Here is a 111759-nt window from a genome sequence, read left to right as displayed (position 1 = left end):
GGCCGCCACTCGTTCTGGATGAACCCGAACATCGCGCTGCAGTTCCACTTCGCCGGCAGCCGCCAGCCCACGATCAACCCGTCCTGGGTCGAGGTGCTGATGGACGCGGCGAACGGCGGCGGCGGGCTGCGCCTGCTGCCCGAGCCGCACGCCTGATCCGCGCCGCGGATCCGCTCCCGGCGGAGTCCGGCGACCTCCCGCCCCGCGCGTCTCCTAGGGTGGATCCGTGCGCCCGGGGGTGGGCGCGACGAGGGGGAGCACATGCGCGCACGAGTTCTGGGAGGCGCACTGCTCGCGCTGGTGGCCGCGGGGGTGCTCACCGGCTGCTCCGCGCCGGCTCCGGCGCCCACGGTGACGGTCTTCGCCACGGCGACGCCGACGCCTGATCCGACCGTCACGGCCGCGCTCCCGCAGTCGACCGCCACGGTCTTCGTGCCGGTGCCGGAGGCGACCGTCACCTTCACTCCGAACGACGTCCCGGTGATCCCGGAGACGGCCTTCGCTGTCGACAACGGCGCGGTCCCCGGAGCGACCGGCGAGCCGGCCACGAACGGCGCAGGGGAGATCATCACCTACACCGTGGTCGCGGGCGACTCGTTCTTCGACATCGCCCAGCGCTTCGGGATCCCCGTGCAGCAGCTGCTGCGGATGAACCCGGGGGTCGCCGGCGCGGGCGAGGCGGTCTACATCGGCAACGTCATCAACCTCGACGCGAACTCCCTGGGCTGAGCGCCGGCGCCGGACCGGTCGCCGGCCGGTCGCCCGGGGCCGCCCCGGCATCCGGCGAGGCGCCGAGCGCTACTCCGACTTCGGCAGCAGGTGGAAGGCGAGCGCGAGCGACGCCGAGATCATCAGGATCCCGCCGAAGAAGAGGAACCCGGCCAGGTCGGGCAGCAGGAACGAGTTGCCGAGCACCAGGATCCCGCCGAGGAAGAGCACGAAAGAGAGGACGACGCCCAGACCAGTCATGCCCTCATCGTACGGGGCGCAGGACGGGAAGGGCGCCCGGCCTCAGGGCAGCAGGAGCGCTCGCAGCTCGTCCGCGCCCGAGGCCACCGCGATGGTGCCGACCGCCTCGAGCGGGGAGCCGTAGCCCCACTCGACCATGATCGTCGGCACCCCGTGCGCGGCGGCACCGTGCACGTCGTGCTCGCGGTCGCCGACCATGACCGGCGTGGAGAGGTCGACGCCGATCTCGCGGAGGCGGCGCAGCGCCTCCTCGACGACGTCCGCCTTCGCGCTGCGGACCTCGTCCTCGGAGGCTCCGCAGATGATCGTGAAGTGCTGCGCGAGGCCGTAGTGCTCGAGGACCCGGCGCGCGGCGGACTCCGGCTTCGAGGTGGCGAGCGAGAGCGGGATGCCGGCAGCGGCGATGCCCGCCAGCAGCTCCGGCAGACCGGGGTAGACGCTGGAGTCGAAGAGGCCGCCCGCGTTGTAGCGGCGGCGGTAGACGACGAGGGCGGCCTGCGCCTCGTCGACGCTCATCCCGCCGAGCTCGCGGAACGCGTCGAGCAGCGGCGGCCCGACGTAGGCGAGCAGCTCGACGGGGGTGGGCACCGGGCGGCCGAGCTCGACGAAGGTGTCGACGAGGGTGCCGGTGATGCCGGGCGCGGAGTCGGTGATCGTGCCGTCGAGGTCGAAGAGGATGCAGCTCCAGGTCGCCTCGATGCCGGGCTGCGCGTCGGGCGCGAGAGTGGTGTCGGACATGGCGGGCTCCTGCCCTCGGAGGGACGTCGTGATCCCGGCGGTGTGCCCCGTCGGGGGGAACACTCTACGGTGCCGGGGCGTCGAGGGACTGCTCGATGAACGACCGGGCGACGACCTGGGCGATCGAGCCGGCGTCGAGCTGCACGGCGACGAAGTCGGCGGTGCGGATCAGCGCGAACGCCTCGCGGCCGGGCAGGACCAGCATCTGCACGCGCGGGTGCTGCTGCCGGGGGACGGCGGCGCGCAGCTCGTCGGTCGAGGTGAACAGCGGGAGGACCTGCTCGCCGGTGGTCGTCGCGACCACGCGCACGTGCGGCACGCCACCGGGCTGCGAGCCGGTCACATCGACGACGAGCGAGCCCTCGAGGCAGGCGGCAAGGAGGCGCTCGACCCCCTCCGCGGTCGCGTCGGCGACCAGTGCCTCGAGCGCTTCGCGGGCCGCCGTGTTGCGGTACGGGCCGGGTCGCGACGGGCGGGCAGGGGGTCCGTTCCTCCGTGGCATGTCTTCACGGTATCCGGGTTCGCGCCATCTCTCGAATCTGTCGCGACAATCGCGCGTATTCGATGTCCGAGTGCGCTATACGACGGATGCCGGAGAGATGAGCCGATTCTCAGGCGGATTGCGACGCTTATCCTGAGTATCGGCGCAGATGACGACGGAGAATCGGGCGAATGGCGACGATAAGTGCTCGACCGCCGACAAGAAGGGGTAATGTCTCCTCCTGTCAGTGACATCCAGGAGGAAAAGTGGCCCAGAAGATCACGCTTGTCGACGATATCGACGGAACCCCTATCGACTCCGGGGACGGCGGCACCGTCCGCTTCAGCATCGACGGAGCCAACTACGAGATCGACCTCGGTCCGGACAACATCGCCGAGCTGCACTCCGTGCTCGAGAAGTTCGTCTCGAACGGCCGTCGCGTCGGCTCGCGCCCCGCTGCCGCGACCTCGGTCGCCTCGGCGTCGAAGAGCGACCCCAAGCAGCTCAAGGCCGTCCGCGAGTGGGCGAACGCCAACGGACACCAGGTGTCCGACCGCGGTCGCATCCCCGCCGAGGTCCAGGCGGCCTACGCCGCCGCTCACAAGTAGAGCCGCGCCGGGCGCACCGAGAGGTCGCGCCCGCATCGTCGAAAGGCCCCGTCGATCCGTCGACGGGGCCTTTCGCGTGCTGTTCTCCGCGACCGCTCGTGGATTCTCGCAGAGCCCCTGGAAAGGGGGACGCGGGCGCTAGAAGAGGCGGGTGTGCGAATCGTCGACGCCGCGCATCGACTCGTAATCGAGCACGACGCAGCGGATTCCGCGGTCCTGCGCGAGGGTCCTCGCCTGCGGCTTGATCTCCTGCGCCGCGAAGACTCCGGTGACCGGAGAGAGGTGCGGATCGCGATTCATCAGCTCGAGATAGCGGGTCAGCTGCTCGACGCCGTCGATCTCTCCGCGGCGCTTGATCTCGACCGCCACGGAGGCGCCGCTCGAATCGCGGGCGAGGATGTCGACCGGTCCGATCGCCGTCATGTACTCGCGCCGGACGAGGGTGTGGCCCTCGCCGAGCAGATCGATCTGCTCGGCCAGGAGGCGCTGCAGGTGCGCCTCGACGCCGTCCTTGATCAGGCCGGGATCGACCCCGAGCTCGTGCGCGGAATCGTGCAGGACCTCGTGGATCGAGACGACGAGGGCGTCGCCGGTCTTGCGGTGGGTGACCGTCCACTGCTCCTGGACGCCGGCCGCGCGGGCGTCCTCGTCGGGCTCGCCGGTGCTGAGGATGCACGGGGGGCTCATCCAGTTCAGCGGCTTGTAGGAGCCGCCGTCCGAGTGCACGAGGACGCTGCCGTCGGCCTTGACCAGCAGCAGTCGGGTGGCGAGGGGGAGGTGGGCGCTGAGACGGCCGGTGTAGTCGACGGAGCAGCGCGCGATGACGAGACGCACCCGTCGAGGATAGACGGGGCGGTCGGACGGGTGGGTCTCGATACGCCCCTTCGGGGCTACTCGACCAGCATGCAGTGGGCCCCTGCGGGGCTGCTCGACCAGCATGCGGTGAGCCCCTGCGGGGTCGGCGCGCGTCAGGCCATGCGGAGAACGTTGCCAGTGACGCGGCGGCCGGCGGGGGAGACGAGGTAGGAGACGAGGTCGGCGACCTCGTCGGGGCGGGCGACGTCGAAGAAGGCGTCGTCCGCGGCGACGAACTCGCGGACGTCGTCGGTGACCCAGCCGGTGTCGGTGACGGGCGGATGGACCGCGTTGGCGGTGACGCCGAGGGGGCTGAGCTCGAGCGATGCGGAGATCGTGTAGTTCACCAGGGCGGCCTTGGCGGCGCCGTAGGAGACCTCGCCGGGGAAGCCGCGCTCGCCACCGGAGGTGAGCGTCACGATCCGGCCGCCGTGGCCGCCGCGGCGCTCCAGGCGCTCGGCGAGCTCGGCGATCAGCAGTGCGCCGGCGCGGGCGTCGATGTCGAGCACCCGGTCGATGCTCGCGGCGTCGACGCGGCGCTGGGGGCGGCCCATCCAGTCGTTCGGGCGGGTGCGGAAGGTGTCGATGACCGAGCCGGTGGCGTTGTGCACGAGGACGTCGACCGGGCCGAGCGACTCCTCCGCGGCGTCGAGGAGCAGGGCGGCGGAGGCGGGGTCGCGGAGGTCGGCGGAGACGGCGCGGGCGCGCCCACCCGCGGCGCGGATCCGCTCGGCGACCTGCTCGCCGTCGGTGCGGTGGGCGAGGCGCTGGCGCTCCGGCTCGTACTCCGGCAGCTCCTCGGCGAGGAAGGCGACCAGAACGGCCAGACCGTCGGCGGCGAGGCGCTCGGCGATCGCGGCGCCGATGCCGTGGTTCGCCCCGGTGACGACGGCGACGCGGCAGGGCTCGAGGCCGGGGGCGCTCATGCTCGCGCGCCGTCCTGCACGCGCTCCGCGGGCTCCTTCTGCGGGCGGGCGGCGGGCGAGGCGAGACCGGCGAGGACGACGAGGGCGAGCACCAGGAACAGCGCGTTGAGGAGGCCGAAGTGCTCGCCGAGGAAGCCGATCGCGGGCGGGCCGACCAGGAAGGCGACGTAGCCGAGCATCGCCACGGCGCTGACCCGGGCCGCCGAGTGCGGGCCCTCGGCCGCGGCGGACATGCCGACCGGGAAGCCGAGCGAGCAACCCAGGCCCCAGGCGACGGCGCCGGCGATCACGAGGCCGTCGACCGGCGCGAGGATGAAGAGCAGGATGCCGACGATGGCCAGCCCGGCGGACGCGCGGAGCACCGGCACGCGGCCGAAGCGGTCGAGCACGGGGCCGCCGAGCACCCGGCCGACGGTCATCGCCGCGACGAAGACGCCGAAGACGACGGCGGCGGTGGTCTTGTCGGTGCCGTGGCCGTCCACCATGGCGAGGGTCAGCCAGTCGTTGGCCGATCCCTCCGCGAAGGCCATGCCCAGCATGATCAGGCCGATCAGCACCAGGCGGCGGTCGCGCCAGACGCCGAGCGAGGCGGCGACGCGCTCGCGGACCGGCGCCTTCGCGACGACGGCGACCCCGGAGGTGTCGAGCTCGTCGCGGACGGGGACGAAGCGGATCGCGACGGAGACGGTGATCACCACGACGACGGCGACCCCCGAGAGGTGCGCGGCCACCGGCACGGCGAGCGCGGAGGCGGCGGCGCCGAGGATCGCGCCGAGGACGGTGCCGAGGCTGAAGAAGGCGTGGAAGAGCGGGAGCAGGGTCTTGCCGAACGCCTTCTCGTTCGCGGAGCCCTCGACGTTCATCATCACGTCGACCGCGCCGTTGCCGAAGCCCAGCAGGACCATGCCCGCGAAGGCGAGGGGGAGCGCGCCGAACGCGTCCGCCGCGAGGCCCAGGAGCGCGAGTCCGGAGGAGCAGACGACGAGTCCGGCGACCATGCCGCGGCGGGCGCCCAGCGCCGACATGATCGCGGTGGAGAGGCTGAGGCCGACGATCGCGCCGATCGACATCGAGAGGATCAGCAGGCCGACGCCGGAGGTGGGGAGCTGCAGCTCGTCGCGGATGGCGGGAGTGCGCGAGACCCAGGTCGCGATCGAGAGGCCGCTCAGCACGAAGATCGTGAAGACGGCGTTGCGCCACGCGACGAGCTGCGGGCGGCTGAGGGCGGTGGTCGAGGGCATGCGGGGTCCTGGCTGATCGCGGGGCGGTCGGAGAGGCCTGATCGACGGCGAATCGAATCGATTCGATGCGGGCCGGTCTAAGCTATCCGGAACGCCGGGACCGGTCAAGGACGGGTCGTCGGGCGCCGGCCCTCCGGGTCGGGGACGAGGAGCACCGTGGAGTCGAGCAAGGCCGTGGAGTCGAAGAGCGGCGGAGCGTCGACGTCGCGCCCGACCCTCGCGCGGGTCGCGAGCCGGGCCGGGGTGTCGCCGTCGACGGCGTCGCTCGTGTTCAGCGGCTCCGGACCGGTCGCGGCGTCGACCCGCGAGCGGGTCCTGCAGGCCGCCGCCGAGCTCGACTACGCGGGACCGGATCCGCGGGCGCAGTCGCTCCGGCGCGGGCGCTCGGGGATCGTCGGGGTCGTCGTCGACGAGCGCGTGCTGCACGCCTTCCGCGACCCGATCAAGATCGCGATGCTCGACGGCATCGCGGACGTGCTCGGCGGGGCCGACGCGGGCATCCTGCTGCTCACCGAGACCGAGGGCGGCTCGGGGCTGCTGGCGACGGCGCCGGTGGACGCGATGATCCTGGTCGGCTGCAGTCCCTCCGTCGACGACTCCGTGGCGGTGCTGCGGCGGCGCGGCGTGCCGGTCGTGGTGGTCGAGGGGGTCTCCGATCTGGGGACCGCCGTCGTCTCGCTCGACAACCGGGAGGCGACCCGGACGCTGGCCGAGCATCTGCGGGAGCTCGGGCACGAGCGCGTCGCCGTCGTCTCGCTGCCGTTCGCGAAGGACCGCCGGCGCGGGCCGATCCCGGCCGACTGGCGCGCGAGCCCGAGCATCACGGCGGTCGAGCGGCTGCTGGGGGCGCAGGACGTCTTCGGCGACCTGGCGGTCGTCGCGGCGGGGGCGAGCACGGTGGACGAGGGTGTCGCGGCCGGGCAGGCGCTGCTCGGTGCGGACGAGCCGCCGACGGCCGTGATCGCGCAGAGTGACCTGCTGGCGGCCGGGGTGATCCTCGCGGCCGAGCGGCTCGGGCTGCGGGTGCCGGCCGACGTGTCGGTGGTCGGCTTCGACGGGGTGCAGGTGCCGGGGCTGGCCGCCGAGTACGACCTGACGACGATGGCGCAGCCCGCGGTGGAGAAGGGCCGGGCCGCGGCCCGTGCCGTGCTCGCGCTGATCGCGGGCGACGAGGCCGAGCCAGTGCGCTTCACCTCCGTCTTCCACCGCGGAACCACGAGCGCGCCGCCGCGCTGACTCCCTCCGCGAGATGCCACTTATGAGCGGATTCTGCGGCGTGTCGGGCTCATGAGTGGCATCTCGCGGGAGGGGGTGGACGCGGGGGTCACCCGGAGTTGTGCACAGGGTTGTCCACAGGGTGTTCGAAACTTCGTTCGAGGGTCAGCGGAGCCAGACGTCGCCGCGGAAGCGGAGGCCGAGGGTGAGCGCGCGGGCGCCGAGGAAGCCCGCGGCGTAGGCGATCCAGAGGGCCAGGAGGCGCCAGTCCTCGGGCGCGAGGGGCGCGAGGAGGGCCAGCGGGGCGAGGACGGCGAGGTTCGCGAGGCCGCTCAGGGCGAGGTAGCGGCCGTCGCCGGCGCCGATCAGCACGCCGTCCAGGACGAACACGAAGCCGCCGAGCGGGGCCGTGAGGCCTACCACGACGAGGGCGGCGGGGAGCAGGCGGAGCACCTCGGGGTCGCTCGAGAAGACGAACGGGAGCACTCCGCTCGTCGCGACGATCACCGCTCCGAGGGCGACTCCCGCGCCGATTCCCCAGGTCAGACAGCGTTTCGCGACCGCTCGGGCCCGCGCGGGGTCACCCTCGCCGAGGAGGCGGCCGAGCAGCGCCTGCGCCGCGATCGCGACGGCGTCGAGGGCGAAGGCGACCGTGGAGAACAGCGTCATCGCGACCTGGAACGCGCCGAGCTCCTCGGCGCCGAGCGAGCCGGCGACCGCGACCGCGAGCAGGATGGCGGCGCGCAGCGAGGCGGTGCGCAGCAGCAGCCAGCCGCCCGAGCCAGCGGAGGCGCGCAGCCCGGCCGGGTGCGGGCGCAGCGGCGCTCCGACGCGGCGGGCGAGCCGCAGGGCGATCACCGCGTAGGCGCCGAACATGCCCCACTGGGCGATCACCGTCCCCAGGGCGGACCCGGTTATCCCCAGGCCGGCGGGGTAGATCAGCACCGCGTTGAGAGCCGCGTTCACCGCGAATCCGCCGCCCGCGATGATCAGCGGAGTGCGGGTGTCCTGGAAGCCGCGGAGCAGGCCGGTGAGGGCGAAGACGCCGAGCATCGCGGGGATGCCGACCATGCTCACCGAGAGGTAGCGGACGCCCGCGTCGGCGACCGCGGGCTCGGCGCCGAAGAGGCCGATGAGGGCGGGGGCGGCGATGGCTCCGGCGACCGCGATGACCGCGCCGAGGGCGAGCGCGAGCCAGCCGCCGTCGATGCCGGCCGCGACCGCGCGGCGCTCGTCGCCCTCGCCGAGCGCGCGGCCGACCCGGGGCGTGGTGCTGTAGGCGAGGAAGACCATGAGGCCGACGATCGTCTGCAGCACCGCGCCGCCGAGGGCGAGGCCGGCGAGCGGCACGGCGCCGAGGTGGCCGACGAGGGCCGAGTCGGTGAGCAGGAACAGCGGCTCGGCGATCAGCGCCCCGAGCGCGGGCACGGCGAGCCGCAGGATGCTGCGGTCGAGGGTGCGGCGGTCGGTGGTGGTCACCCGCTCGACGGTAGCGGGGCGGGCGGGGTGCGCGGGCGGTGGCTACGGTGGAGGCACCCCCGGACGGAACGAGCACCATGGCATCCCGCACTCCCCGCCTCGGCCTCGGCCTGGCCGCCGTCGGGCGACCGGCCTACATCACCGCCGGGCGCGACGGCGATCTCGGGCCGCCGGAGGGGCGCAGCGTCGACGCCCTCCGCGCGCGGTCGCACGAGCTGCTCGACACCGCGTGGGACCTCGGCGTCCGCTTCTTCGATGTCGCTCGGTCGTACGGGCGCGCGGAGGAGTTCCTCGGCGGGTGGCTGGCGGAGCATCCGGAGCGGCGCGGCGAGCTGACGGTCGAGTCGAAGTGGGGCTACGAGTACGTCGGCGACTGGGCGATGGACGCTGACGTGCACGAGCGCAAGGAGCACTCGGTCGCGATGCTCGAGCGCCAGTGGTCGGCGACGCTCACGGCGCTGGGGAGCGCGCCCGACCGCTACCTCGTGCACTCGATCACTCCGGAGAGCCCGGCGCTCGTCGACCGCGAGCTGCTGGACCGGCTGCGCGGGCTCGCCGGGTCGGGCGTCGCGGTCGGGCTGTCGACGAGCGGACCGGAGCAGGCGCGGACGATCCGGCTCGCCCTGGCGATCCCGGACTCGCCGTTCAGCACGGTGCAGACGACGTGGAACCTGCTCGAGCGCTCGGCCGGCGCGGCGCTCGCCGAGGCGCACGACGCGGGGTGGACCGTGGTGGTCAAGGAGGCGCTCGCGAACGGGCGGCTGGTCGGCGACCGGGCGCCGGCGGTGCTGCGGGGGATACCGGGGGTGCCCGAGGAGCTCGCGCTCGGTGCGGCGCTCGGGCAGCCGTGGGCCGACGTGGTGCTGAGCGGGGCGGCGACTCCGGGGCAGCTGCGGGAGAACGTGCGCGCGCTGGCCGGGGCGGTGCCGGAGGGGCTGCCGGCGCAGGACCCGGGGGAGTACTGGTCCGAGCGGTCGGCGCTGGCCTGGCGCTGACGCGCGGGGCGGTTGCGCGGCTCGGGAGGACCTCGGGCTCGCGGGATCGGGTTCGGCTCGTGGGATCGGGGGGTTCCGGCGTGCCGGAGGCGGTTCCGCGTGCCGGAGGTCGGGCGGCGTCGGGTTCGGCTGGTGGAATGGGGTCGGGCTCGTCAGATTGGGTGGTTCTGGCGTGCCCGGGTTGGTTTCGCGTGCCGGAGGTCGGGTGGCGTCGGTTCGGCTCGCGGAGTGGGGTTCGGCTCGCGGAATCGTGCTGATCTGGCGTGCCGGAGGTGGATTCGCGTGCCGGAGGTCGACCGGGGGTCGGGTTCGGCTCGTGGAACGGGGGCGGGCTCGTGGGATCGGGCGGTTCCGGCGTGCCGGGGGTGGATTCGCGTGCCGGAGGTGGGGTGAGGGGCGAGCGGGTCAGCGCGGGGCGACGGCCGCCAGCCACTGTGCGACGAGGGGGGTGAGCCAGGACGGGTCCTCGCCGGGGGCGAGTGCCAGGACGGCGCGGTCGGGGGCGCGCCAGTCGAGGCGGTGGCCGGGGTCGGAGACGGCGTCGGTGAGGGGCGGGCCGGCGAGGGGCGCGGTGCCGCGGTGCAGGATCAGCTCGACGCGGTCGCCGGGGCGGAGGCGGAGGGTCACCAGGTGGGCGCCGATCGCGTAGCTCGGGGCGTTCCACTTCACCGACTCGACCAGGCGCTCGTCGGCGGCGAGGACCGCCTCGCGCGTGCGCTCGATCTGCTCGCGGCGCGGGTGGTGCATGGCGTCGACGTGCGCGGTGGTGGAGGCGTCGAGTCGGGGCATGGGGACACGGTGGCAGAGGTTCGGGGGTGGGTGGGTCTCGATACGCCCCTTCGGGGCTGCTCGACCAGCATGGAAGGGGGCCGCTCGACCAGCACGGGAGCGGGGCGCTTCATGCTGATCGAGTAGGCCGCGGAGCGGGCGTATCGAGATCCGGCGTTGTGGGGACGGGGGGTCTCGATACGCCCCTGCGGGGCTGCTCGACCAGCAAGTGCTCGATACGCCCCTGCGGGGCTGCTCGACCAGCATGCAACGGGGCTGCTCGACCGGCATGCCGAGCACCCCATGCGGCGAGCCGCTCGATCGGCGGCTACGTGGTCTTCACCGCGTTGTCGCCGTGGTTGCCGATGACCTCGTAGGCGGTGCTGCCGACGGCGCGGACGGGCTTGGCGTTGACGTGGCCGGTCGCCCACTGGTTGCCGAGGACGGAGACGGCGCGGGCGTTGAGGGCCTCGACGCAGTGGGTCCAGCCGGAGCCGGCGTCCTCGCAGGCGAAGATGTTGCCGGTGATGCTGAAGCCGACGGTGCGGGCGGTCGGCGAGACGCCGAGGATCGCGATGGCGGGGTAGGTGTTCGCGGCGGCCTTGCCTCCGTTGCTGATCGCGTTGCCGACGATCTGGATCTGCGCGAGGTCCTCGGTCAGCCACGGCGGCATCGTGTAGACGAGGGACTGCCGGCGCGCCCCCTCCATGATGTTGTTCGCGATGGTGATGCGGCGGTTGCCGCGGAGCTCGATGTTGATCTGCGGCGAGCCGTCGAGGTGGTTGCCGAGGATCCGGATCGGGCCGCCCTCGATCGAGAGGTCGGCGTAGCTCGCGCCGACGTTGTTCTCGACGATCCAGGAGTCGATCATCCGGTAGCCGGTCCAGATGCCGGTGCCGGTGCACTGGTCGATGCTGCAGCGCTGGATGCGGTTGAGCAGGCCGAGGTCGCCGAAGGTGCCGTCGTTCAGGCGCATGCCGTAGTCGGTCCAGCCGTAGAGCTGCAGCGAGTCGAGCACCGTCTTGTCCAGGTGCGCGGAGACGCAGGGCGAGCCGAGGCCGTTCGCGTCGAGGATCAGGTTGTCGAAGCGGCAGGCGGAGAAGGCGCCGGTGACGACGGGGGCGTTCGTCAGCGAGCGGATCCGGGTGGACAGCTCGCCCGCGCCGCGGAAGGCGATGCTCGCCAGGCCCTCGGCGCGGCCGATCGATCCGGCGATGCGGTAGATGCCGCGCGGGAAGTACACGACACCGCCGTAGCTGGCGACGGCCGCGTCGATCGCGGCGTCGATGGCGGGCAGGTCGTCGGTGCTGCCGTCGCCGGTCGCGCCGTAGTCCTGGACGTTGTAGACGAGCTCGCCCTTCGCGACGGGGCGCTCGCCGGAGACGGTGCGCACCGCCTCCGGCAGCTGGGCGACCGGGACGGTGGCGGTGGAGTCGAGGCCGGCGACTCCGCCCGGGGAGGCGATCTCGGAGTGCAGGACGGGGTCGGAGGGGGCGGTGCCGGCCGCGGCGGCGCCCAGGGGGGAGGCGAGGAGACTGCGACGGGTGAGGTCGGCGGTCAGTGCGGTGAGAGGGGGCATCCGCTCACAGTCGACGGGTCGAGGAGGCGGCGCCGACCTCCGAAGTGGGGCGTTGGGGCCGCAGGGATCGTCGACAGTCCGGCGGAGGCGGCGCGGAACGACCCACGGCCTAGCATGCCACCATGCCCCGTACGCGCGAGCTGAGCCTCCTCGATCTGGCGATCGCGGGCGTGCTGAGCCTCTTCGCGCTCGTGCTCATCGCCCGCGCGACGGCCCTGCTGATCATCACGCCGCCGGTCAGCTGGGCGTTCGTCGCCGCGTTCGGCGTGGCGGTCGCCCTCACCGCGGCGTTCCGGATCGCCCTCGGCCGCCGCTCGGGCATGCCGGTCGCCGGCCTGACGGTCACGCTCCTCGTGATCATGCAGCCGGAGGCCGACCCGTTCCGCCTGCTCGGCGTCTGGACGGCGGCGAGCCTGGTCACCCAGCTGCTGCAGACCCGGAACCTCGCGGTCGCGGGCTACGTCACGGGACTGGGATCCCTCGCCGCGCTCCTCTACGTCACCGTCTTCCAGGCGGGGAGGGCCGTGCTGACGCCGCCGATCGCGCTGCTCGCGGCGAGCGCGCTCTTCCTCGCCGTCATCCTGCTCGTCGACCTCCTCCGCCAGCGCGGCCGCTGGGGGATGCAGTGGGAGCGGGGCTTCGGCGCCCTGTCGCCCAAGCGGGTCGGCTTCTACCTCCTCCTGGTCTGGCTGCTGAGCACGGCCGTCTGGTTCCTCGACGCCGTGGTCGTGCCGGCGATGGCCGGGGACCCCGCCATCGAGCAGAGCCCGATGGTCGTCCTGGTGGTCGGCGCGCTGGTCTTCGGCGTGGCGAAGCGGATCGAGGTGCGCGGCGTGCGGCGCCGGCTCGCCGGCGTGCTCGACGCGGCACTCGCGCTGCCCTGGGGGACCGTGGAGCAGGCGGAGCGGAAGATCGTCCGCCACGCGCTGACCTCGATCGAGGCGGACGCGATCGAGGTGCGCGACGAGCCCGCCTCCGGGCGGGAGATCGCCTCCGCCATGCTCCTGCCCGACGGCCGGACCCGGTACGTCGTCGCGTCGAAGCGGGTGAGCGCGATCCCCTTCAACGACGACGACGAGCAGATCCTCGACGCCCTCGCGCACATGGGCGCGGACACGCTGAGCACCCGCCACGACGTCGAGTCGCTGCGGCGCTCCGTGGACCACGACGCGCTGACGGGGCTGCCGAACCAGCGGGTGTTCCAGTCCGCGCTCGCCGCCGCCAACCGCGACCGGCGGCCGTTCGAGGGCATCGCGGTGCTCTTCCTCGACCTGGACGACTTCAAGGACCTCAACGACGGCCGCGGGCACCACGTCGGCGACAAGATGCTGCGCCTGGTCGGGGAGCGACTCGCGGAGGTGGCCGACGAGGGCGGAGTCGCCGCGCGGGTCGGCGGCGACGAGTTCGCGCTGGTCCTGCGCGGGCTCGACTCGGCCGAGGACGCGCGGCGGCGGGTGCAGGCCCTGGTCGAGCGGGTGAGCGAGCCGGCGACCGTCGACGGCGACACCCTCGCCCCGGTGGTGACCGTCGGCGTCGCGTTCTCGGCGCACGAGGAGACGGACCCGACGACCATCGTGATCGAGGCCGACCGCAGCATGCTCGCGCTCAAGCGCGGGCGGGGCCGCAGCGGCCGGGGGCGCTCGAGCAGCCTCGACGTCACCTCGGTGCTGACCGACCCGGTGCGCGAGGTCGCTTCGCGCGCCCTCCGCGACCGCACCCTCGACCTCGCCTTCCAGCCCGTCGTCGATCTCGGCACCGACCGGATCTGGGCCTACGAGGCGCTCGTGCGGCTGGAGGACCCGGTGCTCGGGCGGATCGACCCGTCCCTGCTGATCCGGACGGTGCGGCACGCCGGCCTGCTCGACGAGCTGACCGTGCAGGTGGTGGAGAAGGCGATGTCCGCCGCCGCCTGCTTCCGCGACTCCGGCGCGGGGGTGGAGTGCATGAGCGTCAACGCGGACCTGGAGCAGCTCGCCGCCGAGCGGCTCGGCCCGTACTTCGCCGCCGTGCCCGAGCGGTACCCGGGCCTGCGGTTCTGCCTCGAGCTCAGCGAGGGGTCGCTCGCGGCGGCGACGGACGAGCTGCGCGCGCAGGCCCAGCTCCTGCGCGACGCGGGCGTGCTGCTGGCGCTGGACGACTTCGGCACGGAGGGCTCCTCGGCGCTCGCCGTGGCGACGTTCCCCCTCGACGTCGTGAAGCTCGACCGAGCCCTGATCGCCGATCTGACGACCGAGCTGCGCCAGCGCGAGATCGTCCGGGCGATGCAGTCGTTCGCGGTCGCGGTCGGGGTGCGGATGATCGTCGAGGGGGCGGAGGACGAGGAGACGGTCGCGGTGCTGCGCGAGCTCGGAGTGACCGATGTGCAGGGGTTCGTCTACGGCCGGCCTGACACTCGGACGGGGGCGGAGCAGCGGTTGCTCACCACCGGATCGGCTGTCGGCGACTGCCTAGACTGACGCCAGAACGGGGCGTCCTCTCCCGCACTTCCGCGGTCTCCCGCCGCTCCTCGTGCACGACCGTTCCACTCTCCATCCTCGAGCGCCGGACCTCCCGGACTCCCGTATGCCGATCGGAACCCCGCCCCATGGCTCCTTCGCTCCTGCCTCGACGCGCCCTCGTCCCGGTCCTCGCCCCGGTCCTCTGCCTCGGTCTCGTCCTCGGCGCCGCGTCCTCCGCGTCCGCGGCCGACCTCGTCGATCCGGCCACCGGCGGCGTCGTCCAGGGGCTCGAGAGCGACGCCGTCGTCTCGGTCGCGGCCGGCTCCGAGCCGCAGTTCGTCACCGTCCCGGTCGCCGACGGGGTCGTGCCGACCCGCGTGATCGCGTCGCTCGCTCCGCTCGAGCCGCTCACCGGCACGCTCTCGGTCATCGTGTCGGGCCGGGTCGTGCAGACGCTCGACGCCGCCAGCGCGACCGCGATCGACGCGCCGGTCCAGGCCTCCGACGTCGTGGACGGCGTGCTCGCCGTCGGCTTCCAGCTCGGGGGCTCCGGCGACTCGGCCGGTGCGCTCTGCGAGGTCGGGAGCGAGGTGCTGAGCGTCTCCGGCCTGGGCGTCGTCGTCGACGGCACCCCGACCGCGCCGACCACCGTCGGCGACTTCTTCCCGGACGCGGTCACCGGCGTCTCGATCGTCGTGCCCGACGGCGCCGACGACGCCCTGCGCGCCGCGGGCCTCTCGGCGGCGGCCTCGCTCGCCTCGCGCTACTCCTCCGGCACCGCGATCACCGTGTCGGAGGAGAGCGCGACCGAGGGCCGCCCGGCGCTGGACGCCGCGCAGGGCCGCATCGTCCGCTTTGCGGCGGGGGACGGCGACGTCGTCAGCGCGATCGGCGACGCCGGCGGGGTGCCCGAGCTGACCCTCACCGGCGCGGAGGCGGACCTCGCCGCGGCCGGTGCGGCGCTCGGCAGCGAGTACGCCGGCCTCGCCTCGAGCGCGACCACCACCGGTCTCGCGCAGAAGGTCGTCCCCTCGAGCTCGCTCGAGCACACGCTGGCCGACTTCGGCACCGAGCGCATCGCCCTCGGCAGCACCGGGGCGTCGACGAGCTACACGACGATCACGCAGTCCGCGTTCGGCGGGCCGGTCTCGAGCGTAGAGGTGGACCTGGTCGGCACCCACTCCGCCGTCCCCGAGGGGATCACCGCGACCGCGAACGTCTACTGGAACGACTTCCTGATCGGCTCGACGGTGCTGGGCCAGGACACCGACGTCGCGATGACGCTGCCGGTGCCGACCGGGCAGCTCAGCGCGTCCAACGGCCTGTCGGTGACGCTCTCGGCCGTGCGCGAGAGCGACGGCGCCTGCATCGGCTCGGCCGACTCCGTGCCGATCGAGTTCTTCGTCGACGGCGCGGGCTCGAGTGTCACCGGCGTCCGCGGCGAGTCCGCGGCGCCCGGCTTCGGCCGCTTCCCGCAGGCGTTCGGCGGCGAGCTCGCCGTCGCGTTCGGCGGCTCCGCGAGCGGCGCCGACGCGCTGCGCAGCGCCGGCGACCTGGTCACCGCGCTGCAGCGGGTCGACGCCGACCCCCTCGCCGTCTCGGTCGTCGGGGTCGACGAGTTCGTCGACTCCGACCGCTCCGGGATCGTCGTCGGCGCGGGGACCGACGAGGCCGAGGCGCTGAGGACGCCGCTGCGCCTCGCCTCCTTCACCGCGATCGATGCCTCGCGCCTCAGCTACGGCGTCGGCACCGAGGCGCCCTATGCGGCCCTCGAGGCCTTCACCACCGACGGCCGCGAGATCGTGCTGCTGGGCGGCTGGAGCGCCGACGGCGACGCGACGGCGTCCTCCGGACTGCAGTCCTCGATCGCCGGCTGGGCGGCGGAGGAGGGCTGGACCTCGCTGTCCGGGAACCTCGCGGTCTCCGGCTCGACCGAGGCCGATCCGGTCCTGATCGACAGCAACGAGATCACCCCGCAGGACGAGGTGAAGGACGACTACTCCTCCTACGCGATCTGGTTCGTGATCGCGGTCGTGGTGATCGGCCTGCTGATCCTCCTCGGCTGGCTGGCGCGCCGCCGCCGGTCGCGGAAGGTCGCCGCCTACGTCGACGCGCAGGAGCGGGCGGCCGGCGAGCCCCCGGCCGCCGACTCCGCCGCCGCACCCGCCTCCGCCGCCACACCTGCCTCCGCGCCGGCCGCGGAGGGCGACCACCCCGCCGCGCGCCACTCCTCGACCGACTGACGAGCGCATGACCAGCACGATCGCCGCCCCGCCGCCGGTGGCCGGCGCGCCCGCCCGCCTCCCCTGGTGGCGGGAGGCGTGGGCCCGCCTCGGCCGGCCGGTCACCGGGCGGCAGGTGCCCGGCACGGTCGTGATCCTGGTGGTCTCGCTGCTGGTCGGCTTCGCGGCCTGCCTGGTGACCACCTCCTCCGGGATCAACCTCGCCTACGCGGACACCCAGAGCCACCTCTCCATCTCGCGGCGCATCTTCGACTCGAAGGCGCCCGGCTTCACCCAGCTCGGCACGGTCTGGCTGCCGGTGCCGAGCCTGATCCTGATCCCGTTCGTGCAGTCGCTCTGGCTCTGGCACACGGGCTGGGCCGCCGGGCTGCTCGGGATGATCTGCCTGGCCGGCACGGCCTGCGGCGTCTACCGGATCTCGGCGCGGGTGGGCCACCTGCGCGCCGGCCGGCTCACCGCGGTGCTGCTGGTGCTGGCGAACCCCGGCGTGCTCTACGCCTTCTCGACCGCCATGACGGAGCCGGTGCTGATCGTCACGATGGTGGGCTGCTTCTCCGGACTGGCGCACTGGGTCACCAGCCGGCGCAACCTCAGTGCCGGCGAGATGATGGTCTTCTCCGGCCTGCCCGCGGCGGCCGCGACGCTCTCGCGATACGAGGGCTGGGTGCTCGTCTTCGGCGGGACGTTCGTGGTGCTGATCGTCGCCTGGCGGAAGAAGCGCTCCTTCTTCTACGCGATCAAGATGGCGAGCGCCTTCGGGATCCTGCCGCTGATCGCGATCGTCTGGTGGCTGGTCTACAACTTCGCGGTCTACAGCAACCCGCTCGAGTTCATGAACGGCCAGTACTCGGCCGCGAACCTGCAGAAGGCGGTCGCCGACGCGGGGCTGCTCGCCTACCAGGGCAACGCGGGACTGACGCTCTGGTCGTACAACTGGGCGGTCCTCGAGACCTCGGGTCTGCTGACGGTCGCGCTCGGCCTGGCCGGTGCGCTGGTGCTGGCCTGGCGGCGCGGGATCTCGGACGACGCGCTCGTCATCTGGCTGATGATCGTCTCCTACGCCTTCTCGCTGCTGAGCCTCTACCTCGGCCAGACGCACATGAACAACGACCAGACCCTGCCGACGAACTGGTGGAACAACCGCTACGCGCTGTCGGTGCTGCCGTTCCTCGCGGTGCTCGGTGCCGTGCTGGTCGACGCGCTGCGGCGGGTGCCCCGGATCGGCGCGGGCGCGCTCGGCCTCGTGCTGGTGCTGCTCGGCGCGCAGACGGCCTGGTGGGTGCAGGACCTGGACCGCAACGCGGTCATCGCGGAGGCGACCGGCTACGTCTCGATCAAGGAGGCGTCCGGCGCGACCGCGGCGGCCCGGTTCCTGAGCGAGAACTACGACGGCGGCGGCATCCTGATCGACGAGAGCGCGGCCGGCAACGCGCTGCTGCCCGAGATCGGCGTGCCGCTCGCCGAGTACTACAACCGCTCGGCCGGCGAGCTGTTCGACGAGGCGCTCGCCGCCCCGTACACGCACGCGAAGTGGGTCTTCGTGACGACCGCGGACGCCCCCGAGCTGAGCGAGACCGGCGTCGCCGACCTCGTCTACGACGCGATCACCCGCGACTCCTCCTTCGACACCCGCTACCGGCCGGTGTTCGCGCAGGGGATCTACGTCATCTACGAGCGGCTCGGAGGCTGACCATGGCGACGACGACGCCCCGGGTGGGCGAGATCCTGCTCTCGCGCGGACTGATCACGGCCGAGCAGCTCGACGAGGCGCTGCGCCGCCAGGAGCGTGAGGGCGGCCTGCTCGGCCGGCACCTCGTCATCGACGGCGCCGTCACCCGGCGCGAGATGTACGGGGCGCTCGCGGAGCAGTGGGACGCCCCGATGCTCGACCTGGTCGAGGAGCCGCCGGGGGCCGCGCTGCTGGCCCGCATCGGCGCCTCCACCCTGGTCGGCGCGGGCTGGGTGCCCTGGCGGGTGCTGCCCGACGGGACCGGCGTGATCGCGACCTCCGTGCCGCCGACCGAGGCGATGCTCGCCGAGGCGCGGGAGATGCTCGAGGTCGAGGTCGTCACCGTGCGCACCACGACCGACTGGGACATCTTCCAGGCGGTCGAGAGCGCCTGCCGCGCCGCGCTGCTCTTCGGCGCGGCCGACTCGCTCGCGGTGCAGAGCGGCGACGAGTCGGCCAAGTCGGGGCTGCGCCGCTGGCAGGTGATCACTCCGCTCGTCGTCGCTGCGATCGTGATCGTCGGCGCGGTGCTGGCGCCGAGCCTCACCTTCGTGATCGTGCTCGCCTCGGCGAACCTGCTCTTCCTGATGAACATCGCCTTCAAGGCGCTGGCCGGCCTGCGCGCGCCGCTCAACCAGAGCTCGGTGCGCGCGTGGGAGGAGGAGGTGGCGCTCGAGCGCGGCCGCCGCGGGCTGGACGTCTCGCCGCCGCGGATGACGGACGACGAGCTGCCGATCTACACGATCCTCATCCCCGCCTACAAAGAGGCCAACATCATCAGCAAGCTGCTGGTGAACATCGGCGCCCTCGACTACCCGAAGGCCAAGCTCGAGGTGCTCGTGCTGCTCGAGGCCGACGACGACGAGACGATCTCGGCGGTGCGCCGGATGAGCCCGCCGGAGTACGTGCGGATGGTGATCGTGCCCCCGGGCGGCCCGCAGACCAAGCCGCGCGCCTGCAACTACGGGCTCAGCTTCGCCCGGGGCGAGTTCGTGGTGATCTACGACGCCGAGGACCGGCCCGACCCCGACCAGCTGCGCAAGTGCGTGCGGCTGTTCCGCGAGGACGCGTTCGAGCGCGAGCACGTGGATCCGGAGCAGAAGCAGCTCGTCTGCCTGCAGGGGGCGCTGAGCTACTTCAACGCCGACTACAACGTGCTCACCCGGATGTTCGCGGTCGAGTACGCGCACTGGTTCGGCGCGATGCTGCCGGGCCTGGACCAGTCGCACCTGCCGATCCCGCTCGGCGGCACCTCGAACCACTTCGAGACGCGCGTGCTGCGCGAGCTCGGCGCCTGGGACCCGTACAACGTGACGGAGGACGCCGACCTCGGCCTGCGCGTGGCCGCGCACGGCTACCGCGTGGGCGTCGTCGACTCCAACACCTGGGAGGAGGCGTGCGCCGAGGTCCCCGCGTGGATCAAGCAGCGCACTCGCTGGATCAAGGGCTACATGATGACCGCGGGAGTGAACACGCGGCACCCGATCCGCTGGTTCAAGGTGAACGGGGTGCTGGGCACGCTGAGCCTCGTCGCGCTGATCATGGGGACGCCGGTCGCGTTCCTGCTCTACCCGCTGGTGCTCGGCTTCACGGTGATCACCTACATCGGCGTGCAGTTCCTGGGGCTCGACCTGCCGGAGTGGCTGATCGTCGCGGGGACGACGAACATGCTGTTCTCGAACACGCTGATGATCGTCGTCTCGGGGATCGCGGCCTGGAAGCGCTACAACTGGCGGGTCGCGGCGTTCGCGATCCTGAACCCCGTCTACTGGGTGCTGCACTCCATCTCGGCCTGGCGCGCGGCCTGGCAGATCGTCTTCAGCCCGCACAAGTGGGAGAAGACGCCCCACGGCCTCACGGAGGACTACGAGGACTCGACGATCGGCGCCCCGGCGTAGGGGCGCTCGCCGAGGCATCCCGTTCCGGTCGAGGCGTCCCGTTCTACCTGGACGTCTCGACCGTTCGAGGACGCCTCGGCGGCGTCAGAGCGGCGGGGCTGCCAGCAGCACGGCGCCGGCGGCGGCGCTGAGGGCGGCGACGAGGCACCAGCGGTCGGCGCGGACGCGGCAGCCGCCCGCCCGCGCGAGCGCGGCGAGGCTGGCGGCGAGCACCGCGGCGCCGATCTGCACCGTCGCCGAGGTCCGCATCAGCGACCACGCCTCGAACGGAGGCACGCGGCCCCCACCGGGCAGGAACGGCAGCCCCGCGACGCTCGCCGACGCCAGCAGCAGCAGCGCCGACCCGACCGCCAGGGCGACCACGACGTGCCCGAGCACCTCGGCCGCGGCCCGCTGTCGAGCGCTGGGCGCGGCGATCTGCGGAAGGACGGCGGGGGCACTCGCAGCACTGCGGAGGGGCATGCGCCGAGCGTAGAACGCGGCCGTCTGCGGCGGACCCCCTTGCAGATCCCCCTTCCGGAGGTGATTCCTCGGGGAGACGCGAATATCGATGCGGCCGCCCTGCGGGCTACCCGATCAGCATGTGCCGGTCGAGTAGCCGCAGAGGGCTATCGAGCGGAGGTACCGCCCGGATGGAGGACGATCCTCTGCGGCGGCGTCTTCGTACCCTGGCTCGGACGCGGATCGTACGACCCCGACGTGGCTCGTGCGGCGCCGACTGCAGCGCCTTGACTCTGCGAACGGTAGACGTTGCTGTCCGGGAAGCTCTGACTGCTCATGTCGTCTCCTGCGGTGGATTGAGGTCGTGGTCGTAATAGTGCTTGCGGGCCACCCACTTGAAGCCCTCGTGCTTGGTGATGGTTGCGATGTCGATCGGACCGCCGACGGTCGGATTCCCCGGGGTGAACCGCACGAACTGGATCGTCGTGTACACGAGGAATTGTGCCAGTTCGACGGCGTCCTGGATCGGCATCGCCGGGGAGACGATGCGCGTCGCGAGCTGATCGCGCAACTGCGCGGCGACCGTCGGAGCCTGCGAAGGCTCGAGGCCGAGATTGATCAACGCGGGACCGGTATCGAGGCTCACGCCGTTCAGCAGGCGCGCGATGGCCTCGGGCTGCCCCCACCACATCGCGCCCGCTTCTCCGGTGAGCACCTCAGTACTGGTCGCCCGACCGCCTTCGATCGAGAGGTGGAAGATCTGCGGATGGTCCGCACCGGCGGAGTAGCCCGCGGTGAGGAATCCGAGCGACGGCAGCTCGTGTGCGGCGACTCCGCGGTGCAGGGGCTCGTAGCGCTCGTCGAAGAGGAACTCCTCGACGAGACGCGAGACGTCCTGCATCGAGTACGACCCGGGCCGCACGCTCCAGCGGGCGTCGTCACTCGAGGTGAAGCGGTGCCGGAGGTCTTTCGCGAGGGTCGACATGGAAGCCGGGCCGATGTTCCCCAGCCCCCAGGTGATCGCGCCGATCGGGAGTGCCTTCTGCAGATCGAAGAGCTTGTCGGCGTTGTTGTAGATGTTGACGACATCGATCGAGCCGTCCGAGCGGGTCTGCGTCAGCGTCGTGGCACTGTCGGAGGCGAGGACCACCCCGTCGTGCACCTTGAGAACCAGAGCGATCGTCATCAGACCAGTGTGCCCCGACGGTGAACGAGGAACACGACTTCGCGGGCCGTGACGCGGAGATCGGCGCTTTCCGTGCGTTGCCGCGGTGGACCGGACCTCTGACGACGGTGGATCTCGATACGCCCGCTCCGCGGGCTACTCGATCAGCATGAAGGAGGCGTACCCCGGACTGCGGTCAGCAGGGATCGGCATGCTCGGGAGTGCATGGACGGCGCGGGTCGGCATGCCCGGCGCTGCATGCTGGTCGAGTAGCCCTGGAGGGGCGTATCGAGACCCCGCCGCCGCCGGGGTCCCGGCAGCCGTCCGCGTCAGATGTTCAGGCGGTTGAAGATCGGGGACGGCAGCAGGCGGATGACCGTCATGATGACGCGCCACTTGGCCGGGGCGTAGGCGACCGCGCGGCCCGAGGCCATGGCGGCGGCGACGTCCTTCGCGACGGAGTCGACCGGGGCCAGCGAGGCTCCGCTCTGCTTGAGCGAGGCGGTCATCGGGGTGTCGGTCGGGCCGGGCTTGATCAGCACGACGGACAGGCGCGAGCCGGCCAGGCGGTGCTGCAGGCCCTGGGCGAAGCGCTCGACGAGGCCCTTGGCGGAGCCGTAGACGTAGTTGGTCTTGCGGCCGCGGTCACCGGCGACGGAGCCGATCACGCCGATGCTGCCGGAGGTGAGAACATTCGCGTAGGCCTCCATCCAGAGGGCCACCGAGACGCCGGTGACGACGAGCACGTCGCGGGCGACGGCGAGGTCGGCGGACGCCTCGTCCTGGGTCGTCATCGCGCCGTGGGCGATCAGCACGGTGTCGGGGGCGCCGCCCTCGAGCGAGGTCGCGACGACCGAGGAGATCGCGGCGGGGTCGGTCAGGTCGACCGCGGCCACCGACAGCGCGGCCGCGGGGAAGCGCACGCGCAGATCCGTCGCCAGCGCCTCCAGCCGGCCGGCGTCGCGGCCCACCAGCAGAGCCGAGCGCGCGCCCGTGCCCAGCCACAGCCGCAGCGTGTGCTCGGCGATGGCGGAGGTCGCTCCGACCACGACGATCTTGGAGGGGGTACCAGTGCTCACGTCAGCTCCCGAGGACTCGGCGCGAGAAGCCGGAGGAGATCCCCGGGTCGCGCTGGAGGGCGAATTCGGCGAGGCGCGGGAAGCCGGCCTCGAACATCTCGCGCGTCATGCGCGCGTCCTTCGCCGGGTACAGCCGGCCGCCCGCGGCGAGCACCAGCGCGTCGAGGCGCTCGAACAGCGGCAGCGCGACGGGCGTGTTCGGGAAGTCGAGCGCGAAGCAGACCCCGGGCGCCGGGAAGCTCAGCAGGCCCGGCGACTCCAGCGCCCCGAAGGTCTTCAGCACGCCGAGGAAGGAGCCGGTGCCCGAGGCCGCGATCAGGGCGAGCATCTCGCGGGTCGTCTCGAGCGCCCCCTCCCACGGCACGGTGCTCTGGTACTGGTAGAAGCCGCGCGGGCCGTACATCGTGTTCCAGCCCTCGATCGCGTCGAGGGGGTAGTCGAACTGCTCGTAGTGCTGCACGGAGCGGCGCGCGCGGGTCGCCTTCAGGCGGTAGTAGGCGCGGTTGAGCAGCGGCAGCGTGGCGCGGTTGACGACCGACAGCGGGAAGGCGAAGGGCACCTTCAGCGAGCCCGGCCGGGTCTCCGGCAGCTCCGGGGCGGCCGTGCTGTCCGCGCGCGAGTAGACCCCGCGTCGCCCACCGCCCGTAGTGACGTCGATCCAGGCGACGGTGTGCTCGAAGACGTCCATCGACTCGTGCACGAGGTCGAGGTAGCCGTCGAGGGTCTGGAAGGGCACGTCCTCGCTGACGAGCCACGGCCCGGGGACGCGCGCGAGCCCGAGCTCGACCTCGACGATCAGCCCGGTGAGCCCGAGGCCGCCGATCGTCGCCTCGAACAGCTCGACGTTCTCGGTGGGCGTGCAGCGCGAGGACGACCCATCGCTGCGCAGGAGCGTGAAGGAGCGCACGTGCCGGCCGATCGTGCCGGCGGAGGCGTGGTTCTTGCCGTGCACGTCGTTCGCGATCGCGCCGGCGAGGGTGACGTTCTTCGTCCCGGGAGTGACCGGCAGCATCCAGCCGCGCGGCGCGAAGACGGCCTGCACGTCGCGCAGCAGCACGCCCGGCTCGGCCCGCAGGACGCCGGTCTCCTCGTCGAAGGCGAGCAGGCGATCGAAGCCACTGAAGTCCCAGATGCGCCCGCCGCCGTTGAGGGCGACGTCGCCGTAGCTGCGGCCGAGCCCGTAGGCGATGCCGCTGTCGCCCGCGGCCAGCGCGGTCTGCGCCTGCTCGACGCTCGTGATCCGGGTGACGCGGTGCTCGTCGCGCGAGAGCAGTCCCCAGGAGGAGACGGGTGTGGTCATGCGGGCTCCTCTCGCGGGCCGGAGAACGTGACGTTCTTGTCGAGGTGGTACTTGGCGACGTAGCCGATGGCGAGGCCGATGACGGCCCCGGTGTAGCGGGCGAAGTCGGTGCCGAAGAGGTAGTCGAAGCCGAACTCGAAGCCCCAGAAGATCAGGGTCGTCACGCCGCTCATCACGCCGTAGAGGAGGAACGTCCTCAGCCCGTGCGCCGCATTCATCGTCTCGTGCTTGAAGATGAAGCGCTTGTCGAGCACGTACTTGGCGATCACCCCCGTCAGGGTGCCCGCGAGCACGGCGGCGATCGTGGCCCATTCCGCGTCGACGGCGAGCTCGACGAGCATCTGCGTGCCCAGATTCACCGCCGTTGCAAGGATCGCGAAGACGACGTACAGCGCGGCCGTCCGCATGCGCTTCCCTCCGTGGTGCTCCGGTCGTGAGCGCTGCGGATCCGGGCGGATGGGAGCGCGTTCACCCCCGATTGTAGGTTGGGCCCGCGTCACCCCGATCCCGCCCGATCCGGCCGTTCCTGGCCCCGTTCCCCCGAGAGGGAGACGTCGTGAACACCGCCCGCGCACTCGTCGCCGCCATGCGTCCGCGCCAATGGCTGAAGAACGTCCTGGTGCTGGCCGCTCCGGTCGCCGCCGCGCGCATCCTCGAGCCCGAGATCCTCGTCGCGACCGTCATCGGCGTGATCGCGTTCAGCCTCGCCTCCTCCGGCGGCTACCTGCTCAACGACCTCCTCGACGTCGAGTCGGACCGCGTGCACCCGAAGAAGCGCTTCCGCGCGATCGCGTCCGGCGCGCTGCCGCTGAAGGTCGCCTGGCCGGCCGCGTTCGTGCTGATGATCGTGCCGGTGCTGGTCACCTTCCTGCTCGGCTTCACCTGGTTCGCGGCGACGCTCGCCGCCTACCTGGTGATGCAGATCTCGTACTGCCTCTGGCTCAAGCACGAGCCGGTGATCGACATCCTGATCGTGGCGGGCGGCTTCGTGCTCCGCGCGATCTCCGGCGCGGCCATCGCGGACATCCCGCTGACGCAGTGGTTCCTGCTCGCGGTGTCCTCGGGCTCGCTGTTCATGGTCGCGGGCAAGCGCTACTCCGAGAAGCTGCAGAGCGAGGGCAAGGAGGAGAGTCACACCCGCTCGACCCTCAAGGTCTACACACCGGGGTACCTGCGCTTCATCTGGTCGGTCGCCGCGTCGCTGACGATGATCTCCTACGCGCTGTGGGCGCTGTTCATCAACGGCGAGAACTCGCTCTGGTCGATGGCGTCGGTGGTGCCGTTCGGAGCCGCGCTCTTCCTCTACGCCCTCGACATCGAGCGCGGGCGGGCGTCGGCGCCGGAGGACATCGTGCTCGGCAACCTGCGGCTGCTCGTCTGCGGTGCGCTGTGGGCGGGGCTGTTCGTCGTCGCGATCATGACGCGGACGACGACGGGCTGAGGCCGCGGGTCGGGCCCTCGTCCGGGCCAGCCGCTACGACGTCGAGCCGCGCCGCAGCCGCAGCCGGGTCTCCTCGAGATCCAGCAGCGCCTGCGCCTGGCCGAGGATCCGCTGCGGGTACGCGCGGCGGGAGCGGGCGTCGAGCAGCGCCTCGCGCTCGGCCGAGACGACCGCGAGCCGCAGTGCCCGGTACAGACGGTGCGGAGTGTCTGCCGTGTCGCGCTGGGAGCCGCGCGACCGCTCCCAGGCCGCTTCTGAGCGGAGGAAGGAGGTCTGGCGCACGCGCTCGAGCACGTCGGGATCGACGTCGTCGACGCCCTCGACCACCTCGCCGGGCTTCTCGAGGACCGAGAGCCCCTTCTCGGTGATCTCGTCGAGCAGGCCCGCGAGCTCGCGCTGGTCCTCCGGCACGTCGACCCCGCGGATCCCGGTGGCGCGGATGAGCAGCGGCAGGGTGCTGCCCTGGATCAGCAGCGTCGACACCGCCACCGTGAAGGCGATCAGCACCAGCTGCGGACGGTAGGGGATGTCCTCCGGCAGCGACTGCGCGGCGGCGAGGGTCACCACTCCGCGCATGCCCGACCAGCCCAGGACGAGGCCACCGCGCCAGCCGAGGCCGTTGCTGCTGAAGTGGCGGTAGTCGGAGCGGCGCAGCTGGTAGCGGCGCTTGGCCCGGCCGAGCTCCTCGCGCGGCAGCCGCACGCCGTCCGTCGACTCGAGCAGCTCCTTCTGCTCGCGCGCCCGCCGCTCGGCCCGGCGGGTCTGCCAGCGCTCGCCGAGGAGCACCGGGCCGACCCAGGCGAAGCGGACCACGATCAGCCCGGCGGTGGCGACCAGCCCGATGCCGACCGCGGCGGGGATCGTCAGGGCGGCGCGGTCGGCGTCCTGGATCAGGCTGCGGATCTCGAGCCCGATCAGGAGGAACACGCCGTTCTCGAGCAGGAACTGCACGGTGCGCCAGTTGATGCGGTCGTTGACGCGCGACTGCGCGGTGAAGGCGCGGGAGGAGGCGTGCCCGGTGTGCAGGCCGGCGACGACGACGGCGAGCACGCCCGAGGCGCCCAGGGTCTCCGCAGGGATGAACGCGACGAACGGCACGACGAAGGAGACGACGGTGTTCAGCACCGGGTCCTCGAGGCGGGAGCGGACGAAGACCGTCACGATGCTGGCGACCAGGCCGACGACCACGGCGACCACCACGGCGTAGAGGAAGTCGCCGATCGCCGCCCACGGCGTCGCGAGGGTGCCGGCCGCGGCGGCCAGCGCCGAGCGCAGCAGCACGAGCGCGGTCGCGTCGTTGATCAGCCCCTCGCCCTCGAGCAGGGTGAGCAGCCGGGGCGGCAGGCCGAGGCGGCGGCCCACGCTCGTGGCGGCGACCGCGTCGGGCGGGCTGATGATCGCGCCGACCGCGATGGCGAGCGGCAGGCCCAGCTCGGGCAGCAGGACGAAGAGCAGCGCGCCGATCCCGGCGGCCGAGATCAGCACGAGCACCACCGAGAGGCCGCTGATGGTGGCGATGTTCCGGCGGAAGTCGACGAACGGCACGCTGATCGCCGCGGCGTAGAGCAGCGGCGGCAGGACGCCGTCGAGCACCCACTCGTGCGGCACGACGACCTCGGGGACGCCGGGAAGGAAGGACAGCCCGACGCCGGCGAGCACCAGGGCGATCGGCGCCGCGACGCCGAGGCGGCGGGCGAACGCGGCGACGCCCACCAGGACCGCGACGCCGATGACGGCGGCGATGCCGAGCTCCATCAGAGCGTCCTGCGGGCGGCGTCGGGCATCGGCGGTCTCGATTCGGGGAGGGGGAGGCGCCTGTCCGTGCGCGGGCGGAGGCTCGCGCGCGCGGTCGAGGCCGGACTGCGAGTCTGCGCTCGTGTCCGGCCTCGGCCTAGGGGGTTGCGGGTGGGCGCGTGCGTCGCTCTTGTCGCGGGGCGTGCACGGACATCAGCCAGGAGGCGGTCTCATCGCTGACGGGCGACGAAAGGCACTCCTGGCTGATGTTCTGCGCGCTTCCGGGTGGTGGGCGCGGTCCTGCCGCTCGTCAGCGCCGGTCGAGGACCCGGACGAGGCCGATCAGGAGGGCGATCGTGCCGAGTGCGGCGATCGCGATCGCGGCGGCTCCGGCCGGGCCGAGCGAGAGCGCCCAGTCGACGACGGCGGTCCGCAGCCCGGCGTCGGCGGCGACGAGGAGCAGCAGGACGGCGACGACGGCCTGGACCAGTCCCCAGACGACCGCGCCGGCGCGGATCCTCGGCCGCTGCGCGGTCTCGGGGGCGGTGCTGGTCTGCGTGGCGGTGGTGCTCTGCGCGGTCATCGTCCTGCCTCCGTCGGGGTCGTGCTGTCGGTTCCGGGCGTGCTGCCGGGGTCTGTCGGGGTGCCGGGATCCGTCGTGCCGTCGGTGTCCGTCGGGGCCGGGAGGTCGGTCGCGGTCGCGGTCGCCTCCGAGGTCGGCCCCGCGGTCGCCGTGCCGTCCGGGTCGAGTGCGGCGCCGCTGGTCGAGTCCTCGGCGGTCCGGTCGTAGACGGTGACTCCGCCGCGGCCCTGCGCGATCCGGACGACGACCGGCTCGGCGTCCGGGTCGCCGAAGGTCTGCGTCCAGGTGGCCCCGTCGCGGCTGTACGCGACGTTCTCCGGCTCGGACCCCACGTCGCCGTCGGCGAAGGCGGTGGTCAGCCAGTAGTAGCCGTTCGCCGTGGACGCCTCGAGGCGGACCGCCGCTCCGGCCATCGGCATGACGGTGATGTTCCCGGCGCCCTGCCAGACGTCGATCACCTCCCCCGGAGCACCCAGCGACGGGTCGATCGTGATCTGCAGTGCGCCCGCCACCATCGCGTAGCTGCCGGGCGCCACGTTCGAGATGTCGTAGGAGCTCAGGAGGGGCAGCAGCTGCCGCTCCGGCGGCACGAGCGACGCGGTCGAGGCCGTCAGCACCGTGATCACCGAGACCGCGATCAGGAGGATCGCGCGCCGGCGGAGCAGCCCGGCCGCCACGATCGAGAGCCCGAGCACCAGGGTCGCGACGCTGAAGCCCACGACCGTCGCGGTCGAGCCGGAGACGGTGAGCGACGCGATCGCGCCGGCGACGGCGGCCAGGCCGAGCACGAGCAGCGTGACGCTCCGCCGCAGCCGCGGGTTCGCCTCGCGGTGCAGCCGACGCCGCTCGAGGCGCGCCGCGGTGATCGCGGCGGCTCGGAGGCGCGACTCCTCCGCTCGGGCCCGGGCCGTCTCGCGGGCGGTCGCGCTCTCCTGGGCGCGGAACGCCTCCCGCTCGGCCTTCCACTCCTCCTGGCGCTCGCGCCACAGTGCGAGGTCCTCGGGGGTGCTCGGCCGCGCCTCGGTCGGGCGCTGCGGAGGGAGGAGGGGAGCGCCGCTCGCGGGCTCGCCGGTGGGGGCGGGGTAGCCGGCGGCCGAGGCGCCGGGTCCCTCGGGGCTGCCGTACGGCGGGGGCGTCGGGTCGGTGCGGCCCGAGCGGCGGGCGATCCAGACCACGAAGAGCACGATGAGCACCAGGACGACGACCGTCCAGAGGGCGCGGCCGGTGGCGGGCGCCCAGGGCACCGCCCCGGTGTACGCGCCGCCGAGCGACCAGAAGCCCTGCGCGACCGGGAGCATCGAGGCGAGCACCAGGGCGCCGATGCCGGCGTGGACGCGGGTCAGGCGACCGCGGAGCAGCTCCTCGACCGGCAGCACGCCGTCCTCGTCGGGCAGCAGCAGCCAGGCGGCCGCATAGAAGAGGAATGCCGGGCCGCCGAGGACGGCGACCACGACGAAGATCCCGCGCACGATCAGCGGATCGATGCCGAGGCGATCGGCGATGCCGGAGCAGACGCCGCCCACCCAGCCGGGCCGGCGGGCGAGATCGAGGGAGCGCAGCCAGAGGAGGAAGCGGTTCTCGGAGGAGGGGCCGGGTGCGGAGGGGCCGGGTGCGGAGGCGCCGGCGCCGGGGGTGCCGTTTCCGGGAGTGCCGTTCGCGGGATCGCCGGCTCCGGGGGTCGGGTCCGGAGTCGGCGGATCGCCCGCCGTCTCCTGCGCCGGGTCCGGCGGGGTCGTGCTCGCTGCTGTCATGGCTCGAGTGTGACGCTCCTCCACAGGCGCCGACCATCGGGGGAACCCCTGATCCGACCCCGACTCCCGCCCCGGCGACCCCGACGACCTGTTTGGATGCAGGGGTGAGCACACCCACCTTCCCGAGCACCGCGGCGCACCCGCCGCGGCGTCGGCCGTCCCCGGGCCGATCGTCCGCGGGCCGGCCCGCCTCGGCCCGGCCTCCGCTGCGCCGCCCGCGCCGGATGGTCCTCGGCGGCGTGTGCGCGGCGCTCGCCGAGCACCTGGGCCCGCGCCCGGGGACGGTGCGCTTCCTCATGATCGTCGCGACGCTGCTGGGCGGCGGCGGCGCGCTGCTCTACCTGTGGCTGTGGGCGCTCGTGCCCCTGCGCGACGCGGGCGCGGACTCCGGTGCGCAGACCGGCGGTGTGCGGCGGTCGGTCCCGGTCGCCGTGCTGCTCGTCGGCGTCGCCGGAGCCGCGACGCTCTCGGTCGTGGTCGCGCTGCGCGGGGGCGACGACGCCGACGTCACCCGGGCGCTCGCCGCCGTCGCGGTGCTCTCCGGCGGCGCCGTCGCCTGGAGTCTCGGACCCGACCGCGGCGATCCGTCGCGCTCGGCGCGCTCCTCCGCCCTGGTCCGCCTCGCCGCCTGCGCCGTGCTCGTCGTCGCCGGGGCCGCCGTGCTCACGGCCCGCCCGAGCGCGGTCAACGCGGTCCTCGCCGTCGGCGTCCTCCTGGTGGCCGCGGGCGTGCTCGCCGCGCCCCGGGTCGTCACGCTGTGGGCCGAGCTGATGGGCGAGCGCGCGGCGCGGGTGCGCGAGGAGCAGCGCGCCGAGATCGCCGCGCACCTGCACGACTCGGTGCTGCAGACCCTCGCGCTGATCCAGAACCGGGCGGGTGCCTCGAGCGAGGTCGCCCGCATCGCCCGCGCGCAGGAGCGGGAGCTGCGCGACTGGCTCTTCGAGCGGGACGTCCCGGTCGCGAACGACCTGGCGGCCGAGATCCGCGCCATGGCGGCCGCGATCGAGCTCGACTGGCCGGCGACGCTCGAGGTGGTCGCGGTGGGGGCCTCGGTGCCGGGCGCCGCCCCCGTGCTCGCGGCGACCCGCGAGGCGATGCTGAACGCCGCCCGGCACGCGGGTGGCGAGGTCTCGGTCTACGTCGAGTCGTCGGCCACCGGGGTCGACGTCTTCGTGCGCGACCGCGGTCCCGGAGTCGACCTCGGCGCGCTCCCCGGCGACCGCCTCGGCATCCGCGAGTCGATCGTCGGCCGGATGGCGCGCGCCGGCGGCAGTGCGACGGTGCGGCCCGGAGCGGGCGGCTCGGGCACCGAGGTCCACCTGCGCCTGCCGGCGGGGGCCGAGCGGTGACCCGCGTCGTGCTGGTCGACGACCACTCCATCTTCCGCTCCGGTCTACGCGCCGATCTCGCCCCCGAGCTCGACGTCGTGGGCGAGGCGGCCGACGTCGACTCCGCCGTCGCGCTGGTCGCGGCCGAGCGTCCGGATGTCGTGCTGCTCGACGTGCACCTGCCCGGCGGCGCGGGTGGCGGCGGGGCCGAGGTCCTGCGCCGCAGCGCCGCGCACCTCGACGCGGTGCGCTTCCTGGCGCTGAGCGTCTCGGACGCGGCGGAGGACGTGGTCGGCGTCATCCGCGCCGGCGCCCGCGGCTACATCACCAAGGCGAGCTCCGGCGCCGAGGTCAGCCGGGCGGTCCTCGCGGTGGCCGGCGGCGACGCCGTCTTCTCGCCGCGCCTGGCCGGCTTCGTCCTCGACGCGTTCGGGGCCCTGAGCGGCGAGCAGGCGGAGTCCGTCGACGAGCTCGACCGCCTCTCGGCCCGCGAGCGCGAGGTGATGCGCCTCATCGCCCGCGGCTACGCCTACAAGGAGGCCGCCGCCGAGCTCTTCATCTCGGTGAAGACCGTCGAGTCCCACGTCTCCGCGGTGCTCCGCAAGCTCCAGCTCTCCTCCCGCTACGAGCTGACCGCCTGGGCCTCGGCCCGCCGCCTCCTCTGAGGAAGGCTCCCGTCTGATCTGCAGGCGATCCGATGCGGAAGGCGCCTTCCACCGCGAGGTGCGGAAGACAGACGCGCGGATCGCCTGCAGATCGGACAACGGACGGCAGACGCCCCCGCGCCCGGGCACCTAGAACGACAGCAGCGGGAGGAACGGCAGCGCGGCCAGCGCCGCGAGCGTGCCGAGCGCCGCGCCCGCGAGCACGTCGGTCGGGAAGTGCATCCCGAGCACGATGCGCGACAGCAGCATCACCAGCACCACGAGGACGGCGAGCGGCCAGAGCGCGGGCAGCATCACGGCGAACACGATCGCCGCCGCGGTGGTCGAGGACGCGTGCGAGCTCGGGAAGCTGAGCTTGCTCGGCGCCGTCCCCCGCACCTCGACGCCCTCGCCGAGGGGCCGCGGCCGCCGGACGACGCGCTTGATCACGATCGACAGCCCGTGCGCCACGACGATCGCGACGTCGCAGAGCGCCCACGCCCAGAAGCGCGATGGATCGGCGAACGCACCGACCACGCCCAGCAGCAGCCAGCCCGCGGCGTGCTCGCCGAAGAAGCTGAGCCAGCGGGCGACGGGTCGCAGGGGCCGGGCCAGCGGTGAGCGCTGCACGGCGACGATGACCGCGGACTCGCGGCTCCGGAGGGTCGACATCGCGCTCAACCTAGCGCACCCCTCGGGCCCCCGTTGTGCAGGCGCCCGTCCGTTGTGCAGGCGTCAGTCCGTTGTGCAGGTGTCCGTCCGATGTGCAGGCGACCGGCCGCGGAAAGCCCCTGCCACCGCGTCCGGTGCGCCGCCGAGCGTCGGATCGCCTGCACAACGGACCTGCGTCCCCGATCAGGCCTCCGGCTCGGCCTCCGTGCCGGCTGCGCGGCGGCGCGCACCCAGACCCAGTGCGGCAGCCCCCGCGGTGAGCAGCGCGGCGGCGCCGGCGACGAGACCGACGCTCTCGACACCGGTCGAGGCGAGTCCGCCGGTCGTTCCGCCGCCGACGGGCAACGGAACGGGCGTGCCGGTCGGCGCGGCCGTCGGCACAGCGGTGGGCCCGGCGGTCGGTCCGGCCGTCGGCATCGCGGTCGGCGCGGCGGTGGGTGCCGCCGTCGGTGCGGCGGTCGGGCCCGCGGTCGGCGCGGCCGTCGGCGCCGTGGTCGGCCCCGCGGTCGGCGTGGGCGTCGGCGTCACGAGCTGCGAGGCCGGCAGGATCTGCACGATCGTCGGTCGCGGCGCCGCGACGGCACCCGCGGCGACGACTCCCGCAGAAGCGAAGTCCGGGAAGTACGAGCTCGGCGCCTCGAAGGTGCCCTCCTCGCCCGGGTGCTGGACCGCCACGAACACGTGCTGGTCCTGGTCGTGCACGATCGGCCCGCAGGTCTCGGCGTCGCGCGGGACCGAGAGGAACTGCTCCACCCGGCCGCGGTCGGCGCCCTCGAGCGCCACCTTGAACAGGCCGTCGTTGTAGCCGATGCCGCTGGGCGCGCCGTCGGTCGAGATCCAGAGGTTCCCGACGGAGTCGAAGGCGAGGTTGTCCGGGCAGGAGATCGGCGAGACCTGGTCGACCGGGAAGCCGGAGAAGTAGACCGTGTCGCCCTGCGCGACGTCGCCGCACAGCATCAGCAGGTTCCAGGTGAAGGTGCGGCCGGTCTGGTCGCCGCCGTCCTCGATGATCTCGACGATGTGGCCGTCGCGGTTCTCCGAGCGCGGGTTGACCTCGGTCGGCCCCTCCTTGCCCTCGGTGCCGCGGTTGGAGTTGTTGGTGCAGGCCACATAGATCCGGCCGCTGACCAGGCTCGGCTGGACGTCCTCGCAGCGGTCCATCTTGGTCGCGCCGGCGATGTCGGCGGCCATGCGGGTGTGCACGAGCACCTCCTCGACGCTCATGCCGGCGATCATCGACGCTCCGTCGAGGACCAGGGGCAGCCAGGCGCCGATGCCGTCGAAGCCGCCGTCCGAGGGGACCGCGCCGGTGCCGGTGATCTCGGCGACGGGGGAGTCGCCGGTGAAGCTCGCGACGAAGAGGTCGCCCTCCTCCAGCAGCGTCTTGTTGTGCGCGCGGTCGCCCTCGAGGTAGCGCTTCGTCGAGACGAACTTGTACAGGTAGTCGAAGCGCTCGTCGTCGCCCTGGTAGGCGACCACGCGGCCGTCGGGGGCGACGATGACGTTCGCGCCCTCGTGCTTGAGGCGGCCGAGCGCGGTGTGCTTCTTCGGGGTGGACTCGGGCTCGAAGGGGTCGAACTCGACGATCCAGCCGAAGCGGTTGGGCTCGTTCTCGTAGCCGGGCGTGCGGGCGTCGAAGCGCGGGTCGTCGAGCTCCCACAGGCGGGCGGTCTCGGCGTCGGCGAGGCCGTAGCGCTTCTCGGCGTCGCTGGTCGCGGTGGCGCGGAAGTAGCCGTTGAAGTTCTCCTCGCCGGAGAGGATGGTGCCCCACGGCGTGGTGCCGCCGGAGCAGTTGCCGAGCGTGCCGAAGACGGAGCGCCCCGTCGGGTCGGCGGCGGTCTTCAGCAGCGCCGAGCCGGCCGCGGCGCCGGTGACCTCGTAGGGGGTGTCCAGCAGGTAGCGGCGGTTGTGCTCGCCGCCCTGGACGTAGGACCAGGGGCGGTCGACGGCGGTGCGGACCAGCTCGACGACGCTGAGGCCGTGGGCGGCGCGGCCGACGGCGCGCACGCGCTCGGGCTCCGCCTCGAGCTGCGCGGCTGGGAACATGATCGACTCGTTCGTGTACTCGTGGTTCACGACCAGCAGGGCGCGCAGGCGCTTCGAGCCGGGGATCTCGACGATGTCGGTGTAGTCGTTGTTGTAGCCGAACTGCGCGGCCTGGGCCGCCTCCGTCTGGTTCCGGATGTCGAACGCGGGGCTGTCGGCGAAGAGCGGGTCGCCCCAGCGGATGATCGGCTGCCAGGCGAAGCCCTCGGGGACGGTGAACTCGTCGACCGTGTACGGCACCGGGGCGATCGGGGTGAAGGCGAGCGGGGAGCCGCCGACCGCGGCGCCGGCGACGGCGGCCTCCGCGGTGGGGGCGCCGCCGGCCGAGGCGACGGCGACGGTGACCGCGCCGGCCAGGCCGAGGCCGAGCGCGCTGCGGCGCGAGATCTGCCGGGCGACGATGTCGCGGAACGAGCTGTTGTGCGAGGTGTTGCAGGCGGCGGTCGAGCACGCATTCGCGCACTTCAGGGCGCAGGTGACGGGGCTGCGCTTGCCGCGCACGTGCCCCGCCATGGGGAGGAGGAGCGGGCGGCGGGCGGTGTCGGTCATGCGATGTCCTTCGATCGGCAGGCAGTGCGATCGAGTGGACCAGTGCGAGGGGACGCGCATCCCGCTCAGCGGAGGCCTCTCCCTGAACGGAACATGAACGTTCTCACAAGAAGGTGAGGCTATCCTTCGTCGCTCCGGCGGGCGTCCCGGGCGGCCAGCACTGCGCCGACGTTGTCCGCGATCCACTCGACCACCGGCAGCAGTCGCTCGGCCAGCTCGGCGCCGAGCGGGGTCAGCGCGTAGTCGACCCGCGGCGGGATGACGGCGTGCGCCTCGCGGTGCACGAAGCCGTCCTCCTCGAGGGTGCGGAGGGTCTGCGCCAGCATCTTCTCGCTGATGCCGCCGATCCGCCGCCGCAGCTCGCCCCAGCGCAGGCCGCGCTCGGCCAGGGCGGCGAGGACGAGCACGCCCCACTTGCTCGTGACGTGGCCGAAGACCTCGCGGCTCGGGCAGTCGGCGGAGTAGACGTCGCCGGTGAGGAGGGGACTCTGGATGATGGTCACAGGAGTACTAACAAAATAGTGGGTACTGCATTCCGGGAAGTTCTCGCGTCGTCGTCCGGTTCCTCTTCTCCGACGGCGCCCCACCCGCCGTCTCCCGAACGGAAGGACCACCCTCATGACCCTCGTCGTCACCGGAGCCACCGGCCACCTCGGCCGTCTCGCCGTCGAGCACCTGCTCGCCCGCGGCACCGCCGCCTCCGACATCGTCGCCACCGGCCGCGACGCCGCCAAGCTGGAGGCGCTCGCCGCCGACCTCGGTGTCCGCACCGCCGTCGCCGACTTCGAGGACCCGGCCTCGCTCGACGCCGCCTTCTCCGGCGCCGAGGCCGTGCTGCTCGTCTCCGGCTCCGAGGTGGGCAAGCGCGTCGCGCAGCACACCGCCGCGATCGAGGCCGCCGCCCGTGCCGGCGCGCGCCTGGTCTACACGAGCGCCCCGAAGGCGACCACCAGCCCGCTGATCCTGGCCCCCGAGCACAAGGCGACGGAGGAGGCGATCGCCGCCGCCGGCCTCCCCGCCGTGATCCTCCGCAACGGCTGGTACAACGAGAACTACGAGCAGACCGTCGCCGAGCTCGCCTCGACCGGCACCACCCTCTCCAGCGCCGGCGACGGCCGCGTCTCCAGCGCCGCCCGCACCGACTACGCCGAGGCCGCCGCCGTCGCCCTGCTCGACGCCTCCCTCGTCGGGTCGGTGCACGAGCTCTCCGGCGACACCGCCTGGAGCTTCGACGAACTCGCCGCCCTCGTCGGCGAGGTCGCCGGCCGCGACGCCGCGATCACGCACATCGACTCCGCCGAGCACGCCCGCATCCTCACCGAGGCCGGCGTCCCCGAGGGCGGCGTCGGCTTCGTCGTCGGCCTCGACGCGAACATCGCCGACGGCCTCCTCGGCGAGACCGACGGCTCGCTCGCCCGCCTCATCGGCCGCCCGACCACCCCGATCCGCGCCTACGTCGAGGAGCAGCTCGCCCGCTGACCCGCGGCCGGCCGGCTGCTGCCTGCGTTGCCCCTCCGGCTGACCTCCGGCTCGCGGAACCCGCTCCGGCTCGCCGGATCGTCCGGTTCTCGCGTGCCGGAGGTGCTTTCGCGTGCCGGACCTGGGACCGGTGCACCTCCGGCTCGCAGAATCGGCTCGGGCTCGATGAATCGGCCGGTTCCCGCGTGCCGGAGGCGGTTCCGCGAGCCGGACTCGCGCCCGCGGGCCGCGGTGTCCGACCCCCGACGTAGGCTTGACGCCATGACCTCGACGACGCCTCGCTCCGGTATCGACCTCTCCGAACTCGACCCGGCGACGCGTCCGCAGGACGACCTCTACCGCCACGTCAACGGCCTGTGGATCGACCGCACCGAGATCCCGAGCGACAAGGCGCGCTACGGCTCCTTCCACGTGCTCCAGGAGGAGGCGGAGAAGGCGGTCCGCGACATCATCGTCGAGGCGCAGTCCGCCCCGCAGGGCACGGAGGCGCGCATGTTCGGCGACCTCTACACCTCCTTCCTCGACGAGGAGCGCGCCGAGGAGCTCGGCGCCGCTCCGCTCGCCGACGACCTCGCGGCCGTGCAGCGCGTCGACTCGATCGCCGGACTGCTGCAGGCCGTCGGCGCCTTCGAGCGCGCGGGCGTCCCCGGCCTCTTCGGCCTCTTCGTCGACAACGATCCGGGCGACCCCGAGCGCTACCTCGTGTTCGTCAACCAGGGCGGCCTCGGCCTGCCCGACGAGAGCTACTACCGCGAGGAGGAGTTCGCCTCCGTCCGCGAGGCGTACCTGCCCTTCGTCGCCCGCATGCTCGGGTTCGCCGGCATCGACTCGCCGGAGTCGCGCGCCGAGCGCATCGTCGCGCTCGAGACCGACCTCGCCGCCGTGCACTGGGACAAGGTGCGCAGCCGCGACAGCCAGGCCACCTACAACCTCCGCTCCTGGGCGGAGGTCACCGAGCTCGCCGCCGGCATCGACCTCGACGTCTGGTTGACCGCGATGGGCGCGCCGGAGGGGGCGCTCGCCGAGGTCGTCGTGCGCCAGCCGAGCTTCCTCGAGGGGCTCGCCGGCCTGCTGACCGACGACCGCCTCCCCGCCTGGCGCGACTGGCTGTCCTGGCAGGTGATCCGCGGCGCCGCGGCCTACCTCTCCAGCGACTTCGTCGACGCCAACTTCGACTTCTACGGCCGCACCCTCACCGGCACGCCGCAGAAGCGCGAGCGCTGGAAGCGCGCCGTCTCGCTCGTCGAGGGCTCGCTCGGCGAGGCCGTCGGCCGGATCTACGTCGAGCGGCACTTCCCCGAGACGGCGAAGGCCGCGATGGACGTCCTCGTCGCGAACCTGATCGAGGCCTACCGCCGCTCGATCGTGGACCTCGAGTGGATGGGCGCCGACACCCGCGAGCGCGCGCTGGAGAAGCTCGCGAAGTTCACGCCGAAGATCGGCTACCCGGTCCGCTGGCGCGACTACTCCGCCCTCTCGATCGACCCGGCGGACCTGGTCGGCAACGCCCGCCGCGTCGCCGCCTTCGAGTTCGACCGCGAGCTCGGCAAGATCGGCAAGCCGCTCGACCGCGACGAGTGGTTCATGACGCCGCAGACCATCAACGCGTACTACAACCCCGGCTTCAACGAGATCGTCTTCCCCGCCGCGATCCTGCAGTTCCCCTTCTTCGATGAGACCCGCGACGCCGCGGCGAACTACGGCGCGATCGGCGCCGTCATCGGCCACGAGATCGGCCACGGCTTCGACGACCAGGGCTCGCGCTTCGACGGCGACGGCCGCCTCACCGACTGGTGGACCGAGGACGACCGGGCCGCGTTCGAGGAGCGCACGAAGGCCCTCATCGCGCAGTACGACGCCCTCGCCCCCGCGACGACGCCCGGCCACCACGTCAACGGCGCGCTCACCATCGGCGAGAACATCGGCGACCTCGGCGGTCTCAGCATCGCGTGGAAGGCCTACCTGCTCTCGCTCGACGGCGAGGAGTCGCCCGTGATCGACGGCCTGACCGGCGCGCAGCGCTTCTTCCTCTCCTGGGCGCAGGCCTGGCAGCAGAAGGCGCGCGACGAGGAGACGATCCGTCTGCTCGCCATCGACCCGCACTCGCCGTCGGAGTTCCGCTGCAACCAGATCGTCCGGAACCTGGACGAGTTCTACGCTACTTTTGACGTCACCGAAGGCGACTCCCTCTGGCTCCCGCCGAGCGAGCGCGTCGCCATCTGGTAGTCGCTGCCGACTGCCGTCCCGCACCACGGGCGAGCGGCGGGCATCGAGAGCCGACCGATGCCTTCCGCGCCGTCCGTCCACCGACGCGTCGTCGCGGTGGATCCCGCTCCTCCCCTCCGCACCGACCGTTCCACCGACCCGGAGAGAGGCCGCAGCCGTGGTGATCCCCGCCCACGAGACCCGTCGCGAGAGTCGTCGCGCCCGCCGCGGCCGGCACAAGGGCGACTACGACCACGACGACTTCCAGCGCGGCTTCGACGCGCTCGGCCGGCTCGCCCTGGACGGCGTCGTGGTGTCGGCCCGCGCGGTCGACCTCGGCACCGGCCGCGCCCTCTTCGCGGTCGACGACTCCGTCTCCATGCCGACGGCGTCCGTCGGCACGATCGTGCTCCTGGTCGAGGTCGCGGCGCGGCTCGCCACCGACCCGCAGGAGAACCTGCGCCTCGTCGACCGCACCGCCGCCGACGCCGTCACCGGCACGGGGATCTGGCAGCACCTGCAGATCCCGTCGATGCCGATCGCCGATCTCGCCGCCCTCGTCGGCGCGACCAGCGACAACCTGGCCACCAACGTCCTCCTGCGCCGGGTCGGACTCGACGCCGTCCGCGAGCGGGCCGAGGCGCTCGGCCTCTCGCGCACCGCCCTGCTCGACGTCGTCCGCGACGAGCGCGGTCCGGACGACGCTCCGCAGCTCTCCATCGGCTCGGCCAGCGAGCTGACCTGGCTGCTCGCGACCCTCGCGAACGGCGAGGTCGTCGACCCCGCGGTCAGCTCGCGCGTCATCGGCTGGCTCTCGCTGAACAGCGACCTGTCGATGGTCGCCTCGGCCTTCGGCCTCGACGCGCTCTCGCACCGGCAGCCCGACCACGGCGTCCTGCTCGTCAACCGGACCGGCACCGACGTCGGCGTCCGCGCCGAGGTCGGCGTGCTCCGCGGCCCGCGCGCCGGCGTCGCCTACGCCGTCATCACGCAGTTCGACGACTCGAGCCTGCGCTACCGCCTCGCGGTGCTCGACGGCATGCGCACGCTGGGCGTCGACCTGCTGGAGTACGTGCACTGAGCACCGCGGCGGGCGCCCGCTGCCGCTCGTTCGCTCGAGGCGCGAGCTCGCCGACCTCCGGCTCGTGGAACGTCGTCCGGCTCGCCGGAATCGCGCGATCCTGCGTGCCGGAGTCCGTCGTGCGTGCCGGAGGGGTCCGCTCGCCTCCCGGCGGGATGTTCGGCACGCCGAATCACGTCCGGCTCGCACGAAGCGCACGATTCCGCGTGCCCAGGTCGGTTCCGCGTGCCCAGGTCGGTTCCGCGTGCCGGAGGTGCTCGCCGGGGGCGGCGCCGTCAAGCAGGTGACCGGGCTCGGAGGCGCGATCTAGGCTGCCCGCAGCGGCGCCGCCTCCCGGTGCGCCGCGGAGAGGACACCATGAGCAGCTTCGGCTTCGACGCCCCCGAGGACGTCACCGACACGACCCGTCCCGCCGCCGACTCCCTGCCGGTCCCCCCGGAGGACCCGGCCGAGGTCGACGACACGGAGGCGACCGGAGAGGCGACCGACGAGGGAGCCGACTCCCGTCTCGACGACGATGCGCGCCTCGACGACGACCAGGACCCGCCGGAGCACCCCTTCGTCCCCTCGCCGAGCTGAGCGACGGACCGGGCTCCGGCCCGGCGCGTGCACAACTGAGGCTGGAAGGGCCGGATCGGCCCTGAAACGCTCGATCCGCGGCTTCCAGCCTCAGTTGTGCACGCCCTCAGCGGCTGACGTCGATGCGAGCGGCCGGGGACGAGACGGCCGACCCTCCTCAGCCGCGGAACGCCCCGCGGTAGCGCGCCGCCGGGTGCCGCGGATTCAGCCGCGCGGACCCGGTCAGCCGCTCGCGCAGCCCGCCGGGCGCGTACTCCGAGCGGGCCAGGCCGCGGGAGCGCAGCACGGGCATCACCTCGTCGACGAACTCGACGTAGCTGTCGGGCAGCGACCAGTGGTTGAGGTTGATGCCGTCGACGCCCGCATCGCGCAGCTCCGACAGCCGGTCGGCGATCTGCTCGGGCGTCCCGACGACGCGCTGGTGCCGGCCGACGGTGAGTCGCGCCAGGTCCGCGACGGTCGCGTCCCGGTCGGGCAGCAGCCGGATCATCGACTCGAGTGTGCTGCGATTGCCGTTGGTGACGATGTCGCGCAGCCTCGTCTCGGGCGGGAAGGGCTTCCCGTCGGCCTGGTCGACGCTCAGCCCCGCGTGCAGCAGGTGGGCGTCGACGCTGCTGTACTCGCCGAGCTCGGCCTCGCGCTCGCGGGCCTCGCGCTCGGTGCTGCCGACGATCACCGACAGGGGCGAGAAGAACAGCACGTCGGCGCCCCGGCGCCCCGCCGCCTCCGTGAGCGCCCGCGTCGAGGCGATCAGCTCGCGGGTCTGCTCCGTCGTCGAGCCGCCGACGAACTGCGCCTCCGCGTGCCGGGCCGCGAAGGCCCGACCGGCGGGGGAGGAGCCGGCCTGGAAGAGGAACGGTGTGCGCTGCGGCGACGGCGCCGAGAGGTGCGGGCCCTCGACCCGGTAGCTCGCGCCGGCGTGATCGATGCGGTGCACCGACTCCGGACGGGAGTACGCGCCGGCCTGGTCGCGGACCGAGGCGTCGTCGTCCCACGACCCCTCCCACAGCTTGTAGACGACGTCGAGGTACTCCTCGGCCTGCGCGTAGCGGTCGTCGTGCTCGGTCAGGCGGTCGAGGCCGAAGTTGCGGGCCGCGTTCTCCTGGTAGCTGGTGACGATGTTCCAGGCGACCCGGCCCTTCGAGAGGTGGTCGAGCGTCGACATCCGCCGCGCGAACTCGAACGGGTGCGCCTGCAGGATCGAGCTGGTCATCGCCAGTCCCAGGTGCTCGGTCGAGCCGATCAGGGCGGCGAGGAGGATCGACGGGTCGTTGTTCGGCAGCTGCAGTCCCTCGCGCGCGTTCACCTCGAGCGAGGCGCCGACCGCCCCGTAGGTGCCCACGACGTCCGCGAAGAAGATCGCGTCGAACACCCCGCGCTCGAGCGTCCTCGCCACCTCGATCCAGTGCCCGAGGTCCTCGAACGCGCCGGGCCTCGCCCCGGGCCGCCGCCACTGGCCGTGGTGGATGTGCGAGGGCGTGTTCATCACGAACGCGTTGAAGAGCAGCGGGCGGGGAACGGTCATGCGGGTGCTCCTGAGGACGCGGGTGCGGACGTCGGTCTCGTGCGAGGCGATCGTACGGTGAGCGCGCCGGACACGACGCGAGTGGCGTTGCCGGGTCTCGATACGCCGCCTGCGGCGGCTCCTCGACCAGCATGCTCGGCCGTGATGATCCGATGGCCCGCCGACCAGCATGCTCCGGCGGATGCGGTTGCATGCTGATCGAGTAGCCCGCGAAGCGGGCGTATCGAGATCCACCACCGCCGGAAGTGGAGTCGGCAGTTCCGCTCTGCTGGTGACCGTTGGTCTGGATACGCCGCCTGTGGCGGCTACTCGACCAGCATGATCGTCCGCCTACTCCCGCGGGGTCGACCCCGGCTTGATGCGCTGGGCCAGGCGCTTCAGCGGGTGCGCCGGCTCGCGCTCGAGCGGCTCCTCCACCTCGAGGCCGTAGAACGAGCCGATGTCGCCGACGAAGGCGGCCCGGCGGGCCTTGTCGTAGGCGCGGATCTCCCTCCGGAAGGCGATCACCGTCGCGACGCACATCAGGATCATCACCACGCTGAACGGCAGCGCCGAGAGGATCGCGGCCGTCTGCAGCGCGTCGAGGCCGCCCGCGATCAGCAGCGAGAGCGCGAGCAGCGCCGTCGCGAGCGCGAAGAAGATGCGGATGCGGTTGCGCGGCTCCGCGTCGCCGCCGGTGGCGATCATCGACATCACCAGGGCGCCGGAGTCGGCGGAGGTGACGAAGAAGATGCCGATCAGGATGATCGCGCCGACCGTGAGCACGGAGCCCGCGGGCAGGCCCTGCAGCATCTCGAAGAGCGCCGCGTCGGTGCTGACCGAGCCGTCGGCGCCGACGAGCCCGCCGTCGCCGTACAGCTCGCGGTAGAGCGCGGTGCCGCCGAGCACGCTGAACCAGAGGAAGGTCATGATGGTCGGCACCAGCAGCACGCCCGCGACGAACTCGCGGACGGTCCGGCCCTTCGAGACCCGGGCGATGAAGATGCCGACGAACGGCGCCCACGACATCCACCAGCCCCAGTAGAACGTCGTCCAGGTCGCCTGCCAGGCCTCGCCCTCCTGGCCGGCGTAGGCGCTGACCGTGAAGGTGAGGCCGATGAAGTTCTGCAGGTAGTTGCCGAGCGACTGCACGAACTCGCGCAGCAGGAACTGGGTCGGGCCGGCGACCAGCACGAACACGAGCAGCGCGGCGGCGAGCAGCAGGTTGCCGGTCGAGAGCCACTTCATGCCCTTGCCGACACCGGAGACCAGCGAGAACACGGTGAGGGCGGTCACGACCGCGATCACGATGATCTGCACGGTGAGCGAGGAGTCGACGATGCCGCTCGCCTCCAGTCCCGCGGAGATCTGGGTGACGCCCAGGCCGAGCGAGGTGGCGACGCCGAACATCGTGCCGACGAGGGCGACCACGTCGATGGCGTTGCCCCAGCCGCCGCGGACGCGACGGCCCAGCAGCGGCTCGAGCGCCCAGCGGATCGACACCGGGCGCTTGCGGCGGTGGATCGCGTAGGCGAGGGCGAGGCCGACGACGACGTAGATCGACCAGGCGTGCACGCCCCAGTGCAGATAGGTCTGCGAGATGGCGCTCTGCGCGAGCTCCGTCTCGGTGCCGGTGACGCCGGGGCGCGGGGTGGCGAAGTGGGTGAGCGGCTCCGCGACGCCGTAGAAGACGAGGCCGATGCCCATCCCGGCCGCGAAGAGCAGCGAGATCCAGGAGAGCATCGAGAACTCGGGCTCGTCGTCGTCGGCGCCCAGCTTGATGTCGCCGAAGCGGCTGACGCCCATCCAGATCGCGAAGGCGACGAAGACGGCGGCGATCAGCACGTAGTACCAGCTGAAGGTGTTCACCACGGTGGTCTGCAGGGAGGCGAAGACGCTGGTGGCGGCGTCCGGCGCGATGATCGCGAAGGCGGCGATGGAGAGCGTGATCACCGCCGCGGGCCAGAACACCCAGCGGGCGAGGCGCTGCGGCGGCCTCGCGGTGGTGTCGGCGGCGGGCGGGACGGCGATGTCCGGGGCGGAAGGCTTGTCGGACATGGGGTCCTCTCGTCGGCGGCAACCTGCCACGGTACACGGGCGGTCGTGACCGCGTCCGGCGGCCCGGTGGCGCAAGGTCCCCGATCGAGGGTCCCGGGGGCCGTGCGGGCGGGTCGGTCCCGACCGCGGCGACCGGCGTGCGCGAGGCTGGACCTGTGCAGTTCAGAGTCTTCACCGAACCCCAGCAGGGCGCGAGCTACGAGGATCTCCTCGCGGTCGCGCAGGCGACCGAAGCCCTCGGCTACGACGGCTTCTTCCGCTCCGACCACTATCTCCGGATGGGCGACGGCGATCCCGGCCCCGGCCCGACCGACGCCTGGACGACCCTCGCGGGCCTCGCGCGCGAGACCGAGCGGATCGCGCTCGGCACCCTTGTCTCCTCCGTCACCTACCGGCCGCCGGGGATCCTCGCGATCCAGGTCGCCCAGGTCGACGCGATGTCGGGCGGCCGCGTAGAGCTCGGGCTCGGCACCGGCTGGTTCGAGGAGGAGCACGCCGCGTACGGCATCGACTTCCCGCCGCGTCGCTTCGACCTGCTCGAGGAGCAGCTTGAGATCGTCACCGGCCTCTGGTCGACGCCGGTCGGCGAGCGCTACTCGTTCGCGGGCGAGCACTACACGCTGACCGACTCGCCCGCGCTGCCCAAGCCCGCGCGCCTGCCGCTGCCGGTGATCGTCGGGGGAGGAGGACCGAAGCGCACCCCGCGGCTCGCGGCCCGCTTCGCCAGCGAGTTCAACCTGCCCTTCCCCGAGTTCGACGCGATCCCCGGCGCGTTCGAGCGCGTCGACGAGGCGTGCGTCGCGATCGGCCGCGAGCCGTCCTCGCTCGTGCACTCGGTCGCGCTGATCGCGGTCGGCGGAGCGGACGAGGCGGAGTTCGTCCGGCGCGCCGCGGCGATCGGCCGCGAGCCCGCCGAGCTGCGCGAGCACGGTGTCGCCGGCGGCGTCGACGAGACCGTCGACCGCCTCGAGTCCCTGCGCGCGGCCGGCGCCGAGCGCGTCTACCTCCAGTTCATGGACCTCCAGGACCTCGACCACCTCGACTTCTTCGCCCGCGAGGTGCTGCCGCGCCTGTCGGCCTGAGATCCGCTGAAGAGGAGCGCGCATGCTGCTGATCGAGGAGCGCGCTTCGCGCGCACCATGCTGATCGAGTAGCCCGCGGAGCGGGCGTATCGAGATCCACCGTTGTGCAGAGGCCGGGTCTCGATACGCCGCCGGAGGCGGCTACTCGACCAGCATGGAGTGCCGCTGCGCGGCGGCTCCGTTGTCAGGGGGGTGCCGCTTCGCGGCTCCTCGGCCAGCAGGCGTCCGCCGCGCCGCCGCGACCTAGGCTGGAGGGATGGTGGACACGATCGAGCGCGCCGACGAGCGGCTGGCGACCCGCTCGGCCGCCGAGGTGCCGTGGGTCGTGCTCGTCTGGGACGACCCGGTCAACCTGATGTCGTACGTGTCCTACGTGTTCCGCAGCTACTTCGGCTTCGGTCGCGCCGAGGCCGAGCGGCTCATGCTCCAGGTGCACACGGAGGGGCGCGCCGTGGTCGCGACCGGCAACCGCGAGGAGATGGAGCGTCACGTGGAGGCGATGCACGGCTACGGCCTGTGGGCGACGCTGCAGAAGGCCGACGCATGACCGGCCGACTCACGGCGGGCAGGCCCTGATGCGCTCCTTCCGCCGCGACTCCTCCGGTGCCGCCGTCGCCCGCTTCGACCGCGAGGAGGCCGGGATCCTCCGCCACCTCGCCGGCGAGATGCTCGAGCTGCTCGATCGCGGCACGAGCGAGGACGCGCGCAACGACCCCGCGCTGGCGCGGCTGCTGCCCGACGCCTACCGCGACGACGACGAGGCCGCCGCCGAGTTCCGCCGCTTCACCGCCCCGGATCTCGCCGGCCGCAAGATGGGCGACGCCCGCGCGATCACCGCCGCGCTCGACGCCGGCGAGGGCTCCGGCCACGCCCGCGTCTTCGCCGGTCTCGGCGAGGTCGCCGTCCGGCTCGAGCCGCCGCAGGCGCTGTCCTGGCTCCGCGGGCTCACCGACATGCGCCTCGCCCTCGCCGCCCGCCTCGGCATCATCGACACCGACGAGTTCGAGCCGGAGGACGAGACCGGGCAGGCGATCCGCGCGGTCTACGACTGGCTCGGCAGCGTCCAGGACGGCCTGGTCCGCGCGATCGACGTGTGATCCTGCCGCCGGCGCGTCACTCCCAGCCGCTGACGACGACCTTGCCCGGGCGTCCGCCGGCCTCGACCAGGCGGTGCGCCTCCGCGAGCGTCGCCGCGTTCAGCGGGGACAGCTCGCGGGCGAGCGTCGTGCGCAGCACCCCCTCGTCCAGCAGCCCGGACATCTCCTGCAGGAGGTCGTGCTGGGCGGAGAGGTCCGCCGTCGCGAACATCGGGCGCGTGAACATCAGCTCCCAGTGCACCGACACCGACTTCCGCTTGAGCGGCACGACGTCCAGGACCGCCGGATCGTCGATCACGGCGATCGCGCCCTGCGGGGCGATCGCGTCCACGAACGCCGGGAGGTTGACCGACGTCCCGGTCAGCGAGGCGATGAGGTCGACGGGTCCCAGGCGCTTCAGCTCCCGCGCGAGGTCGCGGTGGTCGATCACCCGGTGGGCGCCGAGATCGCGCACCCACTGCTGCGACTCGGGGGTGGAGGCGGTCGCGATCACCTCGAGACCGGTGAGGCGCGCGGCGAGCTGGACCAGGATCGAGCCGACACCGCCGGACGCGCCCGCGATCAGCAGGCGACGGCCACGGCCGCCGCCGCGCTCGACGCCGAGCCGGTGGAAGAGCAGCTCCCAGGCCGTGATCGCGGTGAGCGGCAGCGCGGCGGCCTCGGCGTCGGAGAGCCGGGCGGGCTTCCGGCCGACGATCCGCTCGTCCACCAGGTGCAGCTCCGCGTTCGTGCCGGGCCGGGTGATCGAGCCCGCGTAGAAGACCTCGTCGCCCGGGGCGAACAGCGTGACGTCCGCGCCGACCGCCTCGACCGAGCCGACGGCGTCGTAGCCGAGGACCTTCGGCGACGCCTCGGGCCGGCCGGAGGCGCGGATCTTCGTGTCGACCGGATTGATCGACACGGCGCGGACCCGCACGAGCAGATCGTGACCGGTCGCCGACGGCTCCGGGAGCTCGACATCGGTGAGCACCTCGGGTGCTCCGTGCCGGGTGATCGCGACGGCGCGCATCAGAGTGCTCCGCTCGGGGTCGCGGCGCTCTCGAGCGGTCGGTCCGCGGAGGGGAAGTCCGTGTAGCCCCGCGCGTCCCCGCCGTAGAGCAGGTCCGGATCGAGAGCCGCGAGGGGCGCGCCGGTCGCGATCCGGGCGGGGAGGTCCGGATTCGCGACGAACGGCCGGCCGAACGCGACCAGGTCGGCGTGGCCGGCGGCGAGGATCCGCTCCGCGCGCTCCGGGGTGTAGCCGCCCGCGACGACGATCCGGCCGGAGAAGGCGTCGCGCAGCCGGGTGCGGAAGGCGTCGGGGATCGCGGGCGCGTCGTCCCAGTCGGCCTCGGCGAGGTGCAGGTAGACCAGGCCGATCCGGTCGACGCGGCGGGCCAGCTCGAGGACCGTCTCCTCGATCCCGGGGCAGTCCATCCCCCGGGCGGTGATCTGCGGCGACAGGCGCAGGCCCACCCGGTCGGCGCCGATCGCCCCGGCGACCGCGGTCGCGACCTCGACGGCGAAGCGGAGACGCCCGTCGAGGGAGCCGCCGTACTCGTCGGTGCGGTGGTTCGACGTCGTGCGCAGGAACTGGTCGATCAGGTAGCCGTTGGCGCCGTGCAGCTCCATGCCGTCGAAGCCGGCCTCGACGGCGGCGGCCGCCGCGCGGCGGTAGTCCTCGACGACGCCGCGGACCTCCTCGGTCGTCAGCGCCCGCGGCGTGCTGGTCGGGACCATCGTGCCGACGCCGTCGACGCTGACCCAGACCCGCGCGTCGGAGTCGAGGGCGCTCGGAGCGACGGGCGCCGCGCCGTCGTGGAAGGAGCGGTGCGACATCCGCCCGACGTGCCAGAGCTGCGCGAAGATCCGCCCGCCCGCCGCGTGGACGGCCTCCGTGACGAGGCGCCAGCCCGCGATCTGCTCGGCGCTGTGCAGGCCCGGCGTGAAGCTGTAGCCCTGCCCGGACAGCGAGATCTGGGTCGCCTCCGAGACGATCAGCGCCGCCGACGCGCGCTGCGCGTAGTACTCGGCGTTCAGGCGCCGGGGGATGTTCCCGGGCTGGGCGGAGCGCGACCGGGTCATCGGCGCCATCACGACACGATGGGGCAGGGGCAGGGATCCGAGAGCGATCGGTTCGAGGAGAGAGGTCATGCGGAGAGCGTGCCGCGGAGGTGAGGAGAAGTCAAAGTACTCTTCACTCCTCTCTTGATAACCTCGGCTTATGGTGACCGTCCGGCAGTGGGAGTACTTCCTCCGAGTGGTCGACACCGGCTCCTTCACCGGGGCCGCGGACGAACTGGGGGTCACCCAGCCCGGGCTCTCGCAGCAGATCCGCGCCCTCGAGCGCGAGCTCGGCGGACGCCTGCTCGACCGGCTCCCGCGCGCGGTCGCCCTCACCCCGCTCGGGCGCGCCGTGCTCGCGCCGGCCCGGGCCGTCGTCGCGGACGCGCAGCGCGCCCTGGCGGCCGCGGCGGACGTCGTGGCCGCGCGGACGGGGACGATCGACGTCGTGACGGTCACGTCGATCGGGCTCGGCGTGCTCCCCGGCGTCCTCGAGATCTGGCTGCAGGAGCATCCGGGGGCGAGCGTCACCGTCCTCGAGCACCAGTCCGTCGACGCGGTGGTCTCGGCCATGAGCGCGGGGGCCGGCGACGTCGCGATCGCTCCGATGCCGCGGGCGTGGACCGGCCCGTCCCGCCTGATCGGGCGGGAGGAGTTCGTCGTCGTCGGCCGCGCCGGTCATCCGCTCGCCGACGGAGGGCCGGTGGACCTCGCCGCGCTGGCCGACGAGCCGTGGGTGCACTTCACGCCCGAGCACGGCCTCGCGGGAGTGCTGGACCGCTACGCCGCCGAGGCGGGCTTCACGCCGCGCGTCGCGCTGCGCACCCCGCAGACCGCGGCCGTCCCGCGGTTCGCCGCGGCGGGCGTCGGGCTCGGACTGGTCCCGCGGAACATCCTCGACGGCGGCTTCCACGGGGTCGTCCTGCCGCTGCATCCCGCCCGCACGCGGGCCGTCCGCGCCTTCACGCGGGCGGACCCCGATCCGCTCGTCGCCGCCTTCATCGAGACGGTCGCCGCCCACGCCGATCTCGCCGGTCCGGCACCGGGGGCGGCCTGACTCCCTCGAGGATCGAGAGATCTCCACAGCTGTGGACAAACCTGTGGAGAGATGTGGAGAACGGGCGTCCTCGCCGGTGCCCGCCGCCGCGGATCGCCCGTCCCGCAGCGGATCCGGCCGAGCAGAGGGTGTGGAAACGCGAGGTGTCCGGTCGGTGAACCCGTGCCCCTGGAACAGGGGATCCGGCTCCCGGTTCGACGCCGGGGGCGGAACCGCGTACCGTCCGGACCGTGAACACTCCTTCAGGAACCCAGGCCAAGCGCGCCGCGGACGACGCGCAGGACTCGACCGCGGTGCGCACGCTCGCCCGCGGGGGCTACGCCGCGAACGGCCTCGTCCACGTCCTCATCGGCGTCATCGCCCTGCAGATCGCGACCGGCGGCCAGGGCGAGGCCGACCAGTCCGGCGCGCTCGGCTCGCTCGCCGCGCAGCCCGGGGGACTGGTCGTGCTCTGGGTCTGCGCGATCGGGCTCTTCGGACTCGCGCTGTGGGGTGCGCTCGAGGCGTTCCTGGTGGCGGGCGGCGACAGCGCCGCGTCCCGCTGGGGCAGCCGTCTCAAGGAGGTGGCGAAGGCCGTCGTCTACCTCGCGCTCGGCATCACGACCCTGCGCTTCGCGATGGGCGGCAGCTCCGACTCGTCCGAGACGTCCGAGAGCGCGAGCGCGCAGGTCCTCGCCGCGCCCGGCGGGGTGGTGCTGCTCGTGATCGCCGGGCTCGCGATCCTCGCGGTCGGCGGCGTCTTCGTCTACCGAGGCGCGTCGAAGAAGTTCCTCAAGAACGTCGCACTGCCGGGCGGGACGGCCGGCCGCGTGGTCACCGGTCTCGGCATCGCGGGCTACGTCGCGAAGGGCGTCGTGCTCGGCGTGCTCGGGATCCTGGTGATCATCGCCGCTGTGACGCACGACCCGGCGCAGGCGGGCGGCCTGGACGAGGCGCTGAAGACGCTGACCGAGCTGCCGTTCGGCGTCGTGCTGCTCGGCGTCGTCGCCGTCGGGCTGATCGCCTACGGCGCGTTCTGCTTCGCCCGGGCGCGCTGGCCGAGGCTCTGAGGACCTCTGCCGCCGAGTCCGCGGGAGGGCTCGGCGCGATAGCCGTCGCGCAGCCCGCCCATGCGCGCCGGATCCGCACCGCGCCGCCGTCCCGGCCCGCGCCGCCGTCGGGCTCCTGATCCCCGGAAGGACGCCGCAGGAGAGCGCGGAGCCGTGACGGGGGAACGGGGCCCGGGGCCGATACCCCCTGACGGGTGTGATCGCAAGCAGTGCCTCGGTCCACGTTTCAGTGACACTCTGTGCAGATGCATGCAGGTGGCGACGACGCGAGCGCGGAGCGGGTCCGCCCTGCCCTGGCCGAGACGGCCGCGCGCCTGCTCCGGGCCGTCGCGACCGGCGACCGCGCCGCGTTCGCCGAGCTGTTCGACCGCTTCGGCGGGCTCTTCTCCGCCTCGATCGCCACGGTGCACGCCGACGCCTCCACGCGTGACCGGCTCTGCACCGAGGCCTTCGCCGCCGTCTGGCGCCGTGCCCGGGAGGGCGCCCACGCCCCGGAGCCGGTGCTCTGGCTGCTCGAGGTGCTCTGCGAGACGCTCGGCTCCTCCCGGGAGGGCTCGCGCCGCCCGCTCGCCGAGGGGCTCCTCGCGCTGGCCTGCCCGGACCGCGAGCTGCTGCTGCTCGCCGTGGCCGGTCGCTACTCCCAGCCCGAGATCGCCGCGCTCACGGGCGTCCGCGAGTCGCGACTGCGCGCGGTCCTCCGCGACGCGCTCGGCTCCCTCCGCGGCGGCCTCGGCGACGGGCGCCTCACCGCCTGACCGGCGGCGCCGTCTCCTCGAGAACTCGCCGTCTCCCCCGCGGCGGCTCCGACGGGCGTAAACTTGAGTCACCCGAACTCAACTTTCGAACCGCAAGGAGGAGATGCAGATGCAGGCCGGTCGGACACCCCAGCAGGACGAGTCGTCCGCTCTCGCGCAGTACGGCGTCGACCTGACCGCGATCGCGGCGAGCGGCAAGCTCGACCCGGTCATCGGACGGGACGCCGAGATCCGCCGCGTCAGCCAGGTGCTCACGCGCCGCACCAAGAACAACCCGGTGCTCATCGGCGAGCCCGGCGTCGGCAAGACGGCGGTCGTCGAGGGGCTCGCGCAGCGGATCGTCGCGGGCGACGTCGCCGACAGCCTCAAGGGCAAGCGGCTCGTCAGCCTCGACCTCTCCGCGCTGATCGCGGGAGCGAAGTACCGCGGCGAGTTCGAGGAGCGGCTGAAGGCCGTCCTCGCCGAGATCAACGACTCCGGCGGCCGCATCATCACCTTCATCGACGAGCTGCACACCCTGATGGGCGCCGGCGGCGGCGAGGGCTCGGTGGCGGCGGCGAACATGCTCAAGCCGATGCTCGCCCGCGGCGAGCTGCGGATGATCGGCGCCACCACGCTCGACGAGTACCGCCAGTACATCGAGAAGGACGCGGCCCTCGAGCGCCGCTTCCAGCAGGTCTTCGTCGGCGAGCCGACGGTCGAGGACACGGTCGCGATCCTCCGCGGGCTGAAGGAGCGCTACGAGGCGCACCACAAGGTCGCCATCGCCGACTCCGCGCTGATCGCCGCCGCCTCGCTGTCCAACCGCTACATCACCGCCCGCCAGCTGCCGGACAAGGCCATCGACCTGATCGACGAGGCCGCCTCGCGCCTGCGGATGGAGATCGACTCCGCGCCGGTCGAGATCGACGAGCTGCGCCGCTCCGTCGACCGGCTGAAGCTCGAGGAGCTCGCGTTGAAGAAGGAGAAGGACGAGGCCTCGAAGGCGCGGCTGGAGACGCTGCGCGAGGACCTCGCCCGCCGCGGCGCCCACCTCGCCGAGCTGCAGCAGCGCTGGGAGCGCGAGCGCGCCTCCCTCAACCGCATCGGCGATCTCAAGAACCGGCTCGACGCGCTGCGGATCGCGGCCGAGCGGGCCCAGCGCGAGGGCAACCTCGAGCGCGCCTCCCGCCTGCTCTACGGCGACATCCCCGCCGCCGAGAGCGAGCTCGCGGCCGCCGAGCAGGAGGAGCAGCCGGCCGAGGGCCGCATGGTCAACGAGCAGGTCACCTCGGACGACATCGCCGCGGTCATCGCCGCCTGGACCGGCATCCCGGTCGGCCGGCTGATGCAGGGCGAGACCGAGAAGCTGCTGCACCTTGAGACCGAGCTGCACCGGCGCCTGATCGGCCAGAACGAGGCGGTCTCGGCCGTCGCCGGCGCCGTCCGCCGCACCCGCGCCGGCGTCTCCGACCCCGACCGGCCGACCGGGTCGTTCCTCTTCCTCGGACCGACCGGCGTCGGCAAGACCGAGCTGGCGAAGGCGCTGGCCGACCACCTCTTCGACGACGAGAAGGCGATGGTGCGCATCGACATGTCGGAGTACGGCGAGAAGTTCGCCGTCTCGCGGCTCGTCGGCGCCCCTCCCGGCTACATCGGCTACGAGCAGGGCGGCCAGCTGACGGAGGCGGTCCGCCGCCGGCCGTACTCGGTCGTGCTGCTCGACGAGATCGAGAAGGCGCACCCCGAGGTCTTCGACGTGCTGCTGCAGGTGCTCGACGACGGCCGGCTCACCGACGGCCAGGGGCGGACGGTCGACTTCCGCAACACGATCCTCATCCTCACCTCGAACCTCGGCTCGCAGTTCCTGGTGGACCAGTCCCTGACCCGCCCGCAGAAGGTCGAGGCGGTGCAGCAGATGGTGCGCCAGGCCTTCAAGCCCGAGTTCGTGAACCGGCTCGACGACATCGTCGTGTTCGAGGCGCTCGACCGCACCGAGCTCGGCGAGATCGTCTCGCTCTACGTCGACCGGCTCTCGCGCCGGCTGGCGGAGCGGCGTCTCGACCTCGCCGTCACGCCCGCCGCCCGCGGCTGGCTGGCCGAGCGCGGCTACGACCCGCAGTACGGCGCTCGCCCGCTGCGCCGCCTGATGCAGCAGGAGATCGACGACCGGCTGGCGACGGCCCTCCTCGACGGCTCCATCCGCGACGGCGACGTGGTGCTCGTCGACGCGGGCCCGGACGGCCTGCTGGTCTCCGCGGGCCTCGCGACGCCGTAGGCCCCGCGACCCCGCACGGTCCGCACCGCCTGTCGCCCCCCCGTCCCCGACCCTCCCCTCCCATTCCTCAAAAGTTGCGGTAGTCGCGCGCCACTACCGCAACTTCTGGAGAGTGGAGCGGGCGGCCGGGGGCGGGGGCTCCTCCACAGGGGGCGATCGCGGGCGGGCCGTCCACAGTCGCCGCCCGGGCGCCTCGCCGGGCGCGCGTCTGCGGGTAGCGTCCCGCCCATGAATTCCCCGTCTCCCGCCGCCGGCGCGCGCATGGCCGAACTCGCGCCCGAGGAGCGGCCGCGCGAGCGGCTCCGCGCCCGCGGTCCCGAGGCGCTGACCGACGCGGAGACGCTGGCCGTGCTGATCGGCAGCGGGGTCCGCGGGGCGAACGCGACCGTCGTCGCGCAGCGTCTGCTCGCGCGCTTCGGCGGCATCGACGCGGTGTCGCGCGCGGGCGTGGCCGACCTGGTCCGCCAGCGCGGCGTCGGCGAGGTCGCCGCCTGCCGCATCGTCGCGTCCTTCGAGCTGCGGCGGAGGATGAACCGCGCCGGTCGGGCCGCGCGCGTCGTCGACGCGGCCGGCCTCGCCGAGCTGGTGACGCCGCTGCTCGCCGCGCGGCCGACCGAGACCGTGCTGGCCGTCGCGCTGACCGCCGCCGGGGCCGTCCGCGACGTGATCGCGCTCGCCGACGGACCGCCCAGCCACGCGGAGGTGCCGGTCGCCGAGATCCTGGCCGAGGTGCTGGCGCGCGGTGCGGCCGGCGTCGGCCTCGCGCACAGCCACGCCGGCGCGGCGGACGTCCTCTCCTCCGACCTCGCCGCGACCCGGGCCCTCGCCGAGGCGTGCGCGGCCTGCGGGCTGCGGTTCGTCGCGCACGTCGTCGTCGGCGCCGACGGCTGGCGGGAGGCGCCGCCGTAGCAGCCGCGGACGTTCGTGCAAGCCCCTGACCGGCCACCCTTCCACCCCGCGGCGGCGGCGTACCGTGGACGAGCCCCCACCCCCTCTCGAGCAGGAGTCCCCATGCGAGCAACGATCATCCACGGCGAGCGCGACGTCCGACTCGAGGAGGTGCCCGACCCCGTGCTCTCGACCGGGCGCGACGCGATCGTCCGCGTCACCGCCGCCTGCGTCTGCGGCTCCGACCTCTGGCCGTACCGCGGCGTCACCCCGACGAAGGAGGCGCACCGCATCGGCCACGAGTTCGTCGGCGTCGTCGAGGAGATCGGCGACGACGTGCACGACATCGCGGTCGGCGACTTCGTGATCGCCCCCTTCTACGTCTGCGACGGCACCTGCGCCAACTGCGCGAACGGCGTCTCGACCTCCTGCCTCACCGGCGGCTGGTGGGGCGCCGAGGTCGGCGAGCAGGGCTTCGCCGACGGCGCGCAGGGCGAGAAGGTCCGCGTCCCGCTCGCCGACGGCACGCTCTTCCCGGTCGGCACCGACGTCGACCCGACGCTGATCCCGAGCCTGCTCACCCTCGCCGACGTGATGGGCACCGGTCACCACGCCGCCGTCTCGGCCGGCGTCACCGCGGGCTCCACGGTCGCGGTCGTCGGCGACGGCGCGGTCGGCCTCTGCGCCGTGCTCGCGGCCAAGCGCCTCGGCGCGACCACGATCATCGCGATGTCGCGGCACGAGTCCCGCCAGGCGCTCGCCACCCGCTTCGGCGCGACCCACATCGTCGACACCCGCGGTGACGAGGGCGTCGCCCGCGTCCGCGAGCTCACCGACGGCATCGGCGCGGACTGCGTCCTGGAGTGCGTGGGCACCAAGGAGTCGATGCAGCAGGCGCTCGACTCGGCACGCCCCGGCGGCATGGTCGGCTACGTCGGCGTCCCCAACGGCGGGCCGGAGCTGCCCGTGCGCCAGATGTTCGGCTCGAACGTCGGCGTCAACGGCGGTGTCGCGCCGGTCCGCGGCTACATGGCGGAGCTGCTGCCCGACGTGCTGAGCGGCGCGATCGAGCCGGGCCTCGTCTTCGACCTGGAGCTGCCGCTCGAGGAGATCGCCGAGGCGTACGCCGCGATGGACGAGCGCCGCGCGATCAAGACCCTCGTGCGGCCGTAGCGGGAGCCGGTCGTGCGCATCGAGGTCGAGACGCCCCGCGGCGTCGTCGCCGGGGTCGCGGAGGACGGCGTCGCCCGGTTCCTCGGCGTCCCCTTCGCGGAGGCGCCGGTGGGCGACCGCCGGTTCCGCGCGGCCGAGCCGCGGGCGCCGTTCGACGGCGTCTTCGAGGCGGACGCCTACGGGGCGACGCCTCAGCGCGGCCGCCCCTTCGAGTTCACGACCATCCCCGAGCACTCGATCCCGGGCGAGGACACGCTGACGCTGAACGTGTTCGCCCCCGCTGAGCCGGCCGGCTCGCTGCCCGTGCTCGTCTACCTGCACGGCGGCGGCTACGTCACCGGAGCGGCCTCGAGCGACTGGCACGACGGCTCGGCCTTCGCGCGCGACGGTGTGATCGTCGTGACCGCCGCCTACCGGCTGGGGGTCGACGGCTTCGGTGTCGTCGAGGGCGACGCGAACCGCGGGGTCCGCGACTGGCTGGCGGCCCTCGAGTGGGTCCGCGAGAGCATCGGCGCGTTCGGCGGCGACTCCGGACGGGTCACGATCGCCGGCCAGTCCGCGGGCGGCGGCGCCGTGCTCACCCTGCTCGGCTGCGCCGAGGCGCAGCCGCTCTTCGCGCGCGCCGTCGCCATCTCGCCCACCGATCGCAGCGTCCCCATCGAGGAGGCGGAGGAGCAGCTCGCCGCCTTCGCGCACGCCCTCGGCGTCGAGCCCACCCGCGCCGGGCTCGCCTCGCTCGACCAGGACGCTCTCTCCGAGACCGCCGCCCTCACGATGATGCCCGGGTCGGGTCACGCGATCGTCTTCGCGCCGGTCTCTGGCGACGCGCTCCTGCCCCTGCCCGTGTCCGAGGCGACCGCGACGACCGGCCTCGACAAGCCGCTCCTGATCGGGGCGACCGCCGACGAGTTCGACAGCCCGCGCCTCGAGCGCGAGCCCGGGGCGGCACCCCGCACGACCGACCTGCTGTTCCGCCGCGCGGTGCTGCAGGCGGCGCGGAACCGTGCCGCAGGACCGGCGCCGACCTGGCTCTACGCCTTCGACCGGCTCTCGCCCGCGACCGGCGGCGCGTCGCACTGCCTCGACCTGCCGTTCTTCTTCGACCACCTCGACGCCGAGGCGACCGGCCGGGTGCTGGGCGAGGACCCGCCCGCGGCGCTCGCCACGGTGATGCACGGCGAGCTGGTGGCCTTCGTCCGCGGAGAGGAGCTGCCCTGGCCGCCGGCGCACGGCGCGGAGGGCGACGCGGTGCGCGTCTACGACGTCGAGCCGGCGGTCGTGCCCGGCCACTACGACGACGTGCTGCCGCTCGTCTCGGACCCGCGGGCATGAGCGGATCCGCGCGCGCGGCCGCACCGCGCTTCCACCCCGACCTCGCGCTCGGCCGCCTCGTCCCGCCGATCGTGCTCGGACCGCGGCTGCTCCGCCTCGGAACCCGGCGCACCGCCGTCGGCGGGGAGGCGCCGCCCGACCTGCTCGTCGAGGACCTCCAGGTCCCGGGCCCGGACGGCCACCCGGTCCCGGTCCGCAGCTACCGTCCGCGCACCCTCCGCGGTGCCGCGCCCGCGCTGGTCTGGGTGCACGGCGGCGGCATGGTGCTCGGCAGCCGCTTCGACGACGAGTCCTCGAACATCGCCTTCGCCCGCACCCTCGGCATCACCGTCCTCTCCGTCGGCTACCGGCTCGCGCCCGCCCATCCGGCGCCGGCCGCCCTCGAGGACGTGCTGGCCGCGTTCCGCTGGCTCGCCGCGCACGCCGAGGAGCGGGGAGTCGATCCCGAGCGGATCGCGCTGGGCGGGGCGAGCGCGGGCGGCGGGCTGGCCGCAGGAGCGACCCTCCTGGCCCACGACCGCGGGGGAGCGCAGCCCGCGTTCCAGCTGCTCGTCTACCCGATGCTGGACGATCGCACCGTCACCCGACCCGGACCGGTTCCCCGCGGCGTCCGCGTCTGGACGCCGGGCAGCAACCGCTTCGGCTGGACGTCCTACCTCGGCGCGGAGCCCGGCGGGCCCGACGTCTCGCCGTACGCCGCGCCCGCCCGCCGCGACGACCTCTCGGGGCTCCCGCCCGCATGGATCGGCGTCGGCACCCTCGACCTCTTCCACGACGAGGACGTCCGCTACGCCGAGCGCCTGCGCGCGGCCGAGGTGCCCTGCGAGCTCGAGATCGTCGACGGCGCGTTCCACGGCTTCGACGCCCTCTTCTCCCGCACCGGCGTGGCGAAGCGCTTCTGGGCGGCGAAGGCCGCCGCCCTGGGGAGGGCACTGGGCGTCTGAGGGCGCGCGATCCGGGCCGAGCCGGACGGCGGGTCGGGCCGTGCGAGGTGCCGCTGTGCCGGATGGGAGCATGGAGGCATGGACATCGACCGCCTCGCCACCCGCTACGAGATCGCCCTGCCCGCCTGGATCGAGGACGCCGTGCGCGACGTCCCCGAGTTCCTGCCCGAGCGCGAGGACCGCATGGCCCTCGTGCACGCCCTCGCCGACCGCAACTTCCGCGAGGGCAACGGCGGCCCGTTCGCGGCGATCGTCGTGGAGCGGGACTCCGGCCGCGTGGTCTCGGTCGGTGTGAACGTCGTCCTGGGGAGCGGAGTCTCCTCCGGCCACGCGGAGGTCACCGCGCTCGGTCTCGCGCAGACCGCGCTCGGCTCGTGGGACCTCGGCGGTGAGGGCCTGCCGGCGCACGAGCTGGTCGTCAACTGGCGGCCCTGCGTGCAGTGCTACGGAGCGACGCTGTGGTCGGGCGTGCGGCGCCTGGTGGTCGCGGGGTCGGGCCCGGAGCTGGAGGAGATCTCCACCTTCGACGAGGGTCCGATGCGCGAGGACTGGGCCGCGCAGTTCGAGGCGCGCGGCATCGAGGTCGTCGACGGCGTGCTCCGCGACGAGGCGCTCGAGGTCTTCCGCGCCTACCGCGCGCACGTCGACGCGGGCGAGGTGCTCGTCTACAACGCGCGCGCCGCGGACTGAACCCCGCGCCCTGAACGAGCGAGCCGCCCCGAGGAATCCCCGGGGCGGCTCGTCGTGTCAGTGGGCTCGTGCTGTCGGCCGGCCCGTGCCGTCAGTGGTTGCCGGGCGTGTACACGGCGGAGGCGCGCCACCAGTCGTCGAACATCGACAGCGGCACCTGCCGCTTGTGCTCGGTCGCCTGGTACCGGGCCTCGATCGCCTCGGCGACCTCGGTCGCGACGTCGCCGCCCTCGAGGTACTCGTCGAGGTCCGCGTAGACCAGGCCGAGGTTCGACTCGTCCGTCTGGCCGGGGTTCTCGTCGAGCAGGTCGGCGGTCGGCGCCTTCTCGTAGAGGCGGGCCGGGGCGTCGAGGTGCACGAGCAGCGAGCGGCCCTGGCGCTTCGTGAGACCGGTCAGCGGCAGCACGTCGGCGCCGCCGTCGCCGAACTTGGTGAAGAAGCCGGTCACCGCCTCCGCCGCGTGGTCGGTGCCGACGACGAGCATGCCCGCCTGGCCGGCGATCGCGTACTGGGCGATCATCCGGGCGCGCGCCTTGACGTTGCCCTTGACGAAGTCCGAGATCGGCTCGCCGACGGCGTCGCCGAACGCGGAGGCGATGCCGTCGACCCCGGCGTGGATGTCGAAGGTCACCTGGCGGTCCGGGCGGATGAAGGTCAGCGCGAGCTGCGCGTCCTCCTCGTCGGCCTGCACCCGGTAGGGCAGCCGCACCGCGATGAAGGAGGCGTCGCCGCCCTCCGCGCGCACCTGCTCGACCGCGAGCTGGCAGAGCCGGCCGGCCAGGCTCGAGTCCTGCCCGCCGCTGATGCCGAGCACGAGGCCCTTGGCCCCGGTGTGCCGGAGGTAGTCGGCGAGGAAGCCGCTGCGCCGCTCGACCTCGGCGGCCGGGTCGACGGTGGGGGAGACGTGGAGCTCGGAGATGATTCGCTGCTGGACATCGCGCACGCCTCAACGCTACTCCCGATGCCCCCGCCCCGCCCCGCTTCGGAGCCGACCGCAAGCCTCGGGCGGCGCACACCGTCCTGCCGGGTCGAGCAGCTCAGCCCGGGCACACACGCGCCGGGTCGAGCAGCCCCCCCCCCCGCGCACACCCATGCTGGTCGAGCAGCCCCATCCGCACGCCCACAGGCTGGTCGAGCACCCCCGCCTGCGCACACGCATGCTGGTCGAGTAGCCCCGCAGGGGCGTATCGAGACCCGCCGTCACCAGCAGGACGGGTCTGCAGACTCGTCTTCTGACGCTGGTGGATCTCGATACGCCCGCTGCGCGGGCTACTCGATCAGCATGCGGGAGCCCGCTGCGCGGGCTGCGCGATCCTCCCGAGCAGAGAATGTCGCCACTGCGCGACATCACGCAGATGTTGACGAGCGTTGATAAAATGATCGGCGACAACGATCGTGGACACGTGCCCTTCGGCGCGGCATCGCGACGGAAGGAGCGACGCATGTCAGTGGTTCGCACCGCCGAGGACATCGGCGCGGTGATCCGAGCTCGGCGTCGACAGCTCGGCTGCACCCAGCAGGACCTGGCCGACCGAGCCGGTCTCTCCCGGCAGTCGATCGTCGCGATCGAGCAGGGCAAGGAACGAGCAGCTCTGGTCTCGGTGCTCCGCGTCCTCCTCGAGCTCGGACTCGAGGCGGACGTCTTCGCCCCGGAGGACGCGCACCAGCGGGCGGAGGAGCCGGCCGGTCTCGACCTCCAGGCGTACCTCCGCGGGTTCACGGACGGAGCATCCACGTGACGCGGCAGCTCCTCGTCTTCGTCGACGGTGTCCGTGCCGGAGTGCTCGAATGCGACGTCCGGTCGTCGACGTTCCGCTACGACCGGCCGTACTTGGCGCGCCGCACGCCCACGCCGCTGTCCCTCTCGCTGCCTGTCGGTCCGCGGGAGTACGGGCCCGAGGTGGTCGAGCCCTTCCTCTGGGGGCTCCTGCCCGACAACGCGGAGACGCTCCGGCGGTGGGCGCTCGACGCCCGGCCGCAGGCCGACGAGCACAACCCGTTCACCCTGCTCCAGCACTACGGGCTCGACTGCGCGGGAGCCGTGCAGTTCGTGCGTCCCGAGAATGAGGCGACCCTCGGGCGTCAGGGCGGCCTCTCCCGGCTCAGCGACGCGCAGATCGGAGCCCAGATCCGTGCGATGAACGCGGATCCGAGCAGATGGACGTTCGACGATCGCGACGGTCGTTTCAGTCTCGGCGGCGCCCAGGCCAAGTTCGGCCTGCTGCGAGAAGACGATGCGTGGGCTCTGCCGACGGGCGCGACGCCGACGACGCACATCGTCAAGCCGGGGATCCCGGAGTTCCGGGCGAGCGCGATCAACGAGCACATCTGCCTCATGCTCGCCGCGCGCCTGGGGCTGGTGGCCGCGCGCTCCCGCATCGAGCGGTTCGACGGCGAGACCGCCGTCGTCGTCGAGCGCTACGACCGTCTGCGCCCGGCGGAAGCTCGTCCGCCGGAGGAGAGCGCGCGCGGCCTGCGCAGGATCCACCAGGAGGACTTCTGCCAGGCGCTCTCCGTCATGCCGTCCCAGAAGTACGAGGACGACGGCGGCCCCGGGCTGGGACGCATGGCGGCGCTTCTCCGCAGGCAGCTGCCGAGGGACGAGGCGCAGCGCGCGATCGAGCGGCTGCTCCTCGGCGTCGCCTTCAACTGGCTGATCGCGGCGCCCGACGCCCATGCGAAGAACTACTCCGTCCTGCTGTCGGGACGGCAGATCGCCCTCGCACCGCTCTACGACATCGCCACACTGACCCCGTACGACCGGTACCGCTCCGAGCGCATGCGCTTGGCGCAGAAGGTGGCAGGCACCTACCGGCTCGCCGAGATCGGAGGACTCGAGTGGCGGACGGAAGCCGCGGCCCGTGGTCTGGATCCGGACCGCTTCGGAGACCGGATCACCGAGCTCGTCGCCGCAGCGCCGGACCACATCCGCGCGCTCTGCTCCGACCCGGCGCTGCGGGCGATGGACCCGGAGTTCGTCGACGATCTGCGTACGGCGCTCCTCGATCGTTTCGCTGCAGCGGCGGCCGCGCTGCGCTGAGCGCGGGTCAGCCGCGCGCGGCGACGATGCGGGCGATGCGCTCCGGGACCGTGTCGTCCTGGAGGCTCGTGACGTCGCCGAGGGCGCGCCCGTCGCGGATGTCGCCGAGGAGGCGCCGCATGATCTTGCCCGAGCGGGTCTTGGGCAGATCCGGGACGACGACCACGTCGCGCGGCTTCGCGATCGGCCCGATCGCCGTCGCGACGTGCTCGCGCAGCACCTGCGAGAGGTCGGCCTCGAGCGCCGTCCAGTAGGCGGGATCCTCCTCGGCGCGGTCGATCGCCTCGTCGGACGGGATCACGAACGCCGCGATCGCCTGACCGGTCGTCGCGTCCTCGACGCCGACCACGCCGGCCTCGCCGACCGCCGGGTGCGCCACCAGGGCCGACTCGATCTCGATGGTGGAGAGCCGGTGCCCCGAGACGTTGATGACGTCGTCGACCCGGCCGAGCACCCAGATGTCGCCGTCGGCGTCGTACTTCGCGCCGTCGCCGGAGAAGAAGTAGCCGCGGTCGGCGTAGCGGGCCCAGTAGGAGTCGCGGTACCGCTCCGGGTTGCCCCAGACGGTCCGCGCGAGGGCCGGGCCCGTGCGGTCGACCACGAGGTAGCCGCCGGAGCCGTTCGGCACCCGCTCGCCCGCCTCGTCGACGACGAGGGCGCCGAGGCCGGGCAGGGCGCCCAGCGAGGAGCCCGGCTTGAGCGTCGAGACGCCCGGCAGCGGGCACATCACGGCCGCGCCCGTCTCGGACTGCCACCAGGTGTCGACGATCGGGCAGCGCCCGCCGCCGATCCGCTCGTGGAACCAGACCCAGGCCTCGGGATTGATCGACTCGCCGACCGTGCCCAGCAGTCGGAGGCTCGAGAGGTCGTACTCGGACGGCATGCCCTCCGGGAACCAGGTCATCAGCGTCCGGATCAGCGTCGGCGCCGTGTAGTAGACGGTGACGCCGTAGCGCTCGATGATCTCGAAGTGCCGCGCGGTGTGCGGAGTGTTGGGCGTGCCCTCGTAGATCACCTGGGTGAGCCCGTTGGAGAGCGGTCCGTAGATCTCGTAGGTGTGCGCCGTGACCCAGGCCAGGTCGGCGGTGCACCAGTGCACGTCGTCCGGCTTCGCGTCGAAGACGGCCCAATGCGTCCAGGACGCCTGGGTCAGGTAGCCGCCGCTGGTGTGCACGAGGCCCTTCGGCTTCCCGGTCGTGCCCGAGGTGTAGATGATGAACAGCGGCGTCTCCGCGTCGAAGGCCTCGGCCTCGTGCACGTCGCTCTGCCCGTCGACGACGTCGTGCCACCAGACGTCGCGGCCCTCGGTCCAGGGGAGGTCCGGCGTCTCGTCGCCGGTGCGGCGGACGACGAGAACGTGCTCGATCGACGCGACGCCGGCGACCGCGTGATCGGCGTTCGCCTTCACCGGCACGGCGACACCGCGCCGGAACTGGCCGTCGGTCGTGACGAGCAGCTTCGCGCCGGTGTCCTCGACGCGGAAGCGCACCGCCTCGGCGGAGAAGCCGCCGAAGACGAGGGAGTGGATCGCGCCGATCCGCGCGATCGCGAGCGTGATGACGACGGTCTCGGGGATCACCGGGAGGTAGACGACGACACGGTCGCCCTTCCCGATGCCGAGCGCGGTGAGCGCGTGCGCGGCGCGGGCCACCTCGCGCTGCAGCTCGGCGTAGCTGATCGAGCGCCGGTCGCCGCGCTCGCCCTCGAAGTGCAGGGCGGTCTTGTCGCCGCGGCCCGCGTCGACGTGCCGGTCGACGCAGTTGACGGCGACGTTGAGCGTGCCGCCCTCGAACCAGGTCGCGCGCGGGACCGACAGCGTGCCGTCCTCCTGCGGGACGGCCGGCTCCCAGCGGTGCGCGGTGTGCCAGGGCTCGACCCAGTCGAGGCGCCGGGCGGCCTCCTCCCAGAACGCCACCGGGTCGGCGGCGGCGCGGGCGTGCTCGCCGGGGCCGACGTTCGCCTGCGCGGCGAAGGCCTCGGGCGCCGGGAAGCGGCGGGACTCCTCGAGCAGGTTGGCGATCGTCTCGCTCATCGTCGTGCCTCCGTGGTCGTCGTGCCGGTCGTCGGGCTGGTCGTGGGACGCGCCGTGCCGGTCATCCTCACGCCCACTTCCGGATCGCGTAGCGCTGGAACACGCCCACGATCGAGTCGGTCAGCTTGCCCAGCACCGCCAGCAGGATGATCGCGAGGAAGACGCGGTCGATCCGCCCGTTGCTCTGGCTGTCGGTCAGGCGGAAGCCCAGGCCCATCGACGACGCGATCAGCTCGGCGGCGACCAGGAACAGCCACGACTGCGCGAGCGCCAGGCGCAGCCCGGCGATCACCGAGGGGATCACGGCCGGCAGCTGCACCGCGGTGAACAGCCGCACGCCGGAGAGCCCGAACGCCCGGCCCGCCTCGACGAGCTGCCGGTCGACGTGGCCGAGGGCTGTCGCGACGGTGGTGAAGACGGGGAAGAACGCGCCGATCGTGATCAGCGTGATCTTCGACTCCTCACCGATCCCCATCCAGAGCAGCAGCAGCGGCACCCAGGCCAGCGACGGCACCGCCCGGATCGCGCCGAGCGTCGGTGCCAGCACGACCTCCCACACCCGGGAGAGCCCGAAGAGCGCGCCGACCAGCAGCCCCAGCGCGGAGCCGAGGCCGAAGCCGATCAGCACCCGCTGGGTCGAGATCGCGACGTCCTGCCCGAGGTCGCCGCGCTGCGCGAGATCGACCGCCGCCGCCCAGACCATCGCCGGCGACGGGAACACCGAGACCGACACCATCCCGGTGGTGGTGACGATCTGCCAGGCCGCGAGCAGCAGCACCGGGAGGATCGCCCCGCCCACCACCAGGAACCAGCGCCGCGAGGTGAGCGGCCGGGCGTGCGCCGCCTCGTCGTCGCGGAGCCGCTTCTGCGACGCCTCGACGCTCGGACCGACCACGGCGGTGCCGACCGCGCCGGGCGCCTGCACGAGCCCGGTGCTCCGGCGCACGAGGTCGGCGTCGGTCACGGTCTCGTCGTCGCGTGTCGCCATCGTCGTCTCCTCGGTCGGTGTCGCTGCCGGTGCTGTCGCGGGTCGGTGCTGTCGTGCGGGGGTGGTGCGGGCGTCAGGAGCGCCGTCAGGCGATCGCGGACGGGTCGGCCGCCGTCGCGTAGCTGTCGTCGATCAGCGAGTCGAGGGCCGCGTCGACCTGCTCCTGCGTGGCGACGTCGCCGTTCGCGACGAAGATCGGGCCGATGATGGCGAGCACGTCGGTCTGAGCCGAGCCGGGCACGTTGTCGACGTCGAGGTTGCTGCGCTCGGTGATCACCGTGGTCGCCACGGCGACGTCGAGCCCGGCGACGGACGCGAGGATGCTCGCCGTCTCCTCCTGGTTCTCCAGGGCCCAGGCGCGGGCGTGCTCGTAGGCGTTCACGACGGTCTGCGCGAGGTCGGGCTTGGCCGCGAGGAAGCTCTCGGTGGCGTTGAGCAGCCCGTAGGAGTTGAAGTCGACGTTGCGGTAGAGCAGGGTCGCCCCGGCCGCCTCCGCGCCCGCCATGATCGGGTCGAGTCCGGCCCAGGCGTCGACCGAGCCGTTCTGCAGCGCGGCCCAGCCGTCGGCGTGCTGCAGGTTCTGCACGGTGACGTCGTCGATGCTCAGGCCGGCGGCCTCGAGCGCCTGCACCAGGAAGAAGTAGGGGTCGGTGCCGCTGGTGGCCGCGATCTGCTTGCCGGCGAGCTGCTCGACGCTGGTGATCGCCGAGCCGGCGGGCACGACGAGGGCGGACCACTCCGGCTGGGAGAAGATGTCGATCGTCCTGATCGGCGAGCCGTTCGAGCGCGCGAGCAGCGCTGCCGAGCCGGCCGTGGAGCCGACGTCGATCGCCCCGGCGCGCAGGGCCTCGTTGGCCTTGTTCGAGCCGGCCGACTGCACCCAGGTGACGGTGACCTCCTGCTCGGCGAGGGCGTCCTCGAGCCAGCCCTTCTCCTTGATGACCAGGCTCAGCGGGTTGTAGGTCGCGAAGTCGAGCGTCAGCGTGCCGCCCTGGGTCTTCGCGGTCGAGCCGTCGGAGGCGGCGGGCGCCGCGGCCGCGCCTCCGCCGCCCTCGCCCTGCACGCAGCCCGCGAGGAGCGGGACCGCGGCGGCGGTGAGCAGGCCCGCGAGCGCGGTGCGGCGGGTGAGCGGGGAGGTGCTGAACGACGGGAACGACATGGGGGCCTCGACTTCGGTGCGGTGGCGGGAGTGGGACGAGTGTGCAGGAGCGGACGGACGGGATGTCCGCGAGCGGTGGGATCCGTGGACGGGGGGCGGGATCGGCGCCTGGGGAGGAGAGGAAGGAGGGGCGCGGCGGCCTAGTGCCGCTCGATCCCGAGCCCCTCGAGCAGCTCGACCCGCCGCTCGGCGAGCTCGGCGGAACCGCGGTCGCGGGGCCGTGCACCGGGGACCGTCATGATCTGCCGGATGCGCGAGACGCCGCCCGGCTCGTCGCGGCCGAGCAGCACGATGCGGTCGGCCAGCTGCAGCGCCTCGTCGACGTCGTGGGTGACGAGCAGGATCGTCGCGGGGGCGGCCGCGTGCACCTCGAGCAGCAGGTCCTGCATCCGCAGGCGGGTCAGCGCGTCGAGCGCGCCGAACGGCTCGTCCAGGAGCAGGACGCCGGGGTTGCGGGCCAGGGCGCGGGCGAGCGAGGCCCGCTGCGCCATCCCGCCGGACACCTCGCGCGGCCGGGAGCCGGCGTGCGCGGTCAGGCCGACCAGCGAGAGCAGCTCGTCGACGGCGGTGCGGCCGGCCTCGCGCGAGGTGCCGCGCGGGAGCCCGAGCGCGACGTTCGCCGCGAGGGAGCGCCAGGGCAGCAGGCGCGGCTCCTGGAACGCGACCGCGCAGCGCGGGTCGATCCCCGAGACCGACGACCCGTCGATCAGCACCGTGCCGGCGCTCGCCGTGTCCAGGCCGGCGGCGATCCGCAGCAGCGTCGACTTGCCGCAGCCGCTCGGGCCGAGGATCGCGATCACCTCGCCGGCGCGCACGTCGAGCGAGACGTCGGCGAGCACGGGGGCGCCCGGGGCGAAGGTGCGGCCGACTCCGTCGAAGCGCACCGGGAACGCCGACTGGCCGAGCGCGGCGTCGAAGGCCAGGCTCGTGCGGGCGGGGGTTCCGGTCATGAGGGCTCCGAGGCGGGGCGGGCGGGCGGACCGTCCGATCGTACGGACGAGCGCCGGCCCCTCGGCGGCAGCGACGACACGCGGAGTAACACAGACGCCGCCCTGCACGACGAAGGCCCCGCCGGCACCGCGCAGCGGCGGCCGACGGGGCCTCGGGGGAGCGGACTACGCCTGGACGAGCACGAGCTCCTCGAGCGGCAGGCGCGTGCGGGGAGCGGTCTCGCGCTCGCGGAGCACGTCGTTCTCGAGCGCGTCGGGGCTCGCGAGCACGCCCACGGCGGCGACGGTCACCGGGTCGAAGCGCGCGTCGACGCCGAACGCCGTGCGGATCCCGTCCTTGTCGAAGCCGGCCATCTGGTGCACGTGCAGCCCCTCGTGGTGCGCCTGCACGCTGAGGTGGGCGACGGCCTGGCCGAGGTCGTAGACGGCCCACGGGCGCGCCTCGCCCTTCTCGTCGACCGTCTCGGCGAGCGCGACGATCAGCGCGGCGGCCGAGCCGGCCCAGGCGGCGTTGAAGCCGACGAGGGTGCCGACGATGCTGTCGAACTCCGGAGTGGAGCGGCGCGCGACGATGAAGCGCGACGGCTGCGAGTTGCCGGCCGAGGGGGACCAGCGGGCGGCCTCGAGCAGCGCGGTCAGCGTCTCGTCCGCGATCGCCGCGGAGGCGTCGTAGGAGCGGGGGCTCCAGCGCTCGGCGAGGACGTCCAGGATCGGGGCGCTGGTCGAGGCGGTGCGGGTGGCGGTGTCGGTCATGGGGTGCTTCTCTCCGGAGATGGCTGAACAGGGCGGGCCTCGTCGCCCGAGGGACCCAACCGCAGGAGCTCCGCCGGCATTCCCGCTCGTCGCGCCGACCGGCCGTTCGCCCACGGAGGAGCACGGGGTCCTGTCGGTGCGGAACGGTACCCTGGAGAGCGGCGTGCTTCCCCGCGCGCGACAACTCACCACTCTGATGGAGGATCATCCATGGCCCAGCACTTCGACGTCGTCGTCCTGGGGGCAGGCCCCGGTGGATACGTGGCCGCGATCCGTGCCGCCCAGCTCGGCAAGTCCGTCGCCATCGTCGAGAAGAAGTACTGGGGCGGTGTCTGCCTCAACGTGGGCTGCATCCCCTCCAAGGCGCTGCTGCGCAACGCGGAGCTCGCCCACATCTTCCACGCGCAGGCGAAGCAGTTCGGCATCTCGGGCGACGTCTCCTTCGACTTCGGCGTGGCCTTCGACCGCAGCCGCACCGTCGCGGACGGACGCACCAAGGGCGTCCACTTCCTCATGAAGAAGAACAAGATCACCGAGTTCGACGGCACCGGCTCCTTCACCGGCCCGCAGGGCCTCGACGTGCAGCTCACCAAGGGCGGCTCCGAGTCGCTGACCTTCGACGACGCGATCATCGCGACCGGCGCGAGCGTCCGCCTCCTCCCCGGCGTCGAGCTCTCCGAGAACGTCGTCACCTACGAGACCCAGATCATGACCCGCGAGCTGCCCGACACGATGGCCATCGTGGGCGCCGGCGCGATCGGCATGGAGTTCGCCTACGTCCTGAAGAACTACGGCGTCGACGTGACGATCATCGAGTTCATGGACCGCGCCCTCCCCAACGAGGACCCGGACGTCTCCAAGGAGATCCAGAAGCAGTACAAGAAGCTCGGCGTCGAGATCCTCACCTCGACCAAGGTCGAGTCGGTCGTCGACAAGGACGGCTACGTCACCGTCACCTACACCGGCAAGGACGGCACGCAGTCGACCCTCGAGGTCGACAAGGTCCTCATGTCGATCGGCTGGGTCCCCCGCGTCGAGGGCTTCGGCCTCGAGAAGACGGGCGTCGAGGTCACCGAGCGCGGCGCCATCGGCATCGACGAGTACATGCGCACCAACGTCCCGCACATCTACGCGATCGGCGACGTCACCGCCAAGCTGCAGCTCGCGCACGTCGCGGAGGCGCAGGGCGTCGTCGCCGCGGAGACCATCGCCGGAGCCGAGACCCAGACCCTCGGCGACTACCGGATGATGCCGCGCGCCACGTTCTGCCAGCCGCAGATCGCCTCCTTCGGCCTCACCGAGAAGCAGGCGACCGACGAGGGCCACGAGATCACCGTCTCGACCTTCCCGTTCATGGCCAACGGCAAGGCGCACGGCCTCGGCGAGCCCACCGGCTTCGTCAAGCTCATCGCGAGCAAGCAGTACGGCGAGCTCCTCGGCGCCCACATGATCGGCCCGGACGTGTCCGAGCTGCTCCCCGAGCTCACGCTCGCGCAGAAGTGGGACCTCACCGCGACCGAGCTGGCCCGCAACGTGCACACCCACCCGACGCTGTCGGAGGCGCTCCAGGAGGGCTTCCACGGCCTCAAGGGCCACATGATCAACATGTAGCTCCCCGCTCCACCTGCACCGCGCGCTCCGGCTCGCGGCCGCACCTGCTCCGGCTCGCAAGATCCGCCTCGGCTCGCCCGATCGCGTGGATCCTGCGAGCCGGAGCTGTTTCCGCGAGCCAGAGGTGTCTTCGCGAGCCGCGAGCTGTCCTCCCGAGCCGGAGGTCCCGTCCCGAGCCGGCTCGCGTCTCGACGGGCCCGGCTCCGGGCCGCCGCTAGCGTGGACGGATGGAACCGCGCCTCCTCGACCGACTCGCCGCCGACGCCTGGCCGCCGCTCCAGCGCGTGGCGCTCGGGGGCTGGCAGCTGCGCGCCGCCGGGGGCGTCACGAAGCGCGCCAACTCCGTGCTCACCTCCGGTCCCGTCGAGGACGTGGACCAGGCGATCACCGCAGCCGAGGAGTTCGCGCGCGAGCAGGGGATCCCGCCGCTCTTCCAGCTCGGCCCCGCGACGCTCCCCGCCGACCTGCCCGAGCGGCTCGCCCGCCGCGGCTACGCCGGGCACGAGCGCACCCTCGTCCTCACCGGCTCCGTGACGGAGGCGCTCGCCGCGCTCGGTCCCGCCGCCGCGGAGGCCGCGGAGCCGGTCGAGACGACGGAGGCGCCCGGTGAGGAGTGGCTGTCGCTCTGGTGGTCGGTCGACGGCCGCGGCCGCGACGCCGAGCGCGGGATCGCCGAGCGGATCCTCGCGGGCTGCGACTCCGCCTACGCCCTGCTGCGGGACGGGAGCGGCCCCGCCGCCTGCGGCCGGCTCGCCTGGGCGACCGCCGAGGACGGCGAGCCCTGGTGCGGCTTGTTCGCCCTGGCCACTCGCCCCGACGCCCGCCGCCGCGGCCACGCCGCCACGCTCCTCCGCGCCCTGCTCGAGCAGGCCGCCGCCCGAGGCGTCGACCGCCTCTGGATCCAGGTCCTCGCCGACAACGCCGCCGCCCGCCGCCTCTACGCGTCCCTCGGCTGCCGCGAGTCCTCGCACTACGAGTACTGGCGCCGCTGACCGTCCCCCTCCCTCCCGCGAGATGCCACTTGTGCACGCGACACGCCGTGGAACGCGTGCACAAGTGGCATCTCGCGGCGGGGGATCAGCCGGCGATGACCGCGCGCGCCACCGACTCGGCTCGGGCCGCGTCGCCCGTCACGAGCACGCGCCACCACGTGTCGTCGGCCAGCACGTCGACCTCGCACGAGCCGCCGCCGCAGCCCGAGAGCGCCCGGTCGCCGAGGCCGTCGAGCGGAGTCAGCGTGACGGCGAGCCCGGTCGTCAGGGACAGGTTGCGCCAGCCGTCCTCGCCGTTCGGCAGCACGTCGACACTCAGACCCGCGTAGCTGCTGCTGGTCGCATCGGTCCAGGTGCACCAGGCGTAGCCCGCGCGAGCGGCGGCCGCGGCGGAGGCGGTCGACGGCGCGACGCCCTCGGTCCCGCTCCCCGGGGTCGCGTCCACGAGCCCGGCCGTCGCGGCCAGCTGCTCGCCGGTCAGCACCTCGGCGCAGACCGGAGCGGTGGCGGTCACCGGCTCGTCGAGCCGGCCGCCGGCCGCCGCGGCGGTCGCCGTGGCGAGGGCCGCGAGGTCGGCGTCGGCCGGCGAGCCGGTCAGCGCGAGCGTGACCCAGGTCGAGCCGGTGAGCAGATCGACGGAGCAGATCTCGACGGAGCAGGCGCTGTAGGCCTCGACGTCGGTCGCGAGTCGCGTTCCGCCGGAGAGGCCGGCCGCAGCGAACGCGTCCGCGGCGTCCTCGGCGGCCGAGGCGGTGATCGACGCCGTGCCGTCCTCCTCGTACCAGGCGCAGGTCAGCAGCCCACCGTTCTCCTGCGCCGACTCGCGGATCAGCTCGGCCGAGGAGCGCACCGTCTCGTCCCGAGTGCCCTCGAGCGAGCCGGCCGCGATCCCGAGGGCGCTCGACGCGCGGGCGACCGGCAGCAGGGCGTCGCAGTCGAGCCGGGCGGCGGAGGAGCGACTCGGCGTCGGCGACGCGGCCGCGGAGGCAGGAGGAGTCGCGGAGGGAGTCGCGGACGCCGTCCCACTCGCCTCCGGCTCGGCCGCCGTGCAGCCCGCGAGCAGGCCGGCCGCGACGAGCAGCGCCGCCCCCGCCCCGACGGCGCGCGCCCTCACGCGGCCAGCTCGCGCTCGATCGCCGCCGTGAACGCGTCGATGTCGTCCTCGCTCGTGTCGAACGAGCAGACCCAGCGCACCTCGCCCGTCGCCGGGTTCCAGTCGTAGAAGCGGTAGGCGGCGCGCAGCCGGTCTGCGACCCCGGCCGGCAGGGTCGCGAACACCGCGTTCGCCTGCGTCGGCTGGGTGAAGGCGAGCCCGGTGATCCGCCCGGCGGCCACGGCCCAGTCCAGCTGCGAGCGCAGCCGCGCCGCCATCGCGTTCGCGTGCCGGGCCGAGCGCAGCCAGAGCGGCTCCGCCTCGCCGTCCTCGCCGAGCATCGCGAGCAGCTGCGCCGAGAGGAAGCGCATCTTCGAGGACAGCTGCATGTTGGTCTTGCGGAGGAACGTCAGCCCGCTGGACGCCTCGGGGTCGAGCACGACGATCGCCTCGCCGAGCAGCATCCCGTTCTTGGTACCGCCGAAGGACAGGACGTCGACTCCGGCGTCGCTGGTGAAGGCGCGCAGGGGCAGCCCGAGGGCCGCTCCGGCGTTCGCGATCCGCGCTCCGTCCATGTGGAGCCGCATCCCCCGTTCGTGGGCCTGGTCGGCCAGCGCGCGGACCTCCTCCGGCGTGTAGACCGTGCCGAGCTCGGTCGACTGCGTGATCGAGACGACCAGCGGCTGGGCGCGGTGCTCGTCGCCGAAGCCCCAGGCCTGCTCGTCCACGAGCGCCGGCGTGAGCTTGCCGTCGGGGCTCTCGACGGTGAGGATCTTGATCCCGCCGACCTTCTCGGGGGCCCCGCCCTCGTCCGAGTTGATGTGCGCGGTGCCGGCCGAGACGACCGCTCCCCAGCGGGGCAGCATCGACTGCAGACCGGTCACGTTCGCCCCGGTTCCGTTGAAGACGGGGAAGGCCTCGGCCTGCTCGCCGAACTCGCGGCGGAAGACGCGCTGCAGCTCCTCGGTGTAGACGTCCTCGCCGTAGGCGACCTGGTGGGCGCCGTTCGCCGCGGCGATCGCGGCGAGCACCTCCTCGTGCACGCCGGAGTAGTTGTCGGAGGCGAAGCCGCGGAGGTCGGGATCGTGCAGAGCGCTCATCCCCCCATCCTCGCAGTCCGCCGCGGATCGATCCTGGTGGCGGGCGCCGTCGCTCCCTGTGTTTCCGGCATGTGAACGGACCATCCCCTGAAAGCCGATTGCCGTCAAGAAGTTGGTATCGCGTGGGAGGCAGGCCACTCTTGTCCTATGCGCATGGACACTTCGGGGGCGGTCCGCGACATGCCCGCCCCTCCCGGGGTGGACGAGATCGCGGCTCGCTTCGGCGATCCCGTCCTCGCGTTCGCCCCGCAGCCCCGTCTCGAGGAGTTCGCGGCGGCGCAGACCATGGCGCTCGGACGCTTCGTCGAGATCTCCCTCTCCTACTCGTTCTTCAAGAATCCGCGCAACCGGGCCGACCCGGTCAACCACGTCCCGCTCACCCCGGAGCAGAAGCGCGCGATCGAGCGTGCCGAGAACGACCACCTCCCGCCGTGGATGGTCGATCAGGTCACGCGGATGCGCTACCCCGTGCTGTGGGAGGCGGTGCGCACCTCCGTGCCGATCCCCGCCGAGCGCAGCCGCCCGCTGGAGTCGCGACTCGCCGCGCACATGGGCGACGTGCTCCGGAACACCTTCCCCGGCCGCGTCCGCACCCGCCGCGGCGGCATGCCGGTGGTCGCCGCGGCCCTGCGCGACGAGGACGTCGTGCGCGGCGTCCCGGTCGTCGTCGACGGCGAGGCGCTGCGCGGCTACCGCGTCGACACCGACCCCGACGTGGTCGCCATCGGCGCCCGGGTCGACGGCCGCTACATGACCGTCGTGCTCGACCGGAAGATCGTCCCCGACATCCGCATGGAGTTCGTCCGTCGAATCCCGCCACGTCCTGCCCCGGCCCAGCCGCGGCGCTGACGCCCGAACGGGCACGAGCGCCCGGTGACGGACGCGATCGGGCCGGCGCGCGGACCGGAACGGTCAGGACCGCCCCGGCACCGCGATCCCGTGCTCGTAGGCGAAGACGACGGCCTGGATGCGGTCGCGGACGCGCAGCTTCATCAGGATCTTCGACACGTGGGTCTTCACGGTGGCCTCGCCGACGTAGAGCTCGGCGGCGATCTCGGCGTTGGACGAGCCGCGGGCCAGGTGCACGAGCACCTCGCGCTCGCGGTCGGTGAGCTCCTCGATGCCGGGGTGCACTTCGGCGCGGGCCGGCGCCGTCGCGAAGCGCTCGAGCACGCGGCGCGTTACGTCGGGTGCGAGCATCGCGTCGCCGCGGGCCACGACCTGCACGGCCTCGACCAGCTCCTCCGGCGACGCGTTCTTCAGCAGGAAGCCGCTCGCTCCGGAGGACAGCGCCTCGAAGAGGTAGTCGTCGCGGTCGAAGGTGGTCAGGATGAGGACGCTGGAGCACAGCCGCGGATCCTTGACGATCTCTCGCGTCGCGGCCAGGCCGTCCATCCCGGGCATCTGCACGTCCATGCAGATGACGTCCGGGCACAGGTCGGAGGCCCGCTCGATCGCCTCGATCCCGGTGCGGGCCTCGCCGACGACGACGATCCCGGGCTCGGACTCGAGGATGGTGCGGAAGCCGGCGCGGACGAGCTCCTGGTCGTCGACCAGCAGCACCCGGACATCGGCCGTCATGCGCGCCCCCCGCTCGCTCGCTCCCGGCGCCCCCACGACACCTCGGACGACGCTACCTGCTCCCCGGACCCCGCGCGGACGCTCGTCAGAGGGACGCGGGCACGCACCAGGTAGCCGGAGCCGCTCGGGCCGGTCTCGACCGTGCCGCCGACGGCCGCGGCGCGCTCGCTCATGCCGGTGTGCCCGAGCCCGCAAGACGTCGCGGCGACGGGATGCGCGCCCTCGCCGCCGTCGTCGGAGACCTCGAGCTCGACCGCGTCGTCCAGGTAGCGCAGCCGCACCTCCGCGGTGGCCCCGCGGCCGGCGTGCTTGCGCACATTGGTGAGCGACTCCTGCGCGATCCGGTAGAGGCTGAGACCCACGGTCGCCGGGATGTCCCGGGGCTCGCCGACGGTGAGGAACACGGCGGGCAGACCGGAGCCGGCCGCCGCGAGGACGAGCTCCTCGAGCTGCGCCACCCCGCGGGTCGAGGCGGCGTCGGTCAGCGGGTCGAGGGCGGTGTCCTCGGCGCGGAGGGCGATCAGGATGCGGTGCAGCTCCTCGATCGCCGAGCGCGCGTCGCTCTCGATCGCGCTGAGCGCCGTGGCCGCCCGCTCCGGATCGCGCGCGAGCACCCGCCGAGCAGCCCCCGCCTGCACGCCCATCACGCTGACGTGGTGCGCGACGACGTCGTGCAGCTCGCGGGCGATGCGCAGCCGCTCGGACGACACAGCCTGGCGCGAGGAGCGCTCCCGCTCGTCGTCGAGCTCGGCGGTGCGCGCCTCGAGCGCCTCCAGCCGCCGCGCCGACTGCCAGGACGCGTCGCCGAAGACGTAGGCGCTGCCGAAGTAGAGGAGGTTCGCGACGACGGCCAGCGCCGACTCCGCGACGTAGGGCGGGAGCAGCCCGGCCGACTCCTCCGCCGGGAGCGGACTGCTCACCGGGGCGCCGGTGGCGAGGGTGACGATGAGCCAGCCGAGCATGCCGACGGCGATGACCGTGCGCACGACGAGCGCGAGACGCCGGTCGCGGCTCCAGGCACCGACCGTGTAGAGGGCGAGGTAGAGGCAGATCTGGTTGAACAGCGACTCCGGCACCTGGAGGATCAGCCCGAGCGCGTAGACGGCGGTGAGCGCGACCGCCACGGTCGACGGGAAGCGCCGGCGGAGGGCGAGCGGGAGGGTCATCGCGAGCGCCCAGAGCGTGCTCACGGCGGGGTGCGCGGCGTCCGTGAAGCCCGCCGAGGCGTAGAGGGCGACGGAGACGAGGGTCGCCACCAGCAGGACGCCGGCGGCGACGGCGTCGCGGACGTAGGCGGAACGGGTCGGCGCTCGCCGAGTCCAGCCCGCATCGAAGGGGTCGGCAGCGACGGCGCCAGGAGGCATGCGCCCCACGCTAACCGACGACGGTCGGGCAGGCCGCCGAGCGAGTCGCCGCATGACGCTCCTCCCGTTCCGGTCGTGCACGTCCCCATGCTGGTCGAGTAGCCGCCGGAGGCGGCGTATCGAGACCCGGCGTGCTGGTGACGGTGGATCTCGATACGCCCGCTGCGCGGGCTACTCGATCAGCATGGGCGGGGCCGCTGCGTGGTCTGCTCGATCAGCATGGGCGGGGCCGCTGCGCGGGCTACTCGATCAGCGCGGGTCGCGCCCACTGCCCGGCCCGCCCGCGCGGTCAGTCGCGCCCGGTGATGCCTGCGGTCGACGCGATCACGTCGCCCATCTTCTTGCCGAGGGCCTCGTAGAACATCGACAGCGGGAACTCGTCGTCCAGCACCGCGTCGGTCAGCCCGCGCGGAGCGCCGAGGAGCACCTCGTCCGGCAGCCCGCGTGCCCAGGCGGAGGCGGGGTGCGGCGTCACCGTCGCCGCGACCAGCGCGTAGGCGGCGAGCCAGTGCGCGGTCTTCGGCCGGTCGATCGAGCGCCAGTAGAGCTCGTCGATGGCGTCCGAGAGCGCGACGACGACGTCCGCGACGCTGTCCCACTCGAAGGCGAGCCGGGTGTCGGTCCAGTGCAGGACGCCGTGCTGGTGCAGCCAGGCGAAGAGCAGCTGGCCGCCGAGCCCGTCGTAGTTGCGCACCCGAGAGCCGGTCAGCGGAAAGCGGAAGAGCCGGTCGAAGAGGATGGCGTACTGGACCGTGCGCGCCCGCGCCGCGAGCGCCTCCTCCTCGCCGTCGCGGTGCTCCTGGCCGGCCAGGCGCCGCTCGATCGCGACGGACTCGCGGAACGCGGTCAGATCGCAGCGCAGCTCCTCGAGGGAGTAGAGGAAGAACGGCATCCGCTGCTTGATCATGAACGGGTCGAACGGCAGGTCGCCGCGCATGTGGGTGCGGTCGTGGATGAGGTCCCACATCACGAAGGCCTCCTCCGCGGTGTGCTGGTCCTCCAGCATTCGACGCGCGTCCTCCGGCAGCTCGAGCCGCGTGATCTCCGCGGCGGCGGAGACGACGCGGCGGAAGCGCGCGGCCTCGCGGTCGGCGAAGATCGCGCCCCAGGTGAAGGCGGGGACGGCGCGCATCGCGACCGTCTCGGGGAAGAGCACGGCGCTGTCGGTGTCGTAGCCGGCGGTGAAGTCGACGAAGCGGACCGGCACGAACAGCGCGTTCGAGTAGTCGCCCGCCTCGAGCTCCGCGACGAAGCGCGGCCAGACGACCTCGACGAGCACGGCCTCGACGTGGCGGTCGCGGCTGCCGTTCTGCGTGAGCATCGGGAAGACGACCAGGTGGCGCAGGCCGTCGACGCGGTCGAGCTGCGGCTGGAACGCCTGCAGCGAGTCGAGGAAGTCCGGGACACCCAGCCCCTCGGCGCTCCAGCGCTCGAAGTCGACGACGAGCGCCTCGAGGTAGGCGGCGTCGTGCGGGAAGGCGGGCGCGAGGGTGCGGACAGCGTCGATGAGGCGCTCGATCTCGGCGCGGGCGTCCTCGAGGCGGTCCGGGTCGGCCAGCGAGCCGTCCTGCGCCTGCAGCGGCTGCAGTCCGGTGGCCGCGGCCTTGAGGCGGAGCCAGGCGCGGGAGGTCTCGACGCGGTCCTCGACGACCTCGGGTTCTCCGACGACGGTGCTCTGCACGAATTGCGACATGGTGATCCTCCTCACGCTCGTATAACCGGGTGGTTCGGGCCGGATCCGGCCCATCCCCGAGCGTATGGGCCGCGGCGCGCGCTTTTCTTGCGTGGGCCCGGAGCGAATCCGCGAGGTCGGCGATCACGGCGCACGACTCCGCCGAAACGGCCCTCTCTGCGCGGATCGACGGGGGAATCGGCGCGCGATATCAGCCCGCGACCAGCCTTTTCGCAGGTAGCACCCCCCGTCCGGGGCTAGATTCGCAAGGTTCCCGCCAAGGCTCCTCCAAGGGGTCGAAGATAGGGCGGACATCTCGGCTGCCCACACCCGGCGGCCATCCGATCGACCTGCGACTCCGAACACCTGGCGGAGCGGCAGGGCGTCGGTCCACCTTCAAGAGGAAGGATCGGATCGCGTGACGGGACCCGAACCCGGAAGCGACCACAGAACAGTCAGCATCGATCAGCACTCCGAGACCCTCCGCCTCCTGCCCTGGCCGCAGGCGGACGTCACCGCACTCCGCAGCGATCTCGCGGAGTCCGGAGAGCGTCTCGAGACGGAAGACGAGTTCCTCGACCGGCACGACCGCTACCTGCGCGGTTGGGCCGAGGGGAGCGAATTCTTCTACGCGATCGAGCTCGACGGGCACTGCGTCGGCTCCATCGGCTATTGGTACGGCCACTCGCGTGGCACCCTCGCCTACGAGACGGGCTGGAGCATCGCTCCCGCAGCCCGCGATCGCGGCGTCGTGGCGCGCTCGGTGCGCCTGCTCCTCGAGGAGGCGGCGGCGTTCCCGCTGCCGCGCTTCGTGCACGCGTACGTCCCCGCGGACGACGCCGAGGACAGCGCGATCTGCGTCGAGGCCGGCTTCGACCGCGTCGACGTCGTGGAGGCCGGCGACCCCCCGGTCCTCTACGCCGACTGGGCGTTCGACCTGGCCGACGTCGCGTAAGAGCGGCGCGCTCGCGCCCGCGATGGGCCGATCATGCTGATCGAGTAGCCCGCGCAGCGGGCGTATCGAGATCCACCGTTCTGCAGAGCGCGGGGTCTCGATACGCGCTGCGCGCTACTCGACCAGCATGATGGCGCGCTGTCGCGCCCGTTCTCTGCGCGCTCCGCGCCCGAATCGCGCGCTGTCGCGCCCGTTCCCTGCGAGCTTCGCGACCAGCAGGGGTGCCGGGATGTTCACGCGTCTCGGCCGCGCTGGGCCCGTCCATGCTGATCGAGTAGCCCGCGCAGCGGGCGTATCGAGATCCCCACCGCCGTCGACTGGGCATTCGACCTGGCCGTCATGGCGTCGGAGCGGCGGGCCGCATCACCGAGCATCTCGGGTGCGATGCGACGCTCCGCGCCATCGCGCCCCGTCGGTCGCCGCGGAGCTACCATCCCCGGATGGTCAGGAGCATCTCGACGGGCGCCCGCGCGCGAGCTGCTGCTGCGCTCGTTCTCGCTGTGTCGGGGCTCCTCGCCGGGTGCGCGGACACGCGAGTCGAGGAGGCGAGGCCGGTCGACGGACCGGCGTTCTCCGGCCCCTGGGCGGCGGAGTTCCGCTCGCACTTCGACGACGCCGCGTCGGACTTCGAGCGTGGCGTTCTCGCTGACGGCGAGATCACCGACCAGGAGTACTCGGAGATGACCGACCGCTTCTCGGGCTGCCTCGAGGCCGCGGGGTTCGACTTCTCCGGTTTCGGACGCGACGGCTCCTACTCCGCCACGCCACTCTCGCCCGTCGATCCCGACACGTCTCGGCAGGTCACCGACGACTGCGGAGTCGAGTCGGGCGAGCGGACCATCGGCGCCCTGTACACGTGGATCACCCGGAATCCGGAGAACGTGGACGAGGCGTCGATCGTGGTCGACTGCCTGCATCGGAAGGGGCTGGTCGGCGCCGACTACACGGCGGAGGACTGGACCCGCGAGAACGCGGTGTCCTCGCTGCCCGCCTCGATCCCGGCCGATCGCAAGGGCGAGTACGAGGAGTGCGCCGGCGATCCGCTGGGGCTCGTCGATGGCTGAGCCGGTCCGGGCATGAGGCCGTCGCGGGCCGCCCGCCTCTCGCTCGGCGTCGTCATCGCGGTGCTCCTCGCCTCGGGCGGCGCGGGGGCCGCACTCCTCCTGGTGACGCCGACGGTGCCCGCGAGCCTGGCGGAGTCGTCCGGTCCGGAGACGGTGCCCGTCCCGTTCGAGGAGTTCGCCGATCCTCGCCAGGTCGAGGCCGGGTTCGAGCGGGCAGCGGACGTGTCCCTCGTGTCCGCGACGGAGGGGCTGCTGACCGCTTCGGCCTGCCGCGCAGGCGAATCGTTCTCCTCGGGCACGTCGTCCCTCGCGGTCGACGGCGCACCCGTGCTGTCCCTCGCAACGGCGACGCCGCTCTGGCGCGACCTCGTGAAGGGCGACAGGGGTCCCGACGTGCGCGCCCTGCAGGAGGAGCTCGTCCGCCTCGGCTCCCCGCTGGTCGCCGACGGGGTCCTCGGTGAGGGTTCGATCCGCGCGATCGAGCACCTCCTCGAGGAGGCGTCGGGGGAGGACGAGCAGCTCGCGGCGATCCCGCGGTCACGGCTGCTCTGGATCCCACGACCGACGGTCACCACGGCCTCCTGCGGGCTCTCGGTGGGCGGCCCGGTCGAGCGGGGGAGTGCCGTCGCCGTCGTCGCCGGTGGGATCGCGGCGCTGCGTCTCCCCTCCGTCCCGGCGGACGTCCTGCCGGGCGAGCGGCGGCTGCTCGTGGACGACGCGGTGCTGACGCTCTCTCCGGAGGGCGCGGTCACCGCCGAGGCCGACCTGCGATCGTTCGCGGCCACGGTGTCCGCCCGGTCGGCGCTCGCGACGGAGGGGACGACGACCGTCCGCGCGGAGTACGTGCTCGCGAACCCCGTCCGAGTCGGCGTGGTGCCGCCGTCCGCCCTCTTCGCGTTCGAGGGCGAGCGCGGCGGCGTCGTGGCGGACGGCTCCCCGGCCCGCGTCGAGGTCGTCTCCTCGGAGCTGGGCCGCTCGGCGGTCGTCTTCCCCGACGGGGAGGAGCCGGCCTCGGTCGCGGTCCTGCCCGAGGCGCGGAGCTGCGGGTGAGGGTGCACGGGCTCGGGCACCGCTTCGAGCGCGGCCCCTGGCTCTTCCGCGGGCTCAGCGCGGACTTCCGGGTCGGCGAGACCTGCGCGGTCGTCGGTCCGTCGGGGTCCGGCAAGAGCACGCTGCTCGCGCTGCTCGCCGGCTGGGTCGAGCCGACCGAGGGCGGCGTCGATCGAGCAGCACACGAGCGGATCGGCTGGGTGTTCCAGAACCCGCACGGCGTCGCCCGGCGGTCGGCGCTCGATCATGTCGCTCTGCCGTTCCTCGCTGCGGGGCGCTCCGGCGTCGAAGCCGATCAACTGGCGGCGGGACTTCTCGACCGGTTCGAGCTCCGGCATGCGGCCGACCGCGCCTTCCGCGAGCTCTCGGGCGGCGAGGCCCAGCGGCTGATGCTGGCCAGGGCCCTCGCGGCGCAGCCCACCCTCCTCCTCATCGACGAGCCGACCGCCCAGCTCGACCAGCGGACGGCGCAGACCGTGAACCGGGCGATCGCCGAAGCCGCGACGCCCGACTGCGCCCTCGTCGTCGCGACGCACGATCACGGCACGCGCGACTCCTGCACGACGGCGCTGGACCTCACCGCGCACTCCGGAGGCGGGCAGTGAGGGTCTCGAGCCTGGTCCGCGAGGCCTGGCGCAACGTCTCGACCGGCACCTCGCGTGCGCTGCTGCTCTGCGCGTGCGTCCTCCTCGTCGCCGTGCCGATCCAGATCGCGGACCTGGCGGTGACGCGGCAGCACGTGCGGGAGGCGGAGGCGTACCAGCGGGCCGGCGCCTCCGTGCAGACGCTCGCCGCGCCGGGTCGGATCGACGGGGAGGCGTGCGCGGCGCTCGCCGGCTCGGCGACGGTGCGGGCGGCCGGAGCGGTCCGCGCCGCCACGTCCGATCTCGTCACGGCCGTGCTGCCCCGCTCGCCGATCCCGCTCTTCGAGGTCACCGCGGGCGTCCCCGAGATCCTCCGAGCCGCGGCGGTGCCCGGGACCGGCGTGGTCCTCGGACCCGAGGCCGCGGACACCGTCGGGCGCGGCGGCGACCTCGCGCTCGCCAGCGGCGGCTCGGTCGCCATCCGCGGAGGCTACGACTATCCGGACGACGGGCGGCGCCGCGGCTTCGGCTACGCGGCCCTGGCGGGTGCTCCGGCCGGCGAGCGGCCCTTCGACGAGTGCTGGATCGACGCCTGGCCGCAGAGCGAGACCGTCCGGGCCCTCCTCCTGACGACCGTGCTGCTCGGCGAGAGCGCTCCCGACGATCCGGCGCCCGTGCTCGCACCGCTGAACTCGCGCCTCGGTGCGGCCTTCGACGGCGGGGCTCGCAACGCGGACCGGGTGACGCTCGCCGCCGGGCCGCTCGCGGGACTGCTCGTGCTCGCGGCGTGCTGGGCGGTGACGGCCCTGCGCCGGGTCGAGCTCGCCTCGGCCCTGCACTCGCGGGTCCACCGGGTCGAGCTGCTGGCGGTCCTGCTGATGGAGTCGCTCGGGTGGCTGATCCCGGTCGGCTCGGCGGGCCTCGCCGTCGCACTGTTCTTCTCGAGCACCGGTCCGCCCGTCGACGCGGCGGCGACCCTGATCCAGGGCCTCCGGACGCCGGCCGTCGCCGTGCTGGGCGCGGCGACGGGCGTCCTCCTCGGCGTGCTGACGACCCGCGAGAGGCACCTGTTCCGCTACTTCAAGAACCGCTGACGGCGTCGCGGGTGCGCCACCCTCTGCAGGGGGTGGGGTCTCGATACGCGCTGCGCGCTACTCGACCAGCATGTTGGCGCGCTGTCGCGCCCGTTCTCTGCGCGTTCCGCGACCACATTGCGCGCTGGCGCGCCCGTTTCCTGCGCGCTCCTCGCCAGCAGGGGTGCCGGGATGTTCACGCGTCTCGGCCGCGCTGGGCCCGTCCATGCTGATCGAGTAGACCGCGGAGCGGGCGTATCGAGATCCACCAGCGTCAGAAGGACGAGTCTGCAGACCCGCCCTGCTGATGACGGCGGGTCTCGATACGCCCCTGCGGGGCTACTCGACCAGCATCAGTGCGCGCCGTCGCGGCTCGCGTCAGAGGCCGTGGGACGCCAGCCACGGGCGGAGGGCCGCGAGGAACTCCTCGGGTCGCTCGACGCTGGGGAGGTGGGCGGCGTCCTCGAAGACGTGGGCGTCGGCGCCCGGCACGGTCGCCGAGAGGAAGGCGTGCACGGGGAGCGACTCGGAGACGTCGAGGGCGCCGACCATCGCCAGCGTGGGCACGGCGATGTCGACGACGCGGTCGTAGGCGGGCGGCTCGATCGCGGTCGGCCGCGGCTTCTCGCCCTCGTGGCCGGCGCGGCCGCGGGCGAGCTCGCGCACGGTCTCGACGAACGCGGGGTCCAGCGAGGCGGGATCGCGGTCGGGGCCGAACGCCCACAGCTCCGCCTCCATCCGCGCGACGCGCTCGTGGTCGCCGGCGGTCAGCACCGCGTCGATCTCGTCGAAGCGGCGGTCCTCCTCCTCGGTGAGGTCGGGGTAGGGGAAGCCGCCGACGCCGGGGGCGATCAGCACCAGGCCGGTGACGCGGTCGGGGTGCTCGAGCGCCAGGTCGAGGACGAGCGAGCCGCCGCGCGAGCAGCCGATCACCGTCGCGCGCTCGACGCCGAGGTGCTCGAGCACGTCGAGGGCGTCCTGCCGCGGGTCGAACTCGACGTCGTCCGTCCGGGTCTCGCCGAAGCCGCGGGTGTCGTAGCGGATGACGAGGTGGTCCTCCGCGAGCGCGGGGACGACCGGGTCCCACATCCGCAGGTCGGTGATGCCCGCGTGCACGAGCAGGAGGGCGGGGGCGGAGGCGGGGCCGTCCGACTCCCAGTGCAGGGTCGCTCCGGGGACCTCGAGATGCGGCATGCGCCCACCGTAGGCCCGGCCCCGCGACGGGGCAACGGGCGGCGCCTCCTAGGCTGGACGCGGCGCGCCGACCCGCGCCGACGATCCCAGCCCGCGAGCCGCCCGGCTCCGCCGACGAGACGGAGGACGCCGTGGAGGGAGTGCTCACCGGGTTCGCGATCATCGGGACGGTCATCGCGGTCGGCTACCTGATCGCCCGGTTCGGCCTGGTGCCGCCCGAGGGCCGCGCCGTCCTCACCCGCATCGCCTTCTTCGTCACCACGCCGGCGCTGCTGTTCACGGTGCTCGCCCGCGCCGACGTCTCGGTGCTGTTCTCCTCCTTCCTCCTGGTGTCGCTGATCACGGTCGCGATCGTGGCGGTCCTCTATCTGGTCGCGTCGCGGCTGTTCTTCCGCCGGCCGGTGCCGGAGACGGTGATCGGCACCGCAGCCTCTTCCTACGTGAACGCCAACAACATCGGCCTGCCGGTCGCGATCTACGTGCTCGGCGACCCGCAGTGGGTCGCGCCGACCCTGCTCCTCCAGCTGCTGCTGCTCGCGCCGACGATCCTCACCGTGCTCGACGTCTCGACGAGCGGGCGCGCCTCCGTCACGGGCATCCTCACCCAGCCGCTGCGGAACCCGATGATCATCGCCTCGGCGCTCGGCCTGGTCGTCTCGGTCACCGGTGTGCAGCTGCCGGCGCCGCTGCTCGAGCCGTTCTCGATCATCGGCAACGCCTCGATCCCGCTGGTGCTGATGGCGTTCGGGATGTCGCTGCGCGGGCAGCGGCCGCTCGAGCCGGGGCCCGGGCGGATCGAGGTCGCCGTCGCCTCGCTGCTCAAGACGCTGGTGATGCCCGCGACCGCCTATCTGCTCGGCCGCTTCGCCTTCGCGCTCGACGCCGAGCACCTCTTCGCGGTCACCGTGACGGCGGCGCTGCCGACCGCGCAGAACATCTTCAACTTCGCCTCCCGCTACGACCGCGGCGTCGCCGTGGCGCGCGACACGGCCCTGGTGACCACCGTCACGGCGGTGCCCGTGCTCATCGCCGTGTCCCTCCTCCTGGGTTGACGACGGCGCGGATCGACCGCCGTCCGCGGGCGGGCGTCGCTTAGGCTCTCTCGAATGAGCACCACGACGACCTCCTCTCGCCGCGCCTCCGGCACCCCTCGCCGCAGCAGACGGGGCCTCTGGATCACCCTGACCGTCCTGCTGGTCCTCGTGATCGGCGCGGTCGTCGCCGCGTTCCTCGCGGTGCAGACCTACGAGAAGGCGATGACGGTGCGCGCCAAGCTCACCTCCGCCATCCCGCTGGTCTCCCAGGTCGCCGACCAGCTCACCGGCTTCGACACGGCGGGCGCGGAGTCGACCGCCGGCCAGATCGCCACCCTCACCGGCGAGGCGCGCGACGAGACCGACGACCCGGTGTGGCGGGTGATGGAGATCGTGCCGTTCCTCGGCCCGAACCTCTCCGCCGTGCGCGCCGCGACCGAGATCGCGGACGACGTCTCGGGCAAGATCGTCACCCCGCTCTCCTCCACCTCGCTCGACGTCCTCAAGCCGGTCGACGGCAAGGTCGACATCGCCGCGATCACCGCGCTCTCCGACAAGATCACCGTCGCCAAGGGCGTCGTCGACGAGGCGCAGGCCCGCGTCGAGGGGATCGACCGGGGCGCGCTCGTGCCGCAGGTCGCCTCCGCGCTCGACGCGTTCGCCCCGCAGCTCGAGACGGCGACCAGCGCGATGGACCAGGTCCAGCCGATCACCGCGATCCTCCCCGACGCCCTCGGCGCGAGCGGACCGCGCAGCTACCTCGTGCTCTTCCAGAACCTCGCCGAGGCGCAGGCCCTCGGCGGCGGCGCCTCCTCGGTGATGCAGCTGAACATCGACGGCGGAGCGATCACGGTCGGCACGCAGCAGTCGAGCCAGGACTTCCGCGGGCTGCAGTCGGTCACGGTCGACCAGAGTGCGCTCGACACCTTCGGCGGCAACCTCGCGACCACGTTCAACGTGTCCACCAGCCGCCCCGACTTCCCGACCGCGTCCTCGATCGCGACGCAGTTCTGGGCGCAGAAGTTCCCGGAGCAGAAGATCGACGGCGTGCTCGCGATCGACCCGATGGCGCTGCAGTACCTGCTCGCCTCGACCGGGCCGGTGACGCTCACCGACGGCACCGAGCTGACCAGCGAGAACACCGTCTCGACGCTGCTCAACAAGGTCTACTTCCGCTACTCGGACGCGACCGTCGCCGACGCGACCGACGCGTTCTTCTCGGAGGCCAGCGCCACCGTCCTCGGCAAGATCCTCGGCGGCGACATGGAGCCGTCGAAGATGCTCCCCGCCGTGGTGAAGGCCGTCGGCGAGAGCCGGATCCTCGCCTACAGCACCGACCCGGACGAGCAGGCGCTGCTCGCCCCGACCCCGATCGCGGGCGTCCTGCCGACGGACAACGACGACACCTCGACCACCGGCGTGTTCTTCCAGGACGCGTCGATCGGCTCGAAGATGGACTACTACCTCGACACCGCGGTGACCCAGTCGAGCACGAACCGCTGCGCCGCCGGTGGCACGAGCTTCTCCACCCAGGTCACGCTGACGAACACCATCACCGAGAAGGTCGCGCGCACGCTGCCCAAGTACGTGGCGGCCAACGGCGGGAACCGCTTCCCGCTCGGCGACTTCGTCACCAACGTCTACGTCTACGGCCCTCCCGGCACCACGACCTCGTCGGCGCAGGCCTCCTGGTCGGACCCGCTCGGCGGCGCGGCCAGTGTCCTCGAGCCGTCCGAGGACCTCGGGCGTCCGGTCGCGCGCGTCGCGGTCCAGCTCGCTCCCGGCGAGTCGACGACGGTGACGGTCGGCTTCACCGCCGCCGACGCCGCCGCGACCTTCGGCGAGCAGGCCGTCCGGGTCACGCCGATGATCAACAAGACCGAGGTGACGCTCGCGGACGACCCGACCTGCGCAGGCTGACGGCGGGGCGGCCGGTGGACGGCCGCCCGGCTCAGGCCAGCGCGGAGCCGGGGATCGAGCTGGTGACGAGCCAGGACGCGAGGAACGCGGTGCCGACGCAGAGCACGAAGGCGACGATCGGGATCCAGAACACTCGGCGGCCGACGAGGTAGCGGATGATCGTCACGCCCACGGCGATCAGCGTCAGGATCGGCGGGCCGATCAGGGCGAGCGAGACGCCCCAGTCGATCCGGTCGTAGTCGCAGGCGATGTTCTGCCCCTCGCACTGGCCGGGGAAGACGGCGAGGATCGCGGCGAGGTAGCCGAGCACCACGCAGAGCAGACCGAGCGCGAGGCAGCCGAGGATCGAGAGCACCAGGTCCCAGCGGCGGCGCAGCGGCTTCCCGGCGGCGAAGGTCTCGCGGACCGAGCGGTACGCCTCGGTGCGGAACTCGTCGTGCGCCCGCGCCACGGCCGGCCGGCTCGCGGCGGCGCGCTCCGCCGTGGAGGGGCGCCGCGGTGTCGAGGGGCGCTCGGCGCTCGAGGGCTGCTCGGCCCGGGCGCGCTTCTTCTTCGAGGAGGCCACGGTCAGAAGATCATCGGGCGGTCGTCGTCGAGCGAGGTGTCGAGGTCGAGGTCGACCACCACGGGGACGTGATCGCTCGGCGCGTCGCCCTTGCGCTCGTTCCGGTGGATGGAGGCGCCGGTCACCAGGTCGCCGAAGGCGCGCGAGCCGAGCACGAAGTCGATCCGCAGCCCCTCGTTGCGCGGGAAGCGCAGCTGCTTGTAGTCCCAGTAGGTGTAGCCCTCGGGGACGAGCGGGCGCACGACGTCGTGCAGACCGGCGGCGGTGAAGGCCTCGAAGGCGGCGCGCTCCTCAGGGGAGACGTGGGTGGATCCGGGGCCGAGCGTCGGGTCGCCGACGTCGCTGTCGAGCGGGGCGACGTTCCAGTCGCCGACCAGCGCGAGCGGCAGGTCGGGCTCGGCCGCGAGCCAGGCGCGGGTGCTCGCCTCGAGGGCCGCGAACCACTCGAGCTTGTAGTGCCAGTGCGGGTCGCCGACTGCGCGGCCGTTGGGGACGTAGAGGCTCCAGACCCGCACGCCGTCGACCGTCGCGCCGATCGCGCGGGCCTCGAGCGGGAAGGAGCCGTCCGCGGCGGGCTCCTTGGCGAAGCCGGGCATCCCGGGGAAGCCGACCTGGACGTCCTCCATCGGCAGGCGGGAGGCGATGCCGACGCCGTTCCACTGGCTGAGGCCGACCATCTCGACGTGGTAGCCCGCCTGGGCGAAGGCCTCGTGCGGGAACTGCTCGGGCTTGCACTTGAGCTCCTGCATGGCGAGGACGTCGACGTCCTCGCGCACGAGCCAGTCGACGACGCGGCCGGTGCGGGCCCGGATGGAGTTCACGTTCCAGGTGGCGATGCGCATTCCGGAAGTCTAGGAGCCGCCGCCGACAGGTTCCCCGCACGGGGGCCGGGCGCGCGGTCTCCTCCTGCCGGCCGATTGCGGAACCGGTGTCGGTGGTCGATGGTTGTCTTGCGCCGTCCCTGAAGCGGCCGCTCCTCCGCGCCGCTCGGCCCGAGCCCCGAAGCTCCGGCCGTCCCCGTGCTCGGCCGATCCGCCTCTCGCGGACCCGGCCGCCCTCTCCCGCCCCGCCTCGACCGGAGGACCCATGATCCTGCTCCGTCTCGCGTCCTCGTACGCGAAGCCCTACTCCCGGTCGATCGCGGCGGTCGTGGTGCTCCAGCTGATCGCGACCCTCGCGGCGCTCTACCTGCCGAGCCTGAACGCCGAGATCATCGACCAGGGCATCGGCCAGGGGGACACCGACTTCATCTGGGCCACCGGCATGACGATGCTCACGGTCTGCCTGGTCCAGGTCGCCGCGGCGATCGGCGGCGTCTACTTCGGTGCGCGCACCGCGATGGCCGTCGGCCGCGACCTGCGCCGCGACGTCTACCGCCGGGTCGACTCGCTGAGCGGGCTCGAGGTCGGCCGCTTCGGCACCGCCACCCTCATCACCCGCGGCACGAACGACGTGCAGCAGGTGCAGATGCTCGTGCTGATGACGCTCAACTTCATGGTGTCGACGCCGATCATGTGCATCGGCGGGATCGTCTTCGCCCTGCGCGAGGACGCCGGGCTCTCCTGGCTGGTCTGGGTCTCGGTGCCCGTGCTCTTCGTCGTCGTCGGCGTCCTGGTCTTCCTGCTGCTGCCGCTGTTCCGCCTGATGCAGGACCGCATCGACGGGATCAACGGCGTGCTGCGCGAGCAGATCACCGGCATCCGCGTGGTCCGCGCCTTCGTCCGCGAGCCCTTCGAGTCGGAGCGCTACCGCCGCTCGAACGAGGCGATCACCGAGGTGTCGATCAAGGTCGGCAACATCTTCGTGCTGATGTTCCCGGCGATCATGATGATCCTGCACCTCGCCACCGCCGCCGTGCTCTGGTTCGGCGGGCACCGGGTCGACGCGGGTCAGATGCAGATCGGCTCGCTGACCGCGTTCCTCCAGTACCTGCTGCAGATCCTCACCGCCGTGATGATGGGTGTCTTCATGGTGATGATGATCCCGCGCGCCGTGGTCTGCTCCGAGCGCATCCAGGAGGTCCTCGACACCCGGACCAGCCTCACCACGCCGACCGGCGGCGTCGAGGCGCCGACCGTCGGCCGCGTCGAGTTCTCCGGCGTGGTCTTCGGCTACCCCGGCGCCGAGCGCCCCGTGCTCTCGCAGCTCGACCTCGTCGCCGAGCCGGGCCGGACGACGGCCATCGTCGGCTCGACCGGTGCGGGCAAGACCACCCTGCTCGGCCTCGTGCCGCGGCTGTTCGACCCGCAGGAGGGCTCGGTCGCCATCGACGGCGTGCCCGTCTCCTCGCTCGACCGCGCGCAGCTCGCGAAGGTCGTCGGGCTCGTCCCGCAGCGGCCCTACCTGTTCTCGGGCACGATCGCCTCCAACCTCCGCTTCGGCCGGCCCGACGCGACCGACGCGGAGCTCTGGGAGGCGCTGCGCATCGCCCAGGGCGAGGACTTCGTCCGCGCCAAGGAGCGCGGGCTCGACGAGCCCGTCTCGCAGGGTGGCACCAACGTCTCGGGCGGGCAGCGGCAGCGGCTCTGCATCGCGCGGGCGCTCGTCGCGAAGCCGCGCGTCTACCTCTTCGACGACTCGTTCTCCGCGCTCGACGTCGCGACCGACGCGCGCCTGCGCGAGTCCCTCGCCGAGGCGACCACCGACGCGACCGTGATCATCGTCGCCCAGCGCGTGTCGACCATCCGGAACGCCGACCAGATCGTCGTGCTCGACGCCGGCCGCATCGTCGGCCGCGGCACGCACGACGAGCTCCTCGAGACGAACGCGACCTACCGCGAGATCGTCGAATCCCAGCTGAGCGTGGAAGGGGTGGCCTGAGATGGCACGCGCACGCGACACCGAGGCCCAGGCGGCGCCGGTCGCCGAGACCTCCGAGCTCGAGCCCGAGTTCGAGCCCGGCGAGGGCGACGGCGGCATGTTCGGCGACGGGCCGCCCGCCCGGAAGGCGCAGAACTTCTGGCCCTCCGCCAAGCGGCTGTTCAGCCTGCTCGGCCCCGAGCGCGCCCGGATGATCCTCGTCGTCGCGCTCGTGTCGGCGTCGGTCGTCCTCACCGTCATCGCGCCGAAGATCCTCGGCCAGGCGATGGACACCATCTTCAACGGCGTCATCGGCTCGCAGCTGCCGGCCGGCGTCCCGCTCGAGCAGATCATCGAGCAGCAGCGGGCCGAGGGCAACGGCACCTTCGCCGACATGCTCTCCAAGACCGCGATCGTGCCCGGCGAGGGCATCGACTTCACCGTCCTCGGGCGCCTGATCATCATCGTGCTGCTGATGTACGTCGTCGCGTCGGTGCTGATGTGGGCCCAGGGCTACATCCTCAACGGCCTCGTGATGCGGGTCGTCTTCGGTCTCCGCCAGGACATCGAGGCGAAGATCAACCGCCTCCCGCTGCGCTACTTCGACACCCGGCAGCGCGGCGACGTGATGTCGCGGGTGACCAACGACGTGGACAACATCCAGACGGCGCTGCAGCAGGCGTTCTCGCAGCTCGTCCAGTCGGTGCTCACCATCATCGGCATCGCCGTGATGATGTTCATCGTCTCCTGGCAGCTCGCGCTGATCGCGCTGGTCTCGATCCCGCTGTCCGCCGTGATCGCCGGCGTCATCGGCGCCCGCTCGCAGAAGCTCTTCGCCGCGCAGTGGAAGAACACCGGCGCGCTGAACGGCCACATCGAGGAGACGTTCTCCGGCCTCGAGATCGTCCGCACCTTCGGCCGCGACCGGGAGATGCTCGAGGAGTTCGACCGCCGGAACGACGCGCTCTACTCGGCCTCGTTCGGCGCCCAGTTCGTCTCGGGCATGATCATGCCGGCGATGACCTTCGTGTCCTACCTCTCCTACGTGCTGATCGCCGTGGTCGGCGGGCTGCGGGTCGCCTCGGGTCAGCTGACCCTCGGCGACGCGACCGCGTTCATCCAGTACTCGCGCGAGTTCACCCAGCCGGTGACCCAGCTCGCGAGCATGGCCAACATGCTGCAGTCGGGCGTCGCCTCGGCCGAGCGCACCTTCGAGCTGCTCGACGCGGACGAGCAGGAGCCGGAGACCGCGGTCGACTCGCTGCCCGAGCGCACCGACGGCCACGTCGAGTTCCAGGACGTCTCCTTCTCCTACGACCCGGAGCAGCCGCTGATCGAGGGACTGACCTTCTCGGCCCAGCCGGGCCAGACGGTCGCGATCGTCGGGCCGACCGGCGCCGGCAAGACCACGCTGGTCAACCTGGTGATGCGCTTCTACGAGCTCACGGGTGGGCGGATCCTGCTGGACGGCGTCGACATCACCCGGATCGGCCGCGGCGACCTGCGCTCGCGGGTCGGCATGGTGCTCCAGGACGCCTGGCTGTTCCAGGGCACGATCCGCGAGAACATCCGCTACGGCCGCCTCGAAGCGACCGACGAGGAGATCGTCGACGCCGCTCGGGCGACGATGGTCGACCGCTTCGTGCAGCAGCTCCCCGACGGCTACGACACGGTGCTCGACGCCGAGGGCGGCAGCGTCTCGGCCGGTGAGCGCCAGCTGATCACGATCGCCCGCGCGTTCCTCGCCAACCCGTCGCTGCTGATCCTCGACGAGGCGACCTCCTCGGTCGACACCCGCACCGAGCTGCTCGTCCAGCACGCGATGGCGGCGCTGCGCACCGACCGCACCTCGTTCGTCATCGCGCACCGCCTCTCCACGATCCGGGACGCCGACACGATCCTGGTGATGGAGGCCGGCCGCATCGTCGAGCAGGGCGCTCACGAGGCGCTGCTCCAGCGCCGCGGCGCGTACTACGACCTCTACATGACCCAGTTCCGCGGGGGAGCCGAGGAGGGACAGGGCGAGAAGGCCGGTGCGACGCGCGCGGGCGGGGCCGAGTCCGCGCCGTAGGCGTGCCCCGTAGAGTAGGCGCGTGACCGACGCACGCCAGCAGCTCATCGAGTACATCGGCTCCGACGCCGTCTTCCACGGGGACTTCACCCTGACGAGCGGCAAGAAGGCGAGCTACTACGTCGACCTGCGGCGCGTCAGCCTCGACCACCGGGTCGCTCCGCTCATCGGCGACGTGATGCTCGACCTGATCGCCCCGATCGAGCGCGTCGACGCCGTCGGCGGTCTGACCATGGGCGCCGACCCGATCGCGTCCGCGATCCTGCACCGCGGCGTCCTCCGCGGACTCGAGTACGACGCCTTCGTCGTGCGCAAGGCCCCCAAGGACCACGGCCGCGGCCGCCAGGTCGAGGGCCCGGACCTCGCAGGCAAGCGCGTCGTCGTCGTCGAGGACACCTCCACCACCGGCGGCTCCCCGCTCGCCGCGATCGAGGCACTGCTGAAGGTCGGCGCCGAGATCGCCGGAGTCGCCGTCGTCGTCGACCGTGCGACCGGGGCACGCGAGATCATCGAGGGCGCCGGCTACCCCTACTTCGCCGCGATCGGGCTGGCCGACCTCGGGCTGAGCTGATGGTGGACGACGACGGCCGCGAGCGCGGCGACCAGCCCGGCGGCGGGCGTGACGAGCAGCCCGAGCGCCGTGCCGGCGGCAGCGAGTGGCTCCTCGAGCAGCTGAGCGGCGGCCGTCTGAAGAGCATCTTCGACGCCCCGCGCACCCCTGCGCCCGAGGCAGCGCCCGCGGCAGCGCCCGCGACCGAGGCAGTGCCCGCCGAGGAGGAGCAGCCGGCGGAGACGCAGGACTCGACCGAGGCCGAGCAGTCCGCTGAGGCGGAGCGCCCCCTCTACGCCGAGCGCACCATCGAAGCCGAGCGGTCCGTCGCGGCCGAGCAGTCCGTCGTCGAGCAGTCCGTCTTCGAGCAGTCGGTGGACGAGCAGTCGGTGGACGTCGAGCGCCGCGCCGGGTCCGAACCGGCCGTCAGCACCGAGCAGTCAGACGAGACCGAGCGAGCCGATGAGGCCGAGCAGGCCGGCCCGATCGAGCAGGCCGGTGAGACCGAGCAGGGCGGTGAGACCGAGCAGGACGGCCCGTTCGAGCGCCCCGACGCCGACGAGCGCCCCGTCGGTGCCGAGCAGTCCGTCGAGGACGAGCGTCCCGTCGAAGACGAGCGTCCCGTCGAGCCCGAGCAGCGCGTCGACTCCGAGCAGCGGGTCGATTCCGAGCAGCAGGCCGATGTCGAGCAGCCGGTCGATGCCGTGCGACCCGTCGAGCCCGAGCCCGACTCCGCTCGCGAGACCGTCGTCGAGCCCGACCCCGCTCCCGCGCCGCCGACCACGGGCGCGGCGCCCACAGGGGACGACGGTCGGACGCCCGTGGAGCCCGCGTCCGATCCCGAGGCGGATGCCGCCTCCGCGCGCCGCGACATCTGGGCCGCCTTCACCGCTCCCCGGTCGAGGTCCGCAGCGGACGACTCGACCAGCTCGGAGTCCGCTCCCGAGCGACCGGTCACGCCCTCTCCCCGCTTCCCGCTCGGCCCGGTGCTCCCGCAGTCACCGGCCGCCCCGAGCCCCGCCGCCGCTCCCGCGCCGGAGTCGCCGGTCGCGCCGGTCGAGCCCCCGCCCGTCCTGCCCGCGGCACCGCCGATCGACGATCTGCCGACCGCGCCCCCGGCGCTCCGCGAGCGAGGGCGCCGCTCCGAGGCGCGCCGCGACCGACCCGAGGGTGCGACCGAGCCCGAGCCGCGCGAGCCCGCGGCGCCCAACGTGTACCAGTGGCCCGACCCCCGCGGCGGCTGGGACGCACCGCCGGTGTGGGAGGACGTCGTCGCCCCGCGCGACGAGCCCGAGGACGACGGCGGCGACGAGGAGCTCTGGCGCGAGACCGCCGGCGCTTACGCCTGGAACCTCGAGCCGGACGACGACGGCACCGCCTCCGGAGAGCCGACCGCCGAGCCGACCACCGGTGCAGAGGGGACGTCCGGCGAGGACGAGCCCGCCGCCCCGGCCGTCGCGCCGTTCAGCACTCCCGCCCGCGCGCACGTCAACGCGGCCAAGCGCTCGACCCGCAAGCCCCGCGCCGAGAGGCCCCGCGCCGAGAGGCCCCGCGCCGAGAAGCCCGCGACGTCACCGGCCCCCGCTCCCGTCCCCTCCGTCACGAGCGTCGGCGCGTCCGGCCCCGACCGGGCCCGCAGCCGTCGGCGCCTGCTGATCGGCCTGATCGCCGTCGGCGTCGTGCTCCTGCTCGGCGCGATCCTCGCCATCGGGATCGCCGTCGGCTCGAACGGCGACCAGGAGGCCGCGCCGGCCCCGGCCGCGACGACCGCCGCTCCGTCCGAGCCGAGTGCGACGCCCACCACCGCGCCCACCGCTGCCCTGCCCACCGTCGGCCCGCTGCCGGCCGGCAGCTACGCCTGGACGGCGCTGCTGGGCGGGGAGTGCCTCCAGCCGTTCGACACGGTCTGGGCCGAGCAGTTCACGGTCGTCGACTGCGCCACCGCCCACACCGGCGAGATGGTCGCGACCGGTGAGCTGACCGACGCGGTCTTCCCGGGTCAGGACGCGCTGGCCGTCTCGGTCTCCTCGCTCTGCCAGGCGCAGGGCGTCGTCGACGTCGCGGGCGCCGAGGCGTACGGCGACGTGCAGGTGTCCGCCTCCTTCCCGGTGACCCAGGAGCAGTGGGACGCCGGCGAGCGCAGCTACTACTGCTTCGTCGACCGCGCCGGCGGCGGCGACATGCTCGGCTCGGTCGACGGCACCCCGTCGGCCTAGGCCGGGCGGCGCGAGACGTGGACGAGGCCGGGCCCTCCGCCTCCTCCGAGGCGACGACGAACGGCGTGGGGCCGTGGATCGGTCCGCACCCCGACGACGACCGCCTCGATCCCGAGCTGCTCGAGCGCGGCGACTCCCGCAACGTGATCGACCGCTTCCGCTACTGGCGGATGGACGCGATCGTCGCCGAGCTCGACGCGACGCGGCACCCCTTCCACGTCGCCATCGAGAACTGGCAGCACGACATGAACATCGGCTCGATCGTGCGCAGCGCCAATGCGTTCGGCGCCGAGAGCGTCCACATCGTCGGGCGCCGGCGCTGGAACAAGCGCGGCGCGATGGTCACCGACCGCTACCAGCACGTGCAGCACCACGAGACCGTCGCCGACCTCGCCCGCTGGGCCGAGGCGGAGGACGTGCCCCTGCTCGCGATCGACAACGTGCCCGGCTGCGTGCCGATCGAGACGTTCGCGCTGCCGGAGCGCTGCGTGCTGCTGTTCGGGCAGGAGGGGCCGGGCCTCTCGGAGGAGGCGATCGCCGCCTCCGTCGCCGTGCTCGAGATCTCGCAGTTCGGCTCGACCCGCTCGATCAACGCCTCGGCCGCCGCCGCCGTGGCGATGCACGCCTGGATCCTCCAGCACGTCCGCTTCTGACCAGCCGGGCGCCCCCTTCCCCACCCTCCGGCCGCGAGTACGCAGAAGTTGCGGTAGTCGCGCGCCACTACCGCAACTTTCGAGGGGTCGGAGCGTGGTCTGCTGGTGCGCGGCGGGTCCGCGGGAATCGCGGTACCCACGACCGACCACTGCGACTTCCGAGGAGTGGGAGCGCGGCCGCCAGCCGATCCCGCCCGAGTACGCAGTAGTTGCGGTAGTCGCGCGCCACTACCGCAACTACTGAGGAGTGGGAGTGCCGTCTCCCGGGTGGTCCGCGGCGGGTCCGCAGAAGTTGCAGTATTCGCGTGCGACTACCGCAACTTCTGGAGTGCGGGCAGGTCGGGTGGGAGGAGCGACGGGGCCGGGGCGGCGGTCAGAGGATCTGGTCGTCCGGCGGGAACTCGGTCTCGTACGGGTCGGTGGAGAGCAGCTCGTGCACGCCGGTCAGCACCTCGTCGGGGCGGAACGGGTAGCGGTCCATCTCGGCGCGGTCGCTGATGCCGGTGAGGACGAGGACGGTGTGCAGGCCGGCCTCGATGCCGGCGACGATGTCGGTGTCCATCCGGTCGCCGATCATGCCGGTGTTCTCGCTGTGCGCGCCGATCTTGTTCATCGCCGAGCGGAACATCATCGGGTTCGGCTTGCCGACCACGTACGGGTCCTTGCCGGTGGCCTTCGTGATCAGGGCGGCGATCGCGCCCGTCGCGGGCATGACGCCCTCGGCGCTCGGGCCGGTCGCGTCGGGGTTGGTCACGATGAAGCGGGCGCCGCCGACGATCAGGCGGATCGCCTTCGTGATCGCCTCGAAGCTGTAGTTGCGAGTCTCGCCGACGACGACGTAGTCCGGCGCGGTCTCGGTCATGATGAAGCCCGCCTCGTGCAGGGCCGTGGTGATGCCGGCCTCGCCAATCACGAAGGCGCTGCCGCCCGGCATCTGCGAGGCGCAGAAGTCGGCGGTCGCGAGGGCGCTCGTCCAGATCCGCTCCTCGGGCACGTGCAGCCCCGACGCCCGCAGCCGGGCCGCGAGATCGCGCGGGGTGAAGATCGAGTTGTTCGTGAGCACCAGGAACGGGGTGCCCGCGTCCGTCCACTCCTGGATGAGCTCGGGCGCGCCGGGGAGCGCCTGGTTCTCGTGCACCAGCACGCCGTCCATGTCCGTGAGCCAGGCCTCGACCTCGCTGCGCTTCGTCGCCATGGGGTCGATGCTATCGGCGCAGCCCGGACGGGGGAGTCGACGGGCTGCCCCGGAGCGGCACAGCAGGAGCGGGTTACCCTGAGGACATGAATGGCGAGAACCTGCTGGGCCCCGAACCGACCCTCCTCCCGGACGAGCCCGCGATCACCGCGGCCCTCGCCAAGCACGCGAACCCGGGAGCCGTCGAGTTCGCCGCGCTCGCGGCCGCCCACCCGCGCTCGCCGCTGGCCTGGGCCCTCCTCGCGGACAGCGTCTGGGGGATCGACGCCGCGCTGCCGTCCTACGCCTACGCGCGCGTCGGCTACCACCGCGGCCTCGACCTGCTCCGCACCGCCGGCTGGCGCGGCCAGGGCCCCATCCCGTGGCGCCACGGCCCCAACCGCGGCTTCCTCCTCGCGCTCTACGCACTCCGCCGCGCCGCCGAGTCGATCGGCGAGACCGACGAGGTCGCCCGCCTCACCGGCTTCCTCGAGCAGGCCGACCCCGCCGCCATTCCGGAGATCGAGCGCTACCACGAGGACGCGCTGCCTCCCACGGCGGCCATCGTCATCCTCGGCGCCGACTGATCGCCGCCCGGCCGCGGTGCTCGCGGCGTTGTCGTCGGTCGCCGTAGCTCCGCTGCGCCTCCCTCCTCCGCCTTGCGATCACCGCGACCGGACGACGATCAGGCTGATGCGGTGCAGGGCCGTCACCCCCCGCCGCATGCTGGTCGAGTAGCCCCGGAGGGGCGTATCGAGACCCGCCGTCGTTCGGTGGGTGGATCTCGATACGCCCTCTGCGAGGGCTACTCGATCAGCATGGAAGGGACCCGCTGCGCGGGCCGCTCGATTCGCATGCGCGCGAGAATGTGCCGCCGCATGCTGGTCGAGTAGCCCCGGAGGGGCGTATCGAGACCCGCCGTCGTTCGGTGGGTGGATCTCGATAGGCCCTCGACGAGGGCTACTCGATCAGCATGAAAGGGATCCGCTTCGCGGGCTGCTCGATCAGCAGGCAAGGGACCCGCTGCGCGGGCCGCTCGATCAGCATGGAGGCGCTCGCTCTGCGGGCTGATCGACCCAATGGGAGGGCGCCCGCTCTGCGGGCTCCTCGGGAGGGGTGCTCGGTCAGCGAGGCGAGCCGGCGCCCGCAGGGGCGGCGCGGCGGCGGAGGAGCAGGACCGTCGCGAGGGTCAGCAGGGCGCCGAGGGCGGCCGCGCCGGCGGTGACCAGGAAGCCGGACTGGGGGCCGAGGGCCTCGACGGCCAGGCCGCTGAGGGTGGAGCCGGCGGTGGCGCCGAGGGCGATGCCGGTCGGCGGCCAGGCGAGCGCCTCGGTGAGGCGGCGGCGCGGGGCGATCGACTCGACGAGGCTCGAGCCGGTGATCAGCAGCGGCGACGTCGCGAGGCCGGCGACGAACGCCAGCGCGATCAGCACGGGCAGGGAGCCGGCGAGCACGAGCACCGGCACGACCACTCCGAAGACGGCGCCCGCCACCAGGAACCTCGAGCGCGGGCCGCCGGGCAGGCGCGCGGCACCCACGACCACCCCGGTGAGCACGCTGCCGATGCTGTACGCGGAGAGCAGCAGCCCCGAGGCGGCGCCCGCGCCGGACGCCTCCGCGGTCGCGATCGCCGCGACGTTGAACGAGCCGAAGACCCCGCCGATGGTCGCGAAGACCGCGACGATGCCGACGAGGCCGAGCGGCAGCCGCTCCCGCGCGGGCGACGCGGCCGAGCGCACTGGAGCGAGCGCCGGCTGCGTCCCCGTCTGCACGAGCAGTGCGACGCCGCCGGCCACGCCGATCCCGAGGCCGACCAGGACGCCGGCCGCCGGGTGCACGAGCGAGGCCAGCAGGGTGACGATCGGCGGCGCGACCACGAAGGCCGCCTCGTCCGCCACCGACTCGACCGAGTACGCAGTGTGCCGCAGCCCCGGGTCCGACGTCGCGGCGCTCCAGCGCGAGCGGACGGCCGAGCCGACGTCGAGGACGGCCGCACCGGCGAGGATCCCGAGCGCGAACCAGGTCCAGACGGGAGCGCCCAGCAGCACGGCGGCGACGAGCCCGAGCGAGGCGGCGACGAGGACCGGGAGCGACAGGGCGAGCGCGCGGCGCTGCCCCCAGCGGTCCATCACCCGCGACCAGAGCGGCCCGGTCACGGCGAGGGCGAGGGTCAGCGCGCCCGAGACCGCGCCGCCGAGCGCGTAGCTGCCGGACTGCGCCGACACCAGGACGAGCACCCCGATCGCGAGGCTGCCCTTGGGGAAGCGGCCGAGCCAGCCGGCCGAGGAGAAGGCGAGCGACCCCGGGAGGGCGAACGCCTGCGCGTACCTCCCGGTCGCACGGCTCAGAGCGGAGGTCGAGGTGGTCGTGGGGTCTGGCATGGTCGGATCCGATTCCGGTCGTTCCGACGGCGGAGACTGCTCCACTGGCTGGACGGACGACAGGACGAGCCTACGCGGGCGGCACCTCTGCGGGCATGATGGACGCGTGGACACCGCCGCGCTCGAGTCCTTCCTCGCCGACCTGCCGGGCGCAGGCGCGAGCTTCCCCTTCGGTCCGGAGACGCGGGTGTGGAAGGTCGAGGGCAAGGTCTTCGCGCTCGAGATGGAGCGGTTCGGCCGGCCCGTCGTCAGCGTGAAGGCGCTGCCCGAGAACGTCGTGCACCTCGTCGCGGGCGTCGACGGCATCGAGCCCGGCTACCACCTCAACAAGAAGCACTGGGTGACGGTCGACGCGGGCGGCCGGGTCGAGGAGGGCCTCGTCCAGGAGCTGCTCGCGGAGTCGCACGCGATCATCGTCGCGAAGCTGCCGCGCCGCCTCCGCCTCGCCCTCGACGGCACCGCCACCGGCTCCTTCAGCGAGGACGCCTGACCCGAGCCCGGCCCTCCCCGCGAGATGCCACTTGTGACGGACTTTCGCGGCGTGTCGCGCTCACAAGTGGCATCTCGCGGGGGAGGACCGGCCGGGTGGGTCAGAGGCCGTAGGAGCGGAGGTACGCCGCGGTGTCGTGCCAGCCCTCGACGGCGAAGGTCTCGACGCCCATCGCCTTGACGGGGTAGTCGTTGCCGTCGGGGTCGAGGCGGTCGCCGACGAAGATCATCTCGTCGAGGGGGATGCCGGTGAGCTCGGTGAGCTTGTTCATCCCGTAGGCCTTGTCGATGCCCTTGCGGGTGATGTCGACCGAGGTGGAACCGCCGGAGCGGACCTCGAGGTCGGGCAGCACGGCCTGGACGGCCTCGCGGAGGGTGTTCTTCTTCTCGCCGGTCGGGTCCCAGGCCTGCTTCACCGGCACGGGGGCGGCCTGGCCGAGCGCGGAGAAGGTGATCTGCGAGTCGCGGTCCTCGAGGATCGGGCCCCAGGTCTCGGACTCCCAGTAGCCGAGCTCCTTGGCCTTCTCCTCGACGGCGGCGAGCGCGCGGGACTTCTCGTCGTCGGTGAGGTTCTCGGCGTAGATCTGCGCCCAGTCGCCGTTCTCGTAGCGGTAGTACTGCGTGCCGCAGGTGGGCATCAGGTGCAGCTTCGCCAGCACGGCGGGGTCGGCGCCCTCGAGGCGGTCGAGCACCTGCATCCGGAACTGGCCGATCTGGCCACCGGAGATGATGCACACCTCGGTCGCCTGCAGCAGCTTGACGAAGAGGTCGGCCATCACCGGGTCCACGGGGGACTTCGAGGCGGCGAGGGTGTCGTCGAGGTCGAAGGCCATCAGGCGGGGCAGGGTGCTCATGGAACTCGTTTCACGGTCTGCGGACAGGGCGGTGGGGACGGGGTGGCGCGGCGCGCGCGGTATCGAGGATACGGGTCGGTGCAGCCGGAGCGCGGAACCGCGGGCGCAGACTGGGGCGATGAGCCTCTCGCGCACGATCGCCCGCGTCCTCCTGGGCCTCGTGCTCGTGTTCGCGGGGACAGGGCACCTGACCTTCGCGCGGCGGTCCTTCCAGGCGCAGGTGCCGCCGTGGCTGCCTTTCGATGCGGACTTCGTCGTCCTGGCATCCGGTGTCGTCGAGATCGCGCTCGGGCTCGCGCTCCTGCTGGTGCGGCGCCGGCGGGTGCTCGTGGGGATCGTGGTCGCCGCGTTCTTCGTCGCGGTGTTCCCCGGCAACGTCTCGCAGCTCGTCACCCGGACCCCGGCCTTCGGCCTCGAGACCGACGCGGCCCGGGCGATCCGGCTGGTCTTCCAGCCGCTGCTCGTGCTCTGGGCGCTGTGGTCCACGGGCGTGCTCGCCGCCTGGAACGCGAGACGGCGCCGCCCTCGGGAGTGAGGTCGGCGCCGTCCGGTCGTGCGGGTGATGCTGGCGGCTACTCCGAGTGCGAGGCGGAGCGGCGGCGGCGCAGCACCGTCAGCGCGATGCCGGCGAGCAGCAGCAGGGCCGCGCCTCCCGCGTAGGAGGCCGCGTCGACGCCGGTGTTCGCGAGCGGTCCGGAGTGCGATCCCCCGGCGACGGGGACGGGCGTGGCGGAGGGCAGCGGCACCGGGGTGGCCGTCGGCTGCTCGGTCGGCTCGGGGGTTCCGGGCGCGGGCGTGCCGGGCGCGGGCGTGCCGGGCGCGGGCGTTCCGGGCTCGCCGGGCGTGCCGGGCTCGGCCGGGACCTCGGCCGCGACCGACGTCAGCGACCAGTTCTCGTCGAAGAAGTCGGCCTGGTCGATCACGCCGCGCGCGCTCGCCCAGTCGATCAGCAGCTGCCGGATCTCGAGCCGCTCGTCGTAGACGAGGGGAGCCGCGGCGACGGCCGGGTAGGCCCCGCCCCCGCTCTGCCGGTAGTTGTTGACGGCCATCACGAAGCGGTCGTCGTCGGCGACGGGGGTGCCGTCGAGCTGCGTCAGGTCGCGGATCCGCGAGCCGGCGGGCTGCGAGATGTCGATGACGTAGTCGAGCCCGGAGAGTGCGTCGTAGTTGTAGTCCGGGATGCCCGTGGGGCGGTCCGCGGTGATCGCGTTCGTGCCGGTGGCCGGGTCGAACGGAGCGCCCGGGGCGACCTGGTTGAAGTAGCGCGCCGAGTACTCGAGGTAGTCGCGCACCTCCGCGCCCGTCATCTCGACGCCCCGGAGGGTGTTCTCGTAGATGTAGAGACCGGCGATGTCGCGGATCGTGACCTGCCCCTTCGGGAAGACCGCGGTGCGCGAGAACGGCGACGCCTGCGAGATCACCGGGACGTCGGCCCACTCCGTGCCCTCGAGCGCGGCGTCGACCGTCTCGGCCTGCACGTTGTTGATGAAGTCGATGATCGGGGTGTCCTCGTAGCGCGAGGTCTCGGCCGAGAGCTCCTCGAGCGACTCCGCCACGGGGGTGTTCACGTACTCGATGGTCGTCGCGTGCGGCTCGGCGAGGGCGTCGACCACGGCGGTCGACTCCTCGGCGATGTCGCGCGCGTAGACCGGGGTGACGACGGGCGCGCTGCCCTCGGTCCAGTCGACCTGCAGGTCGCCCGCGGCGTCCTTCACCAGGTTCAGGGTCACCTCGGTGAGCCCCTGCGCCCAGAAGTAGGGCTGGGTGACGAGGACCTGCTCGCCGGCGACGTTCGTGTAGAGCGTCCCGGGGACGTCCTGGTGGCTGTGGCCGGCGACGACCACGTCGATGCCGGGGACCTGCGTCGCGATGTTGTTGACGACGTCCTCGTTGAGGTCGGCCGGGTCGTACTCGGCGTCCGGGACGGTGCCCTGGCCGGTGTGCGCGAGGACGACGACCACGTCGGCCTCGGCCTGGACCTGCGGGACCCACTCCTTCGCGGTCTCGACCATGTCGCGGAACTCGAGCACGCCGTCGACGTACTGCTTGTCCCAGACGCGGACGCCCGGGGTGACCAGGCCGAGCACGCCGACCCGCACGGTCTCGCCGTCGATCTCGCGCTCGATCACCGTGTACGGCTTCTGGTAGGGCTCGCCGGTGGCGACGTCGATCACGTTCGCGCCGAGCAGCGGGGCGTTCAGATCGCCCTCGTAGGCGCTGAGCATGTCGAGGCCGTAGTTGAACTCGTGGTTGCCGACGACCTGCGCGTCGTAGCCGATGGTGTTGAACGCGGTGGCCATCGGGTGCGTCGTCTCGCCCGAGAGGACGCCCGCGGCGCCGTCGCCGAGGCCGTAGTAGTAGGTGAGGGGCGTGCCCTGGATCGCGTCGCCGTTGTCGAAGACGAGGACGGAGTCGTCGCCCTTCTCGGCACGGAGGCGGTCGACCTCGGTCGCGACGCGGGTGAGGCCCAGCGTGTCCTCGCCCTCGTAGGGCGCGTTCGCGAAGTAGTCCCAGTTGTAGACGTGCCCGTGCGTGTCGGTCGTCGACACCAGGGTGAGCTCGACGCCGTCGTCGAGGGGGGCCGCGCTCGCGAGGGGAGCGGCGGTGGCCGCCCCGAGCGCGACGACGGCGAGGAGGCTTGCGGCGCGGAGTGTGCGCATCGGTTTCCTGTTCGCGTGATCGGTGGAGTGTGAACGAGTTCGAATCTATGCGCCACGTGTGAACGCGCCGTTACGGGTTCGAGAGCATCGCTCGGCTATCGGTCGGCGTCGGCATCCGGGCCCGTGCGCACGAGCCGCAGAAGGGGCCCCTCCGCTAGAATCGATCGGCTGGTCGCGCTGCTGCGCCAACGGATGCCCCGCCGGCCGCCGAGGCTCGCCCTCGAGATCGAGTGCACGCCCCACGACTCCGCTCCCACCCGCGAAGGACACGCCATGCCAGCAATCGTCATCACCGGCGCCCAGTGGGGCGACGAGGGCAAGGGACGCGCGACCGACCTGCTCGGCAGCCGCGTCGACTACGTCGTCAAGTTCAACGGCGGCAACAACGCCGGCCACACGGTCGTCGTCGGCGACGAGAAGTACGCGCTGCACCTGCTGCCCTCGGGCATCCTGACGCCGGGCGTCGTCCCCGTCATCGCGAACGGCGTCGTCGTCGACATCGAGGTGCTCTTCCACGAGCTCGAGGCGCTGAGCGCCCGCGGCGTCGACGTGTCGAAGCTGCTCGTCAGCGCCAACGCGCACGTGATCACCAGCTACCACCGCACCCTGGACAAGGTGACGGAGCGCTTCCTCGGCAAGCGCCAGATCGGCACCACCGGACGCGGCATCGGCCCGGCCTACGCCGACAAGATCAACCGCGTCGGCATCCGGATCCAGGACCTCTTCGACGAGAACATCCTCCGGCAGAAGGTCGAGGGCGCCCTCGACCAGAAGAACCACCTGCTGGTGAAGGTCTACAACCGCCGCGCGATCCTGGTCGAGCAGGTCATGGAGGACCTGCTGCAGTACACGGAGCGCCTGCGCCCGATGGTCGCGGACACCTCGCTGGTCCTCGCCCGGGCCCTCGACGCCGGCAAGACCGTGCTCTTCGAGGCCGGCCAGGCCACGATGCTCGACGTCGACCACGGCACCTACCCGTTCGTCACCTCCTCCAACGCGACCTCGGGCGGCGCGGCCACCGGCTCCGGAGTGGCGCCCAACCGCATCGAGCGCGTCATCGCGGTCATCAAGGCGTACACGACCCGCGTCGGCGCCGGCCCGTTCCCGACCGAGCTGTTCGACGAGTGGGGCGAGTACCTGCGCAAGCAGGGCTTCGAGTTCGGCACGACCACCGGTCGCCCGCGCCGCTGCGGCTGGTACGACGCCCCGATCGCCCGCTACTCCGCGCGGATCAACGGCGTCACCGACTTCGTGCTCACCAAGCTCGACGTGCTCTCCGGCCTGGAGACCATCCCGGTCTGCGTCGCCTACGAGGTCGACGGCGTGCGCCACGACGAGGTCCCCGTCTCGCAGAGCGACTTCCACCACGCGAAGCCGATCTACGAGGAGTTCCCCGGCTGGCAGGAGGACATCACCGGCTGCCGCGAGTTCGCCGACCTGCCGCAGGCCGCGCAGGACTACGTCCGCGCCCTCGAGGCGATGAGCGGCGCCCGCTTCTCCGCGATCGGCGTCGGACCGGAGCGCGAGCAGGTCGTCGTCCTGCACGACCTCCTCGACTGAGGCGCGACGGGGTCGACCCGCTTCGAGGCCCGTCCGCGTCGGCACCGACGCGCGGGACGACCGCGGGCGGGGGATGATCGGCTGGTGCAGATCTACGCCGACCTCCCCGCCGTCCGCGCCCGCCAGATCGCGGCCGACGCCCTCGCGCTCGCCGTCGCAGTGATCGCGATCGCGGCCGGGATCGCCGTGGGCTCGCTGATCGCGGGCCTCGCCGAGATCGGCCGCCGCCTCGAGAGCGCGGGCAGCGGCTTCGGCTCGACCATGAGCGACGCCGGCTCGACGCTCGGCGGCATCCCGCTGCTCGGCGACGCCGTGCGCGCGCCGTTCGACGAGGCCAGCGGCGCCGGAGCGGTGCTCGCCGCGGCCGGCCGCGACCAGCAGCAGCTCGCGAGCGCGCTGGCGATCGTGGCCGGCCTCGCGATCGGCGGGCTGCCGCTGCTCCTGCTCGCGGTGGTCTGGCTCCGCCCGCGCCTGCGCTTCGCCCGCCGCACCGCCGAGCTGCGCGCGCTCGGGGCGACCCCCGGCGGCGCCGAGCTGCTGGCCCTCCGCGCCCTCACCGAGGCGACCCCGCGCGAGATCCTCTCCGCCCACCCGCAGGCCGTCCCCGCCTGGCGCGCCGGCGACCCGTCCGCCACCGCCGCCCTCTCCGCCCTCACCCTCCGCCGAGCCGGCCTCCGCCCCTGACCTCGCCCCCTGACGCGCGTGCTGATCCCCGCCGCGAGATGCCACTTATGAGCACGACACGCCGTGAATCCCGCTCATAACTGGCATCTCGCGGGGGCCGCAGGGACCAGCACGGGTCCCCCGGGAGGATGACGGCGGCGGCCACCCGGGGCGACGCCCGCGACAGAGGCTGCTCCGTAGCGTCGGAGACATGCAGAACCAGACCTCCTCCGTCGTGGCGCGCGTCGAGGGCGTGCGCAAGCTCTACGGCAGCACGCCGCCCGTCGTCGCCCTCGACGACGTCACCCTCTCGATCGAGCGCGGCGAGTTCACCGCGGTGATGGGCCCCAGCGGCTCCGGCAAGTCGACGCTGATGCACGTGCTCGCCGGCCTCGACACCGCCTCGGCCGGCCGCGTCTTCCTCGGCGACGTCGAGATCACCGCGATGGGCGACGCCGAGCTCACCGTGCTCCGCCGGCGCAGTGTCGGCTTCGTCTTCCAGGCCTTCAACCTCGTCCCGACCCTCGACGTGCGCGGCAACATCCGCCTCCCGTTCGAGCTCGACGGCCGCCGAGTGACGGCCGAGGAGGAGGAGTGGATCGCCCGCCTGATCGAGTCGCTCGGACTCCGCGAGCGCCTCACCCACCGCCCGCACGAGCTCTCCGGCGGCCAGCAGCAGCGCGTCGCCATCGCCCGTGCGCTGGCCACCCGCCCGCAGCTGATCTTCGCCGACGAGCCGACCGGCAACCTCGACTCGCGCACCGGCCGCGAGGTGCTCAGCCTCCTCCGCGCCTCGACCCGCGAGTACGGCCAGTCGATCGCGATGGTCACCCACGACCCGATCGCCGCGGCCTTCGCCGACCGCATCGTCTTCCTCCGCGACGGGGCCGTCGTCGACGACCGCCGCGGGATGAGCGCCGAGGAGATCTCGCGCGCGATGCTCTCGATGGAGGGAGCGTCGTGAGCGCCCGCACCGGTCTGCGGGCCGCCTCGGGGCAGGGCGGCGGCGCGATCATCACGGTCGCCGCGCTCTCGGCCGCGTTCGGCGGAGTCCTGGTGATGGTCATCGCCGACATGGTGGCGGCGTTCGACGCCGCCGGTCTCGACGGCATCGCGCAGGCCGCGACGACGCTGGGCGTGGTCGGCGGCGTCTTCTTCGGCATCGCCGTCTTCGTCGGCGCGATCGTCACCTCCAACGCGGTGTCGACGGTGATCGCCGGCCGCACCCGCGAGATCGCGCTGCTGCGCCTGCTGGGCGCCTCCGGCCGCTCGCTCCGCGCCGAGGTGGTGCGGACCGGCCTCGTCCAGGGGCTGATCGGCGCGGCCCTCGGCCTCGTCGCCGCCGTCGTCCTGGTGGCCGTAGGCGCGGAGATCGCCTTCAGCACCGGGACGTTCACGCGCATCGCGGTGCCGCTCGCCTCGCCGGGACTGCTGCTGCCGGGCCTCGCCGTCATCGTCTCGACCGTCGTCGCCTCCTGGGCCGGGTCACGGCGCGTGCTCGCGGTCGCCCCGTCGCAGGCCGCCGGCTCGGCAGCCGAGCCCCGCTACGACGAGCTCCGCGGACGCACGGGCCGGAACGTCCTGGCGCTCGTCCTCCTCGTGGTCGGCGTCCTGCTCCTCGTGATCGGCGTCGTGGTCGGGCTGGTGAGCCCGCTCGGCGTCCTGATCGGCCTCGCCGGCGGCATGCTCTCCTTCACCGGGGTGGTCCTCGGTGCGCCGGTGCTGCTCCCGCCGCTGATCTCGCTGGTCGGCCGGGCCTTCGGCGGCAGCCCCGTCGCGCGCCTCGCCTCCGCGAACGCCACTCGCAACCCCGCCCGGAGCGCGCGTGCCGTCATCGGCCTCGTGATCGGAGTGACGCTCGTCACGATGTTCGCGGTGGCCGCCGCGACCTTCTCGTCGATCATGCGCGCCTCGAGCGAGATGAGCCCGGAGATCTTCGCGGCGCTCGACCAGTTCGTCGCGGTCAGCACGGCGATCATGAGCGTGCTGCTCGGCTTCTCGGTGCTGCTCGCGGCCGTCGGCATGGTCAACACGCTCTCGCTGAGCGTGCTGCAGCGCCGCCGCGAGCTGGGACTGCTCCGCGCGCTCGGCTTCACGGGTTTGCAGGTGCGCTGGATGGTCGTCGTCGAGGCGGCGCAGATGGTGATCGCCGCGGCGCTCCTGGGCCTCGTGCTCGGCGCGTTCTACGGCTGGGCCGGGGCCGTCGCGATCTTCGGCTCGCTGCCGGGCATCGGGCTGGTGCCGCCGACGATCCCGGTCGGGATCCTGGTCGCCGTCGTCCTGGTCAGCATCGTCCTCACCGCGGTCTCCGCGGTCCTGCCGGCCCGCCGCGCGACCCGGGTGCCGCCGGTGGAGGCGCTCGCCGTCGCCTGAGCGCGCCGGCCGCTCGGCTCGCGAGCGGTTCGAACCACCCGGCCGCTCACACCGCCGGGCCGCTCACACCACCGAGAAGCCGTCCGCGAGCCGCTCCCGCCCGCTCAGCGCGAGCAGGAGCTCCTCGCCCCGTCCCGCCCGAGCGGCGAGCGCCCCCGCCATCGCGGAGCAGGCCTCGACCGCCTCGGGCGGGATCTCGTGCGCGAGGCCGGTCGCCCGCGACAGGTCGAGGGTGTGCACGACCAGCTCGAGCACGCGGGTCCGCAGGTACTCGTCCAGGGCCAGGGCGTGCTCGCCGATCGCGACGAGGCGCCCGGACGGCTGCTGCGCGAGCAGCGCGAGGGCGCGCCGCAGCGACGCCGCGATCACCTCCGCCGGACGCTCGCCGAGCAGCGCCCCGGTCTCGACGCCCCGCCGCGCCACGGCCGCGGGGTCGGCGCGTCCGCCGGCCAGGGCCGCGTAGTAGCCGAGCGCGTCGGGCACGGTCGCGGCGGCCGGCTCCTCCGCGAGCAGGTACGTCTCGACCGTCGTGATCGCCCGCGAGGCGTGCCCGGTCAGGCCGCGGACGTCCCAGACGCCCAGCCCCGGCAGCGCCCACTGCTCGTCCCCGATCCGCTCGACGAGGCGGAGCAGGGCGCCGGCCGAGGCGGCGAACATCGCGGTGCTGTCCATGGACCTCATGCTGGCACGCGTCCTGGACTCCTCAGCGGGCCGCGGTGGCCCCAGAATGTCCGGATGAGCAGCCCCGCCTCGCCCGATCGTCCCGATCGTCCCGTCCGCCCGGTCCCCGCCGTGCTGACCGGCCGTCTCGTCGTCCTCGAGCCGCTCACCGAGGAGCACCTGGAGCCGCTCCGGGCCGCGATCGGCCGCCCCGAGGTGTTCGCCGCGGGCTACGGCGGCGGGCCCTCGGGCCTCCCCGACGGCGCCGAGGCGTTCCGCGCCTTCGCCCGGCGCTACTACCCGTGGGAGACCGGCAATCCCTGCGCCGTGCTCGTCGACGGCCGGGTCGTCGGCACCTCCTCGCTGACCGACTTCGACGAGCGGCGGGAGGCGGCGCACCTCGGCTGGACCGCCTACGCCCCCGAGGTCTGGGGCACGGCCGTGAACCCCGAGACCAAGCTCCTCCTGCTCGGCCTGGCCTTCGACAGCGGCTTCTCGCGGGTGAAGCTGCAGGCGGACGCGGCGAACGCGCGCTCCCGCGCGGCGATCCTCCGCCTCGGCGCGGTCTTCGAGGGCGTGCTGCGGCACGACCAGCGGCGGGCGGACGGCTCCTGGCGCGACACGGCGGTGCACTCGATCCTCGTGGAGGAGTGGCCGGCGGTCCGCGAGGGGCTCGAGCGGAGGATCGAGGCGATATCAAGCCCGGTCCCGCCGCGCAACCCGGATGCTCCGATCGGGCGCTGAGCGGTAGGAAGGACGCATGGAACGCATCCACTACGCCGGCAGCTCGGTGCTCACCGGCAGCCGGATCGCGCACTCGCTCGTCGGCTACGCCGAGGCCCTCGCGCTGCGCAAGGGCGCGATGTCGGTCGACATCCCGATCCGGCGCTCCACCGGCGAGCTCGGCCGGGCGACCCTGCTGATCGGTCCGGCCAGCCAGCTCTTCTCTGAGACCGAGGACGACGGCGGCGAGGAGATCGTGGACGCGGCCCTGGTCGAGAGGCTCGCGAAGGAGACGGCGCGGCTCGGAGTGTCCCAGCCGCTGGCCGAGGAGGGCGACTCGTCCTCGCCGCACCTGTCCGATCTCGAGATCCCGCACTTCGATTCGGACGACGATCGACGCTGAGCGTCGGCCCCGGGGCGGTTAGAATCGCCCCGTACCGTCCGGCCGTGCCCCCGCCGGCTGGACTGCACTGCGAACGGAGACCGCCCTCATGGGCCGACTGATCTACGACTCGACTCTCGAAGCGGACTTCGACGACCGACTGCTCGCCCACCTGCAGATCGTCATCGGCTCGAAGCTGTCGCGCAACGAGTCCTTCTACCTCTCGTGGAAGGACTCGCAGTCCGTCGGCGACGGTCGCACGTCGATCTGGCTGCACCCGGCGATCCCGCTGCGCTTCAAGTACCACGGCGGCCGCGCCCCGGCCATCAACCCCGACTGGATCCGCCAGCTCCTGGCCGATTCGCACAGCGCCCACGGCCTGCGCATCAGCGAGGAGCCGCACGGCGGTGCCCGCCAGAGCGAGGAGGGCCTGCTGTGAAGCGCGTCGAGCTGATCTACGGCGGCACCCCCTACAGCTTGCACGACACCACCGCCGCGGACGTCCGTGCGAGCGTCGAGCAGGCGCTCGACGGCACCGCCTCGCGCTGGCTGACCGTCAACCAGGGCGAGGGCCAGCCCCGCGAGACGTCGATCCTGATCACGCCGGGAGTGGCGTTCTCCGTCGCCGACGTCGCGCAGTGACCGCCGTCGGCTGAGCCGCCGATCCTCAGCCACTGATCCTGAACGGCGCGTCCTGAGCCGCACGTTCCGAGCCGCCGTCCCGTACCGCTCCCGCGTCAGCTTGTGAGCAGCGCCGGGAACTCGCCCGGGATCTCGCGCGCGAGGTAGCCGGCCGGGCCGAGCCTGCGCACCAGGACCGAGTCGGCCTCGGTGTGCAGGAAGGCACCCCAGGCCGCGGCGCCCTGCGGGTCGAGGCCGCGCGCGCGGAGCCCGGCCGTCGCGCCGGCGAGGACGTCGCCGCTGCCCGCGGTCGCGAGGCCGGGGTGCTCGCCCTCGATGCGGACGGCGTCGCCGTCGGGTGCCGCGATCACGTTGAAGAGGCTGACGACCGCTCCGTAGCGCTGCGCGACGGCGATCGCGGCGGCCTCCACGTCGTCCACCTCCGCGCCGAGCAGCCGCGCGGCCTCCTCCGTGTTCGGCGTCAGCAGCAGGCGGCCGGCGAGGGCGCGGGCGACGCGCCGCTGCCCGGGCAGCACCCCGAGCGGGAAGGCGTCGAGGTGCACGGCGGGGACGTCGGCGAGCAGCGGAGCGATCGCGCGCAGCGTCGCGGCGGTCGCCTTCGGGTCGTCGAGTCCGGGGCCGATCAGCGCGACGTCGGCGGAGTCCAGCTCGCCCTCCAGTGCGGAGAGCCCGCGGCCCGAGATCGAGCCGCCGCGGGTCTCCTCCAGCGGCACGACGCCGCACTCGGGCAGCGCGACGGCGGTGGCGGAGGCGACGGACTCGGCGACGCAGAGGGTGATCCGGCCGGCGCCGACCCGGAGGGCCGCGATCCCGGCGAGGATCGCCGCTCCGGGCGTCTTGCGGGCGCCGCCGACCACGACCACGTCACCGCGGGCGTGCTTCGAGCTCGCGGGGTCGGGCAGCGGCCAACGCCGCTCGAGCAGGGCGCGGTCGACGACGGCGCTCCTGTGCGCGGTCTCGCTCCTGTGCCGGGTCTCGCTCATGAGTCGGTCCTTCCTCGCGGGTCGTCGACGGCGGTGTCGACGGCGGTGTCGTCGCCGGTGTCGTGGCGGGTGACCGGCGCGCTCGACTCCTCGAGGTGCGCGGTCTCGTTGAAGCGCTCGAGCGTCCAGGCGTCGCCGTCGCGGACGAGCCGGGTGACGGAGGCGTTCGCGACCGGGGTAGCCCGGCCGATGTCGAGCAGCTCGCGCTCGGTGAGCCCCTCGCAGACGGAGCGGATGATCAGGACGACGGCGTCGTGGCAGAACAGCGCGACCGGTCCGGCCGGCGCCACGACGTCGAGGTGGTCGAGGAACGAGCGCACCCGCTGGGCGAGATCGGTCCAGGACTCGCCGCCCGGCGGCCGGTAGTAGAACTTGCCGAGCCAGTCCCGCCGCGCCGCCTCCTCGGGGAATCGCGCGCGGAAGCCCGCGGTGGTCAGGCGGTCGGCGATGCCGAGGTCGCGGTCGCGGAGCCGCTCGTCGAGGCGGGGCACGAGGTCGAGGCCCGCCTCCTCGAAGGCCAGCTGCGCCGTCGAGGACGCGCGCAGGTACGGCGAGGACCAGGCGGCGACCGGGGCGTTGCCGTCGGCGAGCCAGCGGCCGAGCGCGCGGGCCTGCTCGCGGCCGGCCGGGGACAGCTCGACGTCGGGGTCGCGCCGGTCGACGGCGATGTCGTGGGCGCCCTCCGCCTCGGCGGCGCTCGCCGCGATGTTGGCGACACTCTCGCCGTGGCGCACGAGGAGGAGCTCGGTGGGGCCGGAGGTGCGCGGGCCGGTGCTGGGGGAGGAGCTCATCGCTCCATGCTCCGCTCCGGCGCCCGCCCGGCCGAGGGGGTTCCGCGCGGTGCGGAGCAGTTGCTACGCAGCTAGGGTCGGTCGAGTGAAGCTGATGCGGACGCGACCGGCCCCGACGACCTCCCCGGCCCGCGCGACCCCGCCGGCCCTGCTGATCGGCGCGGCCCTGGCGGTGCTCGCGCTGGCCGGCTGCACCGCTCCCGCGCCGGACGTGGTCGTGTCGAACGACGCGGCGCCCCGCGAGGAGTCGCGCGACCGCGTGCTCGCGCTCGTCTCCTCCCTCGCCGGGCCGCAGGACGACGCCTTCGGCTACGCCCGGCTCGCGAGCGACCAGGCCGTCGAGGGCGTGGACCTGATCGGGATCGAGTCCTACGACGCGCTCAGCGAGGGCGGCGAGTTCGGGGCGCTGTCGTTCCGCACACCGGTCGACGCCGCGGCCTTCCCGGACGTCGCCGACCTGCCGGAGGCCTACTGCTTCCGCGCGCCCTTCGCTGCGGCGGGTGCCGTGGTCGACGACGCCGACGGCGGAGGCGTGGCGGTCATCGAGTGCCCGGCCGACGCCGAGACGATCACTCCGCCGGCCGAGTAGGCGCGTCCACCGCGGCGACGACGGCCGCGAGCGTCTCCGGGTCGCTGAGGATGCGGAAGTGCCCGCCCGTCTCGATCCGCACGTTGACCGCGCCCTCGAGCATGCTGCCCTCGGGGATGTGCGGGTCGAACAGGCCGAAGACCGAGGTGATCCGCGCGTTCGCGCCCGCCCGGCTGGAGAGCAGCAGGGTCGTCGCGTCGCGGGGCGAGAACGAGCGGAGGCTCCTCAGCAGCAGGTAGGGGGCGTAGCGCGAGCCGCCGAACGGCGTGGCGACCGCCACCATCCGGTCGACGCGGCCGTCGGGGTCGAGCTCGGTCATCACGTACTTGCCGATCAGGCCGCCCTTGCTGTGCGCGACGATGACCACGTCGCGGAGGTCGTGCTCGGCGAGGTAGGCGGCGACGTCCTCCGCGGTGCTCGCGACCGGGCGGCCGTTCCAGCCGAGGCTGGTGAGCACGTGCATCGGGTGGCCGCGGCGGTGCAGCGGGTCGATGATCGGGCGGAGGAAGGCCCAGGTCTCCCAGATGCCGGGCAGGACCACGATCGGCCGCTCCGTGCCGTCGAGGTAGTCGTCGGGGGCGCGGCGGGAGACGAAGGCGCGGAC

General features: G+C 73.2%; 103 protein-coding genes (2 of these 103 only partly in view). 57 read left to right on the top strand and 46 right to left on the bottom strand.

Features of this window, described 5'->3' with window-relative positions; genetic code table 11:
• Together C1I64_RS16005 and C1I64_RS16000 are read left to right on the top strand one after the other, a co-directional pair.
• Positions 1–156, top strand: partial view of a DUF7882 family protein gene (locus C1I64_RS16005; RefSeq protein ID WP_123447216.1) — the 3' portion only. The gene continues 147 nt to the left of window position 1, outside the view; only the last 156 of its 303 coding nucleotides appear in the window; the start codon falls outside the window, past its left edge; it ends in the stop codon at positions 154–156.
• Positions 157–261: 105 nt separating this feature from the next.
• The gene (locus tag C1I64_RS16000) at positions 262–729 is read left to right on the top strand and encodes a LysM peptidoglycan-binding domain-containing protein (RefSeq protein WP_123447215.1); all 468 of its coding nucleotides are present in this window, start codon (positions 262–264) and stop codon (positions 727–729) included.
• 69 nt (positions 730–798) lie between these two features.
• Here C1I64_RS16000 and C1I64_RS20190 read toward each other — a convergent pair whose 3' ends face one another.
• The 3 genes from C1I64_RS20190 to C1I64_RS15990 form a co-directional block, all read right to left on the bottom strand.
• Entirely contained in the window at positions 799–969 is a 171-nt protein-coding gene (locus tag C1I64_RS20190) for a hypothetical protein (RefSeq protein ID WP_164874567.1), read from the bottom strand.
• Between the two features lie 42 nt (positions 970–1011).
• On the bottom strand, positions 1012–1707 hold the full coding sequence (locus C1I64_RS15995) for an HAD hydrolase-like protein (protein WP_127887889.1): 696 nt from the start codon (positions 1705–1707) through the stop codon (positions 1012–1014).
• A 64-nt stretch (positions 1708–1771) separates the two neighbouring features.
• Complete coding sequence (locus tag C1I64_RS15990; protein WP_123447212.1) at positions 1772–2209, bottom strand: SseB family protein; 438 nt, start codon at positions 2207–2209, stop codon at positions 1772–1774.
• 245 nt (positions 2210–2454) lie between these two features.
• On the opposite strand from C1I64_RS15990, the gene C1I64_RS15985 reads away from it, so the two are divergent.
• Positions 2455–2796 carry a histone-like nucleoid-structuring protein Lsr2 gene (locus tag C1I64_RS15985; protein ID WP_123447211.1) on the top strand — a complete coding sequence of 114 codons (342 nt, stop codon included), beginning with the start codon at positions 2455–2457 and terminating at the stop codon, positions 2794–2796.
• Between the two features lie 138 nt (positions 2797–2934).
• On the opposite strand, the gene nucS is transcribed toward C1I64_RS15985, so the two are convergent.
• The 3 genes from nucS to C1I64_RS15970 form a co-directional block, all read right to left on the bottom strand.
• Positions 2935–3630: an endonuclease NucS gene (gene nucS, locus C1I64_RS15980; RefSeq protein WP_127887888.1), complete on the bottom strand. Its 696-nt coding sequence runs from the start codon at positions 3628–3630 to the stop codon at positions 2935–2937.
• A gap of 134 nt (positions 3631–3764) precedes the next feature.
• A complete protein-coding gene (locus tag C1I64_RS15975; RefSeq protein ID WP_127887887.1) occupies positions 3765–4577 on the bottom strand; it encodes an SDR family NAD(P)-dependent oxidoreductase in 813 nt (270 codons plus the stop codon).
• The gene (locus C1I64_RS15970) at positions 4574–5818 is read right to left on the bottom strand and encodes an MFS transporter (RefSeq protein ID WP_127887886.1); all 1245 of its coding nucleotides are present in this window, start codon (positions 5816–5818) and stop codon (positions 4574–4576) included. The genes C1I64_RS15975 and C1I64_RS15970 overlap by 4 nt, the downstream gene beginning before the upstream one ends.
• A gap of 156 nt (positions 5819–5974) precedes the next feature.
• Here C1I64_RS15970 and C1I64_RS15965 point away from each other — a divergent pair, with 156 nt between their 5' ends.
• The gene (locus C1I64_RS15965; protein ID WP_244209505.1) at positions 5975–7054 is read left to right on the top strand and encodes a LacI family DNA-binding transcriptional regulator; all 1080 of its coding nucleotides are present in this window, start codon (positions 5975–5977) and stop codon (positions 7052–7054) included.
• 144 nt (positions 7055–7198) lie between these two features.
• Here C1I64_RS15965 and C1I64_RS15960 read toward each other — a convergent pair whose 3' ends face one another.
• Positions 7199–8512 carry an MATE family efflux transporter gene (locus C1I64_RS15960; RefSeq protein ID WP_127887885.1) on the bottom strand — a complete coding sequence of 438 codons (1314 nt, stop codon included), beginning with the start codon at positions 8510–8512 and terminating at the stop codon, positions 7199–7201.
• A 77-nt stretch (positions 8513–8589) separates the two neighbouring features.
• On the opposite strand from C1I64_RS15960, the gene C1I64_RS15955 reads away from it, so the two are divergent.
• On the top strand, positions 8590–9507 hold the full coding sequence (locus C1I64_RS15955) for an aldo/keto reductase (protein ID WP_127887884.1): 918 nt from the start codon (positions 8590–8592) through the stop codon (positions 9505–9507).
• A gap of 405 nt (positions 9508–9912) precedes the next feature.
• Here the strand turns inward: C1I64_RS15955 and C1I64_RS15950 are convergent, their stop codons facing one another.
• Together C1I64_RS15950 and C1I64_RS15945 are read right to left on the bottom strand one after the other, a co-directional pair.
• Positions 9913–10296, bottom strand: coding sequence for a DUF1801 domain-containing protein (locus C1I64_RS15950; RefSeq protein WP_127887883.1), 384 nt, complete (start codon positions 10294–10296; stop codon positions 9913–9915).
• A gap of 307 nt (positions 10297–10603) precedes the next feature.
• Positions 10604–11854 carry a glycosyl hydrolase family 28-related protein gene (locus C1I64_RS15945; protein ID WP_127887882.1) on the bottom strand — a complete coding sequence of 417 codons (1251 nt, stop codon included), beginning with the start codon at positions 11852–11854 and terminating at the stop codon, positions 10604–10606.
• 122 nt (positions 11855–11976) lie between these two features.
• Between C1I64_RS15945 and C1I64_RS15940 the strand changes: the two genes are divergently transcribed.
• The 4 genes from C1I64_RS15940 to C1I64_RS15925 all read left to right on the top strand — a co-directional run bounded on the left by C1I64_RS15940 (position 11977) and on the right by C1I64_RS15925 (position 20162).
• Positions 11977–14310, top strand: a complete 2334-nt coding sequence (locus C1I64_RS15940) for a bifunctional diguanylate cyclase/phosphodiesterase (protein ID WP_127887881.1) — start codon at positions 11977–11979, stop codon at positions 14308–14310.
• Between the two features lie 128 nt (positions 14311–14438).
• Complete coding sequence (locus C1I64_RS15935) at positions 14439–16535, top strand: hypothetical protein (protein ID WP_127887880.1); 2097 nt, start codon at positions 14439–14441, stop codon at positions 16533–16535.
• Between the two features lie 7 nt (positions 16536–16542).
• Positions 16543–18225 (top strand): ArnT family glycosyltransferase, encoded by a 1683-nt coding sequence (locus C1I64_RS15930; RefSeq protein ID WP_127887879.1) that lies wholly within the window; start codon positions 16543–16545, stop codon positions 18223–18225.
• A gap of 2 nt (positions 18226–18227) precedes the next feature.
• Complete coding sequence (locus C1I64_RS15925; RefSeq protein ID WP_127887878.1) at positions 18228–20162, top strand: glycosyltransferase; 1935 nt, start codon at positions 18228–18230, stop codon at positions 20160–20162.
• Between the two features lie 84 nt (positions 20163–20246).
• Here C1I64_RS15925 and C1I64_RS15920 read toward each other — a convergent pair whose 3' ends face one another.
• From C1I64_RS15920 to C1I64_RS15900, 5 genes are all read right to left on the bottom strand, one after another.
• Positions 20247–20624: a hypothetical protein gene (locus tag C1I64_RS15920; protein ID WP_127887877.1), complete on the bottom strand. Its 378-nt coding sequence runs from the start codon at positions 20622–20624 to the stop codon at positions 20247–20249.
• Positions 20625–20937: 313 nt separating this feature from the next.
• Positions 20938–21789 (bottom strand): hypothetical protein, encoded by an 852-nt coding sequence (locus C1I64_RS15915; protein ID WP_127887876.1) that lies wholly within the window; start codon positions 21787–21789, stop codon positions 20938–20940.
• 308 nt (positions 21790–22097) lie between these two features.
• Entirely contained in the window at positions 22098–22847 is a 750-nt protein-coding gene (locus tag C1I64_RS15910) for an SDR family NAD(P)-dependent oxidoreductase (protein WP_127887875.1), read from the bottom strand.
• A gap of 1 nt (position 22848) precedes the next feature.
• Positions 22849–24147, bottom strand: a complete 1299-nt coding sequence (locus tag C1I64_RS15905) for an FAD-binding oxidoreductase (RefSeq protein ID WP_127887874.1) — start codon at positions 24145–24147, stop codon at positions 22849–22851.
• Positions 24144–24554 carry a GtrA family protein gene (locus tag C1I64_RS15900; protein ID WP_123447196.1) on the bottom strand — a complete coding sequence of 137 codons (411 nt, stop codon included), beginning with the start codon at positions 24552–24554 and terminating at the stop codon, positions 24144–24146. The genes C1I64_RS15905 and C1I64_RS15900 overlap by 4 nt, the downstream gene beginning before the upstream one ends.
• 149 nt (positions 24555–24703) lie before the next feature.
• Here C1I64_RS15900 and C1I64_RS15895 point away from each other — a divergent pair, with 149 nt between their 5' ends.
• On the top strand, positions 24704–25588 hold the full coding sequence (locus C1I64_RS15895; RefSeq protein WP_123447195.1) for a decaprenyl-phosphate phosphoribosyltransferase: 885 nt from the start codon (positions 24704–24706) through the stop codon (positions 25586–25588).
• Positions 25589–25621: 33 nt separating this feature from the next.
• Here the strand turns inward: C1I64_RS15895 and C1I64_RS15890 are convergent, their stop codons facing one another.
• The 3 genes from C1I64_RS15890 to C1I64_RS20785 all read right to left on the bottom strand — a co-directional run bounded on the left by C1I64_RS15890 (position 25622) and on the right by C1I64_RS20785 (position 29656).
• Positions 25622–27343, bottom strand: a complete 1722-nt coding sequence (locus C1I64_RS15890) for a cation:proton antiporter (RefSeq protein WP_127887873.1) — start codon at positions 27341–27343, stop codon at positions 25622–25624.
• 289 nt (positions 27344–27632) lie between these two features.
• The gene (locus tag C1I64_RS15885) at positions 27633–27905 is read right to left on the bottom strand and encodes a hypothetical protein (RefSeq protein WP_127887872.1); all 273 of its coding nucleotides are present in this window, start codon (positions 27903–27905) and stop codon (positions 27633–27635) included.
• Entirely contained in the window at positions 27902–29656 is a 1755-nt protein-coding gene (locus C1I64_RS20785) for a PspC domain-containing protein (RefSeq protein ID WP_127887871.1), read from the bottom strand. The genes C1I64_RS15885 and C1I64_RS20785 overlap by 4 nt, the downstream gene beginning before the upstream one ends.
• Before the next feature lie 104 nt (positions 29657–29760).
• Here C1I64_RS20785 and C1I64_RS15875 point away from each other — a divergent pair, with 104 nt between their 5' ends.
• Positions 29761–31005: an ATP-binding protein gene (locus C1I64_RS15875; protein ID WP_244209503.1), complete on the top strand. Its 1245-nt coding sequence runs from the start codon at positions 29761–29763 to the stop codon at positions 31003–31005.
• Positions 31002–31649 (top strand): LuxR C-terminal-related transcriptional regulator, encoded by a 648-nt coding sequence (locus tag C1I64_RS15870; protein ID WP_123447181.1) that lies wholly within the window; start codon positions 31002–31004, stop codon positions 31647–31649. Before C1I64_RS15875 ends, C1I64_RS15870 begins: the two co-directional genes overlap by 4 nt.
• Before the next feature lie 129 nt (positions 31650–31778).
• Here the strand turns inward: C1I64_RS15870 and C1I64_RS15865 are convergent, their stop codons facing one another.
• The 3 genes from C1I64_RS15865 to C1I64_RS15855 all read right to left on the bottom strand — a co-directional run bounded on the left by C1I64_RS15865 (position 31779) and on the right by C1I64_RS15855 (position 35398).
• Complete coding sequence (locus C1I64_RS15865) at positions 31779–32300, bottom strand: phosphatase PAP2 family protein (RefSeq protein WP_127887870.1); 522 nt, start codon at positions 32298–32300, stop codon at positions 31779–31781.
• 183 nt (positions 32301–32483) lie between these two features.
• Positions 32484–34895: a PhoX family protein gene (locus C1I64_RS15860; RefSeq protein ID WP_127887869.1), complete on the bottom strand. Its 2412-nt coding sequence runs from the start codon at positions 34893–34895 to the stop codon at positions 32484–32486.
• Positions 34896–35014: 119 nt separating this feature from the next.
• Complete coding sequence (locus tag C1I64_RS15855; RefSeq protein ID WP_123447177.1) at positions 35015–35398, bottom strand: winged helix-turn-helix transcriptional regulator; 384 nt, start codon at positions 35396–35398, stop codon at positions 35015–35017.
• Positions 35399–35513: 115 nt separating this feature from the next.
• On the opposite strand from C1I64_RS15855, the gene C1I64_RS15850 reads away from it, so the two are divergent.
• The 4 genes from C1I64_RS15850 to C1I64_RS15835 all read left to right on the top strand — a co-directional run bounded on the left by C1I64_RS15850 (position 35514) and on the right by C1I64_RS15835 (position 40239).
• Positions 35514–36374, top strand: coding sequence for an NAD(P)H-binding protein (locus tag C1I64_RS15850; RefSeq protein WP_127887867.1), 861 nt, complete (start codon positions 35514–35516; stop codon positions 36372–36374).
• A gap of 261 nt (positions 36375–36635) precedes the next feature.
• Positions 36636–38600, top strand: a complete 1965-nt coding sequence (locus tag C1I64_RS15845) for a M13 family metallopeptidase (protein WP_127887866.1) — start codon at positions 36636–36638, stop codon at positions 38598–38600.
• A gap of 157 nt (positions 38601–38757) precedes the next feature.
• Positions 38758–39660: a serine hydrolase gene (locus C1I64_RS15840; protein WP_123447174.1), complete on the top strand. Its 903-nt coding sequence runs from the start codon at positions 38758–38760 to the stop codon at positions 39658–39660.
• Between the two features lie 357 nt (positions 39661–40017).
• A complete protein-coding gene (locus C1I64_RS15835) occupies positions 40018–40239 on the top strand; it encodes a hypothetical protein (RefSeq protein WP_123734439.1) in 222 nt (73 codons plus the stop codon).
• Between the two features lie 157 nt (positions 40240–40396).
• On the opposite strand, the gene C1I64_RS15830 is transcribed toward C1I64_RS15835, so the two are convergent.
• Positions 40397–41764 carry an NtaA/DmoA family FMN-dependent monooxygenase gene (locus tag C1I64_RS15830; protein WP_127887865.1) on the bottom strand — a complete coding sequence of 456 codons (1368 nt, stop codon included), beginning with the start codon at positions 41762–41764 and terminating at the stop codon, positions 40397–40399.
• Between the two features lie 330 nt (positions 41765–42094).
• Positions 42095–43801 carry a BCCT family transporter gene (locus C1I64_RS15825; RefSeq protein WP_127887864.1) on the bottom strand — a complete coding sequence of 569 codons (1707 nt, stop codon included), beginning with the start codon at positions 43799–43801 and terminating at the stop codon, positions 42095–42097.
• 155 nt (positions 43802–43956) lie between these two features.
• Here C1I64_RS15825 and C1I64_RS15820 point away from each other — a divergent pair, with 155 nt between their 5' ends.
• The 3 genes from C1I64_RS15820 (at position 43957) to C1I64_RS15810 (ending at position 45980) form a co-directional block, all read left to right on the top strand.
• The gene (locus C1I64_RS15820; RefSeq protein WP_123447170.1) at positions 43957–44883 is read left to right on the top strand and encodes an LLM class F420-dependent oxidoreductase; all 927 of its coding nucleotides are present in this window, start codon (positions 43957–43959) and stop codon (positions 44881–44883) included.
• A 256-nt stretch (positions 44884–45139) separates the two neighbouring features.
• Positions 45140–45430: an ATP-dependent Clp protease adapter ClpS gene (clpS, locus tag C1I64_RS15815; protein WP_123706048.1), complete on the top strand. Its 291-nt coding sequence runs from the start codon at positions 45140–45142 to the stop codon at positions 45428–45430.
• 28 nt (positions 45431–45458) lie between these two features.
• Positions 45459–45980: a DUF2017 domain-containing protein gene (locus C1I64_RS15810; protein ID WP_127887863.1), complete on the top strand. Its 522-nt coding sequence runs from the start codon at positions 45459–45461 to the stop codon at positions 45978–45980.
• Between the two features lie 16 nt (positions 45981–45996).
• On the opposite strand, the gene C1I64_RS15805 is transcribed toward C1I64_RS15810, so the two are convergent.
• Both C1I64_RS15805 and C1I64_RS15800 read right to left on the bottom strand, forming a co-directional pair.
• On the bottom strand, positions 45997–46989 hold the full coding sequence (locus tag C1I64_RS15805) for a zinc-binding alcohol dehydrogenase family protein (protein ID WP_127887862.1): 993 nt from the start codon (positions 46987–46989) through the stop codon (positions 45997–45999).
• Positions 46989–48113: an alkene reductase gene (locus C1I64_RS15800; RefSeq protein WP_127887861.1), complete on the bottom strand. Its 1125-nt coding sequence runs from the start codon at positions 48111–48113 to the stop codon at positions 46989–46991. Before C1I64_RS15800 ends, C1I64_RS15805 begins: the two co-directional genes overlap by 1 nt.
• A 70-nt stretch (positions 48114–48183) precedes the next feature.
• Here C1I64_RS15800 and C1I64_RS15795 point away from each other — a divergent pair, with 70 nt between their 5' ends.
• The 9 genes from C1I64_RS15795 (at position 48184) to C1I64_RS15755 (ending at position 58168) form a co-directional block, all read left to right on the top strand.
• Positions 48184–49080 (top strand): LysR family transcriptional regulator, encoded by an 897-nt coding sequence (locus tag C1I64_RS15795; RefSeq protein ID WP_127887860.1) that lies wholly within the window; start codon positions 48184–48186, stop codon positions 49078–49080.
• Positions 49081–49310: 230 nt separating this feature from the next.
• On the top strand, positions 49311–50129 hold the full coding sequence (locus C1I64_RS15790; protein WP_208645147.1) for a DUF1206 domain-containing protein: 819 nt from the start codon (positions 49311–49313) through the stop codon (positions 50127–50129).
• A gap of 245 nt (positions 50130–50374) precedes the next feature.
• On the top strand, positions 50375–50884 hold the full coding sequence (locus tag C1I64_RS15785) for a sigma-70 family RNA polymerase sigma factor (protein WP_127887859.1): 510 nt from the start codon (positions 50375–50377) through the stop codon (positions 50882–50884).
• 109 nt (positions 50885–50993) lie between these two features.
• Entirely contained in the window at positions 50994–53141 is a 2148-nt protein-coding gene (locus C1I64_RS15780; RefSeq protein ID WP_123706241.1) for an ATP-dependent Clp protease ATP-binding subunit, read from the top strand.
• Between the two features lie 228 nt (positions 53142–53369).
• Positions 53370–54050: a JAB domain-containing protein gene (locus C1I64_RS15775; RefSeq protein ID WP_127887858.1), complete on the top strand. Its 681-nt coding sequence runs from the start codon at positions 53370–53372 to the stop codon at positions 54048–54050.
• A gap of 102 nt (positions 54051–54152) precedes the next feature.
• On the top strand, positions 54153–55202 hold the full coding sequence (locus tag C1I64_RS15770) for a zinc-dependent alcohol dehydrogenase family protein (protein ID WP_127887857.1): 1050 nt from the start codon (positions 54153–54155) through the stop codon (positions 55200–55202).
• Positions 55203–55214: 12 nt separating this feature from the next.
• The gene (locus C1I64_RS15765) at positions 55215–56534 is read left to right on the top strand and encodes a carboxylesterase/lipase family protein (protein ID WP_127887856.1); all 1320 of its coding nucleotides are present in this window, start codon (positions 55215–55217) and stop codon (positions 56532–56534) included.
• On the top strand, positions 56531–57478 hold the full coding sequence (locus C1I64_RS15760; RefSeq protein WP_127887855.1) for an alpha/beta hydrolase fold domain-containing protein: 948 nt from the start codon (positions 56531–56533) through the stop codon (positions 57476–57478). Before C1I64_RS15765 ends, C1I64_RS15760 begins: the two co-directional genes overlap by 4 nt.
• Positions 57479–57556: 78 nt before the next feature.
• Positions 57557–58168, top strand: coding sequence for a tRNA-specific adenosine deaminase (locus C1I64_RS15755; protein ID WP_173234484.1), 612 nt, complete (start codon positions 57557–57559; stop codon positions 58166–58168).
• Between the two features lie 91 nt (positions 58169–58259).
• Here C1I64_RS15755 and nadE read toward each other — a convergent pair whose 3' ends face one another.
• Complete coding sequence (gene nadE, locus C1I64_RS15750; RefSeq protein WP_127887854.1) at positions 58260–59111, bottom strand: ammonia-dependent NAD(+) synthetase; 852 nt, start codon at positions 59109–59111, stop codon at positions 58260–58262.
• A gap of 499 nt (positions 59112–59610) precedes the next feature.
• Here nadE and C1I64_RS15745 point away from each other — a divergent pair, with 499 nt between their 5' ends.
• Both C1I64_RS15745 and C1I64_RS15740 read left to right on the top strand, forming a co-directional pair.
• The gene (locus C1I64_RS15745) at positions 59611–59907 is read left to right on the top strand and encodes a helix-turn-helix domain-containing protein (protein ID WP_164874566.1); all 297 of its coding nucleotides are present in this window, start codon (positions 59611–59613) and stop codon (positions 59905–59907) included.
• Positions 59904–61208, top strand: a complete 1305-nt coding sequence (locus tag C1I64_RS15740) for a type II toxin-antitoxin system HipA family toxin (protein ID WP_127887852.1) — start codon at positions 59904–59906, stop codon at positions 61206–61208. Before C1I64_RS15745 ends, C1I64_RS15740 begins: the two co-directional genes overlap by 4 nt.
• A gap of 7 nt (positions 61209–61215) precedes the next feature.
• On the opposite strand, the gene acs is transcribed toward C1I64_RS15740, so the two are convergent.
• The 5 genes from acs to C1I64_RS15715 all read right to left on the bottom strand — a co-directional run bounded on the left by acs (position 61216) and on the right by C1I64_RS15715 (position 67090).
• Complete coding sequence (acs, locus tag C1I64_RS15735; RefSeq protein WP_127887851.1) at positions 61216–63240, bottom strand: acetate--CoA ligase; 2025 nt, start codon at positions 63238–63240, stop codon at positions 61216–61218.
• A 67-nt stretch (positions 63241–63307) separates the two neighbouring features.
• Positions 63308–64228 (bottom strand): ABC transporter permease, encoded by a 921-nt coding sequence (locus C1I64_RS15730; RefSeq protein ID WP_123447157.1) that lies wholly within the window; start codon positions 64226–64228, stop codon positions 63308–63310.
• An 85-nt stretch (positions 64229–64313) separates the two neighbouring features.
• Positions 64314–65387, bottom strand: coding sequence for an aliphatic sulfonate ABC transporter substrate-binding protein (locus C1I64_RS15725; RefSeq protein ID WP_123447156.1), 1074 nt, complete (start codon positions 65385–65387; stop codon positions 64314–64316).
• Between the two features lie 140 nt (positions 65388–65527).
• Positions 65528–66337, bottom strand: a complete 810-nt coding sequence (locus tag C1I64_RS15720; protein WP_123447155.1) for an ABC transporter ATP-binding protein — start codon at positions 66335–66337, stop codon at positions 65528–65530.
• A gap of 165 nt (positions 66338–66502) precedes the next feature.
• On the bottom strand, positions 66503–67090 hold the full coding sequence (locus tag C1I64_RS15715; protein ID WP_127887850.1) for a nitroreductase family protein: 588 nt from the start codon (positions 67088–67090) through the stop codon (positions 66503–66505).
• 210 nt (positions 67091–67300) lie between these two features.
• Here C1I64_RS15715 and lpdA point away from each other — a divergent pair, with 210 nt between their 5' ends.
• Together lpdA and C1I64_RS15705 are read left to right on the top strand one after the other, a co-directional pair.
• A complete protein-coding gene (gene lpdA, locus C1I64_RS15710; RefSeq protein ID WP_123706034.1) occupies positions 67301–68701 on the top strand; it encodes a dihydrolipoyl dehydrogenase in 1401 nt (466 codons plus the stop codon).
• A 227-nt stretch (positions 68702–68928) separates the two neighbouring features.
• Positions 68929–69693, top strand: coding sequence for a GNAT family N-acetyltransferase (locus C1I64_RS15705; RefSeq protein WP_127887849.1), 765 nt, complete (start codon positions 68929–68931; stop codon positions 69691–69693).
• An 85-nt stretch (positions 69694–69778) separates the two neighbouring features.
• On the opposite strand, the gene C1I64_RS20185 is transcribed toward C1I64_RS15705, so the two are convergent.
• Positions 69779–70807: a hypothetical protein gene (locus tag C1I64_RS20185; RefSeq protein WP_164874565.1), complete on the bottom strand. Its 1029-nt coding sequence runs from the start codon at positions 70805–70807 to the stop codon at positions 69779–69781.
• Complete coding sequence (locus C1I64_RS15695; protein WP_127887848.1) at positions 70804–71886, bottom strand: threonine aldolase family protein; 1083 nt, start codon at positions 71884–71886, stop codon at positions 70804–70806. Before C1I64_RS15695 ends, C1I64_RS20185 begins: the two co-directional genes overlap by 4 nt.
• Before the next feature lie 153 nt (positions 71887–72039).
• Between C1I64_RS15695 and C1I64_RS15690 the strand changes: the two genes are divergently transcribed.
• A complete protein-coding gene (locus tag C1I64_RS15690; RefSeq protein ID WP_127887847.1) occupies positions 72040–72735 on the top strand; it encodes a hypothetical protein in 696 nt (231 codons plus the stop codon).
• Between the two features lie 63 nt (positions 72736–72798).
• On the opposite strand, the gene C1I64_RS15685 is transcribed toward C1I64_RS15690, so the two are convergent.
• The 3 genes from C1I64_RS15685 to C1I64_RS15675 all read right to left on the bottom strand — a co-directional run bounded on the left by C1I64_RS15685 (position 72799) and on the right by C1I64_RS15675 (position 76524).
• A complete protein-coding gene (locus C1I64_RS15685; RefSeq protein ID WP_123706238.1) occupies positions 72799–73467 on the bottom strand; it encodes a response regulator in 669 nt (222 codons plus the stop codon).
• Positions 73464–74831, bottom strand: coding sequence for a sensor histidine kinase (locus C1I64_RS15680; RefSeq protein ID WP_127887846.1), 1368 nt, complete (start codon positions 74829–74831; stop codon positions 73464–73466). Before C1I64_RS15680 ends, C1I64_RS15685 begins: the two co-directional genes overlap by 4 nt.
• Before the next feature lie 289 nt (positions 74832–75120).
• A complete protein-coding gene (locus C1I64_RS15675) occupies positions 75121–76524 on the bottom strand; it encodes a DUF6421 family protein (protein ID WP_127887845.1) in 1404 nt (467 codons plus the stop codon).
• A gap of 397 nt (positions 76525–76921) precedes the next feature.
• On the opposite strand from C1I64_RS15675, the gene C1I64_RS15670 reads away from it, so the two are divergent.
• The 5 genes from C1I64_RS15670 (at position 76922) to C1I64_RS15650 (ending at position 81250) form a co-directional block, all read left to right on the top strand.
• Positions 76922–77458, top strand: coding sequence for a GNAT family N-acetyltransferase (locus tag C1I64_RS15670; RefSeq protein WP_164874564.1), 537 nt, complete (start codon positions 76922–76924; stop codon positions 77456–77458).
• A gap of 440 nt (positions 77459–77898) precedes the next feature.
• Positions 77899–78522 (top strand): hypothetical protein, encoded by a 624-nt coding sequence (locus tag C1I64_RS15665; RefSeq protein WP_127887843.1) that lies wholly within the window; start codon positions 77899–77901, stop codon positions 78520–78522.
• 12 nt (positions 78523–78534) lie between these two features.
• The gene (locus C1I64_RS15660) at positions 78535–79572 is read left to right on the top strand and encodes a peptidoglycan-binding domain-containing protein (RefSeq protein WP_127887842.1); all 1038 of its coding nucleotides are present in this window, start codon (positions 78535–78537) and stop codon (positions 79570–79572) included.
• On the top strand, positions 79569–80177 hold the full coding sequence (locus C1I64_RS15655) for an ABC transporter ATP-binding protein (protein ID WP_243732897.1): 609 nt from the start codon (positions 79569–79571) through the stop codon (positions 80175–80177). The genes C1I64_RS15660 and C1I64_RS15655 overlap by 4 nt, the downstream gene beginning before the upstream one ends.
• Positions 80174–81250, top strand: a complete 1077-nt coding sequence (locus C1I64_RS15650) for a hypothetical protein (protein WP_127887841.1) — start codon at positions 80174–80176, stop codon at positions 81248–81250. Before C1I64_RS15655 ends, C1I64_RS15650 begins: the two co-directional genes overlap by 4 nt.
• A 357-nt stretch (positions 81251–81607) precedes the next feature.
• Here the strand turns inward: C1I64_RS15650 and C1I64_RS15645 are convergent, their stop codons facing one another.
• Complete coding sequence (locus tag C1I64_RS15645) at positions 81608–82423, bottom strand: alpha/beta fold hydrolase (protein WP_127887840.1); 816 nt, start codon at positions 82421–82423, stop codon at positions 81608–81610.
• Positions 82424–82554: 131 nt separating this feature from the next.
• On the opposite strand from C1I64_RS15645, the gene C1I64_RS15640 reads away from it, so the two are divergent.
• Positions 82555–83475, top strand: coding sequence for an AEC family transporter (locus tag C1I64_RS15640; RefSeq protein ID WP_123447139.1), 921 nt, complete (start codon positions 82555–82557; stop codon positions 83473–83475).
• A gap of 54 nt (positions 83476–83529) precedes the next feature.
• Positions 83530–85377, top strand: coding sequence for a DUF4012 domain-containing protein (locus C1I64_RS15635; RefSeq protein ID WP_127887839.1), 1848 nt, complete (start codon positions 83530–83532; stop codon positions 85375–85377).
• A gap of 31 nt (positions 85378–85408) precedes the next feature.
• On the opposite strand, the gene C1I64_RS15630 is transcribed toward C1I64_RS15635, so the two are convergent.
• Positions 85409–85942, bottom strand: coding sequence for a DUF6264 family protein (locus tag C1I64_RS15630; protein ID WP_123447137.1), 534 nt, complete (start codon positions 85940–85942; stop codon positions 85409–85411).
• Between the two features lie 2 nt (positions 85943–85944).
• Positions 85945–86784, bottom strand: a complete 840-nt coding sequence (locus C1I64_RS15625; RefSeq protein ID WP_123706017.1) for an exodeoxyribonuclease III — start codon at positions 86782–86784, stop codon at positions 85945–85947.
• 244 nt (positions 86785–87028) lie between these two features.
• On the opposite strand from C1I64_RS15625, the gene C1I64_RS15620 reads away from it, so the two are divergent.
• From C1I64_RS15620 to C1I64_RS15600, 5 genes are read left to right on the top strand one after another with little or no spacing between them, the layout of a single operon-like run.
• The gene (locus C1I64_RS15620) at positions 87029–88762 is read left to right on the top strand and encodes an ABC transporter ATP-binding protein (RefSeq protein ID WP_123447135.1); all 1734 of its coding nucleotides are present in this window, start codon (positions 87029–87031) and stop codon (positions 88760–88762) included.
• Position 88763: 1 nt separating this feature from the next.
• Positions 88764–90812: an ABC transporter ATP-binding protein gene (locus C1I64_RS15615; RefSeq protein ID WP_127887838.1), complete on the top strand. Its 2049-nt coding sequence runs from the start codon at positions 88764–88766 to the stop codon at positions 90810–90812.
• 22 nt (positions 90813–90834) lie between these two features.
• Positions 90835–91383 (top strand): orotate phosphoribosyltransferase, encoded by a 549-nt coding sequence (pyrE, locus tag C1I64_RS15610; RefSeq protein WP_123447133.1) that lies wholly within the window; start codon positions 90835–90837, stop codon positions 91381–91383.
• Positions 91383–93578, top strand: coding sequence for a septum formation family protein (locus C1I64_RS15605; protein WP_127887837.1), 2196 nt, complete (start codon positions 91383–91385; stop codon positions 93576–93578). Before pyrE ends, C1I64_RS15605 begins: the two co-directional genes overlap by 1 nt.
• Before the next feature lie 17 nt (positions 93579–93595).
• The gene (locus tag C1I64_RS15600; protein WP_127887836.1) at positions 93596–94231 is read left to right on the top strand and encodes a TrmH family RNA methyltransferase; all 636 of its coding nucleotides are present in this window, start codon (positions 93596–93598) and stop codon (positions 94229–94231) included.
• 373 nt (positions 94232–94604) lie between these two features.
• On the opposite strand, the gene C1I64_RS15595 is transcribed toward C1I64_RS15600, so the two are convergent.
• On the bottom strand, positions 94605–95426 hold the full coding sequence (locus tag C1I64_RS15595; protein WP_123447131.1) for an HAD-IIA family hydrolase: 822 nt from the start codon (positions 95424–95426) through the stop codon (positions 94605–94607).
• A gap of 86 nt (positions 95427–95512) precedes the next feature.
• Between C1I64_RS15595 and C1I64_RS15590 the strand changes: the two genes are divergently transcribed.
• On the top strand, positions 95513–95992 hold the full coding sequence (locus C1I64_RS15590; RefSeq protein WP_123706013.1) for a DUF3151 domain-containing protein: 480 nt from the start codon (positions 95513–95515) through the stop codon (positions 95990–95992).
• Between the two features lie 537 nt (positions 95993–96529).
• Here the strand turns inward: C1I64_RS15590 and C1I64_RS15585 are convergent.
• A complete protein-coding gene (locus tag C1I64_RS15585) occupies positions 96530–97786 on the bottom strand; it encodes an MFS transporter (protein WP_127887835.1) in 1257 nt (418 codons plus the stop codon).
• Between the two features lie 106 nt (positions 97787–97892).
• Here C1I64_RS15585 and C1I64_RS15580 point away from each other — a divergent pair, with 106 nt between their 5' ends.
• A complete protein-coding gene (locus C1I64_RS15580) occupies positions 97893–98276 on the top strand; it encodes an MmcQ/YjbR family DNA-binding protein (RefSeq protein ID WP_208645146.1) in 384 nt (127 codons plus the stop codon).
• 100 nt (positions 98277–98376) lie between these two features.
• Here the strand turns inward: C1I64_RS15580 and C1I64_RS15575 are convergent, their stop codons facing one another.
• Entirely contained in the window at positions 98377–99129 is a 753-nt protein-coding gene (locus tag C1I64_RS15575; protein WP_123447127.1) for an HAD-IIB family hydrolase, read from the bottom strand.
• A gap of 118 nt (positions 99130–99247) precedes the next feature.
• Between C1I64_RS15575 and C1I64_RS15570 the strand changes: the two genes are divergently transcribed.
• On the top strand, positions 99248–99664 hold the full coding sequence (locus tag C1I64_RS15570; protein ID WP_123447126.1) for a DoxX family protein: 417 nt from the start codon (positions 99248–99250) through the stop codon (positions 99662–99664).
• Between the two features lie 37 nt (positions 99665–99701).
• On the opposite strand, the gene C1I64_RS15565 is transcribed toward C1I64_RS15570, so the two are convergent.
• Positions 99702–101789, bottom strand: a complete 2088-nt coding sequence (locus tag C1I64_RS15565) for a bifunctional metallophosphatase/5'-nucleotidase (protein WP_127887833.1) — start codon at positions 101787–101789, stop codon at positions 99702–99704.
• 273 nt (positions 101790–102062) lie between these two features.
• Between C1I64_RS15565 and C1I64_RS15560 the strand changes: the two genes are divergently transcribed.
• From C1I64_RS15560 to C1I64_RS15545, 4 genes are all read left to right on the top strand, one after another.
• Positions 102063–103349 carry an adenylosuccinate synthase gene (locus C1I64_RS15560; protein WP_123447124.1) on the top strand — a complete coding sequence of 429 codons (1287 nt, stop codon included), beginning with the start codon at positions 102063–102065 and terminating at the stop codon, positions 103347–103349.
• Between the two features lie 84 nt (positions 103350–103433).
• Entirely contained in the window at positions 103434–104033 is a 600-nt protein-coding gene (locus tag C1I64_RS15555) for a hypothetical protein (protein ID WP_127887832.1), read from the top strand.
• A 190-nt stretch (positions 104034–104223) separates the two neighbouring features.
• A complete protein-coding gene (locus C1I64_RS15550; RefSeq protein WP_123447122.1) occupies positions 104224–104976 on the top strand; it encodes an ABC transporter ATP-binding protein in 753 nt (250 codons plus the stop codon).
• Entirely contained in the window at positions 104973–106385 is a 1413-nt protein-coding gene (locus C1I64_RS15545; RefSeq protein ID WP_244209502.1) for an ABC transporter permease, read from the top strand. Before C1I64_RS15550 ends, C1I64_RS15545 begins: the two co-directional genes overlap by 4 nt.
• Before the next feature lie 63 nt (positions 106386–106448).
• Here C1I64_RS15545 and C1I64_RS15540 read toward each other — a convergent pair whose 3' ends face one another.
• A complete protein-coding gene (locus C1I64_RS15540) occupies positions 106449–107057 on the bottom strand; it encodes a maleylpyruvate isomerase N-terminal domain-containing protein (RefSeq protein WP_208645145.1) in 609 nt (202 codons plus the stop codon).
• 63 nt (positions 107058–107120) lie between these two features.
• Here C1I64_RS15540 and C1I64_RS15535 point away from each other — a divergent pair, with 63 nt between their 5' ends.
• From C1I64_RS15535 to C1I64_RS15520, 4 genes are all read left to right on the top strand, one after another.
• A complete protein-coding gene (locus C1I64_RS15535) occupies positions 107121–107789 on the top strand; it encodes a GNAT family N-acetyltransferase (RefSeq protein WP_127887830.1) in 669 nt (222 codons plus the stop codon).
• Positions 107790–107805: 16 nt separating this feature from the next.
• Positions 107806–108171 (top strand): hypothetical protein, encoded by a 366-nt coding sequence (locus C1I64_RS15530; protein ID WP_123706004.1) that lies wholly within the window; start codon positions 107806–107808, stop codon positions 108169–108171.
• 88 nt (positions 108172–108259) lie between these two features.
• Positions 108260–108589 (top strand): DUF7882 family protein, encoded by a 330-nt coding sequence (locus tag C1I64_RS15525; RefSeq protein ID WP_123447118.1) that lies wholly within the window; start codon positions 108260–108262, stop codon positions 108587–108589.
• Positions 108586–108792: a hypothetical protein gene (locus tag C1I64_RS15520; RefSeq protein WP_123447117.1), complete on the top strand. Its 207-nt coding sequence runs from the start codon at positions 108586–108588 to the stop codon at positions 108790–108792. The genes C1I64_RS15525 and C1I64_RS15520 overlap by 4 nt, the downstream gene beginning before the upstream one ends.
• Positions 108793–108887: 95 nt before the next feature.
• Here C1I64_RS15520 and C1I64_RS15515 read toward each other — a convergent pair whose 3' ends face one another.
• Both C1I64_RS15515 and C1I64_RS15510 read right to left on the bottom strand, forming a co-directional pair.
• Positions 108888–109775 (bottom strand): ADP-dependent NAD(P)H-hydrate dehydratase, encoded by an 888-nt coding sequence (locus tag C1I64_RS15515; RefSeq protein ID WP_127887829.1) that lies wholly within the window; start codon positions 109773–109775, stop codon positions 108888–108890.
• Positions 109772–110566, bottom strand: a complete 795-nt coding sequence (locus tag C1I64_RS15510) for a histidine phosphatase family protein (RefSeq protein WP_127887828.1) — start codon at positions 110564–110566, stop codon at positions 109772–109774. Before C1I64_RS15510 ends, C1I64_RS15515 begins: the two co-directional genes overlap by 4 nt.
• Positions 110567–110660: 94 nt before the next feature.
• Here C1I64_RS15510 and C1I64_RS15505 point away from each other — a divergent pair, with 94 nt between their 5' ends.
• A complete protein-coding gene (locus C1I64_RS15505; protein ID WP_127887827.1) occupies positions 110661–111155 on the top strand; it encodes a hypothetical protein in 495 nt (164 codons plus the stop codon).
• Here the strand turns inward: C1I64_RS15505 and C1I64_RS15500 are convergent.
• Positions 111136–111759, bottom strand: the 3' portion of a protein-coding gene (locus C1I64_RS15500; RefSeq protein WP_127887826.1) for an esterase/lipase family protein. 66 nt of this gene lie beyond the right edge of the window; only the last 624 of its 690 coding nucleotides appear in the window; the start codon falls outside the window, past its right edge; it ends in the stop codon at positions 111136–111138. The two genes, C1I64_RS15505 and C1I64_RS15500, sit on opposite strands and share 20 nt — an antisense overlap.

Source organism: Rathayibacter festucae DSM 15932 (assembly GCF_004011135.1).
In the GTDB taxonomy this organism is placed as follows: domain Bacteria; phylum Actinomycetota; class Actinomycetes; order Actinomycetales; family Microbacteriaceae; genus Rathayibacter; species Rathayibacter festucae.
The sequence above is the reverse complement of the archived record's forward strand: the minus strand, read 5'-3'. Positions and strand labels throughout refer to the sequence as shown.

Excerpts from the sequence above, each read along its gene's own strand:
- C1I64_RS15575 (WP_123447127.1), bottom strand. The coding sequence starts at position 99,129 with ATGAGCACCCTGCCCCGCCTGATGGCCTTCGACCTCGACGACACCCTC.
- C1I64_RS15935 (WP_127887880.1), top strand. The coding sequence starts at position 14,439 with ATGGCTCCTTCGCTCCTGCCTCGACGCGCCCTCGTCCCGGTCCTCGCC.
- C1I64_RS15635 (WP_127887839.1), top strand. The coding sequence starts at position 83,530 with ATGAGCACCACGACGACCTCCTCTCGCCGCGCCTCCGGCACCCCTCGC.
- C1I64_RS15760 (WP_127887855.1), top strand. The coding sequence starts at position 56,531 with ATGAGCGGATCCGCGCGCGCGGCCGCACCGCGCTTCCACCCCGACCTC.
- C1I64_RS15945 (WP_127887882.1), bottom strand. The coding sequence starts at position 11,854 with ATGCCCCCTCTCACCGCACTGACCGCCGACCTCACCCGTCGCAGTCTC.
- C1I64_RS15920 (WP_127887877.1), bottom strand. The coding sequence starts at position 20,624 with ATGCCCCTCCGCAGTGCTGCGAGTGCCCCCGCCGTCCTTCCGCAGATC.
- C1I64_RS15530 (WP_123706004.1), top strand. The coding sequence starts at position 107,806 with ATGGAACGCATCCACTACGCCGGCAGCTCGGTGCTCACCGGCAGCCGG.
- C1I64_RS15930 (WP_127887879.1), top strand. The coding sequence starts at position 16,543 with ATGACCAGCACGATCGCCGCCCCGCCGCCGGTGGCCGGCGCGCCCGCC.
- C1I64_RS15885 (WP_127887872.1), bottom strand. The coding sequence starts at position 27,905 with ATGACCGCGCAGAGCACCACCGCCACGCAGACCAGCACCGCCCCCGAG.
- C1I64_RS15830 (WP_127887865.1), bottom strand. The coding sequence starts at position 41,764 with ATGACCGTTCCCCGCCCGCTGCTCTTCAACGCGTTCGTGATGAACACG.
- acs (WP_127887851.1), bottom strand. The coding sequence starts at position 63,240 with ATGAGCGAGACGATCGCCAACCTGCTCGAGGAGTCCCGCCGCTTCCCG.
- C1I64_RS15805 (WP_127887862.1), bottom strand. The coding sequence starts at position 46,989 with ATGCGCGCCGTCGCGATCACCCGGCACGGAGCACCCGAGGTGCTCACC.
- C1I64_RS15770 (WP_127887857.1), top strand. The coding sequence starts at position 54,153 with ATGCGAGCAACGATCATCCACGGCGAGCGCGACGTCCGACTCGAGGAG.
- C1I64_RS15775 (WP_127887858.1), top strand. The coding sequence starts at position 53,370 with ATGAATTCCCCGTCTCCCGCCGCCGGCGCGCGCATGGCCGAACTCGCG.
- C1I64_RS15890 (WP_127887873.1), bottom strand. The coding sequence starts at position 27,343 with ATGGAGCTCGGCATCGCCGCCGTCATCGGCGTCGCGGTCCTGGTGGGC.
- C1I64_RS15720 (WP_123447155.1), bottom strand. The coding sequence starts at position 66,337 with ATGACCGGAACCCCCGCCCGCACGAGCCTGGCCTTCGACGCCGCGCTC.
- C1I64_RS15510 (WP_127887828.1), bottom strand. The coding sequence starts at position 110,566 with ATGAGCTCCTCCCCCAGCACCGGCCCGCGCACCTCCGGCCCCACCGAG.
- C1I64_RS15995 (WP_127887889.1), bottom strand. The coding sequence starts at position 1,707 with ATGTCCGACACCACTCTCGCGCCCGACGCGCAGCCCGGCATCGAGGCG.
- C1I64_RS15585 (WP_127887835.1), bottom strand. The coding sequence starts at position 97,786 with ATGCCAGACCCCACGACCACCTCGACCTCCGCTCTGAGCCGTGCGACC.
- C1I64_RS15615 (WP_127887838.1), top strand. The coding sequence starts at position 88,764 with ATGGCACGCGCACGCGACACCGAGGCCCAGGCGGCGCCGGTCGCCGAG.
- C1I64_RS15570 (WP_123447126.1), top strand. The coding sequence starts at position 99,248 with ATGAGCCTCTCGCGCACGATCGCCCGCGTCCTCCTGGGCCTCGTGCTC.
- C1I64_RS15565 (WP_127887833.1), bottom strand. The coding sequence starts at position 101,789 with ATGCGCACACTCCGCGCCGCAAGCCTCCTCGCCGTCGTCGCGCTCGGG.
- C1I64_RS15625 (WP_123706017.1), bottom strand. The coding sequence starts at position 86,784 with ATGCGCATCGCCACCTGGAACGTGAACTCCATCCGGGCCCGCACCGGC.
- C1I64_RS15950 (WP_127887883.1), bottom strand. The coding sequence starts at position 10,296 with ATGCCCCGACTCGACGCCTCCACCACCGCGCACGTCGACGCCATGCAC.
- C1I64_RS15685 (WP_123706238.1), bottom strand. The coding sequence starts at position 73,467 with ATGACGGCCGATGTCCGGGTGCTGCTGGTCGACGACCAGGAGCTCGTC.
- lpdA (WP_123706034.1), top strand. The coding sequence starts at position 67,301 with ATGGCCCAGCACTTCGACGTCGTCGTCCTGGGGGCAGGCCCCGGTGGA.
- C1I64_RS15535 (WP_127887830.1), top strand. The coding sequence starts at position 107,121 with ATGAGCAGCCCCGCCTCGCCCGATCGTCCCGATCGTCCCGTCCGCCCG.
- C1I64_RS15675 (WP_127887845.1), bottom strand. The coding sequence starts at position 76,524 with ATGTCGCAATTCGTGCAGAGCACCGTCGTCGGAGAACCCGAGGTCGTC.
- C1I64_RS20190 (WP_164874567.1), bottom strand. The coding sequence starts at position 969 with ATGACTGGTCTGGGCGTCGTCCTCTCTTTCGTGCTCTTCCTCGGCGGG.
- C1I64_RS15730 (WP_123447157.1), bottom strand. The coding sequence starts at position 64,228 with ATGGCGACACGCGACGACGAGACCGTGACCGACGCCGACCTCGTGCGC.
- C1I64_RS20785 (WP_127887871.1), bottom strand. The coding sequence starts at position 29,656 with ATGACAGCAGCGAGCACGACCCCGCCGGACCCGGCGCAGGAGACGGCG.
- C1I64_RS15605 (WP_127887837.1), top strand. The coding sequence starts at position 91,383 with ATGGTGGACGACGACGGCCGCGAGCGCGGCGACCAGCCCGGCGGCGGG.
- C1I64_RS15865 (WP_127887870.1), bottom strand. The coding sequence starts at position 32,300 with ATGTCGACCCTCCGGAGCCGCGAGTCCGCGGTCATCGTCGCCGTGCAG.
- C1I64_RS15505 (WP_127887827.1), top strand. The coding sequence starts at position 110,661 with ATGCGGACGCGACCGGCCCCGACGACCTCCCCGGCCCGCGCGACCCCG.
- C1I64_RS15725 (WP_123447156.1), bottom strand. The coding sequence starts at position 65,387 with ATGTCGTTCCCGTCGTTCAGCACCTCCCCGCTCACCCGCCGCACCGCG.
- C1I64_RS15845 (WP_127887866.1), top strand. The coding sequence starts at position 36,636 with ATGACCTCGACGACGCCTCGCTCCGGTATCGACCTCTCCGAACTCGAC.
- C1I64_RS15695 (WP_127887848.1), bottom strand. The coding sequence starts at position 71,886 with ATGAGCGCTCTGCACGATCCCGACCTCCGCGGCTTCGCCTCCGACAAC.
- C1I64_RS15905 (WP_127887874.1), bottom strand. The coding sequence starts at position 24,147 with ATGACCACACCCGTCTCCTCCTGGGGACTGCTCTCGCGCGACGAGCAC.
- C1I64_RS15780 (WP_123706241.1), top strand. The coding sequence starts at position 50,994 with ATGCAGGCCGGTCGGACACCCCAGCAGGACGAGTCGTCCGCTCTCGCG.
- C1I64_RS15970 (WP_127887886.1), bottom strand. The coding sequence starts at position 5,818 with ATGCCCTCGACCACCGCCCTCAGCCGCCCGCAGCTCGTCGCGTGGCGC.
- C1I64_RS15595 (WP_123447131.1), bottom strand. The coding sequence starts at position 95,426 with ATGGCGACGAAGCGCAGCGAGGTCGAGGCCTGGCTCACGGACATGGAC.
- C1I64_RS15755 (WP_173234484.1), top strand. The coding sequence starts at position 57,557 with ATGGACATCGACCGCCTCGCCACCCGCTACGAGATCGCCCTGCCCGCC.
- C1I64_RS15660 (WP_127887842.1), top strand. The coding sequence starts at position 78,535 with ATGAGGCCGTCGCGGGCCGCCCGCCTCTCGCTCGGCGTCGTCATCGCG.
- C1I64_RS15515 (WP_127887829.1), bottom strand. The coding sequence starts at position 109,775 with ATGAGCGAGACCCGGCACAGGAGCGAGACCGCGCACAGGAGCGCCGTC.
- C1I64_RS15940 (WP_127887881.1), top strand. The coding sequence starts at position 11,977 with ATGCCCCGTACGCGCGAGCTGAGCCTCCTCGATCTGGCGATCGCGGGC.
- C1I64_RS15955 (WP_127887884.1), top strand. The coding sequence starts at position 8,590 with ATGGCATCCCGCACTCCCCGCCTCGGCCTCGGCCTGGCCGCCGTCGGG.
- C1I64_RS15795 (WP_127887860.1), top strand. The coding sequence starts at position 48,184 with ATGGTGACCGTCCGGCAGTGGGAGTACTTCCTCCGAGTGGTCGACACC.
- C1I64_RS15900 (WP_123447196.1), bottom strand. The coding sequence starts at position 24,554 with ATGCGGACGGCCGCGCTGTACGTCGTCTTCGCGATCCTTGCAACGGCG.
- C1I64_RS15525 (WP_123447118.1), top strand. The coding sequence starts at position 108,260 with ATGGGCCGACTGATCTACGACTCGACTCTCGAAGCGGACTTCGACGAC.
- C1I64_RS15745 (WP_164874566.1), top strand. The coding sequence starts at position 59,611 with ATGTCAGTGGTTCGCACCGCCGAGGACATCGGCGCGGTGATCCGAGCT.
- C1I64_RS15785 (WP_127887859.1), top strand. The coding sequence starts at position 50,375 with ATGCATGCAGGTGGCGACGACGCGAGCGCGGAGCGGGTCCGCCCTGCC.
- C1I64_RS15705 (WP_127887849.1), top strand. The coding sequence starts at position 68,929 with ATGGAACCGCGCCTCCTCGACCGACTCGCCGCCGACGCCTGGCCGCCG.
- C1I64_RS15835 (WP_123734439.1), top strand. The coding sequence starts at position 40,018 with ATGAGCAGCTTCGGCTTCGACGCCCCCGAGGACGTCACCGACACGACC.
- C1I64_RS15590 (WP_123706013.1), top strand. The coding sequence starts at position 95,513 with ATGAATGGCGAGAACCTGCTGGGCCCCGAACCGACCCTCCTCCCGGAC.
- clpS (WP_123706048.1), top strand. The coding sequence starts at position 45,140 with ATGGTGGACACGATCGAGCGCGCCGACGAGCGGCTGGCGACCCGCTCG.
- C1I64_RS15915 (WP_127887876.1), bottom strand. The coding sequence starts at position 21,789 with ATGACGATCGCTCTGGTTCTCAAGGTGCACGACGGGGTGGTCCTCGCC.
- C1I64_RS15800 (WP_127887861.1), bottom strand. The coding sequence starts at position 48,113 with ATGACCTCTCTCCTCGAACCGATCGCTCTCGGATCCCTGCCCCTGCCC.
- C1I64_RS15925 (WP_127887878.1), top strand. The coding sequence starts at position 18,228 with ATGGCGACGACGACGCCCCGGGTGGGCGAGATCCTGCTCTCGCGCGGA.
- C1I64_RS15645 (WP_127887840.1), bottom strand. The coding sequence starts at position 82,423 with ATGCCGCATCTCGAGGTCCCCGGAGCGACCCTGCACTGGGAGTCGGAC.
- C1I64_RS15975 (WP_127887887.1), bottom strand. The coding sequence starts at position 4,577 with ATGAGCGCCCCCGGCCTCGAGCCCTGCCGCGTCGCCGTCGTCACCGGG.
- C1I64_RS15665 (WP_127887843.1), top strand. The coding sequence starts at position 77,899 with ATGGTCAGGAGCATCTCGACGGGCGCCCGCGCGCGAGCTGCTGCTGCG.
- C1I64_RS15680 (WP_127887846.1), bottom strand. The coding sequence starts at position 74,831 with ATGCCTCCTGGCGCCGTCGCTGCCGACCCCTTCGATGCGGGCTGGACT.
- C1I64_RS15540 (WP_208645145.1), bottom strand. The coding sequence starts at position 107,057 with ATGGACAGCACCGCGATGTTCGCCGCCTCGGCCGGCGCCCTGCTCCGC.
- C1I64_RS15715 (WP_127887850.1), bottom strand. The coding sequence starts at position 67,090 with ATGACCGACACCGCCACCCGCACCGCCTCGACCAGCGCCCCGATCCTG.
- C1I64_RS15850 (WP_127887867.1), top strand. The coding sequence starts at position 35,514 with ATGACCCTCGTCGTCACCGGAGCCACCGGCCACCTCGGCCGTCTCGCC.
- C1I64_RS15990 (WP_123447212.1), bottom strand. The coding sequence starts at position 2,209 with ATGCCACGGAGGAACGGACCCCCTGCCCGCCCGTCGCGACCCGGCCCG.
- C1I64_RS15690 (WP_127887847.1), top strand. The coding sequence starts at position 72,040 with ATGGACACTTCGGGGGCGGTCCGCGACATGCCCGCCCCTCCCGGGGTG.
- C1I64_RS15860 (WP_127887869.1), bottom strand. The coding sequence starts at position 34,895 with ATGACCGACACCGCCCGCCGCCCGCTCCTCCTCCCCATGGCGGGGCAC.
- C1I64_RS16000 (WP_123447215.1), top strand. The coding sequence starts at position 262 with ATGCGCGCACGAGTTCTGGGAGGCGCACTGCTCGCGCTGGTGGCCGCG.
- C1I64_RS15810 (WP_127887863.1), top strand. The coding sequence starts at position 45,459 with ATGCGCTCCTTCCGCCGCGACTCCTCCGGTGCCGCCGTCGCCCGCTTC.
- C1I64_RS15560 (WP_123447124.1), top strand. The coding sequence starts at position 102,063 with ATGCCAGCAATCGTCATCACCGGCGCCCAGTGGGGCGACGAGGGCAAG.
- C1I64_RS15550 (WP_123447122.1), top strand. The coding sequence starts at position 104,224 with ATGCAGAACCAGACCTCCTCCGTCGTGGCGCGCGTCGAGGGCGTGCGC.
- C1I64_RS15825 (WP_127887864.1), bottom strand. The coding sequence starts at position 43,801 with ATGTCCGACAAGCCTTCCGCCCCGGACATCGCCGTCCCGCCCGCCGCC.
- C1I64_RS15620 (WP_123447135.1), top strand. The coding sequence starts at position 87,029 with ATGATCCTGCTCCGTCTCGCGTCCTCGTACGCGAAGCCCTACTCCCGG.